Origin of the sequence: Celeribacter baekdonensis (assembly GCF_900102315.1) — a bacterium.
Lineage (GTDB): Bacteria > Pseudomonadota > Alphaproteobacteria > Rhodobacterales > Rhodobacteraceae > Celeribacter > Celeribacter baekdonensis.
The window spans coordinates 1-114,753 of the sequence record NZ_FNBL01000009.1; the positions used below are offsets into that span (position 1 = coordinate 1).

The following is a 114,753-nucleotide window of genomic DNA, read 5'->3' on the forward strand; positions in this document are numbered from 1 at the left end:
TCGGCCATCCTCCAGCTGTTCGTCTGAAAAACTGGCGACAAACGCAGCAGCTTCGGCTTTCAGCGCTTCCGCCAACATCCGGCGTGCTCCTTCCCGTGCAAGCTCTGTCAGTGGATCCACAATCGTTTCCGATTGGCGAAAAGGCAGGATCGTTGTCTCTTCATTCATGGCCTATCGCTCATCGTGAGGTTCTGGCCGGCTTGATCACCCGCCACGATACGCCGCCCTTCAAATCACGCCACCACCCAAATTCCCGCTTAGATCCTTGCAGTTACCCATAAGGCGTGTGGCGAAGTGGATCACCTACTAGACTTGGTCTTGCATCCGAAGAGTTGGTTGTGATTCGTCATGTAGCACCAAAATAATTGAGGTGCGGGCATGGGGCAGAATTGGGTGGAAACGGAAACCGCCGGGTGTGATTTGGGTGACGTCCGGCTGAACCGGCGGCTCGGGGCAAGGCTTGTGGCTCTTGGGGAACGGCCGGGAAAATCGCTGCCCAAGGCGTTTCAGCACTGGTCGAACACCAAGGCCGCCTACCGTTTCCTTTCCAACGGGAACGTCAGCGAAGACAAGATCCTTGAGGGCCATTTCACCGCCTCGGCCCTGCGCATCCAAACAACCGACGGTCATTGTGCCGTGCTATCGATCAGGTACGCCACGATGACGGTTCGCCCCACAATCGGAAAGCAACGGAAATACCATCATCAGAATATCCAGATCATCCGCGCCGAGGAATGCGACCCGCCGGTGGACAGAGCACCATCATCTGGAAGCTGATCACGAACCTGCCAGTGGCGAGCCATGCAGATGCTGTACACAAGCTCGAATGGTACGTCCTGCGCTGGAAGATAGAGGCCTTCTTTCGGACCCTCAAAACTGAGTGTCGGATCGAAGAGCTACGCTTGGCCACGGCTGATCGCTTGGCCAACTGTATCGCGCTCTGCTGCGTCGTGGCATGGCGCGTGTCATGGCTGACAATGCTCAGCCGTGCGGCAGTGACAAACCGACAGACATTCCTTTCTGGCATAGAGACAGGCCAAGGCCCAAGGCCACATGCGTTTTGCTGGTGCCGGACGGGCCAAGTGCGTCATGTCGGAGACATGCTTGCAGAATGATGACATTCTCGCGCCGATCAATCCATTTGCAACGCGCCAACTCCAGCACCTGCATCTTGTTCAAGGCCGGGATCGCCTTGAAGTCAAAACTGTCCAGGCTTTTGACGGCCGGGAATTTGGCGGCCTTGATCCGTCGTTCGATCATCCGCTGCTCACGGTCGATCATTTCCAATTCGACCAAGTGGGCGAGGAACTGGACATGATCCAGACCCTATGTGGTGCACTGGGGCGCACTGGCGGGCCAGTTGCCATATTCTCGAAGCACCGTTGGCAGCCGGAGGGACTTGAGCCGATGATCCAGTAAGATTGGAGGGGATTGTGTCATGCGGCCTTGGTCAATCGAAGTGATCCGCGTCTCCTCGTCACTGACCGAGGGATGGTGTCCAAGGGTGGCTTGACACATACGCGACGATCGGATGGCGACGGATTGTATGGTTGAAGCTGGGCCGGTTCAGGACCTGCGCTGACCCATAGCGGTCCCCCTCACCGAGGCCTCACTCCTCGCCCGAAACCTGAATGACCCGGCAACCGGCCTCGGCGCAGCGTGCCAGAACCTCTGGCGCCAATGTCGCCCCGGTGACCACCACGTCGTAGTCCCAAACCATCTGCTTGCGGCAGGGCAATTCGCGGCCCAGTTTGGCGCGGTCCATCACCAAGACCCGCCTGCGCGCACATCCCGCGATCGCGGTCCGCGCGGTGACCTCTTCGGTGTTGTAGTCCAGCACCTCGCCCGCCTCCGAAAGCCCGCCGCAGCTGAACACTGCGATATCAACAAGATAATCGGCAAAGAAAGCGGTCGAGGCCGTGCCAATCATGTCGAGATCGCGCAGCCGCACCGTGCCCCCCGCCAGCGTTACCACCGCCCCCGGCGCCCCTTGCAGCGCAATCACCGCGTGGATCGAGTTGGTCGCCACGAACAGCCCCTCGCGATGCGCCGCCAAGATCCGCGCGCAGGCCTCGACCGTGGTGCCCGTCCCCAACGCCACCCGCGCGCCATCGCTGACCAGATTCCGCACCGCCATGGCGATCTGTTGCTTCTCAGCGCGCGCCTGACTGATCCGCGGGGCATAGCCGATATTTTCGGACGGTTGCCTGAGGCGCACCACGCCATTGCGGCGCTGCACCAGCGCCGCCTCATCGAGTTCGCGCAGATCGGTGCGGATGGTCTGCACCGAAACTGCGAGCCGTGCCGCCAAATCCGCCGCCGATATTTCGCCCACGTCACACAACAGCCCGATGATCTCATCCCGTCGGCGGGTCATCTCCTCTTTACGCATTCGCTTTCCTTTGAAAGTGAATAATTCTTTCTGCCTCCTAGCAGCACTCAGGAACCACGGGCAAGATAATAATAAATTTGGAAAAATGTCATAAAAGGTTTTCAGACTCCGGGAATAAGGGCCGCCATTACTTTCGTACGAAAACCAATATCGGAGACCTCGGATGAAATCCCTGTTGACCGCCGCCGCCCTCACCCTCGCCGCTTCGGCCTCCTTTGCCGAGACGCTGACCCTTTACACCTCGCAGCCCAACACCGACGCACAGATGACCGTCGACGCCTTTATGGCCGCCAACCCCGGCATCGAAGTCGAGTGGGTCCGCGATGGCACCACTCAGCTGATGGCCCGGCTGATGGCCGAGATCGAAGCGGGCAGCCCGCAGCCCGACGTCCTGCTCATCGCCGATACCGTGACCCTTGAGGGTATGGCGCAGGCCGGTCAACTCAAGGCCTATCAGTCGCCAGAAGCCGCCGCCTATGACCCGGCGCTCTATTCGGCGGATGGCTACTATTACTCGACCAAGCTGATCACCACGGGCATCATCTATAACTCCGGCGCGGCGATGCAGCCCTCCTCCTGGGCGGATCTCGCCGACCCGTCCCTCAAGGGTCAGGTCGTGATGCCTTCGCCGCTTTATTCCGGCGCGGCCCTCATCCACCTTGCGACCCTGACCGGCGACAAGGACCTCGGCTGGGACTATTACAGCACCCTCGCCGCGCATGACGCCCGCGCCCAAGGCGGCAACGGCGGCGTGTTCAAGGCGGTTGCCTCGGGCGAGAAGCCCTATGGCGTCGTCGTCGACTTCCTCGCGATCCGCAGCAAAGCCGATGGCTCGCCGGTCGAGTTCGTCTTCCCGAAAGAGGGCGTTTCCTACGTGACCGAGCCGGTCGCCATCCTCGAGAGCGCCAAAAACGTCGACGCCGCGCAGAAATTTGTCGACTTCGTGCTGTCCCAGAAAGGTCAGGATCTGGTCCTCGACATGGGTTACATCCCGGCGCGCAACGACATGGGCGTCCCCGCTGGTTTCCCGGCGCGCGAAGAGATCAAGCTGATGTCCTTTGACGCCGCCAAGGCGCTGGCGGATGCTGAGGCCAACAAGGCCAAGTTCGCCGAGCTTTTCGGCGCAGAATGAGCCTCGCCGCTACAAACTCCAGCAGCAGCCGGTCCGAGGGCCGGCTGCTGTCGCTCGCCCTCGCGCTGGCAGTGCTGATCACGCTGGCCCCTGTGGCGCGGCTGTTTCTTGAGGGCATCACCGCAGGTGGCAGCCTCAATCTCGGGTTTTTTTCCGAGGTGGTGGCGAAACCTGCGACACTCTCCGCCCTGCGTCATTCGCTGGTGACGGCGGGCCTTGGCACGGTAATTTCCGTACTGATCGGTGGAACTTTCGCCTTTCTCGTGGCGCTGACCGACCTGCGCCGCAAGGGCGCGCTGGTCTTTTGCCTGATGATCCCGATGATGATCCCGCCGCAAATCACCGCCCTCTCATGGACACAAGTCTTGGGGCCCTCGTCGGTGTTCTTAAAGACCCTCGGCCTTGCCCCGCCGCTTGGCGCACCGCAGCCGCTCTATTCCTCCGGCGGTATCATTTTCCTCTTGGGGATTCAGCACACCTCGATCATCTTTCTGACGTTACGCGCCGGCCTGCGCGCCATCCCGCAAGAGGTTGTCGAGGCCGCCCGCATTTCCGGCGCAAAGGGTTTTCGCATCTGGGGCCAGATCGTGCTGCCCCTGAGCCTGTCGAGCCTTCTTGCCGGCATCGCCATCACCTTCGTGACCGCGCTTGGCAATTTCGGCATCCCCGCGATGCTCGGTATTCCCGCTGGTTATTCGACCCTGCCAACGCTGATTTATCAACGCCTTGCGAGCATGGGCACTACCGTCTTGGCCGAGGTCGCGGTGCTCGCCATGCTGATCGGCCTCGTCGCCACCCTTGGCATCCTGTTGCAACGCTTCTTCCAGCGCCGCCAACGGGTGCATCTGGTGGGCAGCACTGGCCGACCACTGGCGATCCCCTTGGGCAAGGCCCGCCTGCCGGTGGAAATCGCCCTTTGGACCGTGATCTGTGCCATTCTGGTGCTGCCAATGTTGGGGCTTCTGGCGACCTCTTTGGTGCCCGCCTATGGCGTGCCGCTCAGGCTCGACACAATCTCGCTGTCTGGTTGGCACGAGGTTCTGTTCCGGCAACCAGTGACCCAACGCGCGTTCGTGAATTCCTTTGCGCTCTCCATCAGCGCCGCAACCCTTCTGATGGCGCTCTGCCTGCCGCTCGCTTGGCTGATGGACCGCCACAAGACGCCGCTCGGCCGCGCTTTCGACAGCCTGTTGGACCTACCCTATGCCCTGCCCGGCGTGGTGCTGGCGATCGCGATGATCCTGTTGCTGATCAACCTGCCCTTCACCGAGGCCACCCTCTACGGCACCATCTGGATCATTTTCCTCGCCTATCTGGCGCGGTTCTTCGCAGTGATGTTCCGGCCCGTGCAATCTTCCTTGCGTCAGCTCGACCCCTCGATGGACGAGGCGGCGCAATCGGTCGGCGCCTCCCTGTCGCGCCGCCTGCGCGATATCATCCTGCCGCTCTCCGCCCCTTCGGCAGCAGCAGGTGCAATCCTCGTCTTCCTCACCGCCTTCAACGAGCTGACCGTCTCGGCGCTCCTGTGGTCCTCGGGCACGGAAACGCTCGGCGTGGTGATTTTCAACCTCGACGACAGCGGCGAGACGGTGATGGCCTCTGCCGTCGCCATGACCATCGTCTTTGTCGTCATGTTCCTGATGGCGGTGATCCAAGCGACCTCCCGCCGCCTGCCCAAAGGAGTTGTGCCATGGCAGAGCTGACCCTGACCGACATTGCCAAGCATTTTGGAGACGCTGCGGCGCTGAAATCCGTCACCACCACCATGCGTGATGGCGAGTTTCTGGCCCTCCTCGGCCCCTCCGGCTGCGGCAAGTCCACCCTGCTGCGCCTGCTGGCCGGGTTTGAACACCCCACCAAAGGCAGCATCCGCATCGGAGACCGCGAGGTTGCCAATGCCGCAAGCCGCCTGAACGTGCCGCCTGAGGACCGAAACATCGGCTTTGTCTTCCAGTCCTATGCCCTCTGGCCGCATATGAATGTGCGCCGCAACGTCGGCTATCCCCTGGAAATCCGCCGCCTGTCCAAGGCGGAGCGCGAGGCGCGCATCGACGCCGCTCTCGCCGCCACTGAGCTGGAGCCCTACGGTGATCGGATGCCTTCCGACCTCTCTGGCGGGCAACGGCAAAGGGTGGCCTTGGCGCGTTGTCTGGTCTCCGACCCCACCGCCGTGCTGCTGGATGAGCCGCTGGCGAACCTCGACGTGGCCCTGCGTGCCTCGATGCAGGCGGTGTTTTCCGACTTTCACCGCCGCACCATGGCCACCATGGTCTATGTCACCCATGATCAGGCCGAGGCTATGGCCATGGCCGATCGCATCGCGGTGATGAACAATGGCGTGATTGTCCAACTCGACACGCCGGAGGCGCTCTACGCCCGCCCCCGCAGCCGCTTTGTCGCCGAGTTCATCGGCGAGGGCGCTGTGGTCCCCCTCACCGGCGCGATCCAGAGTGACACAGGTGCTGAGGCCACCCTGCTCGGCACCCGCCTCAAGGTGGAAACCGACACCGCCCAGCCCGCCCTCGCCTGCCTGCGCCCGGAGAATCTCACCATTGCGGAAACCGGCGACATCCGCGCCCGTGTCGAGCGTGTCACCTACCTCGGCGGGCGCTATCGCCTTAACCTCACCGCGGCGAGTGGCGAGGCTTTGGTCACGCAATCCGCCACCCGACTAACCCCCGGCGATCAAATTGGCCTCGCGCTCTCTGCGCCATGGGCCTTTGCCGCCGCCTGACAGGACCCTGATCATGAGCACCATCACCGTTCTCTCCGGCATCGGAGACAAGGGCCCAGCCGCCATGCGGCTCGACACCGCACGTCACCGCTGGCTGCTGGACTGTGGATTCGGCCCTGAGGCCAATGCCAATTTCGACCCCAAGTGGCTGGAGGGCGTCGATGCGGTCTTTGTGACCCACGACCATATCGACCATATCGGCGGTGCGGCCTATGCCGTGGAGGCGGGCCTGCCGATCCATGCCACCCGCCGCACCGCGCAGGCGCTGCCGCCCTCGGCGCAGGTGATCGCGCTGCCGGAACGGGGCGAGACCCTCATTGACGGCATCCGCCTGACCACCGGGCGCAATGGCCATGCGCTTGGCGGCGTCTGGTTCCATTTCGATCTTGGCGAGGGGCTCTTCTATTCCGGCGACTGGTCGGAGGAGAGCGATTGGTTCGCCTTTGATACGCCGCCAAAGGCCGCCACCGCGATCATCGACTGCTCCTATCACCTGAGCGACGTGCCACAGTCCCAGCGCCGTGCCGATCTCGATGCGCTCATTGACACCCTGTCCGGTCAGGTGCTCTTTCCCGTGCCACCTTCGGGGCGCGCGGGCGAGCTGGCCTTGCATCTGATGCGTCGGTTTGGACCTGAGGCGGTGCTGCTGGACCCCGAATGCTGCCATGCCTTGCGCGCAGCGCTGGCCTCCGGCTCCATCGCCACATCCGCGCAGGAGATCGCGCCGCTTTTGGAGCGTGGTCCGCTGGACGCCGCGCGTTTCCTGATCTGCGACACGCCGAACGCCGATGGCGGGGCCGCTTGGGCCTATGTGCGCGCCTGGCGCGAGAGCGGACGGCTCGGGCGCGACGCCCATGTGGTCTTTACGGGCCATATGACCGCTCACGCCCGTGGCATCGAGACTGTCGAGGGCGGCTACTTCCGCCGCTGGAATGTGCATCCGCCGCTTTCGGACCAGATCGCGATGATCCGCCGCTTAGGCGCGCTGCGCTTTGCGCCGACCTTCTGCGCCCTGCCGGAAGACTATCTGGTCGAGGCCGCCTTTGGCGCGCAGGTCTTCCTCCACGACACGGTGACACTGTGAGGACACTGTGAGCCCCCTCTTTTCTGACCTGCCCCGCCTGCCCGCGCGGCCTTTCGTGCTGATCCGCCACGGCGAGACCACGGCGAACCGCGATCAGATCATCGCCGGCCGTCTGGAAGTGGAGCTGACCGAGGCGGGGCGCGATCAGGCGCGCGCGCTGGCCCAGCTTGTTTGGCCGCAACCGCTCGCGCTCTTCACCAGCCCGATGCGTCGCGCGCGTGAAACCGCCGCGCTCGCCTTTCCTGCGCAACCCGCCACGAGCCACCCTGGCCTAAAGGAACGCGACTGGGGCATCTATGAGGGCCGGCCGCTGCCTGACCTGCCCCCGCGCAACGCCACGCCAGAGGGCGGCGAGGGTTGGCGGGAGATGATTCAACGCGTGCACGCCGCCCTCACCGCCTGTCTGATCGAGGCCAGGTCCAACCTGCCCGTGGTGATCTGTCATTCCGGTGTGATACGCGCCACGCGCCTGTTGACCGGCCAGCCCAGCGTCGGCTCCCGCGCGCCCAACGCCCGCCCCCTTCACTACCGTCCGGCGCATGGTCCGACGGGCAACACCTTTGAGGAAACTCAAAATGAGCTTTGACAGCCCCAAACTCACCCGCCCCTGCGCGGTCTTCGACATTGACGGCACGCTGGCGGAATTCGACGCCGACACCCTCGGCCCGCTGGTGCATGGGGTGGAAAAACACTGGGACGCCTTTCACGACGCCATGGCGACCACGCCGGAAATCGCCCCGGTCGCCCGCGTCCTGCGTCACCTGAAGGTGGGGGGAGAGGCCATCGTTCTGTGCTCCGGTCGCCCCGAGGGCTGGATCAACCGCACGGTCGAGTGGCTCCACGCCAATGACCTGCCCTTTGACGGCATCTACCTGCGCCCTGATGGCGCGGATGAGATGAGTGACCCTGAGGTGAAACACGCCCTTCTGACCCGGATGCGCAGCGATGGTTTCGAGCCATGGATCGTGTTCGACGACCGCGCCACGGTCGTCGACTTCTGGCGCAGCGAGGGTCTCATCTGCCTACAATGCGCGCCGGGTGTGTTTTGAGGGTGCCTCGTAGGTGCTCCATATAGCTGCGGACCACCGCGAAAAACGCGCATAGCCACGCAGTGCGGCTCCGGTCGAAAACAACATCGTGTAGGTCCCGTAGATGACCAACCCATCGTCGCGCAGGCAGCGGGGATCGGGCCGACAACCAGACCAGCGCAGACGTCAATGGTCCTCAGAGAGAGCGGCATCATCGAAGCCGCATGGGGCAGTTATTGTCCATGCTCGATATCCATTCGTCAGTCTGGTTTGAGGGCCTGAGCACTCTTGGCGATCACGGGTTGGCACTCTGCCTTTTTCTCGTCGATGCTGGACGAGATCACCCCAAGTATCGCTTGCGCAATCCAGGCGGGTCGATGCGCGAAATGATCCGTCGAGCCAATGCCGGGACGCTGAACATGAGTGCAAGCCTTGCAACACTTCGAAAGCGGCGCGTTGGTGCCGTCTCAAGGGGAAGTTATCTTGAGAGAGGGCTCGCTAAAATTGACCTGGAGCTTTGTTAGACTGACCGACAGGTTCTGTCGGAAATTTTACAACCAATTGTGCCCGAAGTGTCTGCGCAGTCAGCACTCGCCTGATCAAGAATTCGACACATCTCCCCAGACTTTCTGCAAGTGACATGGTGCATGATCAGGCTGGGTTTGACGGGGTTCTATTGGCTGAACGCAATATAGATCAAAACGCATATGCGCTCTTGATCATATGCATAAATTTTAATACGTTAGTTCTATGCAAGAATTACTGACCGCCATATGCGACCCGACCCGCCGTGCAGCACTCGCCATCCTTTGGAATGGGGGCGAGCACTGCGTTTGCGAATTGATGGCGCGGTGTGAGGCAAGCCAGAGCCGGATGTCGCGGCACATGAAGGTGCTGCGCGAGGCTGGCCTCGTGCTGGACAGGCGCGACGCGCAATGGGTGCGCTACCGCCGCAACCCCGACCTCGCGCTGGATTTCGTGGCTGTGATCGACGCTGTGCTGACGGCAGAATTGAATATTGAGAGGAAGGTCGCATGACCACCGAGACACATGAACCGACCGTTTCGCAGCGACGCCCCGACTGGCTATGGCATGTTGGTGTGCTGGCCATCATCGGGCTTTGGTATGTCGTTTACGGGCAGTTGATCCCGTTTTCCGAATGGATCACGTCGCTGTTCCCGGTCGACCGCCACAGCCATACCGGCGAGGCGATTGCGTTTTTCTTCTACGACGTGCCCAAGGTGATGATGTTGCTGACGCTCATCGTCTTCGCCATGGGCGTGGTGCGCACGTGGTTCAGCCCGGAAAAAACCCGCGCGCTGCTGTCCGGCAAGCGTGAGGGCGTGGGCAACGTCATGTCGGCATCCTTGGGCATCCTGACGCCCTTTTGCTCATGTTCGGCTGTGCCCCTGTTCATCGGCTTCGTCTCGGCGGGGGTGCCCTTGGGCGTGACCTTCTCCTTCCTGATCGCAGCGCCGATGGTAAACGAGGTCGCGTTGGTGCTGCTGTTCGGGCTGGTCGGCTGGCAGGTGGCCGTGACCTATCTGGCCTTCGGCCTCGGCATCGCCATCATAGCCGGGTTTGTCATCGGCAAGCTGAAGCTTGAGGGCTGGTTGCAAGACTGGGTGCGCGACATTCATTCGGGCGCGACCGTGCCGCCCGGCATCGAAGACGAACGCCTGAGCATGGTGGATCGTTACCGCCTTGGGATTGAGGCGGTGCGCGAGATTTTCAGCAAGGTCTGGATGTGGATCATCCTCGGCATCGGTATGGGGGCCTTGATCCACGGCTATGTGCCTGAGGACCTGATGGTGCGGATCATGGGCGCGGAGGCGTGGTGGTCGGTGCCAGTCGCCGTTCTGATGGGCATCCCGATGTACACGAACGCCGCTGGCGTCATCCCGATCGTCGAGGCGCTTCTGGGCAAGGGCGCGGCCCTTGGCACCGTGCTGGCCTTCATGATGAGCGTCATCGCGCTCAGCTTGCCCGAGATGATCATCCTCAAACAGGTGCTGACGATGCGCCTGATCGCCGTCTTCGTCGGTGTTGTCGCAAGTGGCATCCTCGCGGTCGGCTTCCTGTTCAACCTCATCTTCTGATCCTCGAAAGGACATTCCCATGAAAACCGTCAAGGTCTACGGCCCCGGCTGCAAACGCTGCGAAACAACTGAACAGATGGTCAAAGAAGCCGCCATCAAACTGGGCGTCGCTATCGAGGTCGAAAAGGTGACCGACGCGAAATTCATCGCCATGGCGGGCGTCATGTCCACGCCCGGCATTTCCATCAACGGCAAGCTCGTCCATGCTGGCGGCCTGCCGGACACTGCAAAACTCGAAGGCTGGCTGACAGCCTGATCTGAACGTCCAGGGAGGACACCAATTGAAATCCAATTTTCTGCTTGCGGCGCTGATGGCGCTGCCCAACTTTGCGGTTGCCGACGTTCTCAGCGTGCAGCCCGTCGCCCCGGATGTCTGGGCCATCGTCGGCCCGCTAGAACAGCGCAGTGCCGAGAACCTTGCCAACAACGCAACCTTTGGCCTTGTGGTGACACCCGAAGGCGCGGTGCTTATGGACCCTGGCGGCTCTTATAAAGGCGCGGAGATGCTGCACGACACGGTGCGCAGCGTGACCGACCAGCCGGTGAAATACGTGATCAACACCGGCGGACAGGATCACCGTTGGCTTGGCAACGGTTATTGGCAGGCCCAAGGGGCCACCGTGATCGCCAGTGCCGCGGCCGTCGGGGATCACCACACCCGCACGCAGGACCACATGGTCGCGCTCTCGCAGTTTCTGGGCGACGGTCTGGACGGGACGGAACCCGCCTATGCCAACGTGACCTTCGACACCGATTACACACTCGATTTCGGCGGCTACAGCTTCGAGATCATGCATCGCGGCGCGGCGCACACGCCGGGCGACAGCTTTGTCTGGCTCGACGAACGCGACGTGATGTTCACCGGCGACATTGTCTATGTGGATCGCATCCTCGGCAATGGTCCGGCCCGCGACACCGACAGTTGGATCGCGGTGTTCGAGGCCATGGCGGCATTTGAGCCCGCCCACATTGTGCCCGGCCATGGCCGCGCGACCGATCTGGCCACGGCCACGCGCGACACCTACGACTACCTTGTGAACTTGCGCACGCAGATCGGGGCCTTGATCGAGGACGGTGGCGGCATCATGGACGCGCCTGGCATCGACCAGTCGGCCTGGACTTACCTTGAGCAGTTTGACAGCCTCGCCGGTCGCAACGCGCAGGCGACCTTTGAGGAGATGGAATGGGAGTGATGCTGGAGTATCGCGTCACCGCCCGCCGCGTCGACAGCCATGGTTCAGAGGCCGCAGCGAAGGCTGCGCGCCTTGTGCTCGACACCGACATGGCCGGGCGCGACGACGCCTTCAACCCCGCCGAGATGCTTCTGGCAAGCCTTGCGGCCTGTCTTTTGAAAGGGGCCGAGCGGGTGACGCCGATGCTCAACTTCGATCTGCGTGGCATTGAGGTCAGCCTGCACGGAATCCGTCAGGACAGCCCGCCCAAGATGGTCCGCATTGACTATGACATCGTGGTCGATACCGACGAGAGCGACCAGCGGCTGGACCTCCTGCACCGCAACCTGCGTAAATACGGCACCATCTCCAACACGCTGGCCGAGGCCACCGAACTGGTCGGCACGATCCGGCGGAAAGGCTGATCAATGCTGCATGATCAGGCTCACGATCACACTGCCCCAACGGACCTTGGTTCGGCCTTTCGTTGGGCTGTGGGGCGTAACACCGCCTATGTGATCGTCGAGGCGGCGGCGGGGGTTCTGACCGGTTCCCTCGCCCTTCTGGCGGATGCCGCACATAACCTCAGCGACGTGGCGGCTTGCTGATCGGCGTGGCGGCTTCAGGTCCGTCCGGAAGACTTATTGACAAAACTAGAATTGTAGTTATTATGATCTCATGACGACGACCAGCCCCAACGCCCGCGCCCTTGCCGCTCTCGGCCATGATGCCCGCCTCTCGATCTTTCGCCTGTTGGTGAAGGCCGGGGAGGACGGGCTGCGGGTCAGCGACATTGGCGAACACCTGGGGCTCGCCCCGTCGACGCTGGCGCATCACCTCTCAACGCTGGTCGATGCAGGGCTGGTGCTTCAGGACAAGCAGGGCCGGGAGGTATTCAACCGGGTCGATTTCCCCGCGATGCATCGTCTTGTCGGATTCCTGACTTCCGAATGTTGCGCCGGTGTTGCGGTCCGCTCGTCGGAGGATGCAGCATGAGATATGTGCATCCTTTTTCTTACATTGAAATAACCGCAATACCGGAGATTTAGTGATGACGGATACAACCCTCCCAACATCGGACCGCCGGTCCACGCTGCGCCATCTGTGGCAGGATCAGCGGGTCTGGCTTGCCTCGGCGCTGATCCTTGTGGTGCTGGCGGTCTTCGATCCGACGCAGGCCACGACCAGCGTTGCATCGGTCGGTGCATCGCTTTTGCACACTGGCCCCTATCTGATCCTGTCGATTGCCATCGCGGCCTGGGCCAATGCGACGGGGGCCGACAACCTGATCGCCAAGGCCTTCACCGGCGCGCCGGTCCTGATGATCGGGCTGGGGGCGCTGGCGGGGGGCATCTCGCCTTTCTGTTCCTGCGGGGTGATCCCGCTGATCGCCGCGCTGCTGGCGATGGGGGTGCCGTTGTCGGCCGTCATGGCCTTTTGGCTGGCCTCGCCGATCATGGACCCGTCGATGTTCGTGCTGACGGCGGGCGTGCTGGATCTGGAGTTCGCGGTGGCCAAAACTGTCGCCGCCATCGGGCTGGGCGTCTTCGGCGGCACGGTGGTGCACCTGATGATGAAGGGCGGCGCCTTTGCCGATCCGCTGCGCGACGGCATCGGCAACGGCGGCTGCGGCGGTGCGAAGATCCGCGCGCCCAAGCGCGTCGTCTGGCGGTTCTGGACCGACGCCGAGCGTCGGGCGAAATTCGGCAAGACAGCGCTGACAACGACGCTTTTCCTCGCCAAATGGCTAACACTGGCCTTCCTCCTCGAAAGCCTGATGCTGGCGTGGATCCCGGCGGAAACTGTGACTGCGGCTTTAGGCGGCGAGGGGCTGCTGCCGATTGTGACGGCGACGCTGGTGGGGGTTCCGGCCTACCTGAACGGCTACGCGGCGCTGCCGCTGGTGGGCGGGCTGATCGAACAGGGCATGGCGCCCGGCGCCGGCATGGCGTTCCTCGTCGCCGGTGGCGTCACCTCGATCCCGGCGGCCATGGCGGTCTGGGCGCTGGCCAAACGCGAGGTCTTTGCGCTCTATATTGGGCTGTCGCTGACTGGTGCCTTCGCATCAGGGCTGCTGTTCCAGCTTTGGAACTCGATGACATGAATATTGGCGGTGGGGCGCATCGTCCCGCCGCTCCCCCTTACTGGTTGAACCCCCATCATGATCCCAAGACTTTCTCCGGCGCGGCGCGGCCTGATTATTGCCGCCCTCGGATCTTCCCTTACCGTCAGCTGGGCCTCCAGCTACTGCATCCCGGCGGTCCTGGCTGTGCCCATGGCCGAAGACCTCGGCCTGTCTCCGGTCTGGGTCTTTGGTGCATTCTCCATGGCAATGGTGGTCTCGGCTATGGTCGGACCCTGGGCCGGAGCGCGAATTGACGTTTTTGGCGGGCGCGGTGTGCTCATGCTGTCCAATTTCGTTTTCGCAGCGGGCCTCGGACTACTCGCCATGGCCACCACACCCCTGATGCTATTTGCGGGGTGGGCGGTCATCGGTCTGGGCATGGGCATCGGGCTTTACGAGGCGGGCTTCGCCACGCTGGCTGGGATTTATGGCAAGGAGGCGCGCGGGCCAATCACCGGCATCACCCTCATCGCCGGGTTCGCGAGCACGGTCGGCTGGCCGCTCTCGGGATTGATGCTGGCGGCGTGGGGCTGGCGGGAAGCCTGCATCGGCTGGGCGCTGATCCATCTGGCCGTAGCATTCCCGTTGAACGCTTGGTTGCCGAAGGGCACCAAAACGACTGCCGCAAGCACACCAGTCGAAGACGGGCCACCGCCGTCACGAATGGCGCTCTGGCTGCTCGCCTTCGTCTTTGCGGCAACCTGGTTCAACTCGACCGCCATGGCCGCGCACCTGCCCGGCTTGCTACAAGCCGCTGGGGCCAGCACAACAGTAGCCATTGCGGCGGGCGCGCTCATCGGCCCCGCGCAGGTTGCGGCACGGGTGTTGGAGTTTGGGCTTCTGCGCCGGTTCCATCCGCTTGTCTCAACGCGCGTAGCCGCAGCGGCGCATCCGTTGGCCGCCGTGGCGCTGGTGAGCGGCCGCCTATGCCTTCGCGTTGCTGCACGGGGCGGGGAACGGCATCCTCACCATCGCCAAGGGCACGCTGCCGCTGGCGCTGTTTGGCGCGGCGGGATACGGGAGGCGGATCGGCTGGCTCAATGCGCCCGCCCGTATCCTTCAGGCGGCAGCGCCCCTGATCTTTGGTGCTGCGCTGACAGCATGGGGCGTCTCGGCGATCTGGTTGACGGCGGGAATAGGCCTTGCAGCGCTGGTCGCTCTGCTTGCGCTGAGGAAGAACGAGCGGGGTTAAGCCTTCGTCTGGTCGCTTACCCACAAAAGACCGGGCGGTAACGCTTGTACTTGCCGCCCGACTGCGTTCAAGTATTGCTATGGGGACTTAGCCTACCCATGCGTTATCGTCGCGCTTGATGGCTATGACGGTCGAGCGCGTCAGGCCTTCATTGGTCGCTGGATCGCCGACGAGCATCTGGTTGTTGCCTTGGCCCTCGAAGTCGCCTTCGTTGCTGTCATCACCATCGGTCTGGATCCAGATCAGCCCGGTCGAGTCGATCACCATCCCGTCCGGCGCATTGAACATGTTGCCAGTGGTGACGTTGTGCGAACCGACATAGGCGTCATCATGCTTGGCCGGGCTACCCGCCATGGCGTACAGACCCCATGTAAACGCGGCATCGGCATGATCTTCGTTCGCAGGGTACCAACGCACGATTTGGCCATGCTTGTTTTCAGCACGCGGGTTGGGTCCACCCACAGGCGTTTCGTCGCCACCCGCATTGGCGGATACGCCACGACGCGAGTTGTTGGTCAGCGCACAGTAGGCTGCGATCTCACTCGGGCTGACGGCGACCCATTCAGGACTGTCCATCGTGGTTGCACCGACCTTTGAGGCCGCAATGCGCGAATAGACGAGGATTTCGTGCAACGCGCAAAGCCTGTCGCGGTGTCCGGCCGGCCGCGGCAAACAATCCCAATAGCGGCGCACCCGTCCAACCCGTCTGCAGGTCGTCGATCACCGTTGGCTCAACACCCGCGGCGCATAGGATCGCCAAAGTGGTGCGCGATGTCCCGCAGTCCGGATTGTGATAGATGACGACACTCATTCCGGAAAGCGCGCCCTTGTGCGGTTGGCGAACCAGACGAGCGACAACATCACCGGCACCTCCACCAGAACGCCCACGACCGTCACCAGCGCCGCACCGGAATTGAGACCAAAGAGACCGATGGCGACGGCCACCGCGAGTTCGAAGAAATTCGATGTGCCGATCAGCGCACAGGGGGCGGCCACCTTGTGCGGTACATTCCAACGCCATGCCCAGAAATAGGCAATGGCAAAGATCCCGTAGGACTGGATCAGAATCGGCGTGGCCAGCAATACAATCAGGAACGGGTTGCCGGTGATGACGCTGCCCTGAAACCCAAACAGAAGCACAACGGTCATAAGCAGCCCCAGAACCGAGGCGGGCTTGATCCGCGCGGTAAAGGCGGAAACTGCTTCTTCTCCACCCTGCCCCATCAGTCGGGACCGGGTGAGGACGCCCGCCGCGAGCGGTAGAACGACATAAAGAACGACCGAAAGAACCAACGTTTCCCAAGGCACGGCGATGTCGGTCACGCCCAGCAACAAGGCCACGATGGGCGCGAAGGCAAAAACCATGATCACATCGTTCAGCGACACCTGCACCAGCGTGTAATTCGGGTCCCCCTTGGTCAGTTGCGACCACACGAACACCATGGCCGTGCAGGGCGCCGCGCCCAGCAGGATCAGTCCGGCGATGAACTGGCCCGCATCAACGGGGTCGATCAGGCCCGCAAAGACATGCTCGAAGAACAGGACGCCTAGGGCGGCCATGGTGAATGGCTTGATCAGCCAGTTCACCACCACAGTGATGACAAGGCCCTTGGGGCGCTGGCCCACACCTTTGAGCGCGCTCAGGTCCACGGCGACCATCATCGGGTAGACCATCGCCCAGATCAGCACGGCGACAATCAGATTGACCGAGGCATATTCAAACGCGGCCAACGCCGCAAACAGGCCGGGCAACAGCGATGCCAGCACGATGCCCGCAACGATGCACAGCAGGACCCAGACAGACAAATAGCGTTCAAAGAGGGACATGTATCAACCTTGGGCTCTAACAGGGGTTACGCAGCAGGCGGACTCGCTGCGGATGACATCGAGTTCTTCGATCAGCGCCGACAGGGGCCGCAAAGCGCCGAGCTTCAGCGAATAACAGACCCGCGGCGGGTCGATCTGCCCTTCGATCACGCCCGCATTCTTCAGGATGCGAAGATGTTCGGAAACTGTCGACTGCGCGAGGCCGACGGCGTCCACGATGTCGCCGCCGATACAACCCGGTGTGCGCGCCAACAGCCGCAAGATGCGCAATCGCGCCGGATGCCCCAAGGCCTTGGCCATCGCCGCCATTCTCGTGTCCTCAAGGTCTTGTTGGGGTTTCATCATCTGGCGTCTCAATTAAATCGCTTATCGTCGGTTACCGATATGCATCTGCAAGAGCCGTTGCAAGCAAAATCACTGGCGAGGGTCTGGGCGATGAGTTTGCGGATGAAATGCGCCAATGGATCGAGATTGAACGTATGCGATGGGGTGGACGCCCCCCCCGGCGGCATCAATGTGCTAAGGTAGCGGGTGTTGAAACATCGCTACCAAGGAGAGAGTCCATGAACGAGGTTAGCATCATCGGGTTGGATTTGGCGAAGAACGTGTTCTAGGTGCATGGGGTCACGTCTGGAGGGGCCGTTGTGTTCAGGCGCAAGCTTGCGCGAGCGCATATCATTGGGGCTGGGCGATCAGCGATCTGGGTCATCAGGTGCGACTGATCCCGCCAGCCTATGTGAAGTCATTTGTCAAACGTCAGAAAAAAACGACATGGCCGACGCGGAAGCGATCGCCGAGGTGGCATCGCGTCCGACCATGCGCTTTGTAGCTGTCAAGAGCGAGGCCCGACAGGTGGCGGCGGTAGTCTATCGGACTCGGGATTTTCTGGTTCGACAATACACTCAGACAGTCAACACCTTGCGGGCTCATCTGGCCGAGCAGGGAAACGTCGCCAACGGGCCCGGCGCATATCGGGCGTCTGTCTGCGATCGTTGATGATGAAGAAGGGGGCACATTACCCGTTGAAGTGGGGGAGCTTACACGACTGCTACTGAACCAGATTGCGGACTACGCTGAAAAGATCACGGAACTTGACGCAAAGCTTCGGCGACGAGCAACCCAAGAAGATGCGGCACGACACCTTGCAACGATCCCAGGTGTGGGCCCGATCACCGCTTCGGCGATCACGACATTCGCGCCGCCGATGGAGACATTTTCGAAAGGCCGCGATTTCGCGGTTTGGATCAGTCTAACGCCACGCCAGCGTTCGAGCGGCGGCAAGGAACGACTTGGCCGAACATCGGAGCGGGGCCAGAAAGACATTTGACGACTGCCGATCATATGCCCAATCGTGACAAAGAAAGGGCTTGCATTCATGGGGGCGTCCGTACACGCCGTTTCTGACCCATTGATTTCGAGTGTTCCCGCGAGGCGACGCCTTTGCGAACTTGGCCTTCTGTTCGGATGGAGGTTGTGATGACGGATGGACGTGATGGTTTTGCGGGGCGTTGTGAGACTATTGAGCCGCGGCCGGTGATTTTCGCTGTGGGCATAATGCTTTGGCGTTGATCGTGCAGACGGAACTGAAGCTTGATCCGCATTCCGGTGTGACTGTTGTGTTCCGTTCAAGCATGGCGACAGGTTGAAAATCATGGTTTGGGATGGAACGGGTCTGGTGCTGACCCATAATGTTCCAGGGTAGCTTTGCTAGCCGAAGGTCCAGGATGGAACGAAGCGGCTGTGAGAGCTCCAAAATTGCCTGTTTAACTTTTTTGCCGTTTTGGTGTGGCGAACCCGCCCACCTGTGCGGCTTTACCCTTGCCCGGTTTCGCGCCAGCCGTTTTGGGTTTACCTCCCGGCTTGCCAGTCTTAGCGGCATATTTGGCTGCGGGTTTGCCACCATAGGTTTTCCCCGGTGTATCCCCCGCGCCCTTAGCCCGCTTGGGGGCGGCGCTCGGTTTCCCGGCGGGTTTCGGGGCGCGCTCCGTGCGGGGTTTGGCCGCTTGATGCGCTTCGTCCAATTCGCGGCGTGTCTTCGGAATGCCTGCATTCTTATGACGCGGCTTTTTGAACTCCCGCGGCGCATCGGAACCATAGGCACCTTCTTTGCGCGGAGCTTCAGCGTCCTTACGAGGGGCTTTGTCGTAGTCGCGACGCGGGGCTGTGTCCACATCCCGACGAGGCGGCTTCGCATCCGAACGCGGGCCGGAGTTGCTGCGCGGCGCGGTGGCGGAAAATGTCGGCGGACCCGCGAGTTGACGGGCAACGACGCCTTCTTCAAGCTCACCGCTGCCACCAAGAGTTGATAAAAATCCCGCGAGGCTGGACTCTTTGATCTCAACAAAGCTTTCAGATTGCTGAATGCGGATCGCGCCAATGTCGTCTTTCGTCAAGTTGCCAGAGCGACACAACAGCGGCAAAAGCCAGCGTGGCTCGGCGCGGTCATCGCGACCAACCGAAACGGAAAACCAGGCACTCGGACCAAACGGTTTGCGTTCGCGCGGATCAGGGCGCGCATCTGGCGGTGTCAGGTCCTCAGGCGCGGATTGACGCGCGCGGAACAGGCGAAGATACGCCGCAGCGATCTGTTCTGGCGAATGCAAGTCCAAGAGCTTGGCGGCAAATGCGCTATGCTCCTCGGTCATTTCTTCGGACCAAACCGGATCGGCCAAAAGCCGTTCTTCGTCGCGCTGGTTGATGTCATCGGCGGACGGAGGTGTGGTCCATTCGGCCTGAATCTTCGCGAATTTCAAAAGTTGTTCGGCTTTGCGGATGGAGCGTGGCGGAATGATCAGCGCGGAAATACCCTTACGCCCGGCGCGACCTGTCCGGCCAGAGCGGTGCAAAAGCCCCTCAGCGTTGGTCGGCAAATCGGCATGGATCACCAAATCAAGACCCGGCAAGTCAATGCCGCGGGCCGCAACATCGGTGGCGACACAGACTTTCGCCCGCCCGTCCCGCATCGCTTGCAGCGCATGGGTGCGCTCATTTTGGCTCAATTCGCCAGACAAGGTCACGACCGAAAAGCCACGGTTGGCAAGACGTGCGGTCAGGTGATTGACGGCAACGCGGGTGTTGGCGAACACAATTGCGTTTTGCGCATCGTGAAAACGCAGAAGGTTGAAAATCGCGTTTTCCGAGTCGCTTTGAGCCACACGCAGGGCTTGATAGCTGATGTCGGCGTGTTGGGTCGTGTTCGATTGGGTGCTGACGCGCACGGCATCGCGTTGAAATTGCTTCGCCAATTTGGCGATCATCGGCGGAACGGTGGCCGAGAACAACAGGGTGCGGCGATTTTCGGGCGCTTCACCCAACATGAATTCGAGGTCTTCGCGGAAGCCAAGATCAAGCATCTCATCGGCTTCGTCCAAAACGATGGCGCGCAGGCCGGTCATGTCCAAAGAGCCGCGTTGAATGTGATCGCGCAAACGGCCCGGCGTGCCGACGACGATATGGGCACCACGTTCCAATTTGCGACGCTCATCGCGCATGTCCATGCCACCCACACAGGACGCCATCCGCGCCCCGGCCTTGGCGTAAAGCCATTCAAGTTCGCGCATGACCTGAAAGGCCAATTCGCGGGTCGGGGCCACAACCAATGCAAGCGGGGATGAGGCGGGTTCAAGGCGGTCACTGTCGCCCATCAGAGTGTGCGCAATCGCAAGGCCGAAGCCAACGGTTTTGCCCGAACCGGTCTGTGCAGACACCAAAAGGTCGGCGTCTTGAAGTTCGGGGGCGTTCACAGCCTCCTGGACCGCAGTCAGCGTGTCATAGCCGCGTTCCGCGAGTGCATCGGAAAGTGTTTTAATCATGTAATAAGGTCTATCCGTGAGGGGGTCATCGCGGCACATGCCGCCATCCTGCGTCTTTGACTACAGAAGTCGGCACCATTACCGACAGTTTCGCCGGATGTATACAGCCATTCCGGCGAAAAATCTCTAAAATAAGGGGAACGGGTGTGTTCAAGGCCTGTGCGGACCTAAAAGCAAGACATAAAAACGCCGCCTCAGGGGGCGGCGTTTTCACATCGAATCGCTTGGGTTGGCTTACTCGGGTAAAATCCGAACCCCGCCTTTGTCGGCGGCGGAGGCAAACAGGGCATAGGCTTTGAGCGCGGTTGAGACAGCGCGCGGACGCGGTTCCGCCGGACCCCAAGGCAACGGGCCTTTGGCAACGCGGCGTTTTTCGATCTCGGCGGCGTCGACTTTCAACTCGATCGTGCGGTTCGGGATGTCGATCTCGATCACATCGCCGGTTTCCACTAGGCCAATTAGGCCTCCCTCTTCGGCTTCCGGGCTGACGTGGCCGATGGACAGGCCGGAGGTGCCGCCGGAGAAACGACCATCAGTCAACAGGGCGCATTTTTTGCCCAGACCTTTGGATTTCAAATAGGACGTCGGATAGAGCATTTCCTGCATCCCCGGACCGCCGCGCGGGCCTTCATAGCGGATCACAACGATGTCACCGGCCTCAACTTGCCGGGTCAGAATGGCGTTGACCGAGTCGTCCTGGGAATCAAACACGCGGGCTTTGCCAGCGAATTTGAGGATGGAGTCATCCACCCCTGCCGTTTTCACGATACAGCCACGTTCCGCGATATTGCCGAACAAAACGGCCAAGCCACCATCTTTGGAAAACGCATGTTCGACGGAACGGATCACGCCATTTTCGCGGTCGGTGTCGAGTTCTTTATAGCGGTTCTCGGTGGAAAACGCCTGTGTCGTACGCACGCCACCCGGCGCCGCCTTGAACAGGCTTTCGGCATCGGGGTTGTTGGCAACGGAAATGTCCCATTTGGCAATGGCCGCAGCCATCGTGTCGGAATGCACAGTGCGCGCATCACCATGCAGCAACCCGCCACGGTACATCTGACCGAGGATGGAAAAGATGCCACCGGCGCGATGGACGTCCTCCATATGCACATTCGGCACAGAGGGCGCGACTTTGCACAGCACGGGCACTTTGCGCGACAGGCGGTCAATGTCGTCCATTGTGAAGTTCACGCCGCCCTCATAAGCGATGGCCAAAAGGTGCAGAACGGTGTTGGTCGAACCGCCCATCGCAATGTCGAGGGACATGGCGTTTTCAAAGGCTTCAAAACTTGCGATGTCACGCGGAAGAAGGCCCGGAACCTCGCCTTCATAATGCTTTTTGGTGATCTCGACGATCTTGCGACCGGCTTCCAAAAAGAGATGTTTGCGATCCGCATGTGTCGCCAAAGTCGACCCGTTGCCCGGCAACGCCAGACCCAGAGCCTCGGCCAGACAGTTCATCGAGTTGGCGGTGAACATACCAGAACACGACCCGCAGGTCGGACAGGCGGCGCGTTCAATCGCGTCAACCTGTGCGTCAGTGTATTTGTCGTCGGCCGCCGAAACCATCGCATCCACGAGGTCGAGCTTTTGCACGATGTCGCCATCTTGCACTTTGCCCGCTTCCATCGGGCCACCGGAGACGAAAATCACCGGGATGTTGAGGCGCATCGCGGCCATCATCATGCCGGGGGTGATTTTATCGCAGTTGGAGATACAGACCATCGCATCGGCGCAATGGGCATTGACCATATACTCAACCGAATCCGCGATCAGTTCGCGCGAGGGCAGGGAGTAGAGCATTCCGTCATGGCCCATGGCGATGCCGTCATCGACCGCAATGGTGTTGAATTCCTTCGCCACACCACCCGCATTTTCAATCTCGCGCGCCACCATTTGACCAAGGTCTTTGAGGTGAACGTGACCCGGTACAAACTGGGTAAACGAGTTCACCACGGCGATGATCGGCTTGCCGAAATCGCTGTCGGTCATGCCGGTTGCGCGCCAGAGGCCGCGAGCGCCGGCCATGTTCCGGCCATGTGTGGAGCGGCGGGATTTATAATGGGGCATAGTGTTGGTTCTCAATCTGTGACGTCGGATTCATCCGCAAAAGCGGCGGGTCTGATGTTCCATACGGCTTTCGGAGCATCATTTCCAGTCTGGATGGTGTGGTGTTTACGAGTTTAAAGCGGCTTTTTCTTGCGTTTCAACGTGTCCCCAAACTCAAGAGAGGGCTCAAGCGTGATGATTTCGCCGCCCGGTGCATCGGGATTTTCGACACGTTTGGCGATGATTTCCGCCGCCGCGCGCCCGACCTCAACACGGCACGCATCCATCGTCGCCAGTTTGCGCGGCAAGCCATCGAGGAATTCAATGCCGTTGAAGCCCGCCAGCCCAATCTCACCCGGCACATCAATGCCGTTGTCGAGACAATACAAAAGCCCGCCAGCCCCGATCATGTCATTGGAATAATAAAGGAAATCCAAAGGCTCTTCTTGGTTGCGCTGCAACATCGCTTCGGTCATCTCGCGGCCTTTGGCCAAGGCGGAGCCGCCAGAATAAAATTCGCTATCGGCGATTTCCAACCCGGCCTTTGCCAAGATTTCGGTAAATCCTTCAAACCGTTTGCGCGCCCGGTGATCGAGCGGCATTTTGGTGCCGAGAAAACCGATCCGCTTGTACCCGGCATCAATGATCGCCTGCGCCATTTTACGGCCCGCGCGACGGTGTGAAATGCCCACGGCGGAATCAATCGGTTCGCCATCCGTGTCCATGATTTCGACAATAGGGATGCCTGCGGCCCCCATCATTGCTTTCGCCGCTTCGGTGTGTTCAAGCCCCGCGATGATCACGCCCGAAGGTCGCCAAGACAGCATTTGATAGAGAACCGTCTCTTCGCGTTCGGGTTTGTAATTCGTCACGCCCACAACCGGCTGCAATTCGGTGTCATCCAAGATCTGTGAAATGCCGGTCATCACTTCGGGAAAGACCATGTTTGACATCGACGGGATGATCACGGCCACGAGATTCACGCGAGAAGACGCCAAGGCGCCGGCGATTTTGTTGGGCACATAGCCAAGCGCGCGCGCCGCCTCCAATACTTTGCCGCGTGTGGATTCCGACACATCGCCGCGGTTGCGCAATACCCGGCTGACGGTCATCTCGGATACCCCGGAGGCCTCTGACACGTCGCGCAACGTCAATGGTCTCTTGGAAGGTGTTTTTCCTGAACCTTGCGACATGATCTCAGCCTCCTGTAATATTTTAAATTTCCACCACTCTACAATATAAATCGCCCTTGTCCACGCGTTGCAACATGTGTATGTTAACGCTAACAGATTTGCCAAATAGAGTGATGTTTCGCCTGAAGTATCACGAAGATTTGGCAAAAGACATCCGAATTGCCCTGCATGCTCTCTAACTGTCAGTGCTGTTTCGGATTTCAAAGGGGGGAGTGGTGGGCCAAATTCGCTCCCCCCTTTTTCACTTTCTCAACAAGACATTCGCACCATTTCTGGACATAAACCCAACCCTACATCCCCGACAAAACCCAAGCTTCGCTCTTGTGCCACAGACCCCTCACCCGCTAAACACCTAGGCGTGTGGTCCCGTGGCTCAACTGGATAGAGCAGCCCCCTCCTAAGGGGCAGGTTGCAGGTTCGAATCCTGCCGGGGTCACCAAATTTCTATATAAAATCAAATAACTGCCGGATTTACCTTGGAGCTTCATGCAGCAGTTTGCATGATCTTGCGTCCTATTTCGCGCTAAATCCGGCCTTCGCCCTTACAAAACCTGTACAGTTTGCCACTCATCACGTGGTCACTACTCGGTGCGGGCCAAATGAAAACTCCGGCTCGGCGGCAACTCGGTCTCTGCAAGGGTGCAATAGCCTATTTGAAGGTCGCGATCTCCAACACGATGGGCGAGGATTTTGTCGCTGGTCGAATTTGCAGCTTCTGGACCTCGGTCACGAAGATTGCGGCACAGGCCGGACTGGACAGACGACAGGTCGGACGAATTGAGGCTGGCCTGATTCAGCGGGGGCTGCTGGCCAAATCAGCGTCCGACCATATCGCCGGTCGTCGGGCCGTGAAACATGCTGTTGATCATCAGGAAGAGTGCGTAGCGGTTTTCGGGAAAGGCTGGGGAAGTGAACTCCGATTGCCCCGGACGTCGAAAAAACGCGGCTAGTTTGTAGACTGGGTGCTGCCAAAGCTCAACAAACAAGGTGAGCAGATGCGGTTCGACATGATCTGCGAGGCAAGTAAGATCGCGCACCGCCTGACCAAGCCAAACCATCCGTGGACCAATGGCCAGATCGAACATTGGATTTCAGAGCCAGATGGTTTCATTCTAAATCCGCCCCGCAAATGCCGGGACTGACCAGCTAGGATCCGTTTCTCACGAAGATCACATCGTGTAGATCGCCGAAAAGCGCCACCGACTTCTAGCCGACCGAAGACACTGATAGGTGCAGGCGGGATCGGTCCGTCAGGAAAGTTGCCACATAATATTCGATCGGGTGCCCGGCTTCGTTCACGCAAACCGATTCAACCTTAAGCGCCGCCTTGCCGGCCTCCACCCCCAACAATTCGGCATCTACCACCGATAGGGACACGGCCTCAATCCAGCGGTCCGCACGCACGAGGCGGACCCCGAACTGCCGGTTGATCGTGTCATACAAAGACCGGTTTTCAAGCTGAATTCGTTCCAGCCCCGGAACGGATTCCTGCAGCATCGCCCACCTGACGATCATACGCGGTACGGATTCGACCGACATGACGCGGTCTACCACGACGATCGGGTGGGTGGGGTCGATCCGCAACATCCGACTGATCCGGGGCGTTGGGTGGGTTACTTCCTGGCGTAGTATCCTGCGGGTGACATCCTGTTTCTTTTCCGCCATCTCGCCGCTGAACCCCATGGTGGTTCCGACGAAATTCTGTTCATCGCGGCGACCACGCACAAAGGCCCCCTTGCCCTGAAGGCGATAAATCAGACCTTCGTTCACCATCTGTGAAAGGGCTTCGCGGATGACCGTGCGGGACACGCCAAAGGATTTGCACAGCTCGTTTTCCGAAGGCAGGCGATCATGTTCCTTTAGGCCGTCTTCGCGGATTAGCGTCGTCAGCGTGGCCCTGACCTGAGACCAAAGCGGCATGGCAGTGCCGCGTTCGATGCGGTCAATTCTACCTTGCAATGTCTCGGTCTTGCTATCGGGCAAAGGCACGTGCCTCCATTGATCATCAGGTCACAGCGAGCCTCGTATAGTGGCGCGGTGGCGATCCCGCAACAGTTGAGTGGTTTGCTTGATCTCTGTGGCGCGGTGGTCATCCGTCCACCCCAGAGCTGCGGCAGCCACCTCTGCAAGTTCGTTGATCCCGTTCTCGTTCAGGGCCCCTTCGAACCCCATCAACGTCCGGCGCAGCACGATATCATCAAGACGCGTGACACGCTCTTGCGTGCAGATCAGGGAAATTTCCGCCGGGCTGTAATCACGGATAGACACGAACTGACGGGGGTCGGCGCATTCTGCTTTTGCGACGGCGCTTGCCCGCGCGCCATAGCGCTGCGCAAGCATGGCGCACCGCTCAGGCGTCAGGCCGGTATCCCTGGCCAGACGGTTGGCCCATACCTGACGGTCCGCGGCATCAAAGGGATACCCGGCGGCCCCACCAATCGCGCGATCCGCAGTGCTGGCCTGACGCGGCAGGTTCTGCCGCTGCAAGACGACATCGCTTACCTGCTCGGCAAAGGCGCGATAGGTCGTCCACTTTCCGCCGACCAGGGTCAGCGTTTCAAACGGGCGGTCCGCCGTTGCGGGAAAGCTATCAAGCCGGTGATCGCGGCTGATCGCGCCCGTGACCCCGGCCTCTTGCAGGGGCAAGGGGCGCACGCCGGCAATGGTAAAAATGATGTCTTCGCGCCGCAATTCCTCATTGGGTAGAATCGGGCGCAACACTTTGAACAGGTAATCAATCTCGGCATCGGTACAGAAATTGTCGCCCGGATCGTCGCTGCGAATGTCCGTGGTGCCAAGGAACACCCGATCCTCGCCCATCGGGTAGATCAGACAGGCGCGGTGGTCATCGGTTTCGAAATAGAGCATCTTGCCGGCCAGCTTTTGCGCCAGAACGGGCTGTTTCAGCACCAAATGCGAGCCACGTGTGCCGCCCATCAAACGGCCGGAAAACCCAAGGCCGGATTGCACCTCGTCCACCCACGCACCAGAGGCGTTGATGACCAAACGCGGCGTGATCTCAAAGGTTTCACCGTTCGACATATCGCGCAGGGTAACGCGCCCGTTTTCCTGACTTATGGCCTTGAGGTAAGGAATTGCGAGGCTCTCGGGGCATTCTGCCTCGGCATCGGCCACAAGCTCCATCACAAGGCGTTCGGGATGGGTGATGCGCGCATCGTAATATTCGGCCACGGCGCGAATGTCCGGCGCAAGCACCGGCACTTCGGCGCGGGCCTGTCGCCTGGTCAGCAAACGGTGGTCGGGCATGGTCTGCTGTGTGCGCCCGAAGGCATCATATAGCATCAGGCCAAGTTTGACCGGGATCGCACCCTTGCGGCCCGGTGTCCGTGTCAGTTTCAGAAAACGGGCGATCGCACCAAACGTGCCACCAAACCAACTTCGCAAGGGCACCCAGACGGGCAGTGGCTGAACGATGTGACAGGCGTTTTTCAGCAAAAGATTGCGTTCGGTCAGGGATTCACGCACCAGCGCGGCTTCCCCTGTTTCAAGGTAACGTAGGCCACCATGGATAAGGCGCGACGGCGTGGCGCTGGTGCCGGATGAAAAATCTCCGGCCTCGACCAGAAGCACGGGGACGTTCTGTGCGGCCAGATCGCGAAAGGTCCCGACGCCGTTGATTCCACCGCCAATGATCAGAATGTCAGGCAACGCTTTGGTGCGAAGCCTTTCAATCATCTCGTCTCGTCTGCGCATCCGCCTCTCCCTCTCGCATTGTCTTTGCTGCGCGCCTCAATAGGCACAGCATGTAATAACAAGTGAATACAACCCGCCAAACCGCAGGTCAATTGTGCAAATTCAACATAAAACGAAGTTTATATACGACCTTTGTCTCCCTACTTGTCGAACACAAGGGCAATTGACAGCCTATTTTTGCCCCCTATTGTTATGCATGTAATGACAAGTTGGCGGTGCGTTGTTGAGGAGTGACGCCCGCCAAGGGAGGAAACAATGGGACAGTATGTAATCGGCATTGATGCCGGTGGCACAATGACGAAGGCCGCGCTGTTTGATATGGACGGCGTCGAAATCGCCTGCGCGCATAGTCGGAACGTAATGCAGGCCCCCCACCCCGGCTGGACCGAGCGGGACCCGGAAGAGATGTGGCAGGCTGCGACCTTGGCCGTGCGCCAGGTGATAGAATGCAGCGGCGTCTCGCCGTCAGACATCGAAGCGGTGTCCGTGGCCGGTTATGGCGGTGGCCTGTATTTGATGGATCGCGACGGGCATTCGGTACGGGCCGGTATCATGTCAACGGATGCGCGCGCCGTCGACATTATCGCCGAATGGCAAAGCAATGGCACTGCGGATCAGGTCGAGGCGTTGATCGGCCAACACCTCTGGCCCGGTCAGACAATCGTTTTGCTGACATGGCTGGTTCGGAATGAACCCGGCGTGTTTGACCGGACGCATAGCGTGTCGTTCTGCAAAGATTTTCTGCGTGCCCAACTGTGCGGGGACATGTCGACCGATCTGACTGATGCCGGGTCCGCCGGATTGCTGGACCCGGAAACCGACACCTATTGCGATGCGCTTTTTGATCTTCTTGGGTTGGCCCACCTGCGCGACAAGCTTCCGGAACTTGGGCCCTCGGATCAGGTTGTGGGCGGCGTAACGGCAAAGGCTGCGGCGCTGACCGGCCTTCAAGAAGGAACGCCAGTCGTGCGTGGCACAGTAGATATGAGTGCGGCCGCGCTGGCCTCGCATATCACGGAGCCCGGACAAATGAGCGTTGTTGCGGGCACATTCAGCATCGCGGCCACGCTCAACAGGACGCCAAGACGCAGTTATGTGCCCATGTTGCAATTTCCCTATCCTCTCGGCGGATATATGGCGGTCGAAGGCTCTCCGACCTCGGCCAGCAATCTTGAATGGGTCGTCAAAACCGTTCTTACCCAAGGCTGCCCCCTTCCGGACGAAGGATTTTCCGACATCTACGAGCGCCTGAACCAAGCCCTTGCGCGGCGTTTGGGCAAACCTGGCACGGCCCTGTTTTTTCCCTTTCTGTTCGGCGGTCCAAATGGTGCGCCGGCGGGATTACTGGGCATGACGGCACAATCGAACTTTGACGACATGGCCATCGCGATCTTCGAGGGCATTGTTTTTGCCCACAAGCTGGACATCGACAAGGTGCTGTCAGGCGACGATGCCGCCCCCGTTGATCTGATCCGCCTGACGGGCGGTGCAACCCGTAGCCCGTATTGGTCAGAACTTTTCGCCGACATTCTGGGGCTACCAATCGAGGTGCCCAAAGGATCGGAATTCGGCGCGCTTGGTGTGGCCATCTGTGCGGCGGCGGCCATCGGCGCCTATCCCTCTTTGGCCGATGCCGTCGCGGGGATGACCGGCATCGCACGCCGCCACACCTGCAACGCAGACCGCCGCGCGGCCCATATCGCAAAATTCCCACGGTTCGTTGCGATGACAAATGCAATGGCCGCAATCCCGGCGGCTCCGTTGGTCGCTGAAACGGAGGCCTTTCATGCTTGAACTTCAGGGGGTGAGCAAAATCATTGCCGGAAAGCCCCATATCCACCCAACCAATCTGGCCTTTCAAAAGGGCACGATGAATGTCCTTCTCGGGCCGACTTCGGCGGGTAAAACCAGCCTGATGCGCCTGATGGCGGGTCTGGATCGCCCCAGCACCGGCAAGGTGTTCTGGAACGGTGAGGACGTGACTGGTCGGCGGGTGCAGGACCGGCGCATCGCGATGGTTTATCAGCAATTCATCAACTACCCGTCCATGAGCGTTTACGACAACATCGCATCGCCCTTGCGACTGGCCGGACGCGGCCGTAGCGATATTGACAAGCGCGTGCGCGACACGGCCGCGATGCTGCAATTGACCCCACTGCTTGATCGGATGCCTCTGGAACTGTCGGGCGGACAGCAACAGCGCTGCGCACTGGCCCGCGCACTGGTCAAGGATGCCGGGCTGGTGCTTTTGGACGAACCGCTGGCCAACCTTGATTACAAGCTGCGCGAAGAATTGCGCGACGAGATTCCGCGGATCTTTCGCGAGTCTGGCGCGATCTTTGTCTACGCGACGACCGAGCCGGAAGAGGCCCTGTTGCTGGGCGGCAACACAGCCTGCCTTTGGGAAGGGCGCGTGACCCAGTTCGGCCCGGTGACAGAGGTCTATCGCCATCCGATCGACACAACTACGGCCCGCGTTTTCAGCGACCCGCCAATGAATTTCAGTGCCTGCCGCAAAGCGGGCGATGTCCTGACGTTCGACATCGGGGCCAAGATTGCGACAAGCGGCAATTTGTCGGCGATCAGGGACGGCGACTACGTTGCCGGGTTCCGTGCCAACCACCTGCGGTTCGAAAAGCCGAACGGCCCGGCGCTTGAGCTGAAATGCCAGCTTGTCGCGTCCGAGATCACCGGATCAGAGACGTTCTTGCATGTGCGGCAGGGCACGTCGCGCTGGGTCGCGCTGGTTCACGGCATTCACAATTTATCCGATGGGACGGACGTCAGCCTATGGCTTGGCCAGGCGCATTTCCACCTGTTCGACACCCAAGGGCAATTGGCGGTTCAGGCCGCCTATGCCGCAGCAGCCTGAGGTTTTGACATCATGGCAAAAATTACCCTTTCCAACTTGGCACACACCTACTTTCCCTACCCTCGGGGCGAACAGGACTATGCGCTGAAAACCATCGACCTGACCTGGGATGATGGCGGTGCCTATGCGCTTTTGGGAGCATCGGGGTGTGGGAAATCCACACTTCTCAACCTCATCTCGGGTCTGCGGCGGCCCAGTCAGGGGCGCATTCTGTTCGGGGATGGCGATGTGACAGACGCGCCAACAGCAGAACGCAATATCGCGCAGGTGTTCCAGTTTCCCGTGGTCTACGACACCATGACCGTGCGCGAAAACCTTGCGTTTCCGCTGCGCAATCGCGGCATGAAAAAGGACTATATTCAGTCGCGCGTCGATCAGGTGGCAAAGATGATCGGCATGGAGGGCACGTTGTCGCGCAAGGCGCGCGGCCTGACGGCGGATGTCAAGCAAAAGATCAGCCTTGGGCGCGGCATGGTCCGCGAGGATGTGAATGCGATCCTGTTCGACGAACCGCTGACCGTAATCGACCCCCACTTGAAATGGGAACTGCGCACGCAGCTGAAAAAGCTGCATCAGGATTTCGGTCACACGATGATCTATGTCACCCACGATCAGACCGAGGCGCTGACCTTTGCCGATAAGGTGGTGGTCATGCACGACGGGCGCATTGTGCAGGTCGGCACCCCCGAGGAATTGTTCGAACGGCCTGCGCACACATTTGTAGGGTACTTCATCGGCTCGCCGGGCATGAACTTATTGGATGCCGTGATCGACGGCAATGTCGCGCACATCGGCGAACATGAAGCGCCGCTTGGTGGCAAGTTTGGCCACCTGACGGGGCGCACACAGATCGGCATTCGCCCTGAACATGTGACCGTCAGTAGAACCGGCGGACTGCCCGCCACCATTATGCGTGTCGATGACGTGGGTCGTCACCGCATTTTGCGGGCTGAGGTGGCCGGAGCGCCCGTGGCCGTCGTTCTCCCCGAAGGTGCCGCCCTGCCTGCGGACGACAGTTGCCACCTCATATTCCAACCGGAAAAGATCGGTGTCTTTGCCGACGATTGGCGCATGGCACCAGAACATCCCCAAGACAGGAGTGGCTCGTAATGTTCAAGACACAGAACAACAAGGCATGGTTTCTGGTGCTTCCAGTGCTGCTGCTTGTCGGATTCTCGGCGATCCTGCCGCTGATGACGGTGGTGAACTATGCCTTCAATGACACCTTTGGCAACAATGCGTTTTTCTGGGTCGGTCTGGAATGGTTCCGCGAAGTGATCCGCTCGGAACGGATGCACGATGCTCTGCAACGTCAGCTCATCTTTTCGGCAATCATCCTGGCGATTGAAATTCCGTTGGGCATTGCCATTGCCCTGACTCTGCCCAAACGTGGCGTCTGGGCCAGCCTGACCTTGGTTTTGCTGGCGCTGCCCTTGCTGATCCCATGGAACGTGGTGGGCACGATCTGGCAATTGTTCACTCGCATCGACATCGGTTTGCTTGGTTCGACGCTGGCTGCGCTTGGAGTCGATTTCAACCTTGGCCGCGATGCAATCGACGCCTGGGCCACGCTGATCGTGATGGATGTCTGGCACTGGACCTCGCTTGTCACGCTGCTGTGCTACGCGGGTCTGCAATCCATTCCCGAGGCCTATTATCAGGCGGGTCGGATTGATCAGGCCAGCCGCTGGGCTGTGTTCCGCTACATCGAATTGCCCAAGATGCAAGGCGTGTTGCTGATCGCCGTGCTGCTGCGCTTCATGGACAGTTTCATGATCTACACCGAACCTTTCGTCGTCACCGGCGGCGGCCCCGGTTCGACCACGACATTCTTGTCAGTTGATCTGGTGAAGATGGCAATCGGTCAGTTCGACCTGGGCCCAGCCGCCGCCTTCAGCCTGATGTATTTCCTTGTGATCCTTTTGATTTCATGGGTGTTCTACACCGTCATGACCAATCTCGACCAAGAAAAAGAAGAGGTGCCGGAATGACCACTATCGACCCTACCTTTGCCAAGGCGACCAGTCCGCGACGGTCACGCGACAATACGAAACTGCACAAAGCCATGTCGCGCGGGATGTTGATCCTTTACATCTTGTTCCTGCTGGTGCCGATCTACTGGCTGGTCAACATGAGCTTCAAGACCAACACAGAGATCCTGTCGGGCGTCTCCCTGTTGCCGCAAGACTTCACGTGGCACAACTACGGCGTTATCTTCTCTGACAGCACATGGTATATGGGCTACGTCAACTCGCTGATCTACGTGCTTTTGAACACGTTGATCTCGGTGACGGTGGCGTTGCCCGCAGCCTATGCGTTCAGCCGCTACAGCTTCATGGGCGACAAGCACCTGTTCTTTTGGCTGCTGACCAACCGTATGGCCCCTGCTGCGGTGTTTGCCCTGCCGTTTTTCCAGCTCTATTCCAGTGTCGGCCTGTTCGATACGCATATCGCGGTGGCGCTGGCGCATTGCCTGTTCAACATCCCCCTTGCGGTCTGGATTCTCGAAGGCTTCATGCGCGGCGTGCCCAAGGAAGTGGACGAAACCGCCTATATCGACGGTCACAGCTTTGGCGGCTTTTTCCTGAAGATTTTCATGCCGCTGATCGCCAGCGGGATCGGTGTCGCCGCGTTCTTTTGTTTCATGTTCTCCTGGGTCGATCTTCTGATCAGCCGCACGCTGACCTCGGTCAACGTCAAAACCATCGGCGTTGCCATGACGCGCACGTCCTCGGCCACCGGCCTTGATTATGGTGTGCTGGCCGCCGCCGGGGTTCTCACCATCATTCCGGGCGCCTTGGTGATCTGGTTTGTCCGCAACTACATCGCAAAGGGCTTTGCCCTGGGGAGGGTGTGATGCGCACGACCCGTTGGATCACGATTTATACCGTACTCGCCGCTGTCATGGGTGGCTCTCTTGGGGCGCTGATCCTTTCCGTCCCGCGCAGAAATGGCGCACTGGATTGGACCGGGCAAATGATCGCGGGCGGCTGGATGGCCTGGTCGTTCCCCGTGGCCCTGTTCTTTTGGACGATCGCCTGCTTGCTCATCCTGTTCACGGTGCTGGCGTTCAAGTTTCCCGAAACGCCACGCCTTGGCGCGCTGCGGATCGAAACGACACGCGGCGACCGGCTTTTCATCACTTTGCTCGGCTCGGCTTTTATCAATCTGGCCTGGCTGGGACTGAGCGACGCCGCTCAGTGGGGCGCAGTTGTCCCCTGCCTGATCTACGCCTTTGCGGTGTTCCGCTGGCTTTGATCCGGCCTGAACGGGTGTTGCGCGCCAAGTGCGGGCAATGCCGCCAAACCAACAAAATCTTCAGGGAGGAAGAAAATGAAATTCAACTTCAAATCCACCACAGCGGTGGTCGCGGCGCTGGCGTGTTTTGCAAGCCCGTCCTTCGCCGACATGGAGGCGGCAAAGGCATTCCTTGACGCTGAGATCGGCGATCTGTCTAGTCTCAGCCGTGCCGAACAAGAACAAGAGATGCAGTGGTTTATCGACGCCGCCGCACCTTTTGCTGGCATGGACATCAAGGTCGTGTCGGAAACCATCGACACCCACAGCTATGAATCCAAGGTCCTGGCCGAGGCGTTCACCAAGATCACCGGCATCCAGATCACCCATGACCTGATCGGTGAAGGCGATGTTGTTGAAAAGCTGCAAACTCAGATGCAGTCGGGCGAAAACATCTATGACGCCTATATCAACGACTCTGATCTGATCGGCACGCATTGGCGCTATCAACAAGCGCGTAGCCTGACCGACTGGATGGCGAACGAGGGCAAGGATGTCACCAACCCCGGTCTTGATCTGACCGATTTCATCGGCACCCAGTTCACCACCGGCCCTGATGGCGAGCTGTATCAACTGCCCGACCAACAGTTCGCGAACCTGTACTGGTTCCGCTACGATTGGTTCAATGACGACAAGAACAAGGCCGATTTCAAGGCGAAATACGGCTACGACCTGGGTGTTCCGGTCAATTGGGCCGCGTATGAGGACATCGCCGAATTCTTCACGGGTCGTGATCTGAGCCATATGGGTATCGAAGGCGAAATCTTCGGCAATATGGACTACGGCAAGAAAGACCCGAGCCTTGGCTGGCGCTACACCGATGCGTGGATGTCCATGGCGGGCATGGGCGATGTGGGTGAACCCAATGGCTTGCCGGTCGACGAATGGGGCATTCGTGTGAATGAACAGTCCCAGCCTGTCGGCGCCTGTATGACACGCGGCGGGGCGACCAACTCTCCTGCTGCGGTCTATGCCGTGGACAAGGCGATCAAATGGCTCAAGGACTATTCGCCGCCCTCAGCTCAAGGCATGACATTCTCTGAGGCGGGACCGGTCCCGGCGCAGGGCAATGTGGCGCAGCAGATGTTCTGGTACACCGCCTTTACTGCGGCGACCGTTCTACCTGACCTGCCCGTGATGAACGAGGATGGCACGCCGAAATGGCGCATGGCCCCTTCGCCGCACGGCGCCTACTGGGAAGACGGCATGAAGGTCGGTTATCAGGACGTGGGCTCCTGGACGCTGATGAAATCCACCCCTGTGGATCGCGCCAAGGCCGCGTGGCTCTATGCGCAGTTCGTCACCTCGAAAACCGTGGACGTGAAGAAAGCGCATGAGGGGCTGACCTTTATCCGCGAGTCCACGATCCAGCACCCGAGCTTCACCGAGCGCGCGCCCAAACTTGGCGGTCTGGTGGAATTCTACCGCTCGCCGGCCCGCATCCAGTGGTCGCCGACCGGCACCAACGTGCCTGACTATCCGAAGCTTGCACAGCTGTGGTGGCAGAACATCGGTGACGCCATGTCGGGGTCCAAATCCACGCAAGAGGCGCTCGACGGTCTTTGCAGCGATATGGAATCGGTCATGACCCGTATCGAACGCGCGGGCATTCAGGGCGACATCGGTCCCAAGATGAACCCCGAACAAGGTGCCGAGTATTGGCTGGAACAGCCGGGCGCACCCAAGCCCAAACTCGCGAACGAGCGTCAGGAACCCAAGACCGTCGCCTATGACGAGATGATCAAATCCTGGAGCAAATAACCCCTGCGGTCCGGCGGTCATGTGCCGCCGGGCCGGTCTACCCTGAAACCCGGTCGGCCGCTGTGGCACCGGAACCTTTTGGAGAAACTCAAATGACTGATCCCAAGCCCCATATCGGCGACCTCGTGGCTGAAATGCTTGCCAAGTCCGGTGTCGAATATGTCTTCGGTATGCCGGGCGGGCAAACCACGGCCCTGCATGACGGAATTTCCCGACGCCAAGACCGGATAAAACACATCCTGATGCGCGATGAACGCAATGCCGCCTATGCCGCCGACGGCTACGCCCGGATCACCGGCAAGCCCGGCGTTTGCGACGTGACAGTTGGACCCGGTTCCAACCTGTTGCCCGCCGGATTTTTTGAGGCACTGAACGCCTCTATCCCAATGCTGGGTATTATCGGGGAATTGCCGTTGGACTGGTTGCCGCTGAAGGAAAAGGGCATCGCCAGCCAAGGCTACGATCAGCTCTCCTTTTTCAAAACCTGTTCGAAAGAGGCGTTTTTGGTGCCCTCCATCGCCGCCCTGCCGGAACTGATCCGCACCTCGTTGCGTATCGCCACCGCACCGCGTCCCGGTCCTGTTGCCCTTATCATCCCTCACGACATCTTTGATGCCGATTGGGACATGGAAACCCTGCTGACCAATGTCGATGATCGCACCGTGCGCACGCCCTACCTGCGCTCAGTTGCGCCCCCCAGTGAAATCGACAAGGCGATTGCCCTGATCAAAAAGGCCAAGCGCCCGGCGATGGTCTGCGGTGGCGGCGTGCATGGCGCAGATGCCTGCGACGAGGTGACCGCATTCGCCGACCGTCTGGGCGCGCTGGTGGTCACCAGCCTGTCGGGCAAGGGGTCCGTGCCCGAAACCCGCGACTATGTGGCGGGCGTACTCAACCCGCTTGGGTCTAAGGCGGCGATTGATCTCGTCCCCGAGGCGGATTTGGTGATCTGGTGCGGGTCCAAGGTGAGCCAGAACACGGGCATGAACTGGTCTTTGCCCACACCAGAACAGGCCACCATAACCATCGACTTCGATCCGCTTGAACATGGCCGCACCTTCCGACCCACAGTGCCGCTTTTGGGCGATGTGCGCAGCATGGTTCAGGCGCTGGATGCCGCCCTTGGCGAAAGCCGCGCGGACGCCAACCCGGAGTGGATGGCCCGCATTGCCGAGGTCAAGGCCGAGTGCGACAAAGTTAAGGCGGCTGAAATGGCATCGGACCAAATTCCGGTTTTGCCACCGCGCGTCATGGCCGAACTCGACAAACGCTTGGGTGAAAAGGACATCGTGGTCTCGGATGCGTCCTTTTCGGCCGGGTGGATTTCTGGCTATCTGCCCGCCCGCCAAACCGGGCGAAAATTCGTCTTTGCCCGTGGGCAAGGGGGTCTTGGCTATTCGGTTCCCGGTGCCATCGGTGTTGCGTCGGTCATCGAAGAGGGCGGGCATGTTGTGACACTGGCTGGCGACGGTGCATTTTCCTACACCATTGGCGAACTGGCCACGCAGGCGCAGTACGACATGCCAATCATCAATATCGTGATCAACAACGGCACATTGGGCTGGATTCAGCTGTGGCAGGAAATCTTTTTCAAGAACCCGCAATCCTGCGCATTGGAAAAGCAGGGTTACGTTCCCGGATATGCGGCGGCGGCGGCAGGCCTTGGGTTGAAAGGCATCTATGTTGAAAAGCCCGACGACATCGGCAAGGCGCTGGACGAGGCCTTTGCCCATGACGGACCCTCGGTTGTTGAGGTGCGGATCGACGACCGCGCCACGCCGATCCATTCCTTCAAGCGCCGTATGCGTGAACCCGAAGACAAGCCACGCCCGCGGCCCGGCACGGTCTACAAGCTGCGCGAATGGAAGGTCTCTCCGGATCTGTAAGGATACTCCAGCGCCAGTTCAGAAAACCATGTCGCTTGACGCTATGGGGACGAAGGGCGGGGGATCTCCTCCGCCCTATGTGGATTGCGCCTGCGGACACGGCCCTCCTGACCTGATCGCGCATTTGCGGGTCTTTCTGGCACGATCGTGAGATTTTTTGGGGTGGCGGGCGTTGGAAGTCGGATTGAAAACACGCTAAACCTCTGACCAAGTCGCGCCTTTGGGTCTGCGGTTTGTCCTCGCACCAGTAAAAGGGTCAGCTGATGTTTAAGCGTTTGTTTCCTCGCCGTCGGTCGGTCGATGCGCCGCCCGTTCACCGCTTTGACGGTCTTCCGCCGAGGCCGGAGGAAAGTCTTGTGGTTGTCGGGGACATTCATGGTCAGTTGAAATGCTTGGATGCCATGATCGACATGCTGATGGAAAAAGCACCCTCCGCCCGTTGGGTGTTTGTCGGTGATTTCGTGGATCGGGGGGAGCAGAGCGCCGAGGTTTTGGAGCGGTTGCGCGGCCTTGAAGCGGCCCGCCCAAACACGGTTTTCATCATGGGCAACCACGAAGAAATGATGCTGTCCTTTTTGCAAGACCCGGAAAGCACGGGCAACCGATGGATGCGGCACGGTGGCTTGCAGACTATGGCCAGCTATGGTGCGTTTCGCCTGAGTGAACACAATGCTCCTGAGGCTTTGCGGCAGGCCAGAGATCAGCTTTTGGAGCTTCTGCCGGAGGGTTTGGAGGCATGGCTCAATGAGCGTCCGGGCCTGTTTCAAAGTGGGAATGTCGCGGTGGTTCACGCAGGCGCGGATCCGGCGAAGCCAATAACAGATCAAAAGACGCAGAGCCTCAGATGGGGGCATGTGCGATTTGGGCAGGTCCCGCGCCAAGATGGGCTTTGGGTCGTGCATGGCCACACCATTGTCGACATGCCGAAAGAGAGCAATGGTGTGATTTCAATCGACACAGGGGCCTATGCCACAGGGCGTTTGACGGCGGTTCACATCACCGAAAGCACCACCGAGTTCCTGCAAACACGCGGATAAACAGGCCCTGCGGTACGTTTTTGATCTTTCTTTTGAGACTCGGCGTAAGGCCGAAACGCTTTAAGGTAGGGTCAAGCGATGTGTCTCAGTCTTTGCTGCCGATTGATATGGTCGCCCGCTGATTTGCCTCCGAGCATCCGCATCACGGGAGGTGAGGGCGCAAATGATTATGCCAAGTATTTGATTTATTGAGAAAGTGTGTCTCTAACGGATCGCGGATTGAACGGGCGACGTCTTTTTGATGTCCGGTGTTTCAGCAATGCACTGCGCAGTATTTTGTTTATTTTTTGTAAAGTGGTATTTACAAAAAATAAAAAATAGGCTGTTCTCTCCTCATGAAACACAATAGCGCCACACACTCTCCGCCCCCGCCCTTGCGTTCCACCAGCAAGGAACGACTTGCTGTGTTGCAGGAACCGGATGTTTTGATTCTTGGCGGCGGAGTAAACGGTGTGGCCACGCTGCGCGATTTGGCGCTCAACGGGGTGTCCTGCGTGCTGATAGATGCGCATGATTTCTGTCAGGGCGCGAGCAGCGCATCAAGCCGCATGGCGCATGGTGGGCTACGCTATCTGGAGGGGCGCGAATTTCGACTTGTGGCGGAATCTGCCCGCGAACGAAACCGCCTGATCGCCCATGCCGGACATCTTGTGAAACCGCTGGAAATTGTCGTGCCGCTTGAGCATCTTTTGGGCGGCTTCGCCCGCGCAGTGCTGCGGTTTTTGGGCTTTACCCGCTTTGGGGGCCCGCTCTCCTTGGCGGCCTTGGAGGGCGCGCTGCGGCTTTACGAAGCCTTCGGTCGTCGCGAGCACCCGCTGCCAAATCATAAAACCGTGTTGCGCCGCGCCCATTTCCCGAAAGGCCTGCGCCCCCAAACCCGTGCCGTGGCGGCCTATTTTGACGGTCAGATCACCCAGCCCGAAGGGTTGATGTTTGAAATGCTCCGCGAGGCCATGGGGCAGGGGCCACGGGTTGCGGCGCTCAATCATGTGAACTGGCACAAAGACGGGGACATGATCATCATCACGGATCGGTTTGATGCCACGCAATACCGTATGACCCCAAAGGTGATCGTGAACGCCACCGGCGCATGGATCGACGATGTGAACGCCAAACTTGGTGGCAAGACGCAGTATCTGCGCGGCGTCAAAGGCGCGCATTTGGTGTTGGATCACTCCGCACTGCATCAGCGCATGGCTGGGCGCGCCTTTTATTTTGACGACGGCACCGGGCGGATGATCATCACGCTGCCTGTAGGTGAAAACATCCTCGTCGGGACCACAGAAGTGGAGACCAAGGATGCAGAAGACCGCGCCATTTCAGAGACCGAGATTGCCTATCTTCTGCGCGCCATTGACGGGCTTTTCACCGACATTTCGGTGGATCGGAGCCATATCGTGTCGATGACAACCGGCATTCGTCCCCTGCGCGATGGTGGCGGATCGGCCACCAGTGCGGCGCGTGATCATGCGCTTGAAGAGGATCGTTTTCCCGGCTGTGCGGTTCCGGTTTTGTCACTTGTGGGTGGCAAATGGACGACCTTTCGGGCCTTTGGCGAAGAGGCCGCGGATCGTGTGCTGAAACGGCTTGGCCGGACCCGCACCATGTCCACCGCGCAGCGCACCTATCCCGGTGCCGCGCCTTTCGCGCGCAATGCTCTGACGGTTCCAAAGGAGATCGCCACACGTCTGGTCGCCCGCTATGGCGCTTTGGCCCAAGAGGTCGCGCCGCTTTGTGTGGGGCCGGGAAGCATGGCTTTGGCCGGGGCACCGAGCTATTGCCGGGGTGAAATCATCTGGGCCATTCGTGCCCGCGCCGCTTGTTGCATCGAAGATTTGGTGCTGCGGCGGACCCAACTGAGCCTGGGTCATGGGTTACAGCGCGAGACACTTTATGACCTCGCCGAAATTTTGGCACAGGAAGCGGGCCGCGATCCCAAAGACTTGGCTGCGGAGATCGCCGCCGTGTTGGAGGACCCGCGCCTGATGGGAACGCGCGCCCAGCTTCAGGAGAATGTCGCATGAGCGGTGAAATCCTCATTTCAATCGACGCAGGCGGCACGGCGGTCAAGGTCGTGGCCTATGATCTGATGGGCGCCGAGATTGCCATTGAAACCGCGGATGTGCCCACGGATCACCACCCGGATGGGCGGGTCGAGCGCGAGGTCGAGGCCTTTTGGGCCGGCACCACGTCGGCGTTGCGGCGGCTTACGGCGCATTGCGCCGGGCGCGAGATTCTCGCCGTCGGCTGCACCGGATTTGGCAATGGCATTTTCCTCTTGGACGAGGAGGGGCGTGGCACACGTCCGGGCATCGTGTCTGTCGATCACCGCGCCCAACCTTTGGTGGAGGAACTGGCCGCCTCCGGGCGCGCCACTGAAATTTCCGCACAGACCGGGCACAGGTTGTGGGGTGGTCAAACCTTGATGCAGCTGGCGTATTTGGCACGGACCGAACCCGAGGTCATGACGCGCACGCGGTGGGCTTTGGCCTGTAAAGACGTGATCCGGTTCCGCCTGACCGGGGAGGCTTTGAGCGACCCGACGGAGGCCAGTGGCGGCGGGTTGATGGACGTGGCTACGGGGACCTATGCGCAGCCTGTCTTTGAGGAACTCGGGCTTGCGCCTCATGCGCATCTTTTGCCGCCCATCGTGGCCAGCGACGGCGTGGCCGGGCGGGTGTCGCGCCGGGCCGCTGAGGAAACCGGGCTGCCCGAGGGCACGCCGGTGGCGGGGTCGATGATGGATGTGGCTGCCAGCTCTCTGGGCGCAGGAGCCGTGGATGCGCCAATTTTGACAATGATTGCCGGGACTTGGTCGATCAACAGTCTGGAAAGCGGTCCCCCAAAAGGCACAGACACGCCGATCCTGAACATGCTTTATCGCGGCGGGAATCGTCGATTGATTGCCGAGGGTAGCCCCTGTTCCGCCGCCAATCTGGGTTGGTTTCTGGATCACGCCATGGGCGGGCGCGTGTCCGTGGCCGAGGCCAATAGATTGGTTGCCAACAGCCCGGTTGAAACCCGGCGTTGTCAGTTTTTGCCCTATGTTTTCGGTCCAGACCCGCTGCGTGGGACCTTTGTCGATCTGGGCGCGAGCGATGATTTGGGGACAATGCTACGGGCGATCTTTGAAGGGGTGGTGTTTCAGGCGCGGCGTCACGCGGAGGATGTCGTCAGGGTTGCAGGTCAGCCGTTTCCAGAGACGATCCGCCTTGCGGGCGGCGCGTCGAAATCACCGGTCTGGGCACAGGTGTTTGCCGATGTCTGCCAACGCAACGTGGAGGCGGTGCGCGCCTCTGAAGTGGGCGCATTGGGCGCGGCGATCTGTGCCGCTGTCGCCTGTGGCGCTTATGCCGATTTGGCCGAAGCCGCGGCGCAGATGACAGGAGTGGCCCACACACACCGACCCGATCCGGCATTGGGGGCGTTTTACGAAAAGAGGTTTCACAGTTTTTGCAGGCTCGATCATGGGCTGGCAGCGCTGTTGGAGGAGGAGAACCCGTAACCGGGTCAGACGTTCAAAAAAACACCAGGGAGGAAAGAAAATGCGAAAGACACATCTTTTGTTTGGAACGGCGCTCTGTGCGCTGGCCACACAAGGCTATGCGCAGGATGCTATGGCCTGTAAAGGCACATTGCCCGCGCTCAATGTGATTGCTCAGGGGATGCCTGCAGTCACCGCACTTGATGCGCATCTGTCTGAATTCAATGATAAATGGGGCACTGAGGTCAAAATCACCATGCTCGGTGAAAACGAGCGGCGCGCCAAAGCGCGCTTGGATGCCTCGACCGGGGCGGGATCTTATCAGGTGGTCTATATCGACGAGGCCAACTTGGCCGAATATGTCTCGGCCGATTGGATTTATCCGCTCGCCGATGTGGTGCCCGAAAGCTACGATTTGGCCGATTTCCGCACCGATCTGAGCAATGTCGCCACGGTCGACGGCGTGCAATATTTCGCGCCTTTCGTGGGCGGTGGCGACGTCATGATGTACCGCAAAGACCTGTTAGAGGCCAAAGGCATTGCCGTGCCGACAACACTTGATGAGCTGGTTGCGGCGGTCAAGGCGCTCAACGATCCTGAGGGGGGAGTCTACGGTTGGTCGGCACGCGGGCAACGCGGTTCTGGCATGAATGTGTGGCGCTGGACGCCGTTTTTCCGGGCCGAAGGTGGCGAATGGCTTGACGGTGATATGCCTGCGTTCAACTCTGCGGCAGGCGTGAAAGCGACCGAGGTTTACATGGATATGATGCAATCCTCACCTCCCGGCGTGGCGACGTTCAACTGGTCCGATTCCGTTGAGGCGTTTCGTGGGGGTCAGGTGGCGATCTTGATCGAATCCGATGTGTTTGGCCCATGGATGGAAGACCCGGAAAAGTCGTCCATCGTTGGCAAAGTCGGCTACGCACCGCCGCCTGATCCGCTGCCATCGGCAGGCTGGTCGCATGGCTGGGCCGTGTCGAAATCCGGCGCTGCGGAAGACTGTGCCAAAACAATCGCGGGCGATTTTGTCGGCTGGGCCACTTCGAAAGAGATGGAACAAAACCGGCTTGCTGCCGGGATTGCCTCCGACATTGGCCGTGTGTCTACCTTGCAAAGCGATGGGTTCAAAGCCCTCGTGCCGCAAGAGTACATTGATGCGCTTTTGGACACGGGTCCGAAAACCAGCCTGTTGATCATGGCAAGCCCGGTGTGGCCGGAAATCGGTGATACGCTTGGCCTGACGCTTGAGGAACTCTTTGCGGGCACCCGTGACGATGTTCAGGCGGCCTTGGATGAAGCTGCGTTTTTCGCCGAAGAAAGCCTGATGCGCGTCAAATAACGCCGTCTCTTGCCGCCGCGCAGATATGATCTATGCGGCGGCTCCCTTTTCTCCAAAAGCGTTTCGACATGATGTTGAGAGACGGATCAATGTCGCAACGCGCGAAACGCTCTAAAGGACATGTCATGACCCGAAAAAGGTTCGTCATCCTGTCGCTCGTGCCCGCCATCGGCCTTTTGGCCACGCTGGCACTGGTCTCGATTGCCGGGGCGGTGTGGTTCGCGCTTATGAACCGCACATTGCGCTCGCCCGATTACGACTTTGTCGGCGCCTATAACTTTTTGCGTCTGTTGCGCGATCACCGGTTTTTCAATGCACTGGAAATCTCCGCGATTTGGGAGCTGGTGACAGTGACCGGCACGCTGGTTGTGGCGGTGCTTTTGGCCGTGTTGATTTATGAGACGGTGAAAAAGCCGCTTTGGCGCAATTTGATCTGTTTCGCCTTCCTTGTGCCGGTGCTTTTGCCGCGCGTGGCGGCGGCGTTCATCTGGCGTTTTCTCTATTCCCCGTCCTTGGGGGCGATCAATTATCTGTTGGGGTTGGTGGGCATTGGCCCGGTGGAATTCCTGGCCGATCCGTCCTTGGCGCTCATTTCTGTGGCCATCGTCGACATTTGGCAATGGGGACTGTTTTTCACCGTCATCCTGCTCAAGCTGATGGAAACTTTACCAAAAGATCCGGTCGAAGCCGCCAAGCTCGACAATGCGCGCACATGGGAAATCCATGCCTATATCACCCTGCCGATGCTCAAAGGTCCGCTGATCAGTCTGGCACTTGTGAAAGCGGTCGAAAGCCTGCGCTCCTTTGATCTGATCTTTGTGATGACGGGCGGCGGACCCGGTACGGCGACCGAGACACTGGATCTTTATGCCTATCAAATGGGGATCAATATGGGCGGTCGGATTTCCTATGCCTCGGCCATGTCCATCCTGTTGCTGATCGTGACGACAGTGGTCTTTACCATCATCTGGAAAGCGGGGAAAAAATGGGCAAACTGATTTCCACCACTCTGACACGGGCCCTGCTGGCGCTGTTGATCATCGTTGCCTTGGGGCCGATCCTTTGGACCGTTTTGGGCGCGTTCAAAGAGTTGCGTGACATCGTGACCCCGGTGCCAAAGCTGATCTTTGAACCGACCTTGGACAATTTCGCCACCATCCTGCGCAACCCGACCATCCGGGACGGGCTGATGCATTCGGTGATCGTGGTCTCGGCCTCTGTGTTGATCGGTGCAGTGCTTGGCATTCCGGCGGCGCATACGTTGGCGCGCCATGCCCGGCGCTGGGGCGATGATGTGCAATTCTTTGTGCTCTCATTGCGCTTCATGCCGCCCGTCGCCATCGCGATCCCGTTCATCGTGATCTACCTTGACCTTGGCATCTATGACACGCTGTTTGGCCTCATCTTGGTCTATCTGATCACCACGATCTCGACCGTGATCTGGCTTGCCGTGCCCGCATTCGAGCGTGTGCCGCATGACATCGAAGAAGCCGCCGCCATGGAAGGCTGTGGTCCGGCTGAAGTGTTTTGGCGCTTTTCCTTGCCGTTGGCCGCGCCCTCACTGTTTGGCGCGCTGGTGTTCACCTTTGTGTTGGTCTGGAATGAGCTGTTGCTGGCGCTCACCTTGGCCGCGCAAAACGCCACGCTTCCGGTGGTGGCCGCCTCGATCACATCGCTTGGCAAAGAAGTTCCGTGGGGCGTGATCAACGCCGCGACCGTTCTTCTTGTTTTGCCTCCCCTCGTATTCATCGGCCTGCTCATGGGTCTGCTCAACACCATGGTCCGCAGCGGCCCGAAATAGGACACTTCAATGGCACATATCCACTGTACCGACATCGTAAAATCCTATGGCGCTCATCCCGTCATCAGCGGTCTCAACCTTGATATCCCGAACCATGAATTTGTGGTCTTTCTCGGCCCCTCCGGCTGTGGCAAATCCACCATGTTGCGGATGATTGCGGGGTTGGAGGAGGTCACCGGCGGGCGGATTGAAATCGGTGGCACCGATGTCACCGACCTGCCGCCGGGTGAGCGCGGTGTGGCGATGGTGTTTCAAAGCTACGCGCTTTATCCGCATATGAGCGTGGCCGACAACATCACCTTTGGCCTGCGTCGTCAGGGCGTGTCCAAGGCCGACATCGCCCCGCGTCTCAAACAGGTGGCGGAGGTTTTGGGGCTTGAAAACTTCCTGGACCGGCGGCCCAAAAACCTATCGGGTGGGCAACAACAACGGGTCGCCATGGCCCGCGCCATGATCAAAACGCCAAAGGTGTTTTTGTTCGACGAACCGTTGTCCAACCTCGACGCCAAGCTGCGCGAGAAATTGCGGACCGAAATTCGCCGGATGCATCTCAAGCTCAAAACCACGACGATCTTTGTGACCCATGATCAGCTTGAGGCCATGACCATTGCTGACCGCATCGTGTTGATGCGCGACGGGATGATCGAACAAATGGGCACGCCGGACGAGATTTTCGAACGGCCCGCCTCGCGCTTTGTCGCGGATTTTATCGGCACACCGGCGATGAATTTTATCACCGCACAGCTCGAACCGGGGCTGATTGCACACTCTGGCAGCATCCGCTTGCAGTTGTCTGAGGTGGAGTTCCCAAGCCTGAAACCGGGCCAGGAGGTCGAACTGGGTTTGCGCCCTGCGCGCATGGACCTCTGTGAGCCGGGCAGTGCCAATGCGCTCACCGGCGAGGTGGTGTTGGTCGAAAATATGGGCGCTGAAGGTCAGGTGATCACAGAGGTGGACGGTGCGGAAATTTCCTTTGTCACCCAAGGGTTCCGCGATCTGTCGATCGGCGACACCGTCCATTTCACCATTCGCCCCGAACATATCCACGTTTTTGACCCGAAAACAGGCCGCAGCCTGCGCAAGGACTGATTTAATGACGACGACACGCTACAGTGAAAAATTGGCCCGCCTACGCGCAGGCATGGGCCGCAAAGGCGATTACATGATCGCGGATGCCAAGGACGCCGATGTCACCGGCGGGGTGCCCGCCACCGGGCCGCGCCGCGATGCGAGCGGGAAAATCGTTGGCGCGCGCACCCGGCCCGAATTCCTTGATCAAATCCGCAAGGTGATTGATCAGGATGTGGTCGATATCATGCTGACCTCGGCGGGGAACATGGATATTTTGGCGACCAGCGGCGCCTTTGACGGGCGGGCCATTCAACCGGCGTTTCGCGCCAATGAAACCACCTGTGTCTGGGCCAATGTGCGCCACGCGGGCTATGCCCAAACGCCATCGCGCCCGTATCGGGGGGCCGATCTGGCCTTTGCTCCGGCGAATTTGTGTCTCTATTCGCTGACCTTCAACAATGACACCGAAGCGGATGCGCGCGCTTTGGAGGCCTATGCCGCCTTTCGCCGGGACGCCCGCGCGGCGGGTGTGGCGCATTTTCTTGAGGTGTTTAACCCCAATGTACCGGATGCGGTGGGGGAGGTTGAGGTCGGGGCCTATGCCACCGATTGCATCATTCGCCTGTTGTCGAGCCTGACCTCCACTGAGCGGCCCGAGTTTTTGAAAGTCGCCTATAATGGCCCGAAAGCGATGGAAGAGCTGGCCGCGCATGATCCCTCTATGGTGGTTGGCGTGTTGGGTGGGGCGGGCGCGACCCATCGCGATACCTTTGAGTTGATTGCACAGTCCGAACGCTTTGGTGCGCGATTGGCGCTGTTTGGGCGCAAGATCAATCAGGCCGAAGATCAATGTTGCCTGATCCAATGGATGCGCGGTGTTGCCGATGGCGAGGTCTCGGCTGAGGAGGCGGTCAAGGGCTATCACGGCGATTTGGAAACGCTGGGGCTTCGGCCAGATCGTCCCTTGGCTGACGACATTCAGATCACGGCGGATGTGTTGCGCTTTGACGCCGCCGCTCTGTCCGTCTAATTTGCGCCGATCCGCAATTTTCGCAGGAGCACGCCCCTATGGCCCGCGCCAATCATCCCTCTGATCGCACCGTCGCCGAAACGGCTTGGCTCTATTATATCAAAGGGCTCAATCAGGGCGAAATCGCCAAGAAAATGAACCTGTCGCGCCCCACGGTCGTGACCTATCTGCGGCTGGCGCGGGAGCGGCAGATTGTGGGGGTCAAAATTTCCGGGATGCATTTTCGGGTCAATGAATTGGCCGATGCGCTCTGTGAAAAATTTGGTCTTGAGAGTGCCTTCGTGGTGCCCGAAGAAATCAACGCAGCTGAGACGATGCAGCAGGTCTGCGAAGCGACGGCGCAGTTTTTGCCGGATTTTGTCGCGCCGGGTGATACGCTTGGCGTGAGCTGGGGTCAAACCGTGTCCTTTGTCTCCGAGCGCGTGCCATGGTGGCCGATCCAAAATCTGGTGGTACGTCAACTCATCGGCTCCTTGGCCAACCCGCTTTTGCCGACCTGTGAAAGCTGTACCACAGAGATCGCACGTAGGCTTTCGGCGCAATGTATCAACCTCAACGCCCCTGCGGTCTGTTCGGAGGCTGGATTGGCCGAAAGACTGCGCGCCGAGCCGATCATTGCCGAACAACTGACCCACCTGAAAGACTGTAACAAAGCGATTTACTCGCTCAGCCCCTGCACCGAAGACACCCATGTGGTGCAGTTCAACATCGCCACAAAGACCGACATCGCCGATTATGTTGCCAAAGGCGCGGTTGGGATCATTGCGGGGCGGTTTATCGACGCGGAGGGCGCGCCGGTTTTGGGCGATCTGGACCGGCGTATGATCGGCGCGGATCAGGAGGCGTTGCGCAATATGTCAGGGCTTTTGGTGGTCAGCGGATTGAACAAACATGCCGCTACACATGCCGCGCTGCGTGGGGGGTATGTGACCCATGCGGTGCTGGATCTGGCACTGGCTGAGGCGCTTGTGAACGATGCGCCGAGTGCATGATGAAGGGGCGCGAGCAAGAATGCCCGCGCCCGTTTGATCACTCGGGGGCTTTGACAAGGATCTTGACGTGGGACTTTTCGGCCACGAGCGCCTCGAATCCTTCCGGCACGATGTCCTCAATCGCGATCCGTTTTGTGACCAGTTTATCGGCGTTGAAATAGCCTTGGGTCATCAATTCCATCACCGCCGGATAGACATTGCGGTACGCGATGGTGCCAAGCAGTTGCCGTTCTTTGAGCACCACGGTGTTGGGGTGAAACGCCGCCTCCTTTTCCCAGATCGAGACAATCAAGGTCTGTCCTTCGTGGCGCGTGGCGTCGATGCATTGTGGCAAAACCTGCGGCACGCCCGTCACTTCAAAAGCGACATGAACCCCGCCCGTTGCCGCGCGGATTGCGGTGACGGCGTCCGCCGATGTCGGGTCGATGGCTGAGGTTGCGCCGAGTTCCAGCGCCTTCTTGCGACGCACATCTGAGGGTTCAACCACATGGATTTGCGACGCCCCGGCGACACGCAGCGCTTCGACCACCAAAAGCCCGATGGGCCCCGCGCCAAACACCGCTGCCGTATCACCGGCTTTGATTTTGGACATGCGCACGGCATGCAGCGCCACGGCGGCCGGTTCAACCAGCGCGCCTTGTTCCATCGACAGAGTGTCGGGCATTTTGTGAATCATCCGCGCGGGCACCACGGAATAGGCGGCAAACCCACCGTGACCGCCGGAGAGGCCAACAAAGCCCAAGCTGTCGCAGAGATTGTATTTGCCTTCCAAACAGGCGGGGCAGTCGCCACAGGCAAAGATCGGTTCGATGGCCACGCGGTCGCCTTTGGCCACATGGGTGACATTTTCACCGACCTCGGTCACCACGCCGCTGTATTCATGGCCCATCGTGATCGGGGCCTGATCGTGGCTGAGCGGGTGATCTTCGCCCACGGGGACAAAGATCGGTCCGGCGAGATATTCATGCAGATCACTGCCACAGATGCCGGTCCAGGCGACCTTGACCTTAACGTCGCCGGGGCCGGGGGTTGGCTCTGCCACCTCTTCAACCCGGATGTCTTTAACGCCATACCAACGCGCTGCTTTCATAGTCTGTCTCCATATATACAAAGGGTGCGCCCGGACGGGGAGAGTCCGGGCGCGGGGAGGCATCACGACAGGTGATGCACCGGCTGAAGGCCGTAGACCGGGGTCTCAAGGCCCTCCATCCGCGCTTTCAGTTGCAGCGCGAGATAAAGCGAATAGTGCCGCGATTGGTGAAGGTTGCCGCCGTGGAACCACAGGTTCTCCTGCTGCGTCGGCTTCCACATGTTGCGCTGTTCGCCTTCCCACGGACCGGGGTCTTTGGTGGTGTCAGACCCAAGGCCCCAGACCTTGCCCACCTTATCGGCCACCTCTTGGCTGATCAGATCGGCGGCCCAGCCATTCATTGACCCAAAACCCGTGGCCATGACCACAAGATCGGCCTCAAGCCGGGTGCCATCGCTCAGCACCACGGCGTCTTCTTCGAAGTGATCGACCTGACCTTGGACAAGCTTGACCTCGCCGTCGATGATCAGTTGGCTGGCACCCACGTCGATGTAATAACCCGACCCCCGCCGCAGGTATTTCAGGAACAGGCCAGAACCGTCGTCGCCCCAATCCAGTTGAAATCCTGCCTTCTCCAGCCCAGCGTAGAATTCGGCATCGCGCTCGCGCATCTGGTCATAGAGCGGGATTTGGAAGTCGTGCATGATCTTGTAGGGCAGGGAGGCGAAAATCATATCCGCCTTCTCGGTCGTGACGCCGTTGGCCAGAGCCTCTTCGGAATAGAGCCCGCCAAGGCCGATTTCCATCAAACTGTCGGAACGCACGATATGGGTCGAGGACCGCTGTACCATGGTCACATCGGCCTCGGCCTCCCAAAGCGCGGCGCAGATGTCATGGGCGGAGTTGTTGGACCCGACCACGACGACCTTTTTGCCGGTCCAGTCATCCGGGCCTTTGTGTTGGGACGAATGTTGAATCTCGCCCTTAAAGCTGTCCATGCCGGGAAAATGAGGCACGTTCGGCTTGCCTGACATACCGGTGGCCAGCACAAGCTGTGTCGGTTTCAGAATGACGGTTTCGCCATCGCGATTGACCTCGACCGTCCATGTTCCGGCGCTCTCATCATAGGTGGCTTTGACCACTTCGGAACGGGTCCAATAGTTGATCTCCATGACTTTCGTGTACATCTCAAGCCAATCACCGACCTTGTCTTTCGGCGTGAACACCGGCCAGTTGTCGGGGAATTTGATGTAAGGCAGGTGATCGTACCAGATCGGATCATGCAAGCAGAGCGATTTGTAGCGCGAGCGCCATTGGTCGCCGGGGCGGTCGTGTTTGTCCAAAACGATGGTTGGGACGCCAAGCTGACGCAACCGCGCGCCCAAGGCGATGCCGCCCTGCCCGCCACCGATGATCACCGTGTAGGGTTGGGTGTCATAGCCAAGCGAGGCCTCCTCCGCCTCGCGCCGCTCTTTCCAGCTCAGGCGGTTTTTCTGCGCGCCGTGTTCCGCCCCCATCGGACGGGCTTTGCCGCGGTTTTCCTCAAAGCCTTTGAGTTCCTGCAAAGCGGTCAGCAAGGTCCAGATCCGGTCGTCTTTCAGCCGCATCAGACCCCAGCCCCGCCCAGCCTTGGTCTCAAATGTCACCCAAGCTGTCGTTACACCGTCCTCCTCGACCGGGAGTTCGCCGTCTTGCAGACGGAACGTATTGGGCTGTGTTTTATCCAATTGGTGCAGCAACATTTCCCCCACAGCCTCCTGACCCTCAACCGTCTTAAGGTTCCAGGTCACGGCGACCAAATCGCGCCAATAGCTGTCGGTGGTAAAAAGTGCCGTGGCCGCTTTGATGTCGCTTTCCTCCAAAGCGGCATTCAATCGGTCCAGCACGTCCTGCGTGCGGGTCGTCACGGTTGAATCAAGCATCACATCTCCTCCTAAGTGCGTTTCTTGTGAGAGGAGTATTTCAGGAGGGCTTTGGCGTGGGCTATGCTCAATCGTTCCGACTACGACCAAAAAACAGGCGCTGCGTTGCGGCATGTTGCACGCGCAACAGCGCGCAACACCTTAGCCGGGCGGGCGTAATCCGGCTTTGCGAATTCGGCGCAAAACGGTCGAGCGATTGACGCCCAATCGTCGCGAGGCCTGTGCCATATTCCAATCACAGGCGTCCAAAACCTGTTCCAGCGTTTCTTCGGTCGGTTGATGCGTTTCAACGGGAGGTGGCAGATCGGGCAGGTCGATCACCGGGCCTTCACAGAGCGCGATTGCCACATCGAGCACCTGTTCCAATTCGCGCAGATTCCCCGGCCATGAGCGCCCCATCAGATCGGCCCGCGCGGAGGGCGACAAGCGGATGGTTTCGGGCGACCGACGGCGCAGCATTCGGTCGATCAGCCAGCCAAGATCCTGTCGCTGGCGCAGCGGCGGGAGGGTCAGGGTGCTGCCTGCCAAACGATGAAACAGCGGGCGGGGCAGGGTCATCTGCCCCGGCGCAAGACAGGTTGTGGAGAGGGGGCGCAGGTCGGGTCTTTGATCCAAAAGCACGGTGAGCGCGGCGGCGGTCTCTGAGGTGAGCGCGTCGATGCCGCGCAGCAAAAGCGTCGTTGGGCCGACCCCCTCGCCGCAGGCCGTTTGGAGTGCCATGGGCGTGAGCCCGGCGCAGTCCAGCGGGACAAACCCATTCACCTGACTCACCATATGAATGGCCCGTGCCAGCTTGTTTTTGCCTGTTCCTGTGTCGCCGCAGATCAACAAAGGCACGGTGGTCCGCGCCAGTTTTTCGGCCTGTGTCAGCAGTCGCGCTATGATGGGATCGCTGCCGGCCAACCCGGTCAAAACCCCACCACGGCGGGGTGCAGCCCGCAATGTCCGCGGGGCTTGCGGCGCGATAGCATGACCAAAAAGCGCGCCGCCGTCGCGCAGCTCGATAATCCGCTCTTCGGTCGGTCGGTCACGCATCAGATCAGGAAGATCATCGACGGACAGATTCAATGCCGCGTCGATCCGTTGGCCCAGAATGGGCGCGCCCTCAGGGAACAACCGACGTGCGCCGCGCGTATAGCCGATGATCTGTCCAGAGCCATCCAGCCGCACCGCGACCTCTGGATCAACATCCAAAAACTCCGGGCTGGATGAGAAGCGCAACACCCAATCCTGACGGCTTTCGGCCATGAGGTTGGCCATCTCCACCCGCCGCGCGGCGGTGGTCACAAGGCTCATGGCAAGGTTCTGACTGCTTTTCGTGGTTGGTGATCGCAGCAGTGAAATATCCAAAACGGCGGTGAGTTGTCCAAGGCTGTCAAAGATCGGTGCAGCGGTGCAAGAGAGCGTCGTATGCGCATTGCCGAAATGGTCGTCCTGATGCACCGTTACGGGTTCCTGCGTAAAAATACAGGCGCCAACGCCACAGGTCCCGGCCAGTTCTTCGGCCCAGTTCGAACCAAGATAAAGCCCCGCGCCGCGCAGTTCGTCTGCAAACAATTCGTCCCCGAAAAAATCGACGCAGACACCCTGTGCATCGGTGAGGATAAGGACGTAATTTTGTCCGGCCACCTGACGAAACAGGTTTTGTAACCCGGTGCGTGCGGCGGCGATCATCCACTCCGCCTGTTTGCGATGATCGCGTAACTCCGCCTCGGTGACAATATGCGCCGGATCGTTTCGCAGCGGGTCCATACCGTACAGCTCAACGCAACGCCGCCAAGACGCGGACACGAAGGTGTCGCGACCGGTCTGTGTGCCTTCCAGCACTTGTTCGATTTCCTCGATATGTTGGCGATCGCTCAAAGCGTTGTCCTCCTGCGCCAAGCGTAACACGGGTGTTTCACTTTTGGGGAGGAGACTTTGGTGGGAACCGTTGCACAGCTTGGTGAGGCGCTTGCGCCGGGTTTTTGTCGTTTGTCGCCCAAAAGGCCAGGTATGTCCAAATGCGATAACTCTGGCATGAGTTGAATTTCATGCAGAGTTGAGGCGACGCGCAATTCAATTTCGCAAAACATATTGAGCACATGGCCCAGCATTCTTGCCATACCAAATGGCCCCATGTGTTCGACGAGAATGACACTCAGCGCGCCGGCTTGAAATTTTTGTAGCACAGGTTTGAGCGAAGACACTTTGGCCAAGATGTCGAGGAACTTTGCATCGACATCAACGACATTGCGTGCGTCCGTGAGCATTGTGAAAGAGGGGTCAAAGTTGTCGTGTTTGAGATAGTCCTGAAATGCCGCCAGACCCTGATCTGCGGTCATGATGCCCTGAAAGCGAAACAGCGCCACGCGCTCTGTCGGGAACACAAAAATGCTATAGCCCATGGCCCCTCCTCAGGCAGATCGCGTTTCTGTATATGTTAAGTGACCCAAGCGCGTTCGAACAATATGTTTATCAAACCACCACACAGTCACAAATCTGTCGTGAATATATTAAGTTTTTGAAATCTGTCGGGTGCAGTGTGCGCGCGCTGTGGACCTTTTGTCCACGGGGGCATGCGTGCCCACCATACGGAGATCTAAGATGACATCCCTTACGCGTTTTGCACTGCCATTGCTGGCCAGCGTTTCAGTCCTATCCATGACTGCGGCTCACGCCGAACCGACCCAAGAGCTGATTGACGCTGCCAAGGCTGAAGGCACTTTGACCACCATCGCATTGCCCCACAACTGGTGTGGTTATGGCGACGTGATCGCAGGCTTCAAGGCGAAATATGGCCTCGACGTCAACGAACTGAACCCCAACGCAGGGTCTGCCGACGAACTTGAGGCGATCAAAGCCAACATGGGCAACACCGGTCCGCAAGCACCTGATGTCATCGACGTGGGCCTGTCCTTCGGTCCCGCTGCAAAAGACCAAGGCCTGATCCAGCCTTACAAAGTGTCCGTTTGGGACAGCATTCCCGATGACGCCAAAGATGCCGAAGGGTATTGGTACGGCGATTATTACGGCGTTTTGGCCTTTGGTGTGAACAAAGACATCATCCCCGACGCTCCCACAAGCTTTGCCGATCTGATGGACAGCGCTTATGCCAATTCCATCGCCATTCCGGGCGATCCGCGCACCGGCAACAGCACGATGATGACGGTCTATGCCGCAGGTGTTGCACAGGGTGCCGCCGCCGGTGGGGACGCGCTGAATGCGGGCATCACCTATTTCAAAGACCTGAAAGAAAACGGCAACTACGTTCCGGTCAATGGCAATTCGCAGAACCTCGCACAGGGCACCACCCCGATCTATTTCGATTGGGATTACAACCTGCTCGCGATGCGTGACACTTTGGCTGGCAACCCGCCGGTCGAGGTCGTCGTGCCCTCCGATGCCGTGGTCGCCGGTGTCTATGTTCAGGCGATTTCTGCCTATGCACCACACCCGAATGCCGCCAAACTTTGGATGGAATACATCTACTCCGACGAGGGTCAGACCCTTTGGCTCAAAGGCTATTGCCACCCGATCCGTTTCAACGACATGGCGGCGCGTGGGGTGATCCCGCAGGATCTGATGGATAAGCTGCCGCCGGCTGAAAACTACGCCAAGGCCGTGTTCCCGACGCTCGACGAGCAGGCTGCTGCAAAGTCCGCCATCGCTGACAATTGGGGCAAGGAAATGGGCGTCAACTGACGCCAATCCGAGTGCCTTCAGGCGGCAGGTTTCGGCCTGCCGCCCCCAACGTGTTTGACGGAATATCCTTTGATCCACACCGCTCCCCCTTCGATCAGCCAATCTGAAACGGTTCCACAGGCCACCCCCCCGACACCCCCGCGCAAACCCGCGCGGCGCAACCTGTCGTGGCTGGGCCTTGTGCCGTTTCTGGGCTTTGCCCTGTTGTTCCTGATCCTGCCGGTCTTTTATCTGGTCAATGGCGCGTTTCAGACGCCTGATGGCCGATATTCCTTTGAAACGATGTTGTCGCTTTCTGCGCCCGAGATTGCCGGGTCCTATGGTCTCTCGCTCAGGCTCAGCTTTGCCTCAGCCGCCATGGGAACGGTGTTCGGGCTTATCCTTGGCTATGCCTTGTTGCTGGGCGGGTTGCCCTCTTGGGTTCGACGCGCGTTTATGACCTTTTCGGGCGTTGCCTCGAATTTCGCCGGTGTGCCTCTGGCCTTTGCCTTTATCGCCACGCTGGGGCGGCTTGGTTTGGTGACCTTGGTGCTGCGCGATGTGTTGGGCATCAATATCTATGCCGCCGGGTTCAGCCTGTTTTCCTTTTGGGGTCTGACGCTCACCTATCTCTATTTCCAGCTGCCGCTGATGGTCTTGATGATCACGCCTGCGCTTGAAGGGCTGCGCCCCGAATGGCGCGAAGCCGCCGAAAGCCTTGGGGCCTCCCGTATGCAATATGTCGCCCGCGTCGCCCTGCCTCTGCTGGCACCCTCGGTGCTGGGGTGTTTCCTGTTGCTCTTTGCCAATGCCTTTGGGACACTGGCCACGATCTATGCACTGACCTCGGCCAATTACCCGGTGGTGCCGATTGTTCTGTTCCAGCAAATCCGCGGCAACGTGTTGTATAACCCCAACCTCGGCTATGCGCTGGCCGTGGGTATGATCCTCATCATGGGTCTGTCCAATACGCTCTATTTCATCCTACGCCGTCGTGCAGAACGGTGGCAGAAATGAGCCGTCGCTTCCCCCTCCTGTCGACCCTGATCGCTTTGGCCGGTGCCGCCTTTTTCATCGTGCCCTTGATCGCGACGTTCAACTTTTCCCTGCGGATGAAGCGTGGCGAGCTGTCTTTTGAGGCCTACCGTTCGGTGTTTGACAGCGATGTCTTTCTTGGGGTTCTTGGCTTTTCGGCCACCGCCTCTTTGATGGCGATCCTCATGGGCGTTTTGATCGTGGTCCCAACCGCCTACTGGGTGCGCCTGCGCGTGCCGCGAGCGCGACCGGTGATCGAATTTCTAAGCCTGATGCCGCTGATCATCCCACCCGTCGTGTTGGTTTTTGGCTATGTGCGACTGTATGGATCAAGCTCCATCCTGCCGTTGACCATGACCGAGGCGGGCACCAATGTGCTTCTGGTCATCGGTTATGTCGTGTTGTCGGTGCCGTATATGTATCGCGCTGTCGACAATGGCATGGCGGCCATCGACATCGCCACTTTGACCGAAGCGGCCGAAAGCCTTGGGGCGTCGCGCCTGCGCACCATCGTTTTTGTCATCTTCCCCAACATCCGTTCTGCCATCGTGTCGGGGGCCTTTCTGACCTTCTCGATCTCGCTGGGCGAATTCGTCATCACCAGCCTGCTCAACCGACCGGCCTTCGGTCCCTACCTCGTGCAGATGGGACAGGATTTCGCCTATCAACCGGCGGCTTTGGCGATCATGGCTTTTGCATTCACATGGATCTGCATGGTTCTGATGGAAGCCTTCGCCACCCGCAAACCCGGTCAGCGCCTGTTGCAATGGCGCGCTCCCCGTTCCGTCACAAAGGCCAAGTCATGAGCTTTCTCACCCTGAAAAACATCACCAAATCCTTTGGCCCCAACACGGTCGTGCGCGATTTTGACCTCAATGTCGCATCGGGAGAATTCGTGTCCTTCCTTGGGCCATCGGGCTGTGGCAAAACCACCGTGTTGCGGATGATCGCGGGTTTCGAGACCCCGAGCAGCGGCAGCATCCATGTGGGCGGGATGGATGTCACCGCCTTGCCTGCGAGCCGTCGAAAGATCGGCATGGTGTTTCAGGCCTACGCCCTGTTTCCCAACATGTCGGTGCGTGACAACGTGGCCTTTGGGCTGAAGATCGCGGGTATGCCGCGCGCCGAGATCGACACACGCGTGGCCGAGATGCTTGACCTGATTTCGCTCGGCTCACTGGCCGATCGCTACCCCTACCAAATGTCGGGTGGCCAGCAACAGCGCGTGGCCCTCGCGCGCGCTCTTGCGCCGCGCCCGAATCTTTTGTTGCTGGACGAACCCCTCTCCGCCCTTGACGCGCAAATCCGCACCTCACTGCGAGACGACATTCGGCGCATCCAACAAGAGCTGGGGATCACCACCGTTTTTGTGACCCATGATCAGGAAGAGGCGCTGTCGATCTCTGACCGGGTCGTCGTGATGCACAAGGGGCGCGCGGATCAGATCGGCACGCCCGCGCAGATTTATAACCGACCCACGACACGGTTCGTGGCGGATTTTGTCGGCAAGCTGAACACGTTTGAAGCGCGGGTCGAGAGCCCTCAGTCGATCTTTTTTGCCGGGCAAAACATCCACGATCCGCGCCACACGGACCTGACGCCCGGTGCGCCGATCACCGTCGCGTTGCGGCCAGAGGCGTTGTCACTGCGCCCGCGTCCGGGGGATGATCTGTCCCTGCCGGGGCGCGTGTTGCACAGCACGTTTTTGGGCTCCGTGATCCGTGCCCAGATCGACGTCGCAGGCCAGCAGGTCAGCGTCGACATGTTCAACCGGGCCGATGCGACCTTGCCGGTCGCGGGGGATATGGCCGAGGTTTGGTTCACACGTGGCGATGTTTTGGTCCTGCCAAGCGTGATGTGAGGGCATCAGAGGGGGGCGGCGACCCGTTCAGGCGCGTGTTCAGGGCTCAAACCAGCGTGTTGTTTTGAACAGAACCGGGACACCGCGGCTTTTAAGTATGCTCCACATTCCCTGACGATCCACCAGCATCACCCCAATCGCCAGTGCGCCCAGAGTGATCAGATACCAACTGCCCCAATCTGCGGCAAAGCTGCGCAGCGTAAAGAACAGAATGACCCCCAAAATAGGCCCTTCGATGGAGCCAATCCCGCCGATCACCACGATAAAGATGATGAATGCGGACCATTCGTTGACCGAAAACGCAGCGTCCGGGGTGATGCGCAGTTTTTGCAAAAAGATGAACCCGCCGGTTAGGGCCGTGCTTGCGGCTGTGGCGACATAAACCATGAATTTGACCCGTCGAATGCGGATACCGATGCTTTCAGAGGCGGGTTCAGAATCGCGGATTGCGGTAAAGGCGAGGCCCCATTTGGAGCGCAGCATCAGCCAGACGATCACCACCGATCCAATGCCAAGGCCAAAAGCGATGTAATACATCACCATGTCGCGTGCGCCGCGCGAGGTGGCGAGAGATTTGACCACATCAATCGGCAACGAGATGCCCGAACCGCCGCCAAGCGCCGAAAACTGCGCCGCAATCAGGCGAAACACCTCGGCGATGACCCATGTGCCAATGGCGAAATAGGCCCCTTGCAGGCGAAAGGCGATCCAGCCGATGGGAAAGGCGATGAGGCCCGACAGGAGGGCTGCGACGGGCAGGGCGATCAGCAAAGGCAGCCCGGAGAACATGGCGAGCGCGAAGAACAGATAGCCGCCGAGACCGACCCAAGCCTGTTGCCCCACCGAGATCAACCCTGTGTATCCCGCCAAAAGGTTCCACATCTGCGCAAGCGCCAAAAAGGCCAGCGCTTCCATCAACATATTGAGCGTGCCGCGTGAGGCCCAAAACGGGGCGGCGGCCAAAAAGACGATGGTCACAAAAATGGCGATGAGCGAGACGGGGGCTTTGCGGCGGGTCAGGGGAGCTGTCGTCATGGGATCATCCTTTCATGCGGGCAAACAGGCCCTGCGGTCGTACGACCAGGATCAAGAGGAAAACCAGATGGCCTGCGAGGATTTGAAATCCCGCATCAATTTGTGCGCCGACGACCTGTGCCACACCCAAAACGACCCCGCCAGCCAAGGTGCCCCAAAGCGAGCCAAGCCCGCCGATGATCACCGCCTCAAAGGCAAACAAAAGCCGCGATGGGCCTGCACTCGGGTCAAAATTGGTCTTCATCGCCAACATGATCCCCGCCACCGCGACAACGCCGGAGGCAATCATTGTGGCCAAGGCAAAGATATGGGCTTTGTTGCCCCCCATGAGCGGCACCATTTCCGCATCATCTGACGTGGCGCGCAACAGGCGACCGAGCGCGGTGTGGAAAAACAAAACATGCAGACCTGCCAAAACGCCAAGCGCAACTACGAACATCAGCAAAGGCATGGCACCTATGGCCAAGTCACCGGGAAGGGAGATGGATGCGACATCCAGCGCACCGCTTGAAACGCGGCGACTGTCGGCGGAGAACACCTCCATCATGCCGTTTTGCAAGATGATCGACAGACCAAAGGTGACCAGAATGGGCGGCAGAATATCCTTGCCCAACACCCGGTTGAGCAAGATGCGTTGCCCCAGATAACCGATCGTTCCCATCACCAAAACCACCGCCATAATACCAAGCGCCGGGTGCCATCCCATAAAGGTTACAAAGGACAACATCAGATAGGCCGCCAACACGATGAAATCGCCATGGGCGATGTTCACAAAGCGCATGACGCCGAACATCAGCGATAATCCGGCCGCGAACAGCGCGTAGAGGCCGCCCAAAAGCACGCCTTGAATCAACACATTGACCCATTCCATCAGAGCATCTCCTGTGCTGGTTCATTGGTGTCCGGTTCGTCGGCTTCAAGTCCGAAATAGGCGCGGGTGATCTCCGCGCGGCTGAGGTCCTCGGGGCGCCCAGACAGCGACACGCGGCCCTCCTGCAGACAGATCACGCGGGTGGCCACGGCCATGGCTTGGGCGATGTCCTGTTCGATCACCAACATCGACGTGCCCCGCGCACGGATGAGCGGCACGGCGGTGTAAATGTCTTTGATCACCTTTGGCGACAGACCCAGACTGATTTCGTCACACAAAAGCAACCTCGGGTTGGACATCAGGGCACGACCAATCGCGACCATCTGTTGCTGACCGCCTGAAAGCGCGGTTCCGCCATGGTGACGTCTGTCATGCAGGTCGGGAAACAACTCATAGATCGCCGCAAGTGACCACGGGCCTTTGCGTTTGCCACTTGCCCCGATGCTCAGGTTTTCTTCGACTGTCAAAGAGGGAAACAACCGCCGCCCCTCGGGCACCATGGCGATGCCGGCCTTGTGAATCAGATGCGCGGGCTGGCCGGCGATGGCCGCGCCTGCAAAGCGGATGTCCTGGCCTTTCGAGGGCAAAAGCCCGGTGAGCGTGCGCAGTATGGTGGATTTACCGGCCCCGTTGGCCCCGATCACCGCCATCGTGTCGCCCTCATCCATAGTCAGATCAATGCCAAACAGCGCTTGGAAATCGCCATAGAACGCGGTGAGATTACGGATTTCGAGAAAAGCGTTATGCGGCGTCATCGGCATCAATCCCCAAATAGAGTTGTTGCACCATCGGGTCGGCCATCACCGCTTTGGGATCGCCCTGCGCGACCAAAGCGCCGCGATCAATCACGACCAAGCGTTCGACCACGGCCAAAAGCGCGTGAACCACATGTTCGATCCAAATGACGGCCATGCCGCTGGCGTGAATGTCGCGTATGGTGGCGACCAAGGCGTGACACTCGGCTTCCGTCAAACCGCCTGCGATCTCATCCAGCAAAAGGACCTTGGGTGAGGTGGCCAAAGCGCGCGCCATTTCAAGTCTTTTGCGCTCCAAAAGCCCCAGACTCCCGGCCTGAAGATTGGCTTTCGGCCTCAACCCGGTCAGTTCCAAAACCCTGCGACAGGTCTGTGGGGCGCTCTGCGCATCGCCGCCAAAAATCGCCGCTGTCAGGAGGTTTTCATAGACCGTCATGCCGACAAAGGGATGTGGGATTTGAAACGAGCGCCCGATGCCAAGCCGACAGCGCTGGGCTGCGGGCAGGTCGGTGATGTCGTGGTCTTGCCAATAAATCCGCCCCTCAGACGGTTGGAGCGCACCGCCAATCAAATTGAACAAGGTCGATTTTCCGGCTCCGTTCGGTCCAATGATGCCAAGCGCCTCGCCGCTCTCCACGGCAAGATCGACAGCATCGGTGACCGTGAGCGCGCCGAAAGATTTCGACACGCCCTTCAGCGTAACGATCTGTGTCAAGGTGTCCTCCCCTTTTGCGGCAGGGTGGCAAGGAGGAGGGCAGGTGCCAATGCCGCATGAGGTGTTTTTCAATACCTTTGGAGGCGCATATTTTTTCTGATGATACTCTGTTGGTATTGGCGGATACCAGCACAGGCATTGATTGAAACCTGTTCAAGGGCGAGTTTCGCCGCAAGAATTGCCATCACACGGAGGAGTAGGTTATGCGCAATATCACACTGGAAAACGTCACGGATGCCGTCATCAACGCGATGAGCGGGGATATCCCTGCACGCAACCGGGAAATCATGTCGGCGGCCATCAAGCACATCCACGCCTTCTGCAAAGAGGTCGATCTGAGCTATGATGAATGGCTTGAGGCGATGAAATGGTTCGTCCGCGCCGGTCACATTTCCAATGAGGCCCGCAACGAATTCATCCTGATTTCTGACATCATCGGCGTTGAAGTGCTTGTCGATATGCTCGACAAAAAGCCGACCCATGGTGAAACGATCACCACCGTGCTTGGGCCGTTCTACCGCGAAAATTCACCGGTTTTGCCCAAAGGCGCGTCGATCATTCAAAAAGAATATCCGGGCACAGAAACCGTGCGCATCACCGGGACCATTCGCGACACCGATGGCGCACCTGTGCCCAATGTGATCCTTGATGTGTGGCATGATGCTCCGAACGGTCTTTATGACCTTCAGGACCCGGAACAGCCGGACATGAACTTCCGCGGTCGGTTTGAAACCGATGAAAATGGCGAATATGATCTCGTGTGCTATCGCCCCGCGCCTTACCCGATCCCCTATGACGGGGCAGCGGGCGAGTTGCTCAACTACATGGGGCACCACCCGTGGCGTCCGGGTCATGTCCATTTCATGATCATGAAAGAAGGCTACAAAACCCTCATTTCACAAATCTACGACAGCGAGACTGAATATCTCGACAATGACTCTGTCTTTGCCGTGAAAGAGGAACTTGTTGGCACTTTGAAAAAGGCGCCTGAAGGGGCCGATACGGATCTCGCGATGGAGTTCAATTTCGTGATCCGCAACAACGCCAAACTCGGCGCTGTTGCCGCCGAGTAAGCACAACATTGACAGGGTGGAGCGCAGCGTCCCGTCGCTCCACCCCCTTTCTGGCGTCGGAAATGATATGAATACCCCCTTCTCTGCAATGCCCACAAAGACTCGCATCTCTGACGACGCAGCGACGATGGATCTGGCCCAAGCGACGGCGATCCGTTCGGTCTCTGCACGCATTATCGAGGCCCCGACCCGGCGCAAACATAAGCTTTCGAACACTTCTTTGAGCCACCAAGGCTATATTTTTGTTGAGGTTGTGTTGGAGAATGGCGTTGTCGGTTTTGGAGAGGGCTCCACCTTGGGCGGGCCGCGCTGGGCCGAGGAGAGTGTTGAGGCCATGAAGGCCAATATCGACACCTATCTCGCGCCCGCTCTGATCGGCCATCCCGCCTGTTTCCTTGAGGCCGCCGCCACCAAAATGGCGCAGGCCGCCAAGCGCAATTACACTGCCAAATCCGCTCTCGACATGGCCATGTTGGACGCCGTTGGTAAAACGCTGAACGTGCCCGCCCATGTCCTTTTGGGCGGGGCGCAGCGTGCGTCTTTTTCCGCCATTTGGGCCTTGGCTTCTGGTGATGCAGGCCAGGAGGTCGAAGAGGCCAAGGGCATGATCGAAAAGGGGTGGTTCAACCGCTTTAAAATCAAACTCGGCTTTGCTGACCCGTTGACCGATCTGGCGCGTCTGGCCGCCTTGAAAGCGGCGTTGCCCGAGGGCACGGACATGATCGCGGATGTGAATCAAGGCTGGTCGGAGGCCGATTTTATCCGTTATGTGCCACATCTTGTGGACCTTGGGGTGAGTTTGATCGAACAACCGCTTCCCGCCGCCCAAATGCCTGCCATGGCGCGCATTGCCGCGCGCTCTCCGATCCCGATCATGCTGGACGAGGGCGTGTCCACCCTTGGCGAAGCCATGGACGGTTGTGGCGCAGGTGCGGGCTCAGTCCTGTCACTCAAACTGTGCAAACACGGTGGGGTGCATCAATTGAAACGGGTCGCGGGCATCGCACAGGCGGCGGGTGTTCAGCTTTACGGCGGGTGTCTTTTGGAAAGCTCCTTGGGTGCTGCGGGGCATTTGCACGCTTTCGCCACTTTGCCGAATTTGGACTGGGGCACCGAACATTTCGGTCCGAAAATTCTGGTCGAGGATCTGTGTTCCGATGGGCTGCGCTATGAGAATTTTGAAGTGCATCTGCCGACAGGTCCGGGCCTTGGGGTCACGCCTGACCCAGACCGTATCAATCGTTATGCCCGCAAAGACTAAAGGAAGTTCCCATGCAAACCGCATCGCTGCGCGTCCGTTTTGAAGAGATGGGCATGGCGCTCACGCAAAAGCCGCATCTCAAACGCCTCGGGCAGTTGTTTTCCGAGACGGTTCTGATCGAAGTCGATGATCAGCAGATCTATCTGTACTTTCATCGTGGCCTGCTTGAGCGGGTCGAAGAAGGCCCGAGCAGCAAAATCCCGTGGCGGTTTGCCTTGCGTGTGGATGGTGAGGCGCTGGATGCCTTTTGGCACCCCATGCCAGCGCCACGGTTTCACGACATTTTCGGCTTTGTCAAAACCGGTCGTGGGCGGATTGATGGCGACATTCTTGCCCTTGTCAAAAACCTGAGGTTTTTCAAAGAATTTATGGCGCTGGGCCGTCAAAAGGAGGCCGCATAATGGCGCTTGAACAGATCATTGGCCGCTATGTGACGATTGAGGTCCAAGGCCGCAAAAACCGCATCTATTTTGAAGAAGCGGGCAGCGGGCAGCCGGTCCTGTGTTTCCACACAGCGGGCGCAGACAGCCGCCAGTGGCGGCATATCCTGAACGATCCCGAGTTGACCAAAGCCTATCGTTTCATCGCACCGGACATGCCGTGGCATGGCAAATCTTTGCCGCCTGAGGGGTTTCATGAGGAAGAATACCTTTTGACCACCGAAGCCTATATGGAAACAGTGCTCAAACTGGTGAAGGCGCTCAATCTGGAGAATCCGATCTATGCCGGATGTTCCATGGGCGGTCGGATCGCGCTGCAACTGGCGCTTAAGACGCCGGACCCGTTCAAAGGTTTTATTGCGATCGAGGCCTCGGATTTTCAACCGGCGTGGTATGACATCGACTGGTTCCACCGCCCGGACGCCCATGGCGGCGAAATGGGTGCGGCTTTGGTCAGTGCCAATATCGCGCCGCAATCCCCGGAGGCCGAGCGTTGGAACACCCAATGGATGTTTATGCAATCTGGCCCCGGCGTGTTTCGCGGGGATTTGAGTTTTTACACCCAAGATGACAGTCTCGTCGGGCAACTTGGCCGCATTGACACAGGCGCACGCCCTGTGCATCTCATGGTGGGCACATATGATATGACCTGTACCCCAGAGGATGCCAAACGCACCGCCGATGCCATTCCCGGTGCCAGCCTTGCCGTGATGGATGGGATCGGGCATTTTCCGATGAGCGAAAACCCCGATGTATTCCGGCCCTATTTTGTCGATGCCCTCGCAAAAATGGGGTGAATGCGTAAAAACCGGGTGATGAAAAAGGGGCTGGGGAGGGCCACTTTGGAATTCAAACGTCTGAAATATTTTATTGCCGTGGCCGAGGAATTGCATTTCGGCCGCGCAGCGGCGCGTTTGGAAATGGCCCAGCCACCCTTGTCGCGCCAAATCGCGACGCTTGAAAAAGAGATCGGCGCACAATTGTTTGATCGCGCCCGCAGCCAAATCCGGCTCACCGAGGCGGGTGCGGTTTTGTTGGATCGGGCGCGCGATATTTTGGACGATCTCGACAGCGCCTACCGTGAAGTGGAACTCATCGGGCGCGGCGGTGCGGGGCGGTTGCGCGTGGCCTTTGTTGGCTCGGCGACCCATGGGGTCCTGCCGTCGTTGATCAAATCCTATCGCTCGCATTACCCGCATGTCGATCTGTCGCTCAGCTCGATGAACAACGCCGAATTGGAACGCGGTCTGATCCAGCGCGATATCGACATCGCGGTGGCGCGGCCAAACCTTCAAGGTGATGAATTCCGCTCCATGGCTTTGCATCACGAGCCGCTCATTCTTGCCCTGCCCGACAACTCAGCCCTTGCCGGTCAGAGCCTGCCGATCAAGCTGGCGGATTTGGATAAAGAGACCTTTGTGCTCTACCCGCGACGCCCGCGCCCCTCGTTTGCCGATCATATTTTGAAGGTCTGTGAGGGCGAAGGCTTTACACCTGTGGATCAGATCTTTGCCCAAGATTACCAAACCGCCATTTCGCTTGTCTCAGTTGGGGTCGGCTTGGCGATGGTGCCCAAATCGGTGTCAAATTCGCCACGAGCGGGGGTGTTGTACCGCTCTTATGAAGGCAACAATCCCGGCACCTCTTTGACGGTGCATGCCCGGCGCGACAATCGCAAGCCGCAGGTCCTCCAATTCTTTGACATCATTGAAAAATACACCCGAAAACGCACCTGATTTGATGACAAAAGGGCCTCGCCAAAGTGTTTCGCCATAAACCTGAATCACGGGTTTATGGCGGAACGCTTTAAACAGGGAGGCCCCCTGTCTTTAGCCGATCGGACGCATTTGTGCGCTCAGCGGGATGTCCGGCGCGTTGGTGTTGTCGACGATGTCGAGCACCGGTTTGCCATCGCGCACCGACCATTGGCCGCCAACCAGCGGCGTTTTTGCAATGTTCGGCACAGGGCCCGCACCAAAGTTGATCATGCCGGTGATTGTGTTCAGAGAGGTGGCACGGATCGCTGCGGCGATGCTGTCGGGGTCGGTGGGGTCCTCGGTCCGGGATAACGCATCCAAAGCCACCTCAAACAGCGAGTGTTTAAAACCAAGCGGCATGGTCCAGAGGTTGCCGGTCTCGGCCTCATAAGCGCTGGCAAGATCGGCCGAACTTTGCCCGGTCAGCGAAGAGTTGAAGGGGTGATGCGGCGACCACCACACTTCGACCGAAAGCCCGTCTGCACGGGGACCAAGGGCGGCCATGGCCTGAGGAAATTCGCTGGCCTTGGCGACATTGATGACCTTGGGCGCAAAGCCTTGCTGCGCCGATTGACTGAGGAACGTGGTGAAATCTGGCGGGATCACGACGCCGGTGACGATCTCGACCCCCGCGGCTTTGAAGGCTGAAATCTGTGCCGAGAAATCGTCGGTCATGGACTGAAACCGGCCGGTGTCGACCAAGGAATAGCCTTTGTCCGCCATCGGTTTGGGGAAGCCAACCGCAGGGTCGCCCCAGGCATTGCCGTCCGGGTCATTGGGCCAAAGTGCACCGACCACCTTATTGGTGGCGACTTGATCCCATTGCGACATGAACGTGCTGATCACGTCTTCAAGGCCCCAGAAATAGTGGAACGTGTAATCAAACCCCTTGGCCGGATCGCCCTGACGGCCAAAGAAATGCGGTTGCCATGGCGTGTCATTGCTAATGCAAGGCACACCGTTCAACTCGGCCTGATCCGCCACCGGGTTGGTCGTGTCCGGCGTCGATGTGGCCAAGAGCATGTCTACCTCATCGTTGAGGATCAATTCCTGAGCAACGGAAGAGGCGCGGTTGGAGTTGGATTGACTGTCTTTCAGGATGATTTCGACCGGATGTTTGGTGCCTTGGATCATCACGCTGTCGCCGATTTGGGCGCGCACGGCGTCGATCACAAATTGCGTTGGCTCGGCAAAAATCGCAAGCGGTCCGGTCACGGGCTGAACAAGACCAAGTTTGATGGTTTTGGTTTTGGCGAGTGCAGGCAAGGGAAATTGCGACAGCGCGGCACCGGAGGCCACCGCCCCCACGCCGCGCAAAAAGCCACGGCGGTTCACTGGTGTAGGTTTCATTTTTTCTCCTCCCATAGAGTGGTTGGAGTATCCCCCGTGGCGTGCGATGTGCCTATGCTGTGGCCAGTATTGGATGATACGGGCGGTGACAGGCCCTTGTTTGAGTTGGCTTGGATCTGTCCGCTTGGCGGACACCTCTTCGGTGAGCCTGTTTTCCCACATCCGCGCGCCATATAGTTTTTGATGACTTAGCGTTGGGAGGAACGCCATGGAAACGCACAGGTTTCCCTTTGCGCGACAGCGCGGGGGGCGGGTTTTTGCTGCGCATAAAAGCTCTGAAGGGCGCGCGGCATGATCAACGGAAAATATAAAAAACGCATATCAAATACCTTCTTGGCTGCCGCTGCATCCTGCTTTCTGTTTGGAGCCGGGGTGACCGTGATGGATGTGATTTTGCGGGCGGTTGCGGGTATGAATGTGCCCGCCGCCATTGAACTGACATCCCTGTCCATTGGTTTGGGTGCGCTGTTGTCGATGCCGGTCTGTTACGCGAAACGGACCCATGTGACGGCTAAGCTCTTGTCCGAATTGTCGCCAAACCGCTTCACCCGGCCTTTGGGCATTTTCGGCAGCATCGCCTCGCTGATCTTTGCCGGGCTTTTGTTTTGGATTTTGGCCGAAAACACCCTGTCCAAACTTGGCTCACCCGAAACCACCGCCGATTTGGGCGTGCCGGTGTCGATGGCGCTGATGGTGGTGACGCTCACCCTCTTGGCCGCTCTTGTCGCCGCGCTGGCGGCGGTTTGGTTCTCCCTGAAAAATGAGAAGGATTGGTGATGAGTGGGATGCTTTTGGGTGGCATGGGGTTCTTTGCCGCAATCGTGATGATCTTTCTCGAAGTGCCGGTTGCTGTCGCCCTTGGTCTTGTCGGTGTGCTGGGATCGGCGATGATCATCGGGTTGCCCGGTGCCATGGCGATTGGCGCGACGACCACCTGGGACAGTCTGACGAATTACACGCTGACCATGTTGCCGCTGTTTGTGATGATGGGCAATTTGGCCGCGCGCAGTGGCTTGTCCACGAAGCTCTATCACTCCATGTCCGTGCTGATCGGCCACCGTCGTGGCGGGTTGGCACTGGCAACGATTGGTGCGTCGGCGGGGTTTGGGATGATCTCTGGGTCGTCCTTGGCCACCACCGCAACCATGGGCCGGATCGCTTTGCCTGAAATGAAAGCTGCCGGATATTCGCGCTCGCTCTCCGCCGGGTCGGTGGCTGCGGGGGGCACACTTGGCATTCTGATCCCGCCGTCAACGGTCTTGGTGATCTATGCTTTCATCGCCGAGCAATCCATTCGTGATCTGCTTTTGGCCACGGCCGGACCGATCTTTTTGGCGGTCCTGTTGTACTGTCTGGCGATCTGGGTGCCGATCTGGATGGGATGGTCTGTGGCGCCACAGCGGGTGCGCGCCGAAGGGTCGGAGCGGCGCAGCGCGATCAAGGAATTGCTACCTCCGGTTGGCATTTTTGGTCTGATCATGGGTGGGCTTTATTCCGGCGTGTTCACCGCCAATGAAACCGCCGCCATTGGGGCCGCCGTGGTTCTGGCCTATGGGTTGCTCGCCCGGCGCTTGTCCTTTGAGGGCTTTATGTCCGCGATCATGGACACGGCGATGACCTGTGGCGCGCTCTATCTGGTGTTGATCGGCGCGAATCTGTTTAACTTTTTCCTCGCCCTCTCTGGCCTGCCATTTTCCCTCACCGGGTTGTTTTCCGGCATCTTGGATCAACCGCTTTTGGTGATCTTGTTGATGCTGGCGATCTATCTGATCTTGGGCACGTTGATGGACAGTCTCGCGATGTTGTTGCTCACCGTGCCACTGTTCGTGCCGGTGGCGCAGGCAGCGGGGATCGACCTTGTGTGGTTCGGGATTTTCGCTGTGATGGTGGTGGAAATGGGGCTGATTACCCCGCCCGTCGGCATGAATCTTTTTGTCCTTAAAACCGTCGCACCGGACGTCAAGCTCACCGAACTTTGGAAAGGGGCGGCCCCTTTTGTCATCGCCGATTTCATTCGCGTGGGGATCATTATCGCTCTGCCCGCGCTTGTCATTTGGCTGCCCTACCATGCGATCTGATCAGAAAAACGGGAGGAAACTATGATCAAAACTCTATTCAAAGCCACCACTGTGGCGCTTGCCTTGGGCGTGTCTTTTGCTGCGTCTATGGCAGAGGCGCGCGAAATGCGCGTGTCGTCTTTTGAGCCTGCACAGGGGTTCTATTCGTCGAAAGTGCTGCAAGCCTGGATCGACGAGGTGAACCCGAAGCTGTCCAAAGGCGCGTCCTTCAAACTCTACCCCGGCTCCATCCTTGGCGCACCGCCCGCACAGGCGGAATTGGTCAAAGCGGGCGTGGCCGATGTGGCGCTGGTTGTGCCGACCTATACACCGGGTCTGTTTCCGATGACGGGCGTGGTCGAAGTTCCGGGTTTGGTGGCAACCTCCACTCAAGGCACCGAGATCCTCAACACGCTGGCCGAGGACGGTGCGTTGAACGCAGAATATGCCGATTACAAAGTGATCGCCCTGTTCACCACGCCGGGCTACCGCTTTTTCATGACGGACGCACCCGCTGATGCCCCCGCCGATCTCAACGGTTTGAAACTGCGCACCCCATCGAAATTTGGTTCGACCTTGTTTGATCTTCTGGGCGCGTCGGGCGTGTCTATTCCGGCACCGCAGGTCTATGAGAACCTCGAACGCGGTGTGGTGTCTGGCGCGGTTTGGGTGATGGATGCCTATCGCACCTTCCGCCTCAATGAAGTGGCCCCCTATATCACCACCACGCGCTTCACCTCCTCGCCCATGGCCGTTTTGATGAACAAACGCACCTATGAGGGCCTGTCGGACGCGGACAAAGCCGTGCTGGACGAGATGTCCGGTCGCGCCACGGCCGAATGGATCGCCTCTGTTGTCGATCAAACCGATGCCGAGGTCGAAGCGGCGCTTCGTGCGGCGGGTGAAGTGACCTTTGTTGAACTGGATGAGGCAGGTCATGCGGCATGGGATGCGGCATTGGCGGAGGCTCCGGCCAAATGGGTGGCCGAGCAGGCTGACCCGGACGTGGCCGAAACCGTGCTGACGCGTGCGCGCGAGGTCTCTGCACGCTGATCTTCTCTCCGTCTGTCCACACTGCGGACGGGCGGAGATGACGCCTCGGGATTGGGTCGTTTGGCCTGTAAAATGAGGCATTCCTGAACAAATGATGGAGAACACCATGGCAATCATTGCTCTGGGCTATCTCGGTGTGCGCTCTGACAAGCTCGACGACTGGGGAGATTTTGCCGGCAAACTGCTGGGTATGCAAAAGATCGACCGTGGCGGCAAGGCGCTGGCGTTTCGCATGGATGACAAGGTTCAGCGACTTTTGGTCTCTGATGAACCGGGTGAAACGCTGGCGTTTCTGGGTTTTGAGGTCGCGGCCCGAGAGGATTTGCAAGTATACGCCGCCCGTCTTGATGCCGCAGGCGTGGCCGTCACGATGGCCACAAATGAGCTTGCGGATCGCCGGTTTGTCGAAGACATGATTTGGTTCAAAGATCCGGGTGGCAACCGGGTTGAGCTGTTTTACAAACCGATGATCGCCACCGATCCGTTTGTGCCGGGGCGTCCGATTGACGGCTTTATGACCGGGCCTTTGGGCATGGGGCATGCTGTGCTGCACGTCAAAGACATCGACGTGATGATGCCATTTTACCGCGATCTGTTGGACTTTCATGTCTCGGATTACGGGTTGGAACCCTACGGTCTTTATTTTTTCCACCTCAACAATCGTCACCATTCCTTTGCCATGGTTGGCTCGGGCCAGCTTGGGTTTCACCACTTCATGGTCGAATTCCAAAACCTTGATGATCTGGGCCAGGGCTATGATCTGGCGCAGATGGAGGAGGGCCGTGTCGCCTATACGCTGGGCCGTCACACCAATGATTACATGACCTCCTATTACGCCCATTCGCCCTCCGGCTTTTTTGTCGAAAACGGCTGGGGCGGGCGGCTGATCGAACCCGAAACATGGGAGCCACATGAGACCCATGATGGACCGAGCTTCTGGGGCCATGAACGGCTTTATCTCACCGAAGAAGGCGGGCGCAAACGCCTGCGCGATATGCGTCTTGATGCCGCCGCAAAGGGGCGTCGTGCGCCACCCGTGGCCGATTGCCCATGGCTTTTCGGCGAACTGACCAAACAGGGAAAATAACTATGGAACACTATGATGTTGCCATCGTGGGCTATGGTCCCGCGGGCGCAACTTTGGCTCATCTTTTGGGGCAATGCGGGGTGAAAACGCTGGTTTTGGAGCGCGAAAGCGCAGCCTATCATCTGCCACGCGCGGTGCATTTTGACGCCGAAGTGATGCGGGTGTTTCAATGGATCGGCATCGCCGATGAGATGGACCCAAAAACGGCGCTGCATCCGGGGATGAAATTTGTCGATGCCGAGGGCAAGTTGTTGTTGGATTGGCCGCGTCCACAAGGCGAAGGGCCGCAAGGCTGGCGCTCGAATTTCCGCTTTCACCAACCCGATCTCGAAGAGGTGCTGCGGACCCGTCTGATCGCCCGCAAAGAGATCACCATTCGCACCCGCTGCGATGTGTTCAATATGGATGATCAAGGCGATAGGGTCGACCTGCGGTTCGAAGACATGTCTTGCGGCAAGGTTGAGCGCGTCACGGCAAGCTATGTTGTCGGTTGCGACGGCGCGCGTTCGCTGGTGCGGCGCTATATCGAGACGGGGATGGAGGATTATGGCTTTCACGAACGTTGGCTGGTGGTCGATGCGATCCTCAAAAAGGACAAGCCCGAGCTGGGCGATCATTCGATCCAATATTGCCGCCCCGACCGTCCTACCACCTATGTGCGGGGGCCGGGGATGCGGCGGCGATGGGAAATCACGGTCAAGCCCGATGAGGAGTCCAACGAGATCTCCAAACCGGAGCGGGTGTGGGAATTGCTCGTCGATTGGTTGACGCCCGAGGACGCCGATTTGGAGCGCACAGCGGTCTATGTGTTTCATTCTCTGGTTGCGGATGAGTGGCGCAAGGGGCGGCTTTTGTTGGCCGGTGACGCATGTCACCAAACCCCTCCATTCATGGGACAGGGTATGTGCGCGGGCACCCGAGATGTTGCCAATCTGTACTGGAAATTGGCGCTGATTTGCCAAGGCAAGGTGACGGGCAAGGCCGCCGAGGCATTGCTGGACAGCTATGAGAGCGAGCGCAAACCCAATGCCCGCGAATATATCCAAACTGCCGTGCGGTTGGGTGGCTTGATCAACACCGCGGGCACCGAAGCGGCGCTGCGCGCCGCTTTGCCAAGCACCGATGGCTCCGCACGGATGGAAAGCATCGCGCCGCCTTTGGGTAAGGGGATCGGTGTTGGCGATCTTGCGGGGCGTCTGTTTGGTCAGCCGCGCCTGACCGACGGGCGGCTGATGGATGATGTCTATCGCCATCAGTTTGTCGTCGTCTCTGAGGCCGATGTGGCGCAGGGTTTGAGCCTGCCCGATGGTGTCGCCTTGGTCACCACGAACACATCAAACGCCGCCGATCACCTCGCGCGCCTTGGTGCCCGCGCCACTGTTTTGCGTCCCGACCGTTATACGCTGGGCGGGGCCAATACCAAAGAGGAGCTTGCGGCGCTTTTGGCCCTCGTGCTCCCAAATCCAATTGAAACGCAACAACCTGAACGGGTCTGATACAATGAAGCTTTGCTCTTTTACCAAGGACGGCACGTCCTCTTATGGTCTCGTCAATGAGGCTGGCATCGTCGATCTCGGCAAACGTTTTGACGCGCCGACGCTGCGCGATTTTTTGGCCACAGGCGACATGGCTGCCGCCGCAGCCTTGGTCTCTGCCGAGGCGGATTATAGTTTTGACGATGTGACCCATGATCCGGTCATTCCGAACCCGGACAAAATCATCTGTGTCGGCCTGAACTACCACGCGCATATCGAGGAGACGGGCCGCGAAAAGACCCCGAACCCGGTGTTGTTCGCGCGCTATCAGGGTTCGCAGATCGGGCATAATGCGCCGCTGATAAAACCGCTTGAATCGGATAAATTCGACTATGAGGGCGAGGTCGCCGTGATCATCGGCAAAGAGGGCCGTCGCATTTCAGAAGCGGATGCGATGGATTATGTCGCGGGCTATGCCTGTTACAACGACGGGTCCGTGCGTGATTGGCAAAAACACACGCATCAATTCATGCCGGGCAAAACATTTGCCGGGACGGGTGGTTTTGGCCCTTGGATGGTGACGGCGGATGAGATCGAAGATCACACCAAAATGCGGCTCCAAACCCGGTTGAATGGCGAAACGGTGCAAGACACCACGCTGGATATGCTGGTCTGTTCGATCCCGCGTTTGATTGCCTATTGCTCGACCATCCTGCCACTGTTGCCGGGCGATGTGATCGTTTCCGGCACGCCGGGCGGGGTTGGCGCACGTCGCACGCCGCCCTTGTTCATGAAAGACGGCGATGTTTGCGAGGTCGAAGTGTCGGGCGTCGGCATTTTGTCAAACCCGGTCAAAGCCGAAGTCTAAGGCTTACGCGCGGGGGCGGAGTGTGACAGTCTAAACCGATGATTGCCTCTGGTTCCGACACACCTGCGACCGCTTCTGGTGGGTCCGTGCGCGCCCTTGCGCGCGGGCTTGCCATTTTGCGCTATGTGAACCGGATGGGCGAAACCCGCCCCGGTGAAATTGCCAAAGCGCTGAATCTGCCGCGTCCGACCGTGTACCGGCTTTTGGAGACGCTGGAGGAACTGGGCTACGTCGCCTTTTCCGCCACCTCGAATTACGTACGTGTGACGCGGTTTGCCGCCGCTTTGGGAGATGGCTATGCGCTGACCTCTGAGCTGTCACAGGCGGCGGGGCCTTTGTTTGCGCAATATGGCCAACGGCTTGTCTGGCCGCTTGATCTGACCATTTACAACAATGCGGCGATGGTGATTCAGGAAACCACCCATGGCCGGTCTCCCCTGTCGATCGACCGAGGCATGACGGGGTATAAACTGCCGGTGTTGCGCACCTCTGCGGGGCGGGCCTATCTGAGTTTTTGTTCGGATGAGGAACGGGGGGTGATCCTGGAGCACCTGCGTCGGCTCAATGATCCCGAAGATGTTCCGTTTTTGGAACAGCGCTGGTTGGACCAATTGTTTGAACAGACCCGCGCGCGTGGCATCGCCATTCGCGACAGTGGCGAATTTCGCGCCCAAACAGCATCGCTTGCGGTTCCGGTCAGGTCGGGTGGAAATGTTTTGGGCTGTGTCTCCATCATCTGGATTCGCAGCGCCATGAGCACCGGTAAGGCACTTGAAACCTTTACCGGAGCTTTGACGGAGCTTGCCGATAAAATCGCCGGGTCTTTGCCGGATTGATGGCCCAGTCCTAAAGCGGGTTTCGCGCCATCTGGTCGGCGATGTCGTCGTCAATCGGCGTCTCATAGGTCATCAAGATCGACCCAAGAACGGAATAAAACCCCACAGTCGCGATCAAATCGAACACCGCTTCTCGGCCAAGACACTTTGCCAATTCCCGCTCAAGCGGGATGGGCAGACGGTGATCGTCCAACAGTGCATCGACGGCGCGCACGATCATCCCGTCTTCGCCCTCGGGCATGGCTTTGATCGCCAAAATCCTCTCGTCAGAAAACCCAAGGGCGCGTGCCCGCGACACATGATGCGCCCATTCATAGGCCGACCCAAGCCGCACGCCGGTGCGCAAAATCACCACCTCGGAGCGCTCAACCCCAAGCGCTGTGTCTTTGACGATATGCTGCCGCAATGGTGCCCAAGCGCGCAGCAGGGCCGGGTGATGCGCCATCGTGCGATAGACATTAAGTGCGCCAGCGAAACCGCCGCGCAGATCGGCGATGTCATTGGGCCATTGCGCATCCGTGAGCGGCGCGACCTGATCGGATATGGTCTTTGGGGGATTGGTCATGAGTGCCTCCGTTTGCGCCATCACGCCGCGGACGATGCCCAAAGGCAATCACCGCGTTTGCTCGGCATGATTGATGGACAGTGTTGCAAGCCTCGTGTGAGGTGTGTGCGGGTTGTTTCAAGACTCGCTAAAATGTTCCACCAACCCTTTTTCTTTCAAAAGGGTTGCAAGATATTTCCCGTACTCGGTTTTTTTGAACATTTCGGCATGTTTGCGCATTGTGTCATTGCTGATCCAGCCTTGCGTATAGGCGATTTCTTCGGGACAGCCGGATTGCATCCCTTGCCGCTTTGCAAGTGTGCGCACGAAATTGCCTGCATCCAACAAAGAGCCGTGCGTGCCGGTGTCAAGCCAGGCATAGCCTCGGCCCATACGCTCAACATTCAATGTCCCATCCGCAAGATAGGTTTCCAAAAGCGTGACGATTTCAAGCTCGCCGCGCTCAGACGGTTGAATGGTCTTTGCGCGACGGGGGGCGTCCCCATCGAGGAAATAGAGCCCCGTGACCGCATAGTTAGAAGGAGGCACAGCCGGCTTTTCGATAATCTCTTTGACGGTGCCCTCGGCGTCAAACTTCACCACACCATATCGCTCGGGGTCAGCGACGTGATAGCCAAAGACCGTGCCACCCATGTCCTTGGCATCCGCAGCGGCCAACATTTCAGGCAAACCATGACCAAAGAAGATATTGTCGCCTAAAACCAGCGCTGAGGGGGCACCATCCAGAAAATCTTCGGCCAAAATATAGGCCTGGGCCAGACCATCGGGAGAGGGCTGTTCGATATAGGTGAAGGACAGGCCCCACTGAGATCCATCCCCCAAAAGGCGTTTGAATTGATCCTGATCGTGGGGCGTGGTGATGATCGCGATCTCCTGAATGCCTGCCAGCATCAACACGGACAGCGGATAATAGATCATCGGTTTGTCATAGATAGGCATCAGCTGTTTTGAGATGGCCATGGTCAAGGGATACAGGCGCGTGCCCGATCCGCCCGCAAGAATGATGCCTTTACGTTTACGCATGAGACTCGTTTACCTCGTTAATTGTGGTGCGCACGGCGGCGCGCCAATCCGGCCGATCCAGCCCGTAAGCCGCCTTCAAAGAGTGACAGTCCATCCGGCTGTTTCCCGGCCTTTGGGCCGGGGTTGGATAGGCCGAAGAGGGGATGTCTTCGACCGCACATGTGATCCCGGCCTCGGCAAAAATCGCACGGGCAAAATCGGCCCAACTTACATCCGGCGCACCAGAGAAATGATAGGTTCCGGCTGTGTTCGGCTCTGTTTTAAGCCGATTGGCGATTTCGACACAGGCCTGAGCGATGGCGCGGGCCGGGGTCGGCCCACCGATTTGATCCGCGACAATGGTGAGCTTGTCGCGTTCTGCACCTAGCCGGAGCATGGTTTTCACAAAGTTGTTGCCGTGGCTGGAAAACACCCATGATGTGCGCAAGATTGCGCATGTGCCACCCGCCGCGCGAATGCCATTTTCACCCAAAAGTTTGGTGCGGCCATAGGCGCCCAAAGGGGCGGTTGGATGATCGGGCGTAAACGGTGTCTCGCCGGACCCATCAAACACATAATCGGTGGAGATATGGACAAAGGGAATGCCAAGCGCGGCACAGGCTTTGGCCATTTCCGTTGGCGCCGCGCCATTGACCAAAGCGGCGGTCTCTTCGTCCGTCTCGGCCTTATCCACGGCCGTGTAGGCGGCGGCATTGATCACGGCACCCGGTTTAAGGAGGGCGATCTTTTGGGCGCAGAGGGCAGGATCGCTCAGGTCCGCCTCATCCCGCCCCAAAAACACGGCGTCCGGCAACAGTGCCCGCAGTTCCGTAGCGACCTGACCCGTTTTCCCGAAAACAAGGATCATGCGGTCACCCCAAGCCGTTCGCCAACGCCATGCCGGTTTTGCAATGCGCGCCACCAGTGTTCATTCGACAGATACCACGCGACGGTCAGGGCCAAACCTTCGTCGATGGTCACGGAGGGGCGCCAGCCAAGCTCGGTGCGAATGCGGGAGGGATCAATCGCATAACGCGCATCATGGCCGGGACGGTCGGTCACAAAGGTGATCTGATCGGCATAGCTGCCGCTGGATTTGGGTCTTTTTTCGTCCAGAATGGCGCAAAGGCTTTTGACCAGTTCAAGGTTGCTGCGCTCATTCTCACCGCCAATATTGTAGCTGCGGCCCAACGCGCCTTTTTCAACGACCAGCAACAGCGCATCGGCGTGGTCTTCCACATAAAGCCAATCGCGGATGTTCGAGCCATCGCCATAAATCGGAAGATCTTTGCCAGCGAGGGCGTTGAGGATGATCACCGGGACCAGTTTTTCCGGGAAGTGGAATGGGCCATAATTGTTTGAGCAATTCGTCAAAACCACCGGCAGCCCGTAGGTTTCGTGCCAGGCGCGCACCAGATGATCCGAACTGGCTTTCGAGGCGGAATAGGGCGAACGCGGGTCGTAGGGGGTTTCTTCGGTGAACATCACCGAGCGGTCGTTTGGCAGGGAGCCAAAGACTTCGTCGGTGGAGATATGGTGGAACCGAAAGCCCTCCGGTTTGCCCGCCTCTACCCAATATTTGCGCGCCGCCTCAAGCATGTTGAAGGTGCCGGAGATGTTGGTTTCGATGAAATCACCCGGCCCGTCGATCGAGCGGTCGACGTGGCTTTCGGCGGCCAAATGCATCACCACATCGGGTTTGTGCGTGGCAAAAACAGTGTCTAATCCAGCGCGATTTCGAATGTCGACTTGCTCAAATGCGTAGAGCGGGCTGTCTGAAACAGAGGCCACATTGTCGAGACAGGCCGCATAGGTCAGCGCATCGACATTGACCACCTCATGCCCGCGGGCAATGGCCAAACGCACAACGGCAGAGCCGATGAACCCGGCGCCGCCTGTGATCAAAATTTTCATACTGTGGCCTCATATACGAATGGCGTTTCAAACCTATCAAAACTCTGCGCCTGATCATCTTTCTCAGAGATGACGGGGGTGATCTCCTCAATCGGCCAAGAAATCCCACAGCTGTCCCATTTCACCGCGCCATCGCAGTCGGGCACGTAGTGATCGGTGCATTTATAAACGATCTCGCTGTCCGGCTCCAAGGTCATGAACCCGTGGAGAAAGCCCGCCGGGATCCAAAGCTGAACGCCATTGTCGAAAGACAGTTCCTCGCCATGCCATTGGCCATAGCTCGGTGAGCCTTTGCGGACATCGACCGCGACATCAAAAATCTTACCGCGTCCACAGCGCACCAATTTGCCTTGCGCATGTGGCGGAGATTGAAAATGCAGGCCGCGCACGGTTCCGACTTCGCGCGAGAGGGAATGATTGTCCTGCACAAATTCGGGCAGACTGAACCCAGCATCGGCCAAGCGTTTCTTGTTCCAACTTTCCGAAAAAAATCCGCGGTGATCCCCAAAGCGAGGCGGCGTAATGCGCAGGACATCCTGCAAGGTCGTGGACTCGATCATGTCATTATTCAATTTTGGGCCTGGTGATTTGTATGCAACCATAGGTAGCCAATTATGGGGTCAGATGGAATGCGTAAATATGGCCTGATTGGGCATCGGAAAAGGGAACGAAAATTTGAATTTGAGTGGAACGCGTGTTTCGAATGAGGCCATGTCCCAGCCTTCAGAGACCGCCATCGAAGATTCGCGGCGAAGATGCCCACCAACAGAGTGTTGCAAAGAAGCAGAGGATGAGGGTTTGAAAGGACGTCTCAATGCTATTGTCTCACCCTATGACAGAGACAATAGCATCGGCTTGGCCCGGCGGCAGACTTTCGCGCGCTCAGTAGGCCCGCACCGGATGTGATGTGTTTACGGACAGGGCCGAACGCCGAGGCGGATCAACTCGGCACCCGACAAACGTGTGGCTGAGTAAATTTTAAAACGCGCGTTTGTCATATACCAGTTTCGAATTGCCTCCGGATAATGGGACGCAATCACCCGAGACCACTTATCAAACTTGTCAGGCGCAAGTTTTGCACCGTGGTTTGAGGGGCCGTGAAATCCCAAAATCGCTTGAGGGGAGACACACACATCGTTCGCGCCCAAAAACATAGTACAGCTCGACATACAGTTTCCGCGGCGGATTTCCACTTTTTGACCCAACTGATTGATCTGTCGAATCTCGTTGTATCGCTCACGGACGCTCCCCCCTGGGTCGCCGGTGATGACGATTGTTGCCCCCGGTACTTGAGAGTTTGGCCGCGCAGCATGGGCTGCTGTTGTCATGGAGGCCATCAAAAGAGTTGCGCTTAGTGCCGAAACGCCAAAGGCAAATAGTTTAGGAGCGCGCGCAAAATGCGCACGTTTGGTTTGTTTGAAAAACATGAAATCACCCCAAGTGATAAAGGGGTGTTCTCACCCCGTTTCACCGATCCCCATCGGCTCACTGTGGAGTAAAGCAGGCAAAGCCTAAAAAAGAGTTGAACGCAGCGGGCGTGCTGTCCAACGACCAATAAAAAAAGGCACCAACTTTGGTGCCTTTTAATGATCTAGAGCTTTATGCCGCAGTTGCGGCACAGCTTAGTTTGTTGTGGAGGTGGTTGATGTCGTTGAGGTGGTGCTCCCACCTGCCAAGCTCGCAGCTGCAACACCACCGGCAAAAAGAACGGGGGCGATGCCAGGCAAGAAGTTGGTTGCTTCTTCAGCGCCAGGGAGAGCGATACAAGCTTCATTGTCTTTGTTGGCCTCGTCTTCGCAATTGATTTCAGTATCAGTTGCGGTTGTGACTTGGGCAGCGGCTGCAGTTGCAGTGAGCGCAAAGGCGGAGAGCAAAAGAAGGGCAAATTTGGGCATGGGTGACTCGCTATCTAGATTTGCGCCTCTATAAACAAAGAAACGCGTGTTACAGGCTTGGGTTCTACATAACCTATTTTTGCCCCTGATTATATGGGGAAATGCCTAAAACCTCCAGTTTTTGCGTTCACATCCCACTTTGCGCTAAGTTTTGCGCAAAGTGGGATGTGTGCCGCTGAATAATAATGCGTCAAGGACGTGTCTTATTGGACTGCGTTGGCGCTGATGCTGAGAATGGATGGTGTGATTTGGTTGATCACGCGGTTCCAGCGGGCAATCGGCTGTTCAGCGACGAAGACAATGTCATTTGGGCGCAATTCGAATCGGGTGGCCAAGGTGAGCGTCGCCACATTGCTGGTGTCCAGTTTCCAAGCTGTGAGCGCATCGAACTCCATCGGATCATCCGAACCGCGCAGAACATAAATGTGTCGCGGATCTGCTGTTGTCGTTGCGAGGCCGGTTGCGCCTTCATAAATGGCATCGGCCAGGCTGGCTTTGCGAGCCAACGGAAGTGGGAAGCGACCCTGTTTTTTGACCTCACCGGCCAGATAGACATAATCACGATCTGTGGCGTCGAATTCGACCTGAGCCCGATAATTTGAACGGGCTTCCTCAAGCATGGCACGGCGCAGTGATACCTCGGTTTGCAGTTGCGAAAGGGCTGCCGTGCGTGCGTCCTGACGATAGGAGGCCAGTTGGATTTGTTGAGTGAAATAGGCTGACGCCTGATCAAGTTGGTAGGTGTCATCGACAAAGATACTGTCGCCCGACATGAGCGGAATTTTCTGAAGGCTGTTGTTTGAATAAAGCGCCTCAAGCGGAATTTGGTAGATGGTGCCATCGCGGTAGAGGCGCACGGACGTGTAATCCATGTTTGCGGCCGTTGTGCCGCCCACGCCTGCCAAAGCTTCGTCAAGGTAGAGCGGGGTGAGCGTGATGGGCACCACGCCGGGTTTGGGGACTGCACCGCCAATAGAGACTTTTTTGGAGTTGAATTGGGAAATCTCAAGGCTGAAGGTCGGTTCGATCTGAGCAGAGACCAGGCTTTGGAACAATGTCGCTTCGGCTTCTTCAAGCGTCAGGCCTGCAATGGCAACGCGTCCGACGTCCGGGATTGCGATGCTGCCATCGTCTTGCACAGTGTAGCCTTGGCGGCTGTTTTGCGCGGCCAAAAGGCCCGAAAGCTGTTCGACTGATGATCCTGCGGGGGTTGCGAGAAGCACGACATCGCCGACGCCGATCTTATAAGGTTGTGCCTGTCTTTCTGGTGGCAACCGGGTTTCGAGTGCATTCGGACGGGTCTGTGCGGTGTAAGATGGCTCGGGGATCGCCCCCGTGCCCCTGAGTCCGCCACCCATCCCTGCTGTGCTGCGAAAGACTGCAGGGATGTCGCGTGGAGTATAGGAAGACCGATTAGCGATCAGGACGCTTTGTGACGTGACCGGCACCACGCGCACCTTCGCGTCGTCTGTTGCCCCGGAGACAACCCGTTGGCTGTGATAAACAGCACCACACGACGAAAGTGAAAGTGCCATAAGAAGAGCAACAGCTATACGCAATGGAGTCATTCCTTGTCTAAAACCCATAGGACTTTGGTTCGTCATAGCGAAAAACAGCCCTTAAAACCATTCTGTTTTGCCGATCTCCCGCAACCGAGGCTTTCGTGCCTCATTTGAAGGATACAAGCCGACTTCGCCCGGATTGGGCGATTAATTCGTGTAATATTTGTTCCCGTAGGACCCATAGGCCCCATATGAATCCCCATAGCCATACCGCTTCATCCCTTTTGGATCGATTTGGTTGAGCACAAGGCCACTGATCGTGACGCCGACAGTTTCAAACATGCGAAGAGCATCGCGCACTTGGGACTTCGTTGTTTTATCCCAATGTACGGTGAACAGAACGACATCCACATGCTGCGCCACCACCCGCGCATCAGGGACGACAAGCACAGGGGGCGTGTCAATGATCACGAAATCATAGGCAGTTCGGGCCGCTTCCAGAAACTCGATGAAGCGCCGCGAAGACAAGATGTCGGCTGCGTTCACATGGCTTGGTTCGCTGACAAGAATATCCGCCCCGAGCACAGAGTCATGAATGACGGCATCTTCCAAAGAAACGTCACCGGCCAGGACGCTCATCAACCCCTTGGCGTTTTTGACGTCGAGATATTGACTAAAGACGAGACGGCGGATGTCCCCTTCAACCAAGAGCACCTTTTTCCCCAACCCAACCAAGTTTTGGGCCAAGGCAAAAGACACTGTGGTTTTGCCTTCCCCCGGCAAAGAGGAGGTCGACATGATCACCTGTGGCGCTTTGTCGAGGCCAGATAACAACACCGAGGTACGCAGGTTTCGGACCGATTCGGCCGCAGCGGAAGTCGGCTTTTCCGCCAGATATTCAAGCCCTTGGCGGCGGTTATCCGTTGGTAAGAGCGGAATTTGCCCCATCACTGACAGCCCGGTGTCACCTTCCAGATCGGAGGCTTGGCGATAGCCATTTTGCCGCATTTCCCACAGCAAAGCCCCGCCGCTGCCAGCCATCGCCCCAAGGATCATTGACATGGCCAGAATAAGCGACTTGCGCGGTTCCGATGGAGCGTCGGGCAAAACCGCGTTGGACAAAATCCGACTGTCGGCTTGTTGAATGCCCTCTTGCGCCGCGGTTTCTTTCAGGCGCCCCAGAAAATATTCATAGAGCAATCGACTGGCTTCAGCTTCGCGCGACAATTGCTGAAGTTGGATGATTTCATCACTTTGCTTAGCAATTTCGGCTTCGCGCGTTTCGATACTGGACGCGAGCGACTGGACCTGAGCCTCTGTCCTTTGAACTTGTGTCTTGGCACGGGACAGAAGTTGTTCGAACCGCGCATCGAACTCGGCACCGGCACCGTTTTCGCGCAACAGGGTGGTCAGCCGTGTATCGCCAGCCTTCTCCGCCTTTTCCTGAGCAGAGGCGCTTTCGAGAGCGACAAGATTCGCCAACTGTAGCTCGGCTTCGTTGAATGTGGCGCGGGTTGTTGCAAGCCGATCACGAAGTTCTTTGAGTTGACGATCAAGCGCCTGAACACTTTCGATACTCACCGCTTCCGCATTGGTTGAATACTCTGCGACGCGAGCTTCGGCTTGTTCCAGTTCCAATTTGAGATCGGCCACACGCGAGGTGAGCCATTCAGAGGCATCCCGTGTGGCTTCGAACTTAACGTCCATTTGGTACAGAATATACTGTTCGGCGATGGTGTCAGCGAGGGTTGCAGATTTTTGTGCGTCTTCGGTCTCCATCGTCACCTGTAGCACATAGGTGTTTGGGATATTGCGAACCGACATGCGCGACAACAGAGCGTTGATCGCAGCGGTCATCTGTTCTTGCTCTGAGGGGACTTCTGGTTCTGCTCCCGTCAAGGCGTTCTTCAATGTGTCTTTCAGGCTCAAGGGGCGCAGTGCCGCATTAAACTCGGGATCTTCTGTCAAATGTTCAACCGACACAACGCGCTCAAGCAATCTACGGCTTTTCAGGACTTCCACTTCGGTGTTGATTGCTTCGGAATCTGTCCCAAGGCTGGGTAAGACTGCACTGAGATCAAGCAATTGTTGACCCGAGGTATCCAATAAAATCACAGATGTGGCGCGATATTTCGGAGTGGCAACACCCAAGGCATAGAAAGCGCCCAGACAGGCAAAAACAAAAATACTCGCCAGAATCCATAGCTTTTTGCGCCAAAGAACGCCAAACAGCGCTCCAAGATCAATGACATCTTCATCGGTTGCGGCGGTGTTCAGGGGCTTATTGTTTTGCGACACGGGCTTCTCAACTCATTAAAAGGGTTGCGTGGTCTGTAGTGTGATTGCGGATGGATATCCATTGGCCTGCGGTAGAAAATGTCGACGATGTGTTCCTTTCGCTGCGGGCGCATTGCCGTTGCCATTCAACTGGCCAGTTCAACAGCAACGGCGTGGCGCACTTGTGCGGTAAGATCTTTTGCACGGATTTCAGAACTGGATTGCGCATAGATTCGAAACTCTGGTGCGTTGCCTGAGGGACGTAAATGCACCACATCCCCACTTTCGAAATCGACACGCAGGCCATCCGTCAAGTCGACATCGGAAAGAGATCCGAAGGGGGCAAAAAACTGTGCGCGGTTTGCAGTGTCGTCAATCAGGCCGGTCAGAAAGACGGCCGCTTTGGCGCGATCAATTTCCTGAAGCCGGTCGGCAGCCGTGAAGCACTGAGGCAGGGCAGAGACCAGCGCGGCCAAGGAAGTGTTCTGTTGTTTGGCAGCATAGAGAGGCGCAAGGATGGGCAACATGCAATCCCGCGTGGGAAGCGCGGCAAGAGGGCCCACGATTGTTGCATCAAAGCCCAGCAAGAATCCGCCATTTGCCTCAAACCCAATACAGCGCGCATCGGCGCTGGCCTGTTCCATTTCTGCAATGACGAAGGGCGACCCGATTCGGGTGAGACTCACATGGTCAAACTCTGGGCATCGGCGCACCATGTCGTTTGAAGAGACGGGCGTGACCACCATTTTGGCATCCAACACGCGAGCGGTCAAAACCCCAAGCACATCTCCGGGGATGACTTTGCCTGCCGCATCTGTCAGCAACGGACGGTCGGCATCGCCATCAGTCGAGGCTACAGCGTCGAGGGCGTGTTCTTGGCTCCATGCCATCAGATTCGCACGGGTTTCGGTGTCGACGGCTTCTGTATCGACGGGAATGAATGTGTCGGAATGGGCCAAAGGCACAACCTGCGCCCCCAATTCAGTCAAAATCTGTTCCATTGTGTCGCGGGCCACCGAGGAATGGCGATAGACACCGATGCGAAGACCGTCGAGCGCTCCGACCCCGAAGGCATCCACATAGCGTTTCACATATAAGGGTTCGGCCTCCGGCAGAGACACCAAGCTGCCCGCCGTCCCGGTTCGACGGCGACGCGCGCCATAGGCTTCTCCGATTCTCGCCTCGTCGGCTTTCGAAATTTCGCCCTGAGGCACATAGAATTTCAACCCGTTGCGATCTGCGGGGATGTGGCTACCAGTGACCATGATCGCCGCTGCCCCTGCCTTCATTGACGCCAAGGCCAGCGCTGGTGTGCCGAGAGCGCCACATTCCACAACATTGAGACCGGCACCTTGTGCCACACGACAAATAATCTCTGCGATGTCTGGAGAAGAGGGGCGTAAATCTCGGCCGACGTAAAGGGTGTCACATTCGGGCACGGTCGTCAAAAATGCGTGCACATAATCTGAGACGACCTCTTCGCTGAGTTCACTTACAAGGCCGCGCAAACCGCTGGTGCCAAAAGAGGGAGCCATGTTGGAAAGCCTTCCATCAGATATTTGTAACCTAGGTGGTCTTAGCATTAATGGCGTCGGTTCAAAAACACTTAAACGGCTCGCAGCGATGAAAGCTACCTCTGTTGGACAGAGCGTGCATTTTGTCGAACGACTCAATGCAATCAGAAGTCGATTTAATTCATGTGAAGGCCCGCTTTTAGGGGAGTGGTATAAATTTCAGCACTTGAAAACGTGTGTTTTTTAGTCGGTTTGATATAATTTGGCGAGTTTATGTGGCTTTTGACATTAAGTGGAATGGAGCGGCTAAAATTTAGGCTATTCCCTACTTTTTCATAAACCTAGGTGTCACATAGGGTGAATACTGATAGATGAGACATTCGAGATGACCCAACGACAGGACAGACCTACATCATGACCTCTGCATGTATCACGCCCGTTATTTTGTGTGGTGGCTCTGGCACCCGCCTGTGGCCTTTGTCGCGGAAAAGCTATCCTAAACAATTTGTCCCTTTGGTGGATGAACAAACCTTGTTTCAGGCATCGGCCAAACGTCTCAGTGGCGGCACGGATCAGCTTAAATTTGCAGCTCCTGTGGTTCTGACGGGCTCTGATTTTCGGTTTATCGTTACGGAACAATTGTCAGCCATCGGCATTGATCCTGGTGCCATCCTGATTGAACCCGAAGGGCGCAACACGGCTCCGGCGATTCTTGCGGCGGCTTTGCATGTGTCAGCGACCCATCCTGAGGCGATCATGCTTGTTGCGCCCTCTGATCATGTCGTGCCGGATACGGCGGCGTTTCATGCGGCTGTTGAGAAAGGTCTTGCCGCAGTAGAGAATGGCAAGCTTGTGACCTTTGGCATCAAGCCAACCCATGCTGAGACCGCCTATGGCTATCTCGAACTGACTACTCAGCCGGATGATTCTGGCACTGCGATTGATCTCAAACAGTTTGTTGAGAAACCAGATGCGGAGCGTGCCGCCGAAATGGTGACCGCAGGTACGTTTATGTGGAACGCGGGGATTTTCCTGTTCAAAGCCAAAGATATCATCGCAGCTTTTGCGGAACACGCACCCGGCTTGACCGCTCCTGTGGCCGCGGCTGTCGAAACCGCTCAGGTGGATCTTGGTTTCTTGCGTTTGGATGCGGAGGCTTGGGCACAGGCCGAAGATATTTCTATCGACTATGCGGTGATGGAACGTGCCGCCAATTTGGCAGTTGTGCCGTTTGATGGCGGCTGGTCCGATCTTGGCGGCTGGGATGCGGTGTGGCGTGAATTGGGCCCGGATGCGGACGGTGTTGTGACCTCCGGCGAAGCCACCGCGATTGATTGTGAAAACAGCCTGTTGCGCTCTGACAGCGAACATCTCGAAATCGTTGGGATCGGCCTTAAGAATGTGATGGCGATTGCCATGAATGATGCCGTGTTGGTGGCAGATATGTCATGCGCACAGGACGTCAAAAAAGCCGTGGCGGCCCTCAAAGCCAAAGGTGCTGCGCAAGCCACGATGTTCCCAAAAGATCACCGGCCTTGGGGCTGGTTCGAGAGCCTTGTTGTTGGCGGGCGATTCCAAGTGAAACGCATCCACGTGCATCCGGGCGCGGCGCTCAGCCTGCAAAGCCATTTCCACCGCTCCGAGCATTGGATCGTGGTTGAAGGCACGGCGCGTGTGACGGTGGATGACGAGGTTAAACTCGTGACAGAAAATCAATCCGTCTACATCCCGCTTGGCGCGGTCCACCGGATGGAGAACCCCGGCAAAGTGCCGATGGTGTTGATCGAAGTGCAAACCGGTTCCTATGTCGGTGAAGATGACATCATCCGCTACGAGGATGTCTATTCGCGCGGCCAAGGAGCTAAGGGATAAGAGATGAAAGTCGCAATTGTTCACTATTGGCTCGTTGGTATGCGTGGTGGGGAGAAGGTGCTTGAAGCTCTTTCAGAACTTTACCCAGAGGCGGTTATTATCACCCATGTCTGCGACGAATCCAAAATCAGCGATCGCCTGAAAAAGCACGAGATTCGCGAAACCTTTATTGCGCGCTTACCGGGTGCCCAAAAACACTATCAGAAGTATTTGCCGCTTATGCCCTTGGCTTTGGAGCTGATGGATTTGCAGGAATTTGATCTGGTGATCTCAAGCGAATCTGGTCCTGCCAAAGGGATTATCCCGCGTCCCGATGCGTTGCATGTCTGTTATTGTCATTCTCCGATGCGATACATTTGGGACCACTATCATATTTACCGGAACGGCGCAGGCCGCCTGGCCCGCATGATGATGCCGCTGATGTCGCATAAATTGCGTATATGGGATGTGACGACAGCCGCACGTGTGGATCGTTTTGTAGCGAACTCAAGCTTTATTTCTCAGCGCATTGGAAAGTATTATCGTCGAGATGCAGACGTTATTTTCCCTCCCGTCGCAACTGATGAGTTTGAGATTTCCGAGAAAGTAGGCGACCATTATCTTCTTGCTGGGGAAATGGTCGGGTATAAACGCGCGGATCTCGCCATCGATGCTTTCAATGCCTCAGGTCGAAAACTGGTCGTGGTCGGCGATGGTGAAATTCGCGCTGAGCTTGAAAAAAAGGCAGGGGCCAATATCACATTTCTTGGGCGCGTGCCGTTTAAGGAACTAAAGGAACAGTTCGCAACATGCCGCGCACTCATTTTCCCCGGTGAGGAAGATTTTGGCATCATACCCGTTGAGGTTATGGCGAGTGGCCGCCCTGTGATTGCATATGGGCGCGGGGGGGCTCTTGATACGGTGATCGAAGGGACGAGCGGCGTTCATTTTTCAGAACAGTCGGTCGAGTCATTGAATGGTGCTATTGATCGTTTTGAAGCCGATCCGACTCTCGCAGGGACGCCACAAGACATCCGTGCTTTCGCGCAAGAGTTTGACACCTCCGTTTTCAAGCAAAAAATGGCTGCCTTGATCGAAAACGCAACGCGCGCTCAGGCTTAGGGACGTTTACTTTTATGACTCACTTTGGGGCACGAACGTTTTAACAACGAAAGGTCCCAAAGTGACAAACCCATTCAAAAGCCGTGCCCCTCAACTTTCTGGGCCCGCTCAAGATATCCTGCCTGTTACTCCGTCGGATGTGGCCGATCTCCCAAGTGTGGCGATCGCGCTTTATGTCGAAACGGGCGGGGCCGTTACAATTACCACGGTGAAGGGTGAAACGCGCAGCCTTAATCTTGCAGATTTTTCCATCCTGCCTGTTGGCGTCTCTCGTGTTCATGCCACCGGGACCGATGCGGTGGGCATCCATGCGATGGTTTTGGCATGAAGCTGGTTTACGATTTCTCTGTGACCTCCCTCCGACGGAGACACGCCCCCGTGTTGGCGCTCGATTTTGCCGCCCAAACCTATCGCGCTTCGGGGTCACCCGTGGCGCTCTCCTCCGTGGTCTCATTCGCGCGTGGGTCAACCGCCATGCGAGTCGCCGCCTCAGGCCAGTTGGAAACCGTCGCCGTGGATGTGCCGCGCTTTGATCATGCGTTCGGGACGGGCGTGCCCTTAGGCGTCTTGATCGAAAGCTCCGCCACCAATGTGCTCGACTATTCCAATGATTTTGCTCAAAGCTATTGGACCCCCTATGCGTCCAAACCGACGTTTACATCAGAGCATATCGCACCCGATGGTACGGCCAGCGCAAGATCATGGAATTGCTCTTTGACCACGGGAGGGGCCGGTGGCGCCCGGGGGGGGATTCTTGTCGTAAACGGGTCTTATACAGGCACCGCCACGGCAAGTGTCTGGCTGAAAGCAAGCGCGCCATTGACCATGCGGTTCGGCCACTCCGATAGCACATCCATGATGATCAACGTGACATCTGAATGGCAAAGGTTTACCTATACGGCCCCCCTCCCCAATGGGCAGAGCCGCATATTCATGCTCTATGAGGATGTGAACACCGATATTGATGTCTCTATCTGGGGGGCGCAAACCGAGATCGGCGGACAGGCAACGTCGGTGATACAAACCTCAGGCTCCCCCGCGTCGCGCGCTGCTGATGTTGTGGGGCTTACCGGAATTTCGGGGGTTTATGATGTGACCCTGACCTATGATGACAACAGCACCGAAGCGTTGGTGGCCCAGACGATCACGGAAGGCTGGTGGCCAAGTTTATCGCGGCCTAGACTTAAAAGCCTTCTGGCTGTCTGAACGCTTCGCCGTTACAGTAAAAACTGTAACGGCAGTTTCTTGAGGAATCTCAATCAGTGTTTAGCCAGCGGAGGATTAGTAAATCTGCTTTGTTTGGATTTTCATGGTGTTTCGCCATCATTTCTTTGCCGCAAATCATACTTAAGCCAATCAACAGTTCGCTATCTACAGTTGACTTTGTTTCAACGCTTATATTCCTGTTTTTGCTTGTTGCATCGCTATTGAAAATACCTTTGCGCGTAGATCAAACCGGAAGGCAGCTTCTGGTATACTTATTATATGTTTTTACAGTATTTTTCTTTTATGCGGCCTATATAGACCCCTACAAATACCTTGAGAATGTTGCATATCTTATTCGCACCACTGCGATTTTTGCGCCATTGCTTATCATTCCTTACCTGAGCTGCGACTTCGAGGTTGCGGATCGAACAATAAAGATTTCAGTGGCAGTTGCCCTGCTTTCTACATTCTATATCATTTTAGCATATGCTGGTGGAAATGAGGTCTACGGTGCACACCAAACATTTGCATTTGATGGGAAGCGACTTGTTAAGAGGCTTGGCGGGCTACCTGGAGAGACCGGAGCATTTGCGTTCTCGGTCCTAGTGTTGGTAGAACTTGCTATCGTGCATTTTGTTCTGAAAACACCAAGGAAATTTGTTTCTTTGTGCATTCTCGCGTCATGCCTGATTGTAATCTTTTTGGCTTTCAAATTCAGTGTGGCGAGAGTCTTATTTATAAATTTCGGGGTGTTCTGTGGATTTATATTTCTGAGCCGATTGACGAGTTGGCCTCAAAAGATTTTCTCAATACTTGGTCTGGTGTTTGCATATATACTTATACAGTTGGCCTCGTTGTCTGGCGACATGCTAAATTCTTTGGCTGGTGGTTTTAGTCGCATCTCCCTTGAAGGGGGGGTTAGTGTCGCTACCAGTGGACGGTTTGATCACTGGGTAAATACGGTTTCACTTTTGAAATCCAACGTTTTCTACCTTTTATTTGGCGTAGGGAACAGAATGGGTGGGACCATTCTGGGGCACGCAACTGAAAACCTATTTCTTTTCTCAGCGCTTGAAGTGGGACTATTCGGCTCTTTTTTGCTGATTGTACTTTTTAGTGGAATTTTAGCACCAATTTTTCAAGCCCATCGCAAAAACAACATTATTGCTACGGGCTATCTAGCAATATGGGCGGGTGCATTTGCCCATTCATTGTTGAATGACATCTTCACATACTACCAAGCCTTCCCAGCCTTACTTTTGTCAACGGCATGGATGGCTCGGATTCTTAAGAAGAACGACGCAGAAGCAAATGTGAGCAATGTGCCCGTAATCTACACAGCTGATACTATGCGCCAGTCAGTACAGCATAGGTCTTCTGAGCCATAACCTCCGCAGAATAATGATCCAAGGCATCTGCACGGGCTTGCTGGCTTAGAGTGGCGCAGAGTGCGGGGGTGAGGTCTATCAGTTGCGTTGCGGCTTGATCGACCGTTTCGAAAAGCAACCCGTTCTCCCCATGTCGCAAGACGTCATTATTTCCGACCACATTCGTCGCAATAACACACAGCCCTTCTGACATGGCTTCCAAAACGGCGAGTGGCATCCCTTCCCAGCGGGAGGTGGAGACGAACACATGCGCCGCACGAAAATAGTCACGAGGTGTTGAAACGCCGCCATGTATCGTCACGCAGTCGTCGAGGCCCGCCGTGTGGATGGTGGCACGGATGTCGTCAATGCGATCCCCTGTTCCGATCACATCCAAATGAAACGGAATGGAGGGTTTGAGCTTGGCGGCGATGTCGACCAAGAGGTCGGGGTTTTTTTGGTAATCATATCTATTCACGGCCAATAGTCTAAGCGGTCCACCGTCCCAGATTGGGCGTGTGATTTCGTTTGGAACCGCGACTCCGTTATCAATAACGATGCGTTTTTGATCAGCGATCAGGGCATTGTCGCGGATCAGTGCGGCCTCGCCTTTTGAGACGCAAATGGCAGTGGAGGTAAGCCGACAGAGTCCGCGTTCAAGGCCAAGATAGAGCGCCCGCTTTGCCCGGCCATAGTCGCCAATATGCAGGCCATGAAAGGTATGGACCACACGCACCCCTGTCACGATGCGCAGCAGACGGGCGTAAAGCCCCGCGCCTTTGCCATGGGAATGGACCACATCAATTTTATGCGTTTTTATAAAACGAGCGAGATCAAAAAACGCCCGCATAGAAAATGCACGATGGGGCACTTCGGTCATATGTGCGCGGCCGACGAGGCTTTCAAACCTGTCTCTATAGGGTTTGTCGTTTGGACAGGCCACAAAGGTGTTCACGCTGGCGGGTTTGTGCAAAAGCAGTTGAAACAAATGCTCAGGCCCGCCGCCGATATCCGCGCGCACGGTGATAAAGAGGACGTTCATTGGCCCATCTTCCACGCGCTTAAATCGGTGCCCAAAAGGGCTTCGAGACGTAGAACATCTGGACCAAAGGCTTCTGTCATTTCGCGGCGCATGATTGGGGAGAGTGCGGAGCGCGGGCGTTTGACGTTCAGAAATCCCTTGAGTGTTTTGACCAATACGCTGTCCTTGTTCAAAAGGGCCATGCGCAGCGCTTTGACGGCGGGAGCGATGGGTTTTGGCGGTGCAAGGAGAAAGCGTGACAGCCGCGGGAAACGCTGAGCATGGGCTGCGTTGCGCGGCGAGAAATCTGTACGCTGATCATCAGGCAGGCCGAGAAAATCGAGCAAATCCAGCCAAACGCCGCGCGGGTCGGCACGAAGATCGTCATATATGATAATCTTGCGCCTCTCTTCGGGCACGATACTGAAAAACATTTCGATCTGATCGGCAAAAGACGCAATGCGACGATATAGCAGGCTGTCCGGGCGATCATCTGTGGCGGCGTCCCAATCGCGTTCTCTACGGTCTTGATCCTGCCACGCTTTTGTAAAGTCCGGCTCGCGCTCAAGCCCTGTGAAGACCTGTTCCATATGGAAAGCATGAGCCACATCGACGGGATTGCGCAAAATGGCAACGAATTTCGCATCCTCATATTTGTCGCGACACTCGGTTAGCGCTTTGCGGGATCGCAAATAAGAGGTGGTGCCTTCGCCGATAATTTTGTGCCGCGCAGGATCGGCATCCTGAAACAGGGCCTCATACTGCTCAAGGCTGGTCGCCCGAAGCGCATGTGGCTCTATCCCAAGATCCGTGCACCAGAAAAGCGGTTCCTTCGGTTTGGAGAAAAAAACATCATCGCGTTCTGCAAGATACTCTGCGATCGCGGTCGTGCCACATTTAGGGGCTCCGATCAGAAAGAAATTCGGTTTCAGGGGCTTTGATTGTTCCGATGGATTGAGATCAATTCCGAGCGCCATCACTATTTTCTCCAATGATCTAGATTTCTGCCTGTTGAGTCTTCGATTTTTGTGATCTCAGATGCAAATATCTGCACCAAATCCTGCCGAAACTCGGGGCGCAAAGACTGGCGTTTTTTACCACTCAACAGCAGAGATTTTATACGCGCACCAATGCCACCGTTTGCCGCGCTGGACTGAACGCGTCGCTTCAAAAATCGGACCAGTGGGATTATGGCTTTGGGTGGATTTTGGTAAAGTCGAGCGAGACGTGGAAAGCGATTGAAATGTGCCGAGCCAAAAGATGGAAAATCGGTACGCCCGTCATCATCGAGTTCAAGAAAATCTTGTAAGGCCAGCCACACCTCTCTGGGCTGCTTAACCAAGTCTTCATGGAAGAGAACGATGAGCTGTCCATCTGGAATCAAGGCCTGCACCCGGGCAAGCTGACTTCCGACTGAGGCCATCGTTTTATACTGCAATTCTTTTGGTTCGGGGCAGAGGGGGGGAATGGATTCGCCTCGGGCTCGGGCGGCTTGAAGATTCCAAGCTTGTTCAAAGTCTGCAACATCTTCGTAGCAATTGAACACTTTCTCCATGTGATATGCGGGGGCCAAATCAATTGGGTTGCGCAAAATCACGATGAACTTGGCAGCCGGGGCAAACGCAAGAATGGCCTCTATGGCAACTTCAGACGCGATGTAGCCAGTTGAGGCGTCCAGGATAACTTTTGCTTCTGTGTCATTGTAAAGCGCGAGATAGTCGTCCAGATCATTGAGCTCGAACATCGTGCTGGCTTTGTTAAAGTCAGAAGACCAAAAGGAAGGTTCTTTAATTGTCGCTATAAACCCATCGGGATGCGCCGCGATGTAGCGTGCGATCGCTGTGGTGCCACACTTAGGCGCACCAATTAAAAAAGTGTTGGGACCAAGTGGAGCCGGATTCATTGTTTTTTACCCATCATTTGGAAGAAAGGGTGCCAGACCGTTGGTGAGACGCCGAGGTGATTTTCAACAGAGCGGACGAGGGAAACATGCTGGACGATGCGCAACGCAGCCACCCCGATTGCGGCGCCAACGATGCCCAAAGTCATCACCAAAGGCAGCAAAAGCACCAGGTACCCGATGTTGGTGATAAACATCCGCCTCATCAGCGGCCCTTCTTGTCCCGTCAATTCCATAATCGCCGGGATAGGGCCTGTCGCAATGGAAATGAGAAAGCCAAAAGCAAGGATCACAAACGCAGTGTGCCCATCGGCAAAGCTGGGGTTCATGAGGCTGAGCATTTGGGTGCCAAACAGCACAACAATACCAAATATGATGATGCCGGGTACTGTGACGGCAATCACACTTTGCGACATAACCCGCTGCAAATCTTCTTTTGCTTCGGCCGCGCTAAAGCGTGCGATCATTGGGCCGACAACGATATATGCGGCGCGTGAGAACAGCTCCATTACCAAAGACAAGCGAAAAGCCGCAAAGAACATGCCTGTTTCGCTTGGGGAGGTGACTAAGCCAAGCAGAACGGTCGCAAGCTCCGCCCCCCCAATCATTGGCAAAAGGGATGTGACCCACAAATACTTTGCCGCAGAAATCCGCTGTACCACGCCAGCGCCGCTGAACGCCTTGGAGAACGACTTGCGGGCAAATGGATCAAGCAACAGATGCCATATGCTCATGACGAACAGCGTGCCGCCCGCCACCAAGGTGGTTGAAAGGGCATCCAAAGTGCCAAAAACGGTCGGGACGGTCACAAAGATGATCGTCACAGCAAGCCGCCACAAAATATCACGCGGTAAAAAGGCAAACACAAGACTGCGGTAGCTGCGAAACAAATGCGTCAACAGGCCAGCGAGACTAAAGCCAACGGCCAGAAAGGCAGTCGCAAATCCCATGCCCCCTCTGAGTTCTACAGCGCTAAAAGATGCGACGACCCAAATAAGTGATGAGGCCGCAATCGTCCCCAATATGACTGCAATCATACTTTCGCGGACCAAAGATCCGAGCGCTGCGTCTTCGTGCCGATCAGATAGGATGGCCCCCTCTTTCAAGACGTACATCCGTTGTCCCAAACTGCCGACGTTGGAAATGATCGTGGCCAACGAAAAAGCAAAGCCAAATGTGCCAAAATCATCCGCAGAAATGGCGCGAGCAATGGCTGCGAACATCAAGAGCTGCATACCTGCAGCGCCGCCTTTCAACCCAAGCCCAATACTCCCGCGCACGAGAAGCTTTTGGAATGCGGGGCTTTTCACTAAATTAAATACGCGCTTCATTGTATGTATGTCCCGCCGCCTGATGCGCTGATTGTGGATCTGTCCTTGGGCCTACTTCGTCACTCAATCTACCATCTCCCTAACTTCTTAGTGACAACAGCTCAAGCGAGATCAAAAAAACCAAGGCCCACAATCGAAAATGATACATTTTTAATCTCGGTTGGCATATTTTCCACCCTCCGCCCATAAGTGTTGGAGTGATCAGTGAGAGTCTGTTATGAGAAGCTAATTTCAGCTATCAGGCACGAACCATGCAAAAACATGCACTTATTTTTGGTGGAGCAGGCTTTATCGGCTCCCACCTTTCTCAATCTCTGGTCGAAAGTGGAGAGTATGCTCGTGTCATCTGTATAGATATACAGCCCCCACGTTGGCGCACGGAGGGTGTGGAATATCGGGAAATGGATGTGCGCAAACCAATAAGCGTTGACGCATTCGAAGGTGAAATTTCCGAAATCTACAACTTTGCAGCGGTGCATACGACGCCGGGCCATGAAGATTGGGAGTACTACTGGACCAACGTGCTTGGTGCCACTCATGTGTGCGACTTCGCGCGGGCCAAAGGTGTGAACAAGGTCGTATTTACCAGTTCAATTGCTGTATATGGTCCGAGCGAAGAAATGCTGGATGAAAATTCCGAACTGCGCCCTGAGAGTGCCTACGGGAAGTCGAAATTCTGCGCCGAGCAAATCCACCATCAATGGCAACATGAAGCACCTGATACGCGTAAACTCGTTATCGTTCGCCCTGCGGTGATATACGGTTACAAAGAATATGGGAATTTTACCCGCATGTCGAAGATGCTGTCCAAGGGGCGCTTCGCATTTCCGGGCCGGAAAGATACAATCAAGAGTTGTGGCTATGTCAAAGATTTGGTCAGAAGCATGGCATTCATGATCGGTCAGGACAGCAATTCCATAACGTACAACTTTGCCTATCCTGATCGCTATTCCGCCGAAGACATCACAAAAGCCTTTGTCGAAGTGGGGGGTTACAAAGACGTGACCTATACGCTGCCTTTGCCAATGATGCTGGCTGTCGGTTTGGGGTTTGAAATCCTCAACGCTGTCGGCTTCACAACGTCTATCAATCGGGCGCGTGTGATGAAGTTGAATAAGTCCACCAACATTATCCCAAAAGTGCTGGTGGATAGCGGCTTTTCCTACCAGTTCGACCTCAAATCATCGCTTCAGGACTGGACCTCGTCCAGCACAGAAAGTGATTTTGATTAGACCCACCCGCCTGTCCTCGCCCCTAAGGGACCCCCTACAGCGCTTGGCACGAACCGTTCCTAATGAAATCATGTGCAATCCAAAGCGAAACATTCGAGGTGACGTTGTGACTATTTCACGTTTTTTCATAGGGCTTGGCATGGGTATATTTTGTGCCACAGGCCCAGCAGGAGCGACAGATCTTAGGTTTTCGGCTTCCAGCTATGGCACTCCCGGTCTCATTGACATGCCGACCGGCTCGCCTTGGCCTGATGGGATGCTGGGCTTGTCTTCGGTCCTCACGAAAGACATGCAAAAATACACGCTGACCTTTCAAATCACTCCTCGCATATTTGGCAGCTTCCGTTACTCAATCCTCAATGGGTACGATGCCGGTGAAAATCGCTATGATCGGAGTTTCGACTTCGGATATCTGCTTATGGAAGAAACCCAATACCGTCCTGCGCTTTCTATTGGTTTGCGCGATTTTGGCGGTACAGGCATTTACGGATCGGAATATATTGCTGCCACAAAAACTTTTGGGGATCAGTTGACGTTGACGGGCGGTATCGGTTGGGGCCGTCTTGCAAGCTACGGCGGGTTCACCAACCCGCTGGGTATAATCGACGACTCTTTTGAAACGCGTCCGATTCAGGATGTTTCGATCAACAACACAGGTCGGCTGGATATCAAACAATGGTTCCATGGTGATGCGGCGTTTTTTGGCGGAGTGGAATATCGGTTCAATCCACGCCTAACGCTCAAAGCAGAATACTCCTCTGACGCTTATGAGCGGGAAACGCTCAAAATGGGGTTTGATCACAAAACCCCGTTCAATGCCTCCCTCACCTATGGGTTTAAAAATGGGGCTGAAGTATCCGTCTATGCCCTTCACGGCTCAGAAATCGGTATCAGGGGGTCTATTCCGATCACCCCGCAAAAGCCCAAGTACCCGAGCGGCATCGAAGAGGCCCCGCCAACCCTTATGCCACGTCAAACCCAAGCGGCGTTGTCATGGGATGCGAACAGTGTCCGCCAAAAAAACAGCTCTCTGTCCATTGCTCTCAAAGATCAGGGCCTCACGCTCGAAGGCATCACAATCGAGGGCGACACAGCCACGGTGCGTTTCGTCAATGGTCGCTACCCGGCAGAAGCACAGGCGCTTGGCCGGGCCGCGCGTGTTTTGGCAAACCAATTGCCGGCAGACATCACCACGTTCCGTTTGGAAGCGATGGCAAATGGGGTCACAACCTCACGCACAACCCTGCGCCGCAGCGATCTCGAATCGCTTGAATACGATCTGGACGGCAGCTGGCGCAGCTTTGCCCGCGCAGATTTTGAAGATGCTGCCCACAGTGAAGCGGCCCCAATTGCGGGCATTTACCCTAAATTCAACTGGCGGATCACGCCCTACCTTGATCCCTCCCTTTTTGACCCGGACAATCCCGTGCGCGCCGATTTTGGCGTCCAAGCTGCGGCCTCGTTAGAACCCGCGCGCGGGCTTGTCTTTTCGGCGGCGGTACGTCAGCCGGTCGCTGGGAACCTTGATACCAGCACACGCCCCTCAAATTCCGTTTTGCCACATGTTCGCACCGACAGTGCGGAATATGCCAAGCAATCGGATTTGGAGATCAAATATCTGACGGCTGAGTATTTCTTTCGTCCCGGTAAAAATCTTTATGGCCGTGCCACGGTTGGGTATCTTGAGACAATGTACGGCGGTGTCTCCGGCGAAGTGCTTTGGAAACCCGTCAATGGTCCGCTGGCCCTTGGTGCCGAACTCAACTACGTCAAAAAACGTGATTTCGACCAAATGTTTGGCTTTCAAGACTATGACATTGTGACAGGTCACGCCTCTGCCTATTACGATTTTGGCGGAGGTTATCTCGGTCAGTTGGATGTCGGGCGCTATCTTGCGGGTGACTATGGCGCGACCTTCTCTGTGGACCGCGAATTTGACAATGGTTTCCGTGTCGGGGCGTTTTTTACGCTCACCGATGTGTCCTTTGACGACTTCGGTGAAGGCTCCTTTGACAAGGGCATCCGCTTCTCCGTTCCTGTTGATTGGTTGACCGGGGCAGCGACCCAAGGCGGCTATGGAACGACCATTCGTCCTGTCGTCCGTGATGGTGGCGCGCGGCTTGATGTGCGCAACCGGCTTTATGATGTTGTGAGAAACAGCCATACAAGTGAGTTGGAAGACCGTTGGGGAAAATTCTGGAGATGACCTGTATGACTGTCTTGCGCCCACTTGGTTTCATGTTCGCGCTCCTTGCTGGTTTGAGCGCCTGTTCGTCAGATGCCGAAAAATCCAACCTTTTGAAAGAACTCGTGAGCGGGCAGGGCGAAGTCGTGCCAGATCCGACCTTTCTCGCCTACGAACAAGCTGGCGCGCCCACTTACCTTGTGTCGCTCGAAGCCAAAAAACAGGCCTATACGATCTTTGTGCGTCAAACCACGAATGCCAAAGGTGAGGAAACCTGGATTTCTCTCGATAAGCTATCGCTTGGCATGAAGAATGGTATGATCATTGCCACCCGCGGCATGGGGGGAGATCAGCTTGCGGGCGATCCCTCACAGACTCTTGCTGCGCTGAAAGCCGGGCGTAATGAGGTCACCGAACGTTTTGTCACATTGCTCAATGGCGAGAGCCAGGCCGAAACTCTGGCCTTCCGCTGCGAAGTTGAACGTCAAAGGCAGGCCGATGTCGATCTGGGACCCTATACTGCCGACACGGATCTTTTTTACGAAACCTGCCGCAATGGCCAAATCCGCTTCCGCAATCTGTTCTGGGTCGAACGGGGCAGCCGAAACCTCGTCCAATCGCGCCAATGGATCAGTGAAACGGTTGGCACTCTCGCCTTGCGCGCGGTCCCAAGGTAACGAACGCCGTTCCTGATCTCAGGTGCGCTGCTTATAGTGGTCAATCAGGCTTTGCGCTGTGGTCTCATCCGTGACCAATACATTGGCAATTCGTGCCTGCAACATCCCATAAATCGCGCCAACTTTTTGCGGCGCGCCGCCAATGCAAATCCGTTCGGGTACGTTGAGCAAATCATCCAGCGCCATCGTGATATGGCGCTCGTCGAATTCACTGCGCACAATTTGGCCCTCAGCATCAAAGAAATACCCGGCAGCAAAGCCCACAGCGCCAAGGTCGCGGTAGACCTGTAAGGCAGCATCGGACATGAAACCGCTTTGCTCCAAGAGCGTTTCGCCAACCAGTTGCGTCACGCCAAAGATGATCTTTGTGCATTGTTGCAACAGCGTAAAGTGATTGCGGATTTCGGGCTCGTTCAACAAAATGTCTTTGACCTGCGCTGTGGACACAACCCCCGGTGCGTGAAGGTTCACACAGCGTGCAGACAGGCGATCTGCAATATTTGTGGTGCACAGGACGGGTGAAAAATCAAAGGTCGCGACGGCACTGCCGGTGATTTGTGCAACTGTGATGTTGGGGTGGCGCACACTCGTCAGATGTTCTGACAGCGACAGCACGGTGCGACCCCAGGCGACGCCAATCGTATCATCGGCATGCAGTCGCGCTTCCAAAACCCGCGCCCCCAGATGGCTTATTTCATTGGCCAATGTGGCGGGGTCTTGCGGCGTGGGTAGCACATAGCATTCCGACAAGCCGCTCAATTCACAGAGTTCAAGCGCTACATCCGCCCGCGCGATGCGCGAGGGGTCGATGGAGATATTGACGATCCCCTCATCGCGCGCCTTTTGCAGCAGGTTAAACACAGAGGCGCGTGAAATCCCCAACTGATCGGCGATTTTGTCCTGCTTTTGACCCTCTTCATAATAGAGCCACGCCGCCCAAAGCACCTCATCCATGCCAAACCGCGATGGCACGGCGCGCCGTGTGGCGTGGCGTGAGTCGTCGTCGGTTTTATCGCGTTTGCCCGGCATGTGCTCTCCTTAAAATAGTGCTTTTACGAAATCCAGCCTGACAATCAACCTGAAACCACTGGAAATCAAGAACTTTGACATATGTCACGTTGATCTGAATAATGTTATTGACATATGCCACAACTATCTGGCAACTTTCAAATCAAGTGAAAAACTTGCGAGGGAGGAGCAAATGACCATGCCGCTTTCAATCAAAGAGCGCGCGACATCTGACTGGAATGCCCTCATCACCGAGGTCACTCAGGGCAGGTGGTGCGATCCCGATACGGGGCTGGCCGTTGATGTTCCTTTCAACCACATCGAGATCGGAGACGGCTTTGCCGACGCCGCCCGCGACATGGTGAATGCGGTGATGCCGGCGCAAAGTTATGCGGTGGTGTGTGATGCGGACACGGCCGAAGTGATGGGCGCAGACATTGCGCGCAACATGCAGGGCAAGGCAGAGATCATCGTTTTAGATCATCCACATGCCGACGAAGGGCAGGTGCGCGATCTGCAAAAACTGACCCGTAATCATGACGCGTTGATTGCGGTCGGGTCTGGTACGATCAACGATCTGTGCAAATACGCCACCTATCTCGATGGGCGCGCCTATAGTGTGTTCGGCACGGCACCTTCGATGAATGGCTACACCTCGTCGACCGCGTCGATCACCCTCGATTCCGGTCTCAAAACCACCCAAAAAGCGCATGCGGCCAAGGGCGTTTTTATCGACATCGACGTGTCCTCAAAGGCGCCGCAATATTTGATCGGCGCGGGCTTGGGCGACTCCTTGTGTCGGCCCACGGCACAGGTCGATTGGTATTTTTCCCATGTGATGCTGGGCACGCGCTATGCGACCGCGCCCTATCTTTTGCAAGAAGACGATGAGGCCGAAGTGCTGCGCCGTTCCGCCGATTTGGGGCTGGGCGAGCATGATGCGATTGGCTATCTGCAGCGGCTTTTGACTCTCGGTGGGCTTGGCATCGCCGTGGTTGGCATGAGCCACCCCGGTTCGATGGGCGAACATCAGATTTCCCATTGGATCGACAGCTTTGCCGGTGACCGCCACCCCGGCACTGTTCATGGCCAACAGGTCGGCGTGGCCTCCATCACCATGGCGCGGCTGCAAGATCACATCCTCTCACTGGAGGAGGCTCCGCGCATTCGCGGCTGGCAACCTGACGAGGCCGCACTCCGCGCGCGCTATCCGGCAGCAGCCGTTGAGGATTGCCTCAAGGCCTCCCGCGCCAAAGCTATGGATGCGCAAGCCACAGAGGCATTCAACCGTCAATTGGCCGAAATCTGGCCTGAGCTGCGCACAACATTGCGCGCGATGATGTTGGCACCGGACGAGATGACAACCCATCTGCGCGCTTCCGGCGGCGGGGCCACCTATGACGAGATCGGCCTTGAGCGTGATCTTTACATCGACGCCCTGCGCCATTGCCGCGAGATGCGCGACCGCTATTCGATGCTCGATCTCGCCGATGACATGGGCATTTTGGACAGTTTCATTGAGGAGTGGGTCTGATGCGTCCGCTGAGCGAACTTGACGACGGCCAACTGGCCAATTGTGTGGCGGTTTTGACCGATATTGATGACACGCTGACCACGGATGGCCAATTGCCCGCCGCCGCCTATGCCGCTTTGGAACGGTTGGCCGATGCGGGGCTTGCCGTGGTGCCGATCACCGGACGCCCCGCCGGGTGGTGCGATATGATTGCGCGGCTTTGGCCCGTGGCCGGGATCGTGGGCGAAAACGGTGCGTTCTATTTTTCCTATGACCGCGAAAAGCGGGTGATGCGGCAAAAGTTTTTTGCCACCGCCGAAGAGCGGCGCAAAAATCGGTTCCGCCTCGACGTGTTGCGTCAGGACATTTTGGCAAAAGTGCCCGGTGCCGGGATCGCCTCGGACCAACTGTACCGCGAAGCCGATCTGGCGATTGATTTTTGCGAAGATGTACCCGCGCTGCCCGAAGATCAGGTGCAACTGATCCTTGATATGTTCAAAGAGGCCGGCGCGGTCGCCAAACTGTCCTCGATCCATGTGAACGGCTGGTTTGGCAATTACGACAAACTGTCGATGAGCCGCATCTTTGCCAAGGACATCCTTGGGATGGATCTGGATGCGGATCGTGCGCGGATTATCTTTGCCGGAGATAGCCCGAATGACGGGCCGATGTTTGAGTTTTTCCCAAATTCCTGCGGTGTGGCCAATGTGCGCGATTTTGAACCGGGCAGCTTTGCCCCCCCGGCCTTTGTCGCCCCGTCCGAGGGCGGGGCAGGCTTTGTCGAGATTGCCGAACGCATTTTGAGCGCGCGGCCCGTCCCGGCGCGGGAGGCGGCTCATGTCTGATCCCGCGTCTGATCACCTTTACGATCTTGCCATCATCGGCGGCGGCATCAACGGCTGTGGCATTGCGCGCGATGCGGTCGGGCGGGGCTATTCCACCTATCTGTGCGAACAGGGCGATATGGGCGGGGCCACCTCGTCCTCCTCAACCAAGCTGTTGCACGGCGGCTTGCGCTATTTGGAGCATTACGAATTCCGGCTGGTGCGTGAGGCACTGATCGAACGCGAAGTCTTGTGGAACATCGCACCCCATATCGTGCGCCCGCTGCGCTTTGTCTTGCCGCATTCCAAGGGCATGCGTCCGGCGTGGCTCTTGCGCCTTGGCCTGTTCATTTATGATCATTTGGGCGGGCGCAAACTCTTGCCGGGCACCGCGCGGGTCAATTTGAAAACCGGACCGATTGGTGTGGGTCTGCGGGCAGATTTGAAACTCGGGTTCGAGTATTCCGATTGCTGGGTCGAGGACAATCGCTTGGTCATTCTCAATGCGATGGATGCCGAGGAACGCGGTGCCACCATTCGTGCCCGCCATCGCTGCACAAGCGCCAAACCCCATCCCGAAGGTGGCTGGACCGTGACCACCCGCGATCTGGACACGGGGCGAGACGAGGTGATCCGCGCGCGCATGGTGATCAATGCCGCCGGACCTTGGGCCAATGACGTGGCTCGCACCGTTGCGCAGCGCCCGCCCAAAGGCCGGGTACGTCAGGTCCAGGGTTCGCATATCGTGGTCCCGAAACTCTATGATCACGACCGCTGTTTCATCTTTCAAAATGACGATGGCCGGATCGTGTTCACCATCCCCTATGAGGAAAAATTCACGCTGATCGGCACCACGGATCGCGACTATCCCGGTGATCCCGCCGATGTGGCCGCCTCACCAGAAGAGATTTCGTATCTGTGCAAACTGGTGTCCGGGTATTTCAAACGTCCGGTCTCAGTCAGCGATGTGGTCTGGACCTATAGCGGCGTGCGCCCGCTCTATGATGACGGCAGTTCAGACGCGCAAAAGGCAACGCGGGACTATGTTCTGGAGGTCGACACCAGCGAAAAAGCCCCGATTCTGTCGGTCTTTGGCGGAAAAATCACGACTTATAGACGGCTTGCAGAATCAGCCATGGAAAGGATCGACTCCTGTTTGAAGGCCCCGCAAAACGGTGCAAAACTTGCGCCCGGCTGGACTGGAACAACATCACTGCCGGGCGGGGAGTTCGATCCCACGGCGTTTGAGGCGGAGGTTCGAAAACTACAGTCTCGCTATGGCTTTCTCTCAATAAACGAAGCGCGGCGGTTGGTTCGGTTTTACGGCACCCGCGCGCCGAATATGCTGGGTCTGGCAAAAAAACGATCCGATCTGGGGACTGATTTTGGCGCCGGTTTGACGGCGTGCGAAATCGACTACATGCGCCACCACGAATGGGCCCATACGGCGCAGGATATTCTGTTTCATCGTAGCAAGTTAGGGCTGCGGTTAAGCCCGTCGCAAATTGACGCCATCGCACACTACATGGAAGGGGCGCAGACGGCGACACGGCAAAGCGCCTGAGCACAAGCTCACATGGGAAGAGGAACCCGTGGCGCAGACGTCGCACGCATAGCCGCTTGAGGAGGCGGTGAAATTAGGGAGGAGAAGCCGATGTTTCTGGGCATAGATCTCGGAACGTCCGGGGTAAAGTGTATCCTGATGGATGCGGACCAACAATTGGTTGCCGAGGCGTCCTCGCGGCCACTTGAGGTGACGCGCGCACGCCCTGGATGGTCCGAACAAGACCCCGCCTTATGGTGGGATGCGGTGGGCGAAGCACTTGATACCTTGCGCGCCAATCATGGCACAGCCATGGCGGCGGTCGAAGGCATCGGCCTGTCGGGGCAGATGTATGGGGCCACCGTTCTGGATGACGCGGACAAACCGCTGCGCCCGGCGATCCTTTGGAACGACACGCGCAGCACCCCTGAATGTGAGGAGCTGTCCGAGGCGGTGCCGGAGCTGATGCATCATGTCGGGCGCAAGCCGACGCCGGGTGTGACCGCGACCAAACTCCTGTGGCTGCGCCGTCATGAGCCGGAAACCTATAAAGCCATCCGTACCGTGTTATTGCCGAAAGATTATGTGCGGCTGTTGCTGACCGGTGAAAAGGTCAGCGATCTGGCCGACGCGAGCGGCACGATGTGGGTCGATCTGCACACACGCGATTGGTCCGATACGATGCTGTCGGCCTGCGGTCTGGATCAACGCCAGATGCCGCGACTGGTCGAAGGCACCGCCGTGTCCGGGCGGTTGCGCTCAGAACTTGCGGCGCGTTGGGGCATGGTGCGTTGCCCGGTTGTGGCGGGTGGCGGTGGTGACAATGCCTGTGGCGCCTGTGGCACCGGCGTGATCGAAGATGGCGATGGCACCGTGTCCTTGGGCACATCCGGCGTGCTGTTCGTTGCCAATGACACGCCCAGATTGGCCGGAGATCACGCCATTGAATCGCTGTGCCATGCCGTGCCTGATCGTTGGCATCAAATGTCGGTGGTGCTTTCGGCCACCTCTTGCCTGACCTGGCTGTCCGCCCGGCTCAAAGCCAGCCCGGCGGAATTGGTCCAAGCCTTGGGCCATACGCCACGCCCGGCCACGGATCTGACCTTTGTGCCCTTTCTCGATGGCTGCTGGTCGCCGCGCTCGGATGCCAAAATCCGCGGCGGGTTCTTTGGACTGGCGCATCAACATGATGATGCGGCGATGACACAGGCGGTGATGCAGGGCGTGGCCTTTGCCATCCGCGAATGCGCCGATGCGTTTCGCGCCAGTGGGACCGAACTGCGACGGTTGCTGGCCATTGGTGGCGGGTCGCAATCGGACCTGTGGCTGTCGATGCTGGCCAATACGCTTGACCTTGAATTGGACATCCCGCGCGGCAGCGCGCTTGGCGCGGCGTATGGCGCGGCCCGGTTGGGCATGATCGCGGCGACCAATGCGGTCCCGGCCTCGGTGCTGCGTCGCCCCGAACTGAAGGGTTCCATCGGACCAGAACCCGCATGTCTGGACAGTTATACAGAGGCTTTTGATCGCTGGAAGGGTGCGGTCGCGAGCTGCTGAGATCTGGCCCATGCACCCTGAGGAGGGGGCCATGGGGCAACAAAAGCTGACCCAAACAGGGCGGCAAAACAGTGGAGGAAAGAACAATGACTGAGGAAATGACCCAAGGCGGATTGAACCGCCGGATGTTCATGGCCGGGACCGCAGCGGTCGCGGCCAGTGCCGCCCTTTGGCCGAAAGAGATGCGCGCTCAGGCCGCCGGCCGGAAATTCGCGGCATCGCTTGGCTGGACGACCTACGATTCCGGTCGTCACCTGCAAGACGGTTTTAACGCGGCCGTGGCGGAACTTGGCGGCGAGCTGACCATGACCGATGCGGGTTTTGATGCGCGCGTCCAGTCCGATCAGATCGACTCTCTTGTGGCGACAAAGCCCGAGGCCTTGTTTATCACCCCCGCCGATGCTGTCGCCATCGCCCCCGCGGTTGAGCGCGCCATTGCCGCCGGCATCCCGGTGTTTTGTGCCGACAGCGCCGTGCCCGGTGCCATCGTCACCACAACCGCCATGTCGAACAACTTTGGCATGGGCCAGTATTCTTGTGAATACATCTGTAAAGCCCTGAACGGAAAAGGCAAAATTGCCCGCGTCATGCTGCCGCAAAACGAAAGCTGGGATCAGCGCACCCTGGGGATGGAATGGACCTTGCGCCGTTATCCAGAGGTCGAAATCGTCACCGAATGGGCCTTTGCCTTGGCGGGCAATGTCTCGCCGCGTCAGGCCGTGGATAACATCCTCACCTCCCACCCGGATGTCGATGCGATCTGGTGTGCTTGGGATGGCGCGGCCGTTGAGGGCACTTTGGCCGCGCGCGCTGCTGGGCGCAATGATCTGATCCTGACCGGGATTGATGGCGGGTCTCAGGCGTTCAACTACATCGCAGCCGACACGCCTTTGAAACTGTCCATGGCGCAGAGCTTTTATGAGATGGCCTATCTCGATGTGTTCTACGCGCATGAACTTTTGGCCGGGCGCAACACGCCGCGCCTGATCTCGACCCCGACCTACGCGGTCACCAAAGACATGCTGCAAGACGGTATCCCGGACAATTTTGACGTGCCGGGCGAAGCGGAAAAAATGGGTTGGAGCCGCGCGCTCTAAGACCCTTTCCATTCGGGGGGAGGGTGGATGGTTTTGTCCTCCCCTCACATTTCCGCTTATCACAGGAGTTGAGATCATGGGTGCGCCCGTTCTGACCGCCTCGGATGTCTGTAAGCGTTTTGGCCCTGTTCAGGCCCTGCGCAACGTCGATTTTCGCCTTGAACCCGGGGAAGTGCACGCGCTTTTGGGCATCAACGGCGCGGGGAAATCGACCTTTATCAAAATCTTGTCTGGCGCGCTCCAGAAGGACAGCGGCACGATCCGCATCGGCGGTGAGGATGTTCATTTCCGCGCCCCCGAAGATGCGATCCGTGCCGGAATTGCCACTGTTCAACAGCACCCGGAACTGGTGCCGGATATGAGCGGCCTCGACAATATTTTCCTTGGCCGCGAAACCGCCTCCCGCAGTTTGATGGGCCGGATTGATCGCGAAGCACTTGAGGCGCGCGCCGATGCACTTTTGGCGCGCTTTGCCGTGCCGATTGATCTGAGCCAAGAGGTGGGCCAGATGTCCGCCGTTGAACGCGAAGCCGTCGCGATCCTGCAAGCGATTGCCGTCGATGGCATCCGCGTGCTTATTCTGGACGAACCGACCTCGACGCTGACCGATGTCGAGCGCGAGGACCTGTTTGCCCTGATGAATCAGTTGCGCGCACAAGGCATCGCGATCATCTACATCACCCATCAGCTCGAAGAGGTCTTTGCCATCGCCGACAGTTTTTCGGTCTTTCGCGGCGGTGCCTGTATCGCGCGGATGAGCGTGGAAGAGGCGCGCAGCTCTGGCGTGTCTTTGGCGGATTTGATGCTGGGTGAGGCGGTGGGCGATATTTTCCCGCCCAAAGCCGATCCAGATGCCCGTGGTGATGTCTTTTTGGAGGTGCGGGATCTGAGTCTGACGCATGGCTTTGAGAACGTGTCTTTTACGGCCCATCGCGGCGAGATTTTGGGGCTTTTCGGTCTGGTCGGGTCCGGCTGTGACGAATTGGCCAAGTCGATTTTTGGCGTCGATCCCCCGGATCAGGGCGAGATCCGCATTCATGGCAAGCCCGTCAGCCTGCGCAAACCGCGCGAGGCGTTGGATGCCGGAATTTTCCTTGTGCCGGGGGATCGCAGGACCGAAGGCTTGGCGTTGAGCCGGCATTCTCTGTTCAACGTGCCGATGGCCAACCTGCGCCGTGCGGCGGGCGGGCGTTGGGGCCTGAAGAGCCGCCAATTGCGCACTGATATTCAACGTTTGACCGATCAGGTCGCGCTGCATCCGCCGCATTTGAACACACCCGCGTCGGGCTTTTCCGGCGGCAATCAACAAAAGATCGTACTCGCCAAGGGGCTTTATAGCGAGGCGGATATCTACATTTTCGTTGAACCCACCGTTGGCGTCGACATCGGCGCGCGCGCCAAAATTTACGGGCTGATGCGCGAACTGTCAGAACGCGCGGCGGTGATTGTTGTGTCGAGCGATTGTGACGAGGTGCATGGCGTGGCGGACCGGACCATCGCTTTGCACAAAGGCCGCCAAGTCGAACCCGAGAGCGGCGTGTTTTCGCGCGATGATTTGTTGATGGCCGGGATTATGGGGGAGGGATCGCTATGAGAACTTGGAAAGACCGTATGCGCCATTCGACGCGAGGGCTGGGGTTTGTTGCGCTGGTCCTGATCGTGGCCGCCATCTTTGGTGTGCTTGAACCGCGCTTTCTCAGCTATGTCAGCCTGAATGGCATTGCCCGGCATATGGCCGCCAATGGCTTGGCCGCTCTTGGGCTGACCTTCGTGGTGATCGTGCGCAAATTTGATCTGTCGATTGCGGGTGTCGCCGCCTTTTGTGCCATGTCGATGGGCGCGCTCATCGCCGCTGGCTGGCCGCTCTGGTCGGTGATCCTCGCCGGGCTGGCGCTGGGCGCTGTGATCGGGGGGATTTCCGGTATTGCGATCAGTCGCTTTGGTCTGCCCGATATTGTGACCACCATTGCGGTGGGCTCGATCGGCACCGGGCTTGCCTTTATCTACACCGGCGGGCGCTCGATTTTTCAAAACTTCTTCACCAGTGGCATCACCGATCTCAATGATGCCAAGCTCATGGGGCTGGGGGTGTCGATGTGGCTCTTGGTGGCGATCTATGCGCTGGCGTGGTTTGTGCTCAGCCGCACCCGCACCGGGCTTGCGTTTTACGCGACGGGTGAAAATCCGATGGCGGCGCATTTCTCCGGCATCGCCACGCGCCGCTTTGTCGCCTTGGCCTATGTGCTTTGCGCCATGTGCACCGTGCTTGCCGTCCTTCTGATCCTCGCCGAATCCGGCACAGCCGAAACCAACAAAGGCGCCAATTTGATGATGCCCGCCTATGCCGGGGTGTTTTTGGGCGCGGCCATCATGGGCGGCACCTCCGTGATCGCGAGCTTTGGCGGGATCTTGTTGATCACCATGCTGCTCGACGGTTTCGCATTGATGGGTCTGCCTTACTACTACAGCGACGGCGTGGTCAGCTTGATCCTGTTGATCGGTGTGCTTGCCTTTTCCGACGGTGCGCGTGGCACATTGCAGGCGCTTCGGTTCCTCTTTTGGCCGCAAAAATCCACAAAACCCACCGCAAAAGGGAGCGACGCATGACCATGACCTCAACAGTAAAATTCGCACAAAGCCGTCCGCGTGGGCGTAAGATCGCGCGGCTTACCACCGATCTGTGGCTGGTCGTGGCCGTGATCGTCGTCACCTTGGGGATCGCCAGTCAACGTCCACAGCTTTTGGATGCGGTCAATATCGCCACCGTGCTCAAATCTTTCTCCATCATGGTGGTGATGGTGCTGGGGCTGACATGGGTCATCGCCTCGGGCAAGATCGACGTCAGTTTCATGCAGGTTGCAGCCCTTTCGAATATGATCTGTGCCTATGCTTTGGCGCAGGGTTGGAGCTGGGGCGGGGCCATCGTGGTGGCGCTTATGGCGGGGGCTTTGGTCGGGTTGATCAATGGCTGGTTGGTGGCCTCGATGCGTTTGCCCGCACTGATCGTGACCATTTCAACCGCCGGAATATGCGCCTCCATCGCGGCGGCTCTGGGCAAGGGCACGGTGATCCGCATCGCCGATCCGGGTCCGCTTGAACCGCTGTTGCAACCTGCATTGGGCGGGGCTGTGCCGATGATCGTGGTGCCGGTTCTTTTGATCGCAGCCGTGGCGTGGTTCGTGCAAGAACGGCTGAGCTTTGGTCGCTATATCTACGCATTGGGGCAAAACGAAGCGGCCGTGCGCGCCGTTGGTGTGCCCGTGGTGAAACTCACCATCATCCTCTTTGCGCTCTCCGGGGTAAGTTCGGCCCTCGCGGGTGTTTTGCTCGCCTCAAGCCTGTCCTCGGGCCAGCCGATGATTGGCGGACCTTTCCTGATCAACGGGCTGACCGTGGTTCTGTTGGGCGGCATGATGGTGCGGGTGGGCAAGCCCAATATCCTTGGCACGCTCACCGCCACGCTGTTTATCGGCGTGTTGTTCAGTGGTGCGACCTTGCTGGGATTGCCGGATTTCCAACGTCAGATCATCCAAGGTGTCCTGCTTTTGACCGGGTTGATCGTGGCCACCATTGCCGCAAGCCATCACGGCGCGCGGACAGCGGGGCAGTGATATGACCACTGATATGACCAATGTGACCCAAGATCTGATCCTCGGACTCGACTGTGGCACCGGTGGGGCGCGGGCGCTGATCTCAACGGTGGCGGGGGATGTGCTTGCCATCGTCGACAGCCCCTATCCCACCCAATACCCCCATCCGGGCTGGGCAACGCAAAGCCCGGATGCGTGGTGGCGCGCAGCCTGTGAGGCGGTGCGTGGGGCCATTGCTGAGGCCAGCATTGATCCCGCGCGCATTGCGGCGATCTGTGCTGATGGCACCTCAAGCACCTTGGTGTCTTTGGATGCCGATTTGACGCCTGTGTCCGACGCGATCTTGTGGATGGACAACCGCGCCTCACCGCAAGCCCGCCGGATCGAGCACACCGGACACCCGGCCCTGCGTCGGTCGCGCGCGGGCGTTTCCGCCGAAACCGCTTTGCCGAAAATCATGTGGCTCAAAGACAATGAGCCAGAGGCCTATACCGCCACCCGCTGGTTTGTCGAAATGACGGATTACATGGCGCTTTGCCTGTCGGGGACGCTGACCCTGGGTCAGAACCACACCATCAATCGCTGGTTTTATAATCCGCGCGCGGGCGGCTGGCCGGTTGATTTTCTCGACGCGATTGGACTTGCGGGCATCACCGAACGCTTTCCCAAAGACATGCCCGCTTTGGGCGATCCGATCGGTCCGATCACAGCGCAGGCGGCAGAACAGATGGGACTGTCGCCCAAAACGCTGGTCGTGGCCGGGGGCACGGATGCCTATGTCGCCATGGTCGGGCTGAACACTCTGCGCCCCGGCGAAACCGCGCTGATCACCGGCACCTCGCATCTGGTGCTGCCGGTGGTGGCCGAGGATGTCGAGATCGAAGGCCTGTTTGGCCCGCATCCCGATTGCGTCAGCCAAGGCACGTTTGTCATGGAGGGCGGGCAAGTGTCCTCGGGCGGGATTCTGCGGTGGTGGCATGATCTGCTGCATGAGGGCGACAATGGCTATGAGGAGATGTTGGCCCAAGCCGAAGCCGCCCCTCCCGGAGCCAATGGTTTGGTCGTGCTCGATTTCTGGCAGGGCAATCGCAACCCTTTCACCGATTACGACCTGCAAGGCGCGATCTGGGGGCTGACGCTCAAACATGGCCGCGCTGACATCACTCGCGCGCTGATGGAATCTGTGGCGCTTGGCACCGCCAATATTTTGGGTCGTTTGCAAGCGCGTGGGCTGGTGGTCAAAACCATGACGTTGGCCGGCGGTGTGTTACGGTCGCCGTTTTGGGCGCAGATGCACGCCGATGCCACGGGCGTCACTCTGCGCATTCCCGAAGTGGGCGAAGCCACCGCCTTTGGCGCCGCGATCACGGCGGCGGTGGGCGCGGGTTTGCACCCGTCGCTGGAACACGCCGCCGATGCGATGGTGCGCATTCGCTCCGAAATTCACCCTGATCCCATGCGCCACGCGCAGCTCAGTTCACAGATGGAGATCTATCTAGAAACCCATGCGGCGCTGCGGCCCTTGATGCACCGCCAAGCCGCGCGAAGCCGGGCCAGCCCACCCGCGCACTAACGCCCAAACCCCTCATTTTTATCGACTTTCGGTTGCAGCTCTCGGCTGTGGCCCGGAATCCTACTGCCAATGAAAGGAAAAATCATGGCTCATATCGGAGACCTCATTGCTGAAATGCTTGCACAATACGGGGTTGAATATGTCTACGGGATGCCCGGCGGACAGACCACCGCGCTCCATGATGGCATTTCGCGCCGCAACGACCGTATCCGCCATATCTTGATGCGCGACGAACGCAACGCCGCCTATGCCGCCGACGCTTACGCCCGTCTGACCGGCAAACCCGGCATCTGTGATGTGACTGTGGGGCCGGGTGCAAACCTGCTGCCTGCGGGCTTTTTGGAGGCGCTCAATGCCTCGATCCCGATGATCGGGATCATTGGTGAGTTGCCGCTGGATTGGTTGCCGCTGAAAGAAAAAGGCATTGCCAGCCAAGGCTTTGACCAGCTCAGCTTTTTCAAAAGCTGCTCGAAAGAGGCCTATTTGGTGCCCTCGGTTGCGGCCCTGCCGGAATTGATCCGCACCGCATTTCGGGTGGCCACGTCGCCGCGCCCCGGTCCCGTGGCGTTGATTATTCCGCATGATATTTTCGATGCGGAATGGGATGAAGACCTGTTGAAAATCAAGGTCGATGATCGTTCGGTCCAGATGCCTTACATGCGCAGCTGTGCGCCCGCAGGCGAGATTGCCGCCGCAGCCGCTCTGATCAAACGGGCCAAACGTCCGGCGCTGGTCTGTGGCGGCGGTGTGCATGGTTCGGGTGCCGCCGAGATTGTCACCGAGTTTGCAGACAGGTTTAATGGCCTTGCGGTGACAAGCCTCTCGGGCAAAGGATCGGTGCCGGAAACGCGCGATTATGCGGCGGGGGTGCTCAACCCTCTGGGATCGAAAGCGGCCATTGATCTGATCAAAGAGGCCGATCTGGTGGTTTGGTGTGGTTCGAAAGTCAGCCAAAACACGGGCATGAACTGGTCTTTGCCCCTGCCGGAACAAGCGACCATCACCATCGACTTTGATCCGCTCGAACATGGCCGGACGTTCCGACCGACGGTGGCCTTGATGGGGGATGTGCGCGAAACCGTTTTGGCGCTTGGCACCGCTTTGGGAGACATTCCCGAGCACAACGATTGGCTTGCCCGGATTTCCGAGGTCAAAGCAGAATGCGACGCCGACAAAGCCGCTGAAATCGCCTCCGATAGGTTGCCGATTCAACCACCGAGAATCATGGATGAAATCGCCAAGCGACTTGAGGAAGATGACATCGTGGTCTCCGACGCCTCGTTTTCGGCGGGTTGGATCTCCGGCTATATTCCTGCGAAAAAACCGGGGCGTCAGTTCTTGTTTGCGCGCGGGCAAGGGGGCTTGGGCTATGCCGTGCCGGGGGCGATTGGTGCCGCAGCCGTGCGGCCAAATGCGCGGATTGTGACCGTGGCGGGCGATGGCGCATTTTCCTACACGCTCGGCGAATTGGCGACCATGTGCCAATATGACCAAAAGGTCGTCAACGTGGTGATCAACAACGGTAAACTGGGCTGGATTCAACTCTGGCAGGAGCTGTATTTCAACAACGTCCAGTCGGTTGATCTGGAAAAGCAAAGTTCGGTTCCGGGCTATGCGGGCGCGGCTGCGGCGCTTGGACTTTTGGGCATCTATGTTGAAAAACCCGACGAGATTGGTCCGGCTTTGGATCGCGCTTTTGCCCATAATGGACCATCGGTGGTCGAGGTGCGCATTGATGATCGGGCAACGCCGATCCATTCGTTCAAACGCCGCCTGCGTGAGAAATCGGATACGCCGTTCCCGCGTCCCGGCACGGTCTATCGCCTGCGCGACTGGAAGGTTTCGCCGGATCTGTAACGGTTCGGGTCCCCTCAGTGTTCCAGATCGTGTCTGCAAAAGACCGGATGCGCATACCGCGCGTTCGGTCATTTTGGTTCCGGCCTTCAGGGGCGGCCATATTGTATGCGACCATCGCCACGGTTGCGTGATCCGCACATTTTTACAGCATGTCTTTTGCCGAAACATTTTTGCCGTGCAGCGAATCTTTCGCAGCCGCAGCGTCTGCCAAATCTCGCTCATAGGGCGCAACGGGGCAAACTGTACCCGGTCGTCAAATACGTAAACCTGAGACAATTTCATCACGCAGGTTGCGGTGACAAAAGGCCTTTTTGGATTCGGTTTGGGGAAAGACAGAGTCAAGCGCGAAGTTCGATTGCGCGGGTGCTCCACAGGTTGCTAGCTTGCCCATGCGATTCACGTCGTCTTGGGGGACATTCAGGGATCGTGCAAGGCAAACGGACAGCTAAATTTGCCAGTCCGGGATTGGAATTTGATCCGCTTGCACGCCATTGAGGCCTTTCGTCTGGGTAGGGGTACCTAGACCAAAGGTTATTTAGACCGATCACGCTTTGGCGTTTGGTCGGTTCTGATGTGTCCAAACAACCCGCGCCTGTCGTGTGCAAATTCTGTTTAGCAGGGTGTGAGGCCCCTGTTTTCTAAGGGTTTGTACAGGTTAGGCGCGACAAACATGGGCACCGGTGCCGGAAACATGCGACTTTGTGAGGGAGTCGTATGTACGGCCTTTAGTATACTGGGCCCATGAATATCGAGACGATCCGAGGCGCAAGAGCCACGGTTCAGGCAGTCTGCTGCCTGCGCCCGATGTCGGAAAACCCGGCATTGCATAAACAACGATAATGGGTCGAACATAAAAATGAAAAACGATACGTGGGGACGTGTTAAGCAACAATTGCTCGAGTCCGTAGGGCGCAACAATTTTGCAAACTGGATCGAGCCGCTCGAACTGACAAAAGTGGACAACGGTGTTGCGGTCTTTTCCGTGCCGACCAGCTTTATGGCCAACTGGGTGTCCCGCAATTTTGCCGATACCATCCTGACACATCTCAAGGCCGCAAATGCCCCCGCGTCCCGTGTTGAATTTAAAGTTGCGGCGCATCAGCCGCAGCCTGCATCATCAGAGCCAAAGCCCGCCGCCGCAGCCGTTGTGGCCCCGGTCGAGCCCGCCGAATTGCCCGGTGCACCGCTTGATGCGCGGTTTACCTTTGACAATTTCGTGGTGGGTAAACCCAACGAATTGGCCCATGCCGCCGCGCGTCGTGTGGCCGAAGGTGGCCCGGTGACCTTTAACCCTTTGTTCCTTTACGGCGGTGTTGGTCTCGGCAAGACCCATTTGATGCACGCCATCGCCCATGAGACCCGC

At 58.0% G+C, this 114,753-nt stretch carries 104 protein-coding genes, 1 tRNA gene and 5 pseudogenes (1 of these 110 only partly in view); 75 read left to right on the forward strand and 35 right to left on the reverse strand.

What is annotated here, in order from left to right; translation table 11 throughout:
- Positions 1 to 168: pseudogene (locus BLT54_RS14630) on the reverse strand (IS256 family transposase); the annotation flags it as partial.
- Between the two features lie 210 nt (positions 169 to 378).
- Between BLT54_RS14630 and BLT54_RS14635 the strand changes: the two are divergent.
- Together BLT54_RS14635 and BLT54_RS23100 are read left to right on the forward strand one after the other, a co-directional pair.
- Positions 379 to 777 carry an IS4/Tn5 family transposase DNA-binding protein gene (locus BLT54_RS14635; RefSeq protein WP_074646050.1) on the forward strand — a complete coding sequence of 133 codons (399 nt, stop codon included), beginning with the start codon at positions 379 to 381 and terminating at the stop codon, positions 775 to 777.
- Entirely contained in the window at positions 735 to 1,115 is a 381-nt protein-coding gene (locus BLT54_RS23100) for a transposase (protein WP_143026834.1), read from the forward strand. The genes BLT54_RS14635 and BLT54_RS23100 overlap by 43 nt, the downstream gene beginning before the upstream one ends.
- On the opposite strand, the pseudogene BLT54_RS23015 reads toward BLT54_RS23100, so the two are convergent.
- Both BLT54_RS23015 and BLT54_RS14645 read right to left on the reverse strand, forming a co-directional pair.
- Positions 1,066 to 1,281 (reverse strand): annotated as a pseudogene (locus tag BLT54_RS23015) (ATP-binding protein); the annotation flags it as partial. The gene BLT54_RS23100 and the pseudogene BLT54_RS23015 sit on opposite strands and share 50 nt — an antisense overlap.
- A gap of 328 nt (positions 1,282 to 1,609) precedes the next feature.
- The gene (locus tag BLT54_RS14645) at positions 1,610 to 2,392 is read right to left on the reverse strand and encodes a DeoR/GlpR family DNA-binding transcription regulator (RefSeq protein WP_074646051.1); all 783 of its coding nucleotides are present in this window, start codon (positions 2,390 to 2,392) and stop codon (positions 1,610 to 1,612) included.
- A gap of 163 nt (positions 2,393 to 2,555) precedes the next feature.
- On the opposite strand from BLT54_RS14645, the gene BLT54_RS14650 reads away from it, so the two are divergent.
- From BLT54_RS14650 to BLT54_RS14720, 15 genes are all read left to right on the forward strand, one after another.
- On the forward strand, positions 2,556 to 3,524 hold the full coding sequence (locus tag BLT54_RS14650; RefSeq protein WP_074646052.1) for an ABC transporter substrate-binding protein: 969 nt from the start codon (positions 2,556 to 2,558) through the stop codon (positions 3,522 to 3,524).
- Positions 3,521 to 5,227, forward strand: a complete 1,707-nt coding sequence (locus BLT54_RS14655) for an ABC transporter permease (protein WP_074646053.1) — start codon at positions 3,521 to 3,523, stop codon at positions 5,225 to 5,227. The genes BLT54_RS14650 and BLT54_RS14655 overlap by 4 nt, the downstream gene beginning before the upstream one ends.
- Positions 5,215 to 6,258, forward strand: a complete 1,044-nt coding sequence (locus tag BLT54_RS14660; RefSeq protein ID WP_074646054.1) for an ABC transporter ATP-binding protein — start codon at positions 5,215 to 5,217, stop codon at positions 6,256 to 6,258. The genes BLT54_RS14655 and BLT54_RS14660 overlap by 13 nt, the downstream gene beginning before the upstream one ends.
- A 13-nt stretch (positions 6,259 to 6,271) precedes the next feature.
- Complete coding sequence (locus tag BLT54_RS14665; RefSeq protein ID WP_083351832.1) at positions 6,272 to 7,342, forward strand: MBL fold metallo-hydrolase; 1,071 nt, start codon at positions 6,272 to 6,274, stop codon at positions 7,340 to 7,342.
- 7 nt (positions 7,343 to 7,349) lie between these two features.
- On the forward strand, positions 7,350 to 7,928 hold the full coding sequence (locus tag BLT54_RS14670) for a histidine phosphatase family protein (protein WP_074646055.1): 579 nt from the start codon (positions 7,350 to 7,352) through the stop codon (positions 7,926 to 7,928).
- Entirely contained in the window at positions 7,918 to 8,391 is a 474-nt protein-coding gene (locus BLT54_RS14675; RefSeq protein WP_074646056.1) for a phosphatase domain-containing protein, read from the forward strand. Before BLT54_RS14670 ends, BLT54_RS14675 begins: the two co-directional genes overlap by 11 nt.
- Before the next feature lie 729 nt (positions 8,392 to 9,120).
- Entirely contained in the window at positions 9,121 to 9,408 is a 288-nt protein-coding gene (locus BLT54_RS14680; protein ID WP_074646057.1) for an ArsR/SmtB family transcription factor, read from the forward strand.
- Positions 9,405 to 10,469, forward strand: coding sequence for a permease (locus BLT54_RS14685; RefSeq protein WP_074646058.1), 1,065 nt, complete (start codon positions 9,405 to 9,407; stop codon positions 10,467 to 10,469). The genes BLT54_RS14680 and BLT54_RS14685 overlap by 4 nt, the downstream gene beginning before the upstream one ends.
- 19 nt (positions 10,470 to 10,488) lie before the next feature.
- Positions 10,489 to 10,725 (forward strand): thioredoxin family protein, encoded by a 237-nt coding sequence (locus BLT54_RS14690; protein WP_074646059.1) that lies wholly within the window; start codon positions 10,489 to 10,491, stop codon positions 10,723 to 10,725.
- 25 nt (positions 10,726 to 10,750) lie between these two features.
- On the forward strand, positions 10,751 to 11,662 hold the full coding sequence (locus BLT54_RS14695) for an MBL fold metallo-hydrolase (RefSeq protein WP_083351833.1): 912 nt from the start codon (positions 10,751 to 10,753) through the stop codon (positions 11,660 to 11,662).
- Positions 11,653 to 12,066 (forward strand): OsmC family protein, encoded by a 414-nt coding sequence (locus tag BLT54_RS14700; protein ID WP_245708012.1) that lies wholly within the window; start codon positions 11,653 to 11,655, stop codon positions 12,064 to 12,066. Before BLT54_RS14695 ends, BLT54_RS14700 begins: the two co-directional genes overlap by 10 nt.
- Positions 12,067 to 12,069: 3 nt before the next feature.
- On the forward strand, positions 12,070 to 12,249 hold the full coding sequence (locus tag BLT54_RS14705; RefSeq protein WP_218129387.1) for a cation efflux transmembrane domain-containing protein: 180 nt from the start codon (positions 12,070 to 12,072) through the stop codon (positions 12,247 to 12,249).
- Positions 12,250 to 12,319: 70 nt separating this feature from the next.
- Positions 12,320 to 12,637: an ArsR/SmtB family transcription factor gene (locus BLT54_RS14710; protein ID WP_074646061.1), complete on the forward strand. Its 318-nt coding sequence runs from the start codon at positions 12,320 to 12,322 to the stop codon at positions 12,635 to 12,637.
- 55 nt (positions 12,638 to 12,692) lie between these two features.
- Positions 12,693 to 13,745, forward strand: coding sequence for a permease (locus BLT54_RS14715; protein ID WP_074646062.1), 1,053 nt, complete (start codon positions 12,693 to 12,695; stop codon positions 13,743 to 13,745).
- Between the two features lie 57 nt (positions 13,746 to 13,802).
- Positions 13,803 to 14,999: an MFS transporter gene (locus tag BLT54_RS14720; protein WP_245708013.1), complete on the forward strand. Its 1,197-nt coding sequence runs from the start codon at positions 13,803 to 13,805 to the stop codon at positions 14,997 to 14,999.
- A 46-nt stretch (positions 15,000 to 15,045) separates the two neighbouring features.
- On the opposite strand, the pseudogene BLT54_RS14725 reads toward BLT54_RS14720, so the two are convergent.
- The 3 genes and pseudogenes from BLT54_RS14725 to BLT54_RS14735 all read right to left on the reverse strand — a co-directional run.
- Positions 15,046 to 15,585, reverse strand: a pseudogene (locus BLT54_RS14725) (alkaline phosphatase PhoX); the annotation flags it as partial.
- A 180-nt stretch (positions 15,586 to 15,765) separates the two neighbouring features.
- Entirely contained in the window at positions 15,766 to 16,785 is a 1,020-nt protein-coding gene (gene arsB, locus BLT54_RS14730; protein ID WP_074646064.1) for an ACR3 family arsenite efflux transporter, read from the reverse strand.
- 3 nt (positions 16,786 to 16,788) lie between these two features.
- Entirely contained in the window at positions 16,789 to 17,130 is a 342-nt protein-coding gene (locus BLT54_RS14735; RefSeq protein WP_083351834.1) for an ArsR/SmtB family transcription factor, read from the reverse strand.
- A 471-nt stretch (positions 17,131 to 17,601) separates the two neighbouring features.
- Here BLT54_RS14735 and BLT54_RS23105 point away from each other — a divergent pair, with 471 nt between their 5' ends.
- From BLT54_RS23105 to BLT54_RS23115, 3 genes and pseudogenes are all read left to right on the forward strand, one after another.
- The gene (locus BLT54_RS23105; RefSeq protein ID WP_425429337.1) at positions 17,602 to 17,781 is read left to right on the forward strand and encodes a hypothetical protein; all 180 of its coding nucleotides are present in this window, start codon (positions 17,602 to 17,604) and stop codon (positions 17,779 to 17,781) included.
- Positions 17,782 to 17,944: 163 nt separating this feature from the next.
- Positions 17,945 to 18,112 (forward strand): transposase, encoded by a 168-nt coding sequence (locus tag BLT54_RS23110; protein ID WP_176832892.1) that lies wholly within the window; start codon positions 17,945 to 17,947, stop codon positions 18,110 to 18,112.
- A 220-nt stretch (positions 18,113 to 18,332) separates the two neighbouring features.
- Positions 18,333 to 18,431, forward strand: a pseudogene (locus BLT54_RS23115) (hypothetical protein); the annotation flags it as partial.
- Between the two features lie 117 nt (positions 18,432 to 18,548).
- Here BLT54_RS23115 and BLT54_RS14755 read toward each other — a convergent pair.
- From BLT54_RS14755 to BLT54_RS14765, 3 genes are all read right to left on the reverse strand, one after another.
- Positions 18,549 to 20,597 carry a DEAD/DEAH box helicase gene (locus BLT54_RS14755; RefSeq protein ID WP_074646164.1) on the reverse strand — a complete coding sequence of 683 codons (2,049 nt, stop codon included), beginning with the start codon at positions 20,595 to 20,597 and terminating at the stop codon, positions 18,549 to 18,551.
- 234 nt (positions 20,598 to 20,831) lie between these two features.
- The gene (gene ilvD, locus BLT54_RS14760) at positions 20,832 to 22,667 is read right to left on the reverse strand and encodes a dihydroxy-acid dehydratase (protein ID WP_074646067.1); all 1,836 of its coding nucleotides are present in this window, start codon (positions 22,665 to 22,667) and stop codon (positions 20,832 to 20,834) included.
- 113 nt (positions 22,668 to 22,780) lie between these two features.
- The gene (locus tag BLT54_RS14765) at positions 22,781 to 23,839 is read right to left on the reverse strand and encodes a LacI family DNA-binding transcriptional regulator (RefSeq protein ID WP_074646068.1); all 1,059 of its coding nucleotides are present in this window, start codon (positions 23,837 to 23,839) and stop codon (positions 22,781 to 22,783) included.
- Between the two features lie 362 nt (positions 23,840 to 24,201).
- Here BLT54_RS14765 and BLT54_RS14770 point away from each other — a divergent pair.
- From BLT54_RS14770 to BLT54_RS23125, 3 genes and pseudogenes are all read left to right on the forward strand, one after another.
- A tRNA-Arg gene (locus BLT54_RS14770) sits at positions 24,202 to 24,278 on the forward strand.
- A 160-nt stretch (positions 24,279 to 24,438) separates the two neighbouring features.
- Positions 24,439 to 24,789, forward strand: coding sequence for a hypothetical protein (locus tag BLT54_RS23120; protein WP_074646069.1), 351 nt, complete (start codon positions 24,439 to 24,441; stop codon positions 24,787 to 24,789).
- Between the two features lie 15 nt (positions 24,790 to 24,804).
- A pseudogene (locus BLT54_RS23125) lies at positions 24,805 to 24,921 on the forward strand (IS481 family transposase); the annotation flags it as partial.
- 124 nt (positions 24,922 to 25,045) lie between these two features.
- On the opposite strand, the gene BLT54_RS14785 reads toward BLT54_RS23125, so the two are convergent.
- Both BLT54_RS14785 and BLT54_RS14790 read right to left on the reverse strand, forming a co-directional pair.
- Positions 25,046 to 25,822 (reverse strand): GntR family transcriptional regulator, encoded by a 777-nt coding sequence (locus BLT54_RS14785; protein ID WP_074646165.1) that lies wholly within the window; start codon positions 25,820 to 25,822, stop codon positions 25,046 to 25,048.
- 27 nt (positions 25,823 to 25,849) lie between these two features.
- Positions 25,850 to 27,553, reverse strand: coding sequence for a glycerol-3-phosphate dehydrogenase/oxidase (locus BLT54_RS14790; RefSeq protein WP_074646070.1), 1,704 nt, complete (start codon positions 27,551 to 27,553; stop codon positions 25,850 to 25,852).
- A 255-nt stretch (positions 27,554 to 27,808) separates the two neighbouring features.
- Between BLT54_RS14790 and BLT54_RS14795 the strand changes: the two genes are divergently transcribed.
- From BLT54_RS14795 to BLT54_RS14875, 17 genes are all read left to right on the forward strand, one after another.
- Positions 27,809 to 29,347 carry an FGGY-family carbohydrate kinase gene (locus tag BLT54_RS14795; RefSeq protein WP_074646071.1) on the forward strand — a complete coding sequence of 513 codons (1,539 nt, stop codon included), beginning with the start codon at positions 27,809 to 27,811 and terminating at the stop codon, positions 29,345 to 29,347.
- Positions 29,340 to 30,425 carry an ABC transporter ATP-binding protein gene (locus tag BLT54_RS14800; protein WP_074646072.1) on the forward strand — a complete coding sequence of 362 codons (1,086 nt, stop codon included), beginning with the start codon at positions 29,340 to 29,342 and terminating at the stop codon, positions 30,423 to 30,425. Before BLT54_RS14795 ends, BLT54_RS14800 begins: the two co-directional genes overlap by 8 nt.
- 12 nt (positions 30,426 to 30,437) lie before the next feature.
- Complete coding sequence (locus BLT54_RS14805) at positions 30,438 to 31,535, forward strand: ABC transporter ATP-binding protein (RefSeq protein ID WP_074646073.1); 1,098 nt, start codon at positions 30,438 to 30,440, stop codon at positions 31,533 to 31,535.
- On the forward strand, positions 31,535 to 32,416 hold the full coding sequence (locus tag BLT54_RS14810; protein WP_074646074.1) for a carbohydrate ABC transporter permease: 882 nt from the start codon (positions 31,535 to 31,537) through the stop codon (positions 32,414 to 32,416). The genes BLT54_RS14805 and BLT54_RS14810 overlap by 1 nt, the downstream gene beginning before the upstream one ends.
- Before the next feature lie 74 nt (positions 32,417 to 32,490).
- A complete protein-coding gene (locus tag BLT54_RS14815; protein ID WP_074646166.1) occupies positions 32,491 to 33,282 on the forward strand; it encodes a carbohydrate ABC transporter permease in 792 nt (263 codons plus the stop codon).
- A 119-nt stretch (positions 33,283 to 33,401) separates the two neighbouring features.
- On the forward strand, positions 33,402 to 33,683 hold the full coding sequence (locus BLT54_RS14820) for a DUF2160 domain-containing protein (RefSeq protein ID WP_074646167.1): 282 nt from the start codon (positions 33,402 to 33,404) through the stop codon (positions 33,681 to 33,683).
- A 75-nt stretch (positions 33,684 to 33,758) separates the two neighbouring features.
- Positions 33,759 to 35,483, forward strand: coding sequence for an ABC transporter substrate-binding protein (locus BLT54_RS14825; RefSeq protein ID WP_074646075.1), 1,725 nt, complete (start codon positions 33,759 to 33,761; stop codon positions 35,481 to 35,483).
- A gap of 92 nt (positions 35,484 to 35,575) precedes the next feature.
- Positions 35,576 to 37,369: a thiamine pyrophosphate-binding protein gene (locus tag BLT54_RS14830; RefSeq protein WP_074646076.1), complete on the forward strand. Its 1,794-nt coding sequence runs from the start codon at positions 35,576 to 35,578 to the stop codon at positions 37,367 to 37,369.
- A gap of 263 nt (positions 37,370 to 37,632) precedes the next feature.
- On the forward strand, positions 37,633 to 38,406 hold the full coding sequence (locus BLT54_RS14835; protein WP_074646077.1) for a metallophosphoesterase family protein: 774 nt from the start codon (positions 37,633 to 37,635) through the stop codon (positions 38,404 to 38,406).
- A gap of 404 nt (positions 38,407 to 38,810) precedes the next feature.
- Positions 38,811 to 40,430 carry a glycerol-3-phosphate dehydrogenase/oxidase gene (locus BLT54_RS14840; RefSeq protein WP_074646078.1) on the forward strand — a complete coding sequence of 540 codons (1,620 nt, stop codon included), beginning with the start codon at positions 38,811 to 38,813 and terminating at the stop codon, positions 40,428 to 40,430.
- Positions 40,427 to 41,911 carry an FGGY-family carbohydrate kinase gene (locus BLT54_RS14845; protein ID WP_074646079.1) on the forward strand — a complete coding sequence of 495 codons (1,485 nt, stop codon included), beginning with the start codon at positions 40,427 to 40,429 and terminating at the stop codon, positions 41,909 to 41,911. Before BLT54_RS14840 ends, BLT54_RS14845 begins: the two co-directional genes overlap by 4 nt.
- 40 nt (positions 41,912 to 41,951) lie before the next feature.
- Positions 41,952 to 43,229 (forward strand): ABC transporter substrate-binding protein, encoded by a 1,278-nt coding sequence (locus tag BLT54_RS14850; protein WP_074646080.1) that lies wholly within the window; start codon positions 41,952 to 41,954, stop codon positions 43,227 to 43,229.
- A 125-nt stretch (positions 43,230 to 43,354) separates the two neighbouring features.
- Positions 43,355 to 44,227, forward strand: a complete 873-nt coding sequence (locus BLT54_RS14855; RefSeq protein ID WP_074646081.1) for a carbohydrate ABC transporter permease — start codon at positions 43,355 to 43,357, stop codon at positions 44,225 to 44,227.
- On the forward strand, positions 44,215 to 45,030 hold the full coding sequence (locus tag BLT54_RS14860) for a carbohydrate ABC transporter permease (RefSeq protein WP_074646082.1): 816 nt from the start codon (positions 44,215 to 44,217) through the stop codon (positions 45,028 to 45,030). Before BLT54_RS14855 ends, BLT54_RS14860 begins: the two co-directional genes overlap by 13 nt.
- Positions 45,031 to 45,039: 9 nt before the next feature.
- Positions 45,040 to 46,119, forward strand: a complete 1,080-nt coding sequence (locus BLT54_RS14865; RefSeq protein WP_074646083.1) for an ABC transporter ATP-binding protein — start codon at positions 45,040 to 45,042, stop codon at positions 46,117 to 46,119.
- A gap of 4 nt (positions 46,120 to 46,123) precedes the next feature.
- Entirely contained in the window at positions 46,124 to 47,131 is a 1,008-nt protein-coding gene (locus BLT54_RS14870) for a hypothetical protein (protein WP_074646084.1), read from the forward strand.
- A gap of 38 nt (positions 47,132 to 47,169) precedes the next feature.
- The gene (locus tag BLT54_RS14875; protein WP_074646085.1) at positions 47,170 to 48,123 is read left to right on the forward strand and encodes a sugar-binding transcriptional regulator; all 954 of its coding nucleotides are present in this window, start codon (positions 47,170 to 47,172) and stop codon (positions 48,121 to 48,123) included.
- 37 nt (positions 48,124 to 48,160) lie between these two features.
- On the opposite strand, the gene BLT54_RS14880 is transcribed toward BLT54_RS14875, so the two are convergent.
- The 4 genes from BLT54_RS14880 to BLT54_RS14895 form a co-directional block, all read right to left on the reverse strand.
- Complete coding sequence (locus BLT54_RS14880) at positions 48,161 to 49,213, reverse strand: 2,3-butanediol dehydrogenase (RefSeq protein ID WP_074646086.1); 1,053 nt, start codon at positions 49,211 to 49,213, stop codon at positions 48,161 to 48,163.
- Positions 49,214 to 49,275: 62 nt separating this feature from the next.
- Positions 49,276 to 51,075: an NAD(P)/FAD-dependent oxidoreductase gene (locus BLT54_RS14885; RefSeq protein ID WP_074646087.1), complete on the reverse strand. Its 1,800-nt coding sequence runs from the start codon at positions 51,073 to 51,075 to the stop codon at positions 49,276 to 49,278.
- A 141-nt stretch (positions 51,076 to 51,216) separates the two neighbouring features.
- Positions 51,217 to 52,938 (reverse strand): sigma-54-dependent Fis family transcriptional regulator, encoded by a 1,722-nt coding sequence (locus BLT54_RS14890; RefSeq protein WP_074646088.1) that lies wholly within the window; start codon positions 52,936 to 52,938, stop codon positions 51,217 to 51,219.
- Positions 52,935 to 53,462 carry a hypothetical protein gene (locus tag BLT54_RS14895; protein WP_074646089.1) on the reverse strand — a complete coding sequence of 176 codons (528 nt, stop codon included), beginning with the start codon at positions 53,460 to 53,462 and terminating at the stop codon, positions 52,935 to 52,937. The genes BLT54_RS14890 and BLT54_RS14895 overlap by 4 nt, the downstream gene beginning before the upstream one ends.
- Positions 53,463 to 53,661: 199 nt before the next feature.
- Here BLT54_RS14895 and BLT54_RS14900 point away from each other — a divergent pair, with 199 nt between their 5' ends.
- The 4 genes from BLT54_RS14900 to BLT54_RS14915 all read left to right on the forward strand — a co-directional run bounded on the left by BLT54_RS14900 (position 53,662) and on the right by BLT54_RS14915 (position 57,634).
- Positions 53,662 to 54,759, forward strand: coding sequence for an ABC transporter substrate-binding protein (locus tag BLT54_RS14900; protein WP_074646090.1), 1,098 nt, complete (start codon positions 53,662 to 53,664; stop codon positions 54,757 to 54,759).
- 69 nt (positions 54,760 to 54,828) lie between these two features.
- Positions 54,829 to 55,755, forward strand: a complete 927-nt coding sequence (locus BLT54_RS14905; protein ID WP_143026835.1) for an ABC transporter permease — start codon at positions 54,829 to 54,831, stop codon at positions 55,753 to 55,755.
- The gene (locus BLT54_RS14910; protein WP_074646091.1) at positions 55,752 to 56,579 is read left to right on the forward strand and encodes an ABC transporter permease; all 828 of its coding nucleotides are present in this window, start codon (positions 55,752 to 55,754) and stop codon (positions 56,577 to 56,579) included. Before BLT54_RS14905 ends, BLT54_RS14910 begins: the two co-directional genes overlap by 4 nt.
- Positions 56,576 to 57,634 carry an ABC transporter ATP-binding protein gene (locus tag BLT54_RS14915; RefSeq protein ID WP_074646092.1) on the forward strand — a complete coding sequence of 353 codons (1,059 nt, stop codon included), beginning with the start codon at positions 56,576 to 56,578 and terminating at the stop codon, positions 57,632 to 57,634. The genes BLT54_RS14910 and BLT54_RS14915 overlap by 4 nt, the downstream gene beginning before the upstream one ends.
- Positions 57,635 to 57,673: 39 nt before the next feature.
- On the opposite strand, the gene BLT54_RS14920 is transcribed toward BLT54_RS14915, so the two are convergent.
- The 4 genes from BLT54_RS14920 to BLT54_RS14935 are packed head-to-tail and all read right to left on the reverse strand — an operon-like array spanning position 57,674 to position 61,010.
- Entirely contained in the window at positions 57,674 to 58,669 is a 996-nt protein-coding gene (locus BLT54_RS14920; protein ID WP_074646093.1) for a branched-chain amino acid ABC transporter permease, read from the reverse strand.
- A gap of 4 nt (positions 58,670 to 58,673) precedes the next feature.
- Positions 58,674 to 59,540 (reverse strand): branched-chain amino acid ABC transporter permease, encoded by an 867-nt coding sequence (locus tag BLT54_RS14925; RefSeq protein WP_074646094.1) that lies wholly within the window; start codon positions 59,538 to 59,540, stop codon positions 58,674 to 58,676.
- A complete protein-coding gene (locus tag BLT54_RS14930; protein WP_074646095.1) occupies positions 59,540 to 60,295 on the reverse strand; it encodes an ABC transporter ATP-binding protein in 756 nt (251 codons plus the stop codon). Before BLT54_RS14930 ends, BLT54_RS14925 begins: the two co-directional genes overlap by 1 nt.
- Positions 60,282 to 61,010, reverse strand: a complete 729-nt coding sequence (locus tag BLT54_RS14935) for an ABC transporter ATP-binding protein (RefSeq protein WP_074646096.1) — start codon at positions 61,008 to 61,010, stop codon at positions 60,282 to 60,284. Before BLT54_RS14935 ends, BLT54_RS14930 begins: the two co-directional genes overlap by 14 nt.
- A gap of 203 nt (positions 61,011 to 61,213) precedes the next feature.
- Between BLT54_RS14935 and BLT54_RS14940 the strand changes: the two genes are divergently transcribed.
- From BLT54_RS14940 to BLT54_RS14960, 5 genes are all read left to right on the forward strand, one after another.
- Positions 61,214 to 62,083 carry a dioxygenase family protein gene (locus tag BLT54_RS14940; protein WP_074646097.1) on the forward strand — a complete coding sequence of 290 codons (870 nt, stop codon included), beginning with the start codon at positions 61,214 to 61,216 and terminating at the stop codon, positions 62,081 to 62,083.
- 67 nt (positions 62,084 to 62,150) lie between these two features.
- Positions 62,151 to 63,344, forward strand: coding sequence for a muconate/chloromuconate family cycloisomerase (locus BLT54_RS14945; RefSeq protein WP_245708014.1), 1,194 nt, complete (start codon positions 62,151 to 62,153; stop codon positions 63,342 to 63,344).
- A gap of 11 nt (positions 63,345 to 63,355) precedes the next feature.
- On the forward strand, positions 63,356 to 63,745 hold the full coding sequence (locus tag BLT54_RS14950) for a hypothetical protein (protein ID WP_074646099.1): 390 nt from the start codon (positions 63,356 to 63,358) through the stop codon (positions 63,743 to 63,745).
- The gene (locus BLT54_RS14955) at positions 63,745 to 64,581 is read left to right on the forward strand and encodes an alpha/beta fold hydrolase (RefSeq protein WP_074646100.1); all 837 of its coding nucleotides are present in this window, start codon (positions 63,745 to 63,747) and stop codon (positions 64,579 to 64,581) included. The genes BLT54_RS14950 and BLT54_RS14955 overlap by 1 nt, the downstream gene beginning before the upstream one ends.
- Positions 64,582 to 65,520, forward strand: coding sequence for a LysR family transcriptional regulator (locus tag BLT54_RS14960; RefSeq protein WP_083351839.1), 939 nt, complete (start codon positions 64,582 to 64,584; stop codon positions 65,518 to 65,520).
- 93 nt (positions 65,521 to 65,613) lie between these two features.
- Here BLT54_RS14960 and BLT54_RS14965 read toward each other — a convergent pair whose 3' ends face one another.
- Entirely contained in the window at positions 65,614 to 66,891 is a 1,278-nt protein-coding gene (locus tag BLT54_RS14965) for an ABC transporter substrate-binding protein (RefSeq protein ID WP_074646101.1), read from the reverse strand.
- A 291-nt stretch (positions 66,892 to 67,182) separates the two neighbouring features.
- On the opposite strand from BLT54_RS14965, the gene BLT54_RS14970 reads away from it, so the two are divergent.
- From BLT54_RS14970 to BLT54_RS15000, 7 genes are all read left to right on the forward strand, one after another.
- Positions 67,183 to 67,668: a TRAP transporter small permease gene (locus BLT54_RS14970; protein WP_074646102.1), complete on the forward strand. Its 486-nt coding sequence runs from the start codon at positions 67,183 to 67,185 to the stop codon at positions 67,666 to 67,668.
- Positions 67,668 to 68,969 (forward strand): TRAP transporter large permease, encoded by a 1,302-nt coding sequence (locus tag BLT54_RS14975; protein WP_083351840.1) that lies wholly within the window; start codon positions 67,668 to 67,670, stop codon positions 68,967 to 68,969. Before BLT54_RS14970 ends, BLT54_RS14975 begins: the two co-directional genes overlap by 1 nt.
- A gap of 21 nt (positions 68,970 to 68,990) precedes the next feature.
- Entirely contained in the window at positions 68,991 to 70,001 is a 1,011-nt protein-coding gene (locus BLT54_RS14980) for a TRAP transporter substrate-binding protein (protein WP_074646103.1), read from the forward strand.
- A gap of 106 nt (positions 70,002 to 70,107) precedes the next feature.
- A complete protein-coding gene (locus BLT54_RS14985) occupies positions 70,108 to 71,088 on the forward strand; it encodes a VOC family protein (protein WP_074646171.1) in 981 nt (326 codons plus the stop codon).
- Positions 71,089 to 71,090: 2 nt separating this feature from the next.
- On the forward strand, positions 71,091 to 72,584 hold the full coding sequence (gene mhpA / locus BLT54_RS14990) for a bifunctional 3-(3-hydroxy-phenyl)propionate/3-hydroxycinnamic acid hydroxylase MhpA (protein WP_074646104.1): 1,494 nt from the start codon (positions 71,091 to 71,093) through the stop codon (positions 72,582 to 72,584).
- A 4-nt stretch (positions 72,585 to 72,588) separates the two neighbouring features.
- Positions 72,589 to 73,431, forward strand: a complete 843-nt coding sequence (locus tag BLT54_RS14995) for a fumarylacetoacetate hydrolase family protein (protein WP_074646105.1) — start codon at positions 72,589 to 72,591, stop codon at positions 73,429 to 73,431.
- A 38-nt stretch (positions 73,432 to 73,469) separates the two neighbouring features.
- Positions 73,470 to 74,267, forward strand: coding sequence for a DNA-binding transcriptional regulator (locus BLT54_RS15000; protein WP_074646106.1), 798 nt, complete (start codon positions 73,470 to 73,472; stop codon positions 74,265 to 74,267).
- Positions 74,268 to 74,277: 10 nt separating this feature from the next.
- Here BLT54_RS15000 and BLT54_RS15005 read toward each other — a convergent pair whose 3' ends face one another.
- The 10 genes from BLT54_RS15005 to BLT54_RS15050 form a co-directional block, all read right to left on the reverse strand.
- On the reverse strand, positions 74,278 to 74,832 hold the full coding sequence (locus tag BLT54_RS15005) for a carboxymuconolactone decarboxylase family protein (protein ID WP_074646172.1): 555 nt from the start codon (positions 74,830 to 74,832) through the stop codon (positions 74,278 to 74,280).
- Between the two features lie 117 nt (positions 74,833 to 74,949).
- Positions 74,950 to 75,855 carry a glucose-1-phosphate thymidylyltransferase RfbA gene (rfbA, locus tag BLT54_RS15010; protein WP_074646107.1) on the reverse strand — a complete coding sequence of 302 codons (906 nt, stop codon included), beginning with the start codon at positions 75,853 to 75,855 and terminating at the stop codon, positions 74,950 to 74,952.
- The gene (gene rfbD / locus BLT54_RS15015; RefSeq protein ID WP_074646108.1) at positions 75,848 to 76,702 is read right to left on the reverse strand and encodes a dTDP-4-dehydrorhamnose reductase; all 855 of its coding nucleotides are present in this window, start codon (positions 76,700 to 76,702) and stop codon (positions 75,848 to 75,850) included. Before rfbD ends, rfbA begins: the two co-directional genes overlap by 8 nt.
- Entirely contained in the window at positions 76,699 to 77,748 is a 1,050-nt protein-coding gene (gene rfbB / locus BLT54_RS15020; RefSeq protein ID WP_074646109.1) for a dTDP-glucose 4,6-dehydratase, read from the reverse strand. The genes rfbD and rfbB overlap by 4 nt, the downstream gene beginning before the upstream one ends.
- Complete coding sequence (rfbC, locus tag BLT54_RS15025) at positions 77,745 to 78,308, reverse strand: dTDP-4-dehydrorhamnose 3,5-epimerase (RefSeq protein ID WP_074646110.1); 564 nt, start codon at positions 78,306 to 78,308, stop codon at positions 77,745 to 77,747. The genes rfbB and rfbC overlap by 4 nt, the downstream gene beginning before the upstream one ends.
- Positions 78,309 to 78,659: 351 nt before the next feature.
- Positions 78,660 to 79,175, reverse strand: coding sequence for a hypothetical protein (locus BLT54_RS22235; protein ID WP_143026836.1), 516 nt, complete (start codon positions 79,173 to 79,175; stop codon positions 78,660 to 78,662).
- A 195-nt stretch (positions 79,176 to 79,370) separates the two neighbouring features.
- Positions 79,371 to 79,643 (reverse strand): hypothetical protein, encoded by a 273-nt coding sequence (locus tag BLT54_RS15035; RefSeq protein ID WP_074646111.1) that lies wholly within the window; start codon positions 79,641 to 79,643, stop codon positions 79,371 to 79,373.
- Between the two features lie 203 nt (positions 79,644 to 79,846).
- Positions 79,847 to 81,001, reverse strand: coding sequence for a polysaccharide biosynthesis/export family protein (locus BLT54_RS15040; protein ID WP_245708015.1), 1,155 nt, complete (start codon positions 80,999 to 81,001; stop codon positions 79,847 to 79,849).
- Between the two features lie 351 nt (positions 81,002 to 81,352).
- Positions 81,353 to 83,443 (reverse strand): GumC family protein, encoded by a 2,091-nt coding sequence (locus tag BLT54_RS15045; protein ID WP_074646112.1) that lies wholly within the window; start codon positions 83,441 to 83,443, stop codon positions 81,353 to 81,355.
- Positions 83,444 to 83,568: 125 nt separating this feature from the next.
- On the reverse strand, positions 83,569 to 84,957 hold the full coding sequence (locus BLT54_RS15050) for a phosphomannomutase (RefSeq protein WP_074646113.1): 1,389 nt from the start codon (positions 84,955 to 84,957) through the stop codon (positions 83,569 to 83,571).
- Positions 84,958 to 85,350: 393 nt separating this feature from the next.
- On the opposite strand from BLT54_RS15050, the gene BLT54_RS15055 reads away from it, so the two are divergent.
- From BLT54_RS15055 to BLT54_RS15075, 5 genes are all read left to right on the forward strand, one after another.
- Complete coding sequence (locus tag BLT54_RS15055; RefSeq protein WP_074646114.1) at positions 85,351 to 86,808, forward strand: mannose-1-phosphate guanylyltransferase/mannose-6-phosphate isomerase; 1,458 nt, start codon at positions 85,351 to 85,353, stop codon at positions 86,806 to 86,808.
- 3 nt (positions 86,809 to 86,811) lie between these two features.
- Entirely contained in the window at positions 86,812 to 87,909 is a 1,098-nt protein-coding gene (locus BLT54_RS15060) for a glycosyltransferase (protein WP_074646115.1), read from the forward strand.
- A 61-nt stretch (positions 87,910 to 87,970) separates the two neighbouring features.
- Positions 87,971 to 88,237 (forward strand): spike base protein, RCAP_Rcc01079 family, encoded by a 267-nt coding sequence (locus BLT54_RS15065; RefSeq protein WP_074646116.1) that lies wholly within the window; start codon positions 87,971 to 87,973, stop codon positions 88,235 to 88,237.
- Positions 88,238 to 88,287: 50 nt separating this feature from the next.
- Entirely contained in the window at positions 88,288 to 89,115 is an 828-nt protein-coding gene (locus BLT54_RS15070; protein WP_143026837.1) for a phage head spike fiber domain-containing protein, read from the forward strand.
- Positions 89,116 to 89,171: 56 nt separating this feature from the next.
- A complete protein-coding gene (locus BLT54_RS15075) occupies positions 89,172 to 90,503 on the forward strand; it encodes a hypothetical protein (RefSeq protein ID WP_074646118.1) in 1,332 nt (443 codons plus the stop codon).
- On the opposite strand, the gene BLT54_RS15080 is transcribed toward BLT54_RS15075, so the two are convergent.
- The 4 genes from BLT54_RS15080 to BLT54_RS15095 are packed head-to-tail and all read right to left on the reverse strand — an operon-like array spanning position 90,463 to position 94,734.
- On the reverse strand, positions 90,463 to 91,524 hold the full coding sequence (locus BLT54_RS15080) for a glycosyltransferase (protein ID WP_074646119.1): 1,062 nt from the start codon (positions 91,522 to 91,524) through the stop codon (positions 90,463 to 90,465). The genes BLT54_RS15075 and BLT54_RS15080 overlap by 41 nt on opposite strands.
- Positions 91,521 to 92,480, reverse strand: coding sequence for a sulfotransferase family protein (locus BLT54_RS15085; protein WP_074646120.1), 960 nt, complete (start codon positions 92,478 to 92,480; stop codon positions 91,521 to 91,523). The genes BLT54_RS15080 and BLT54_RS15085 overlap by 4 nt, the downstream gene beginning before the upstream one ends.
- Positions 92,481 to 92,482: 2 nt before the next feature.
- Positions 92,483 to 93,406: a sulfotransferase family protein gene (locus tag BLT54_RS15090; protein WP_074646121.1), complete on the reverse strand. Its 924-nt coding sequence runs from the start codon at positions 93,404 to 93,406 to the stop codon at positions 92,483 to 92,485.
- Positions 93,403 to 94,734, reverse strand: a complete 1,332-nt coding sequence (locus BLT54_RS15095; protein WP_143026839.1) for an MATE family efflux transporter — start codon at positions 94,732 to 94,734, stop codon at positions 93,403 to 93,405. The genes BLT54_RS15090 and BLT54_RS15095 overlap by 4 nt, the downstream gene beginning before the upstream one ends.
- A gap of 251 nt (positions 94,735 to 94,985) precedes the next feature.
- Here BLT54_RS15095 and BLT54_RS15100 point away from each other — a divergent pair, with 251 nt between their 5' ends.
- The 3 genes from BLT54_RS15100 to BLT54_RS15110 all read left to right on the forward strand — a co-directional run bounded on the left by BLT54_RS15100 (position 94,986) and on the right by BLT54_RS15110 (position 98,828).
- Complete coding sequence (locus tag BLT54_RS15100) at positions 94,986 to 95,966, forward strand: NAD-dependent epimerase/dehydratase family protein (protein WP_074646123.1); 981 nt, start codon at positions 94,986 to 94,988, stop codon at positions 95,964 to 95,966.
- A 139-nt stretch (positions 95,967 to 96,105) separates the two neighbouring features.
- Positions 96,106 to 98,172, forward strand: a complete 2,067-nt coding sequence (locus BLT54_RS15105) for a YjbH domain-containing protein (protein WP_074646124.1) — start codon at positions 96,106 to 96,108, stop codon at positions 98,170 to 98,172.
- Between the two features lie 5 nt (positions 98,173 to 98,177).
- On the forward strand, positions 98,178 to 98,828 hold the full coding sequence (locus BLT54_RS15110; protein ID WP_074646125.1) for a YjbF family lipoprotein: 651 nt from the start codon (positions 98,178 to 98,180) through the stop codon (positions 98,826 to 98,828).
- An 18-nt stretch (positions 98,829 to 98,846) separates the two neighbouring features.
- Here BLT54_RS15110 and BLT54_RS15115 read toward each other — a convergent pair whose 3' ends face one another.
- Positions 98,847 to 99,857 carry a sugar-binding transcriptional regulator gene (locus tag BLT54_RS15115; RefSeq protein ID WP_083351842.1) on the reverse strand — a complete coding sequence of 337 codons (1,011 nt, stop codon included), beginning with the start codon at positions 99,855 to 99,857 and terminating at the stop codon, positions 98,847 to 98,849.
- 172 nt (positions 99,858 to 100,029) lie between these two features.
- On the opposite strand from BLT54_RS15115, the gene BLT54_RS15120 reads away from it, so the two are divergent.
- From BLT54_RS15120 to dnaA, 11 genes are all read left to right on the forward strand, one after another.
- Entirely contained in the window at positions 100,030 to 101,370 is a 1,341-nt protein-coding gene (locus tag BLT54_RS15120) for a sn-glycerol-1-phosphate dehydrogenase (RefSeq protein ID WP_083351843.1), read from the forward strand.
- Positions 101,370 to 102,194 (forward strand): HAD-IIB family hydrolase, encoded by an 825-nt coding sequence (locus tag BLT54_RS15125; protein WP_074646126.1) that lies wholly within the window; start codon positions 101,370 to 101,372, stop codon positions 102,192 to 102,194. The genes BLT54_RS15120 and BLT54_RS15125 overlap by 1 nt, the downstream gene beginning before the upstream one ends.
- Entirely contained in the window at positions 102,187 to 103,737 is a 1,551-nt protein-coding gene (glpD, locus tag BLT54_RS15130; protein WP_074646127.1) for a glycerol-3-phosphate dehydrogenase, read from the forward strand. The genes BLT54_RS15125 and glpD overlap by 8 nt, the downstream gene beginning before the upstream one ends.
- Positions 103,738 to 103,827: 90 nt before the next feature.
- Entirely contained in the window at positions 103,828 to 105,273 is a 1,446-nt protein-coding gene (gene xylB, locus BLT54_RS15135; RefSeq protein ID WP_074646128.1) for a xylulokinase, read from the forward strand.
- 86 nt (positions 105,274 to 105,359) lie between these two features.
- Positions 105,360 to 106,370: a sugar ABC transporter substrate-binding protein gene (locus tag BLT54_RS15140; protein ID WP_074646129.1), complete on the forward strand. Its 1,011-nt coding sequence runs from the start codon at positions 105,360 to 105,362 to the stop codon at positions 106,368 to 106,370.
- Positions 106,371 to 106,446: 76 nt separating this feature from the next.
- Positions 106,447 to 107,964, forward strand: coding sequence for a sugar ABC transporter ATP-binding protein (locus BLT54_RS15145; protein ID WP_074646130.1), 1,518 nt, complete (start codon positions 106,447 to 106,449; stop codon positions 107,962 to 107,964).
- A complete protein-coding gene (locus BLT54_RS15150) occupies positions 107,961 to 108,977 on the forward strand; it encodes an ABC transporter permease (protein WP_074646131.1) in 1,017 nt (338 codons plus the stop codon). The genes BLT54_RS15145 and BLT54_RS15150 overlap by 4 nt, the downstream gene beginning before the upstream one ends.
- The gene (locus BLT54_RS15155) at positions 108,974 to 109,981 is read left to right on the forward strand and encodes an ABC transporter permease (protein ID WP_074646132.1); all 1,008 of its coding nucleotides are present in this window, start codon (positions 108,974 to 108,976) and stop codon (positions 109,979 to 109,981) included. The genes BLT54_RS15150 and BLT54_RS15155 overlap by 4 nt, the downstream gene beginning before the upstream one ends.
- 1 nt (position 109,982) lies before the next feature.
- Positions 109,983 to 111,533: an FGGY-family carbohydrate kinase gene (locus BLT54_RS15160; protein WP_083351844.1), complete on the forward strand. Its 1,551-nt coding sequence runs from the start codon at positions 109,983 to 109,985 to the stop codon at positions 111,531 to 111,533.
- An 84-nt stretch (positions 111,534 to 111,617) separates the two neighbouring features.
- Positions 111,618 to 113,390, forward strand: coding sequence for a thiamine pyrophosphate-binding protein (locus tag BLT54_RS15165; RefSeq protein ID WP_074646133.1), 1,773 nt, complete (start codon positions 111,618 to 111,620; stop codon positions 113,388 to 113,390).
- A gap of 856 nt (positions 113,391 to 114,246) precedes the next feature.
- Positions 114,247 to 114,753 carry the 5' portion of a chromosomal replication initiator protein DnaA gene (dnaA, locus tag BLT54_RS15170; protein ID WP_074646134.1) on the forward strand. The gene runs 849 nt beyond the window's last position, so only the first 507 of its 1,356 coding nucleotides appear in the window; its start codon is at positions 114,247 to 114,249; the stop codon falls past the right edge of the window.

What these genes read in the sequence shown, in the direction of transcription:
- BLT54_RS23120 (WP_074646069.1), top strand. Translation starts at nt 24,439, where the DNA reads ATGAAAACTCCGGCTCGGCGGCAACTCGGTCTCTGCAAGGGTGCAATA.
- BLT54_RS23100 (WP_143026834.1), top strand. Translation starts at nt 735, where the DNA reads ATGCGACCCGCCGGTGGACAGAGCACCATCATCTGGAAGCTGATCACG.
- BLT54_RS14710 (WP_074646061.1), top strand. Translation starts at nt 12,320, where the DNA reads ATGACGACGACCAGCCCCAACGCCCGCGCCCTTGCCGCTCTCGGCCAT.
- BLT54_RS15090 (WP_074646121.1), bottom strand. Translation starts at nt 93,406, where the DNA reads ATGAATCCGGCTCCACTTGGTCCCAACACTTTTTTAATTGGTGCGCCT.
- BLT54_RS14650 (WP_074646052.1), top strand. Translation starts at nt 2,556, where the DNA reads ATGAAATCCCTGTTGACCGCCGCCGCCCTCACCCTCGCCGCTTCGGCC.
- BLT54_RS14850 (WP_074646080.1), top strand. Translation starts at nt 41,952, where the DNA reads ATGCGAAAGACACATCTTTTGTTTGGAACGGCGCTCTGTGCGCTGGCC.
- xylB (WP_074646128.1), top strand. Translation starts at nt 103,828, where the DNA reads ATGTTTCTGGGCATAGATCTCGGAACGTCCGGGGTAAAGTGTATCCTG.
- BLT54_RS14955 (WP_074646100.1), top strand. Translation starts at nt 63,745, where the DNA reads ATGGCGCTTGAACAGATCATTGGCCGCTATGTGACGATTGAGGTCCAA.
- BLT54_RS15005 (WP_074646172.1), bottom strand. Translation starts at nt 74,832, where the DNA reads ATGACCAATCCCCCAAAGACCATATCCGATCAGGTCGCGCCGCTCACG.
- BLT54_RS14870 (WP_074646084.1), top strand. Translation starts at nt 46,124, where the DNA reads ATGACGACGACACGCTACAGTGAAAAATTGGCCCGCCTACGCGCAGGC.
- BLT54_RS14755 (WP_074646164.1), bottom strand. Translation starts at nt 20,597, where the DNA reads ATGATTAAAACACTTTCCGATGCACTCGCGGAACGCGGCTATGACACG.
- rfbA (WP_074646107.1), bottom strand. Translation starts at nt 75,855, where the DNA reads ATGCGTAAACGTAAAGGCATCATTCTTGCGGGCGGATCGGGCACGCGC.
- glpD (WP_074646127.1), top strand. Translation starts at nt 102,187, where the DNA reads ATGTCTGATCCCGCGTCTGATCACCTTTACGATCTTGCCATCATCGGC.
- BLT54_RS14765 (WP_074646068.1), bottom strand. Translation starts at nt 23,839, where the DNA reads ATGTCGCAAGGTTCAGGAAAAACACCTTCCAAGAGACCATTGACGTTG.
- BLT54_RS15120 (WP_083351843.1), top strand. Translation starts at nt 100,030, where the DNA reads ATGACCATGCCGCTTTCAATCAAAGAGCGCGCGACATCTGACTGGAAT.
- BLT54_RS15040 (WP_245708015.1), bottom strand. Translation starts at nt 81,001, where the DNA reads ATGGGTGGCGGACTCAGGGGCACGGGGGCGATCCCCGAGCCATCTTAC.
- BLT54_RS15145 (WP_074646130.1), top strand. Translation starts at nt 106,447, where the DNA reads ATGGGTGCGCCCGTTCTGACCGCCTCGGATGTCTGTAAGCGTTTTGGC.
- BLT54_RS14700 (WP_245708012.1), top strand. Translation starts at nt 11,653, where the DNA reads ATGGGAGTGATGCTGGAGTATCGCGTCACCGCCCGCCGCGTCGACAGC.
- BLT54_RS15085 (WP_074646120.1), bottom strand. Translation starts at nt 92,480, where the DNA reads ATGGCGCTCGGAATTGATCTCAATCCATCGGAACAATCAAAGCCCCTG.
- BLT54_RS14675 (WP_074646056.1), top strand. Translation starts at nt 7,918, where the DNA reads ATGAGCTTTGACAGCCCCAAACTCACCCGCCCCTGCGCGGTCTTCGAC.
- BLT54_RS14655 (WP_074646053.1), top strand. Translation starts at nt 3,521, where the DNA reads ATGAGCCTCGCCGCTACAAACTCCAGCAGCAGCCGGTCCGAGGGCCGG.
- BLT54_RS14665 (WP_083351832.1), top strand. Translation starts at nt 6,272, where the DNA reads ATGAGCACCATCACCGTTCTCTCCGGCATCGGAGACAAGGGCCCAGCC.
- BLT54_RS15115 (WP_083351842.1), bottom strand. Translation starts at nt 99,857, where the DNA reads ATGCCGGGCAAACGCGATAAAACCGACGACGACTCACGCCACGCCACA.
- BLT54_RS14680 (WP_074646057.1), top strand. Translation starts at nt 9,121, where the DNA reads ATGCAAGAATTACTGACCGCCATATGCGACCCGACCCGCCGTGCAGCA.
- rfbD (WP_074646108.1), bottom strand. Translation starts at nt 76,702, where the DNA reads ATGATCCTTGTTTTCGGGAAAACGGGTCAGGTCGCTACGGAACTGCGG.
- BLT54_RS15060 (WP_074646115.1), top strand. Translation starts at nt 86,812, where the DNA reads ATGAAAGTCGCAATTGTTCACTATTGGCTCGTTGGTATGCGTGGTGGG.
- BLT54_RS14885 (WP_074646087.1), bottom strand. Translation starts at nt 51,075, where the DNA reads ATGCTTGATTCAACCGTGACGACCCGCACGCAGGACGTGCTGGACCGA.
- BLT54_RS14915 (WP_074646092.1), top strand. Translation starts at nt 56,576, where the DNA reads ATGAGCTTTCTCACCCTGAAAAACATCACCAAATCCTTTGGCCCCAAC.
- BLT54_RS14865 (WP_074646083.1), top strand. Translation starts at nt 45,040, where the DNA reads ATGGCACATATCCACTGTACCGACATCGTAAAATCCTATGGCGCTCAT.
- BLT54_RS14720 (WP_245708013.1), top strand. Translation starts at nt 13,803, where the DNA reads ATGATCCCAAGACTTTCTCCGGCGCGGCGCGGCCTGATTATTGCCGCC.
- BLT54_RS14910 (WP_074646091.1), top strand. Translation starts at nt 55,752, where the DNA reads ATGAGCCGTCGCTTCCCCCTCCTGTCGACCCTGATCGCTTTGGCCGGT.
- BLT54_RS14820 (WP_074646167.1), top strand. Translation starts at nt 33,402, where the DNA reads ATGATCGCGGGCGGCTGGATGGCCTGGTCGTTCCCCGTGGCCCTGTTC.
- BLT54_RS14880 (WP_074646086.1), bottom strand. Translation starts at nt 49,213, where the DNA reads ATGAAAGCAGCGCGTTGGTATGGCGTTAAAGACATCCGGGTTGAAGAG.
- BLT54_RS14900 (WP_074646090.1), top strand. Translation starts at nt 53,662, where the DNA reads ATGACATCCCTTACGCGTTTTGCACTGCCATTGCTGGCCAGCGTTTCA.
- BLT54_RS15095 (WP_143026839.1), bottom strand. Translation starts at nt 94,734, where the DNA reads ATGAAGCGCGTATTTAATTTAGTGAAAAGCCCCGCATTCCAAAAGCTT.
- BLT54_RS14860 (WP_074646082.1), top strand. Translation starts at nt 44,215, where the DNA reads ATGGGCAAACTGATTTCCACCACTCTGACACGGGCCCTGCTGGCGCTG.
- BLT54_RS14690 (WP_074646059.1), top strand. Translation starts at nt 10,489, where the DNA reads ATGAAAACCGTCAAGGTCTACGGCCCCGGCTGCAAACGCTGCGAAACA.
- BLT54_RS14830 (WP_074646076.1), top strand. Translation starts at nt 35,576, where the DNA reads ATGACTGATCCCAAGCCCCATATCGGCGACCTCGTGGCTGAAATGCTT.
- BLT54_RS14715 (WP_074646062.1), top strand. Translation starts at nt 12,693, where the DNA reads ATGACGGATACAACCCTCCCAACATCGGACCGCCGGTCCACGCTGCGC.
- BLT54_RS14975 (WP_083351840.1), top strand. Translation starts at nt 67,668, where the DNA reads ATGAGTGGGATGCTTTTGGGTGGCATGGGGTTCTTTGCCGCAATCGTG.
- BLT54_RS14825 (WP_074646075.1), top strand. Translation starts at nt 33,759, where the DNA reads ATGAAATTCAACTTCAAATCCACCACAGCGGTGGTCGCGGCGCTGGCG.
- BLT54_RS15050 (WP_074646113.1), bottom strand. Translation starts at nt 84,957, where the DNA reads ATGGCTCCCTCTTTTGGCACCAGCGGTTTGCGCGGCCTTGTAAGTGAA.
- BLT54_RS15160 (WP_083351844.1), top strand. Translation starts at nt 109,983, where the DNA reads ATGACCACTGATATGACCAATGTGACCCAAGATCTGATCCTCGGACTC.
- BLT54_RS14995 (WP_074646105.1), top strand. Translation starts at nt 72,589, where the DNA reads ATGAAGCTTTGCTCTTTTACCAAGGACGGCACGTCCTCTTATGGTCTC.
- BLT54_RS14800 (WP_074646072.1), top strand. Translation starts at nt 29,340, where the DNA reads ATGCTTGAACTTCAGGGGGTGAGCAAAATCATTGCCGGAAAGCCCCAT.
- BLT54_RS14805 (WP_074646073.1), top strand. Translation starts at nt 30,438, where the DNA reads ATGGCAAAAATTACCCTTTCCAACTTGGCACACACCTACTTTCCCTAC.
- BLT54_RS14960 (WP_083351839.1), top strand. Translation starts at nt 64,582, where the DNA reads ATGCGTAAAAACCGGGTGATGAAAAAGGGGCTGGGGAGGGCCACTTTG.
- rfbB (WP_074646109.1), bottom strand. Translation starts at nt 77,748, where the DNA reads ATGAAAATTTTGATCACAGGCGGCGCCGGGTTCATCGGCTCTGCCGTT.
- BLT54_RS22235 (WP_143026836.1), bottom strand. Translation starts at nt 79,175, where the DNA reads ATGTTTTTCAAACAAACCAAACGTGCGCATTTTGCGCGCGCTCCTAAA.
- BLT54_RS15080 (WP_074646119.1), bottom strand. Translation starts at nt 91,524, where the DNA reads ATGAACGTCCTCTTTATCACCGTGCGCGCGGATATCGGCGGCGGGCCT.
- BLT54_RS14945 (WP_245708014.1), top strand. Translation starts at nt 62,151, where the DNA reads ATGAATACCCCCTTCTCTGCAATGCCCACAAAGACTCGCATCTCTGAC.
- BLT54_RS14790 (WP_074646070.1), bottom strand. Translation starts at nt 27,553, where the DNA reads ATGCGCAGACGAGACGAGATGATTGAAAGGCTTCGCACCAAAGCGTTG.
- BLT54_RS15035 (WP_074646111.1), bottom strand. Translation starts at nt 79,643, where the DNA reads ATGCCCAAATTTGCCCTTCTTTTGCTCTCCGCCTTTGCGCTCACTGCA.
- BLT54_RS14685 (WP_074646058.1), top strand. Translation starts at nt 9,405, where the DNA reads ATGACCACCGAGACACATGAACCGACCGTTTCGCAGCGACGCCCCGAC.
- BLT54_RS14835 (WP_074646077.1), top strand. Translation starts at nt 37,633, where the DNA reads ATGTTTAAGCGTTTGTTTCCTCGCCGTCGGTCGGTCGATGCGCCGCCC.
- BLT54_RS14985 (WP_074646171.1), top strand. Translation starts at nt 70,108, where the DNA reads ATGGCAATCATTGCTCTGGGCTATCTCGGTGTGCGCTCTGACAAGCTC.
- BLT54_RS14810 (WP_074646074.1), top strand. Translation starts at nt 31,535, where the DNA reads ATGTTCAAGACACAGAACAACAAGGCATGGTTTCTGGTGCTTCCAGTG.
- BLT54_RS15110 (WP_074646125.1), top strand. Translation starts at nt 98,178, where the DNA reads ATGACTGTCTTGCGCCCACTTGGTTTCATGTTCGCGCTCCTTGCTGGT.
- BLT54_RS14735 (WP_083351834.1), bottom strand. Translation starts at nt 17,130, where the DNA reads ATGATGAAACCCCAACAAGACCTTGAGGACACGAGAATGGCGGCGATG.
- BLT54_RS14970 (WP_074646102.1), top strand. Translation starts at nt 67,183, where the DNA reads ATGATCAACGGAAAATATAAAAAACGCATATCAAATACCTTCTTGGCT.
- BLT54_RS15000 (WP_074646106.1), top strand. Translation starts at nt 73,470, where the DNA reads ATGATTGCCTCTGGTTCCGACACACCTGCGACCGCTTCTGGTGGGTCC.
- BLT54_RS14875 (WP_074646085.1), top strand. Translation starts at nt 47,170, where the DNA reads ATGGCCCGCGCCAATCATCCCTCTGATCGCACCGTCGCCGAAACGGCT.
- BLT54_RS14795 (WP_074646071.1), top strand. Translation starts at nt 27,809, where the DNA reads ATGGGACAGTATGTAATCGGCATTGATGCCGGTGGCACAATGACGAAG.
- BLT54_RS15125 (WP_074646126.1), top strand. Translation starts at nt 101,370, where the DNA reads ATGCGTCCGCTGAGCGAACTTGACGACGGCCAACTGGCCAATTGTGTG.
- BLT54_RS14895 (WP_074646089.1), bottom strand. Translation starts at nt 53,462, where the DNA reads ATGGGCTATAGCATTTTTGTGTTCCCGACAGAGCGCGTGGCGCTGTTT.
- BLT54_RS15165 (WP_074646133.1), top strand. Translation starts at nt 111,618, where the DNA reads ATGGCTCATATCGGAGACCTCATTGCTGAAATGCTTGCACAATACGGG.
- ilvD (WP_074646067.1), bottom strand. Translation starts at nt 22,667, where the DNA reads ATGCCCCATTATAAATCCCGCCGCTCCACACATGGCCGGAACATGGCC.
- BLT54_RS14920 (WP_074646093.1), bottom strand. Translation starts at nt 58,669, where the DNA reads ATGACGACAGCTCCCCTGACCCGCCGCAAAGCCCCCGTCTCGCTCATC.
- BLT54_RS14940 (WP_074646097.1), top strand. Translation starts at nt 61,214, where the DNA reads ATGCGCAATATCACACTGGAAAACGTCACGGATGCCGTCATCAACGCG.
- BLT54_RS15100 (WP_074646123.1), top strand. Translation starts at nt 94,986, where the DNA reads ATGCAAAAACATGCACTTATTTTTGGTGGAGCAGGCTTTATCGGCTCC.
- BLT54_RS14925 (WP_074646094.1), bottom strand. Translation starts at nt 59,540, where the DNA reads ATGGAATGGGTCAATGTGTTGATTCAAGGCGTGCTTTTGGGCGGCCTC.
- mhpA (WP_074646104.1), top strand. Translation starts at nt 71,091, where the DNA reads ATGGAACACTATGATGTTGCCATCGTGGGCTATGGTCCCGCGGGCGCA.
- BLT54_RS14705 (WP_218129387.1), top strand. Translation starts at nt 12,070, where the DNA reads ATGCTGCATGATCAGGCTCACGATCACACTGCCCCAACGGACCTTGGT.
- BLT54_RS14965 (WP_074646101.1), bottom strand. Translation starts at nt 66,891, where the DNA reads ATGAAACCTACACCAGTGAACCGCCGTGGCTTTTTGCGCGGCGTGGGG.
- BLT54_RS15140 (WP_074646129.1), top strand. Translation starts at nt 105,360, where the DNA reads ATGACTGAGGAAATGACCCAAGGCGGATTGAACCGCCGGATGTTCATG.
- BLT54_RS14635 (WP_074646050.1), top strand. Translation starts at nt 379, where the DNA reads ATGGGGCAGAATTGGGTGGAAACGGAAACCGCCGGGTGTGATTTGGGT.
- BLT54_RS14930 (WP_074646095.1), bottom strand. Translation starts at nt 60,295, where the DNA reads ATGACGCCGCATAACGCTTTTCTCGAAATCCGTAATCTCACCGCGTTC.
- BLT54_RS14845 (WP_074646079.1), top strand. Translation starts at nt 40,427, where the DNA reads ATGAGCGGTGAAATCCTCATTTCAATCGACGCAGGCGGCACGGCGGTC.
- BLT54_RS14815 (WP_074646166.1), top strand. Translation starts at nt 32,491, where the DNA reads ATGTCGCGCGGGATGTTGATCCTTTACATCTTGTTCCTGCTGGTGCCG.
- BLT54_RS14645 (WP_074646051.1), bottom strand. Translation starts at nt 2,392, where the DNA reads ATGCGTAAAGAGGAGATGACCCGCCGACGGGATGAGATCATCGGGCTG.
- BLT54_RS14660 (WP_074646054.1), top strand. Translation starts at nt 5,215, where the DNA reads ATGGCAGAGCTGACCCTGACCGACATTGCCAAGCATTTTGGAGACGCT.
- BLT54_RS14980 (WP_074646103.1), top strand. Translation starts at nt 68,991, where the DNA reads ATGATCAAAACTCTATTCAAAGCCACCACTGTGGCGCTTGCCTTGGGC.
- BLT54_RS23105 (WP_425429337.1), top strand. Translation starts at nt 17,602, where the DNA reads ATGCGCTTTGTAGCTGTCAAGAGCGAGGCCCGACAGGTGGCGGCGGTA.
- arsB (WP_074646064.1), bottom strand. Translation starts at nt 16,785, where the DNA reads ATGTCCCTCTTTGAACGCTATTTGTCTGTCTGGGTCCTGCTGTGCATC.
- BLT54_RS14855 (WP_074646081.1), top strand. Translation starts at nt 43,355, where the DNA reads ATGACCCGAAAAAGGTTCGTCATCCTGTCGCTCGTGCCCGCCATCGGC.
- BLT54_RS15155 (WP_074646132.1), top strand. Translation starts at nt 108,974, where the DNA reads ATGACCATGACCTCAACAGTAAAATTCGCACAAAGCCGTCCGCGTGGG.
- BLT54_RS14950 (WP_074646099.1), top strand. Translation starts at nt 63,356, where the DNA reads ATGCAAACCGCATCGCTGCGCGTCCGTTTTGAAGAGATGGGCATGGCG.
- rfbC (WP_074646110.1), bottom strand. Translation starts at nt 78,308, where the DNA reads ATGATCGAGTCCACGACCTTGCAGGATGTCCTGCGCATTACGCCGCCT.
- BLT54_RS15150 (WP_074646131.1), top strand. Translation starts at nt 107,961, where the DNA reads ATGAGAACTTGGAAAGACCGTATGCGCCATTCGACGCGAGGGCTGGGG.
- BLT54_RS15055 (WP_074646114.1), top strand. Translation starts at nt 85,351, where the DNA reads ATGACCTCTGCATGTATCACGCCCGTTATTTTGTGTGGTGGCTCTGGC.
- BLT54_RS15105 (WP_074646124.1), top strand. Translation starts at nt 96,106, where the DNA reads ATGGGTATATTTTGTGCCACAGGCCCAGCAGGAGCGACAGATCTTAGG.